We start from the raw sequence: 112,151 nt of genomic DNA, 5'->3' as shown, positions 1-112,151 counted from the left end.
CTGAGTCGGCGACTGCGTGAGGAGGCCGGCGCGGACGACGACCTGGACGCACGCATCCAGGCCGCCGCGATGACCTGTACCGCGATGGGGTGGGGGCTGTTCGGTCCGTTCATCCGGGTGATCGCGGGCCTGGAGGACGAGCCGGAACCCGAACTGACCGAGCGGGTGTACAGCTACGTGCGGAATGCTGTTCTCGGGCAGCAGCACCCGGATCAATAGCTATTCGCTCATGACCAGCGACACCTTGACTTGGCCCGGAACGGGGCGCACCGCCGCGGTGAACGCATCCTGCACCTGATCGATCGGGAAGGTGTTCGTGACGTAGGTGTGCGCAAGATCCGGATGTTCACCGAGGTATCGGATCGCCGCGGCGAGGGCGGTGGATCGATCACGGGTCACCCCGGAGACGAAGGTGAGGTTCTTGCGGAGGAACTCCATCAGCGGGAAGGGATACACGGGGTCGTCGGGCAGTCCGAAGTAGTAGATCCGGCCTTCCGGCGCAGCCGCGGTCACGAGATCGGTCAGAGTCGAAACCTGATGCCCCACGGCCTCGATCAGGATGTCGGGACGTTCGTCCGGCAGGATACGAGCGGCCCACATGTCGCTGCTCCCACGGACGAACTCGTCGACCCCGAAACTTGCGCAGACATCCGCCTTGTCAGCCCGGTCCACCCCGATGACACGGGCGGCACCCCGGGACGCGAGAACGTGCGTGAACAACACGCCGATCGGCCCGAGTCCGATCACCGCACAGACCTTGCCGTCGACCCGGCCGATCTGGTCCACCGCGTACAGGACGCAGGCGAAGGGCTGGAGGAGGACCGCTACCTCTGCCGGGAGATCGGCGGCGTACGGAGCGAGTTCGTCGCCCTCGCAGACCGTCAGCTCGGCGAGCGCGTCGCAGCCACTGGCCCAGCCCACCACCCGATCACCGGGCTGCAACCGGTGATGACGAGACGACACGACGACTCCGGCAATCTCGTGCAGGGGAAACCCCGGCTTCGACTGGGTGGTCGAGCCCTTCCACAGCCAGGACTGCCGGCCGAGGAACAGCGGAAGATCGCTGCCGCAGATGCCTCCCGCCAGAGTCCGGAGCAGGACCTGGCCGTCTTCGAGATCATCGGAAGTCAACGACGGCATCTCCACCCGCTGGAACTCGGACGGGCCCGTCAGTTCGTACGCCCACATCGGTTCGGTCTTCCTTCGGTCGGTCGGCAACGGAATCCTGGTCGGTTCCTGGTCGGTCTTCACCTGAAGGACAAGGTGACCTGGTCGAGTGTCTCGCTGAAGGTGAACGGGACGCGGTAGTCCTCGGAGACCGGAGAGCCGGTGTCCGTCCCGGCGTTGAGGCCCTCGAGGTAGGTCATCCGCCACGGTGCGGTGTTGTCGATCGTGCCGCGACCGACCGGGGCGCCATCGCACAGGAGGGTCACATCGGCGGTGCTACCGCGTTCCTCGGTGCGCAGCTCCACGCGTACCTCGACGACGTGCTTGCCCGGTGGCAGGGTCGATTCCGCAGTGACGCAGTAGCGTTCCCGGCCGAGGAGGTTGTAGTGATACGTCAGCCTGCCGTCGAGGAAGTAGAGGGCGTGCCCGCCGAATCGTCCGCCCTGTGACAGCAGCATCCCGTGCGCTCTGTCGGTGTCCGACACGATGTCCGCGGTGACGGTGAACGACCGGTTGGTGATGTCCGGCGCGGCACCCGGCGGCACCCGGGTGGTGCCGGCGTAGTAGGTGAACGAGGGGCGGCCCAGTGTCGGGTTCGGCTTGGGCGGGCCCGGCCGATCGACCTTGCCAGGTATCACCGGAAGCACCTGATTCTTCTCGGCCTCGATCCAGAACCGGTCTATCAGCACCGGGAGCAGTTCCGGGCGCTCGGCGGCCAGATCCCTTGCCTGACTGTAGTCTTCCGCGACGTGGTACAGCTCCCACTGTCGTTCGTCGATGGCCACCGAGCTGGTCGAGAACTCCCACGGCATCTCGGTCGGGGTGGTCGCCGCCACCCATCCGTCGTGGTAGATCGCGATGTTCCCCATCAGCTCGAAATACTGGGTGACGTGGGTCGACGGTGCGTCCGGGCTGTCGAACGTGTACGTCATGGGCACACCGCTCATCGGCAGCTGCGGGACACCGCCGACGACGGCCGGTGCCGCGATCCCGACGATGTCGAGGATGGTGGGGACGATGTCGACGACGTGATGGAACTGGGAGCGGACACCGCCGGTGTCGGTGATCCGTGCCGGGTAGCTCATCACCATTCCGTTGCGTGTCCCGCCGAAATGCGATGCCACCATCTTGAACCACTTGAACGGTGAGTCCGTGGCGTGCGCCCATCCCGCCGGAAAGTGGTTGTAGTGCATCGGCCCGCCGAGTTCGTCGAGATGTTCGAGCAGGCGCTCGATGCCGTCCTCCATCCGGTTGACGTAGGTCATCTCGTTGAGCAACCCGTTCCGGCCACCCTCCGGGCTCGCGCCGTTGTCGCCCTGGATGTAGATCACCAGGGTGTTGTCCAGTTCGCCGATCCGGTCGAGCTCATCGAGGACGCGGCCGATCTGCGCATCGGCGTACGCGAGCGTCGCCGCGTACACCTCCATCATGCGGGCGGCGACGACCTTGTGCTCCGGGGACAGTTCGTCCCACGCGTCGATCTGATCGGGGCGTGGCGTCAGCTCCGTGCCGGGCGGAACCACGCCGATCTGAATCTGGCGCTCCAGGGTGGCGGTCCGTAGCGCATCCCATCCACCGTCGAACCTGCCGGCGAAACGGGCGATCCAGTCGGCAGGTGCGTGGTGCGGTGCATGACACGCGCCGGTGGCGTACTGGACGAACAGCGGTTTGTCCGGCGACGCCGACTTCTGACTACGCACCCATTGGATCACGTTGTCGGCCAGGTCTTTCTCCAGGTGGTAGGTCGGATCGTCGACCGGAGGTTCCACCGGTGTGGTGCCGTCGTAGAGGGCCGGTGCCCAGTTGTTGGTGCTTCCGCCGAGGAATCCGTAGAAGTGCTCGAAGCCCATTCGGGTGGGCCAATGGTCGAACGGCCCCGACGGGCCCGTCTCGAAGTCCGGGACGTTGTGGTACTTGCCGAAGTGGGCCGTCGCGTATCCGCCGGTTCGCAGGATCTCGGCGACGGTCGCGGCACTGTCGGGGATGGCGCTGGTGTATCCGTCGTACGCGAGCGCCATCTCGGTCACTCGACCGGACGCCACGAGGTGATGGTTGCGTCCCGTCATCAGGGCGGCGCGGGTCGGGGAACACATTGCCGTGGTGTGGAACTGGGAGTATCGCAGCCCGCGTTCCGCCAGCAGGTCGAACGTCGGTGTGGGTATCGGTCCACCGAAGGTGCTGCTGGCGCCGTAGCCCACGTCGTCGGTCATGATGACCAGCACGTTCGGGGCGCCTTCCGGGGCCGCCGGGCCGACGGGCCATTCCGGCTTGTCGCTGTCGGCGGGAACGCGGCCGTAGCGGTGTCCGGTCTGCTGTGTCGGGGCGCCGTCGTCCATACGTTCCTCCAGGATCGCTGAGAGTATCAAACGTTTGCTGCGTAGATGCGATCCAGGTCACACCGTCGCTGCGTGAACTGCAACGGAACTTCCCGCTGAGTGGAACGGTCGGGTGCGGTGGCATGCCGTGCCGGCGGGGGTTCTGCCGCTGGGGGATGGTTCGATTCCGTTTCGCCTCTTGCGATTTCCCGACTCCGCGGAGGATGCTGTGATCGCCGGATCGGCCGATGTTCACCGTGGCGAGTCCACTAGCCGAACGGCTGGACATTGCATCGATGCTTGCTAGAGTCGTCGACGATCGATCCTCCGGTCGCCGGTCACGAAATACTTTGAGTTCGTGCCTGTTTCAGGCGCCGGAGTGAAGCGTCTGTCACCTACATCCGAGTATGCGGATGCCCGCGTCCGTGTATTCGGTGTTGCTGCAGTGTCCCGTCTTATTCGTACCGATCGTCGAAACAAGGGGAGCTGATGAAAAGACTTCGCGGATCTGCAACCGCATCCGTTGCCGTTATCGTGACCGCAGCTGCACTGATGAGTGGTTGCGGCGGTGGCGCAGCCACACAGACCCTGTCGGGAGAGGTCGACCCGTCGGCGATTCTGAGGGTGTCGTCGGCCGCTCCGACGCGCAATCTGGATCCGCATCTGCAGGCCACGTTCGGAGGAGTGGGCTACCTCGTTCCGATCTTCGACCGCCTCACCGTCGTCGACAGCGACGACAATCTGCAGCCGGGACTGGCGGAGTCGTGGGAGTTCGCTCCGGACGGCGCCTATCTGGAGTTGAAGCTGCGTCAGGGGGTGACGTTCCACGACGGCACCCCGTTCGATGCGTCGGCGGTGGCCGCGAGCATCGAGCGCGGTAAGACCATGGAGGGCAGCACGGTGGTCACCGTGCTGAAGAGCATCTCGGGTGTCGAGGTCGTCGACGATCACACGGTGCGCCTCCGTCTGGAACCTGGAGTGGGTGCGGAGCTACCCGGTGTGTTGAGCTCGAACGCCGGAATGATGATCAGCCCCAAGGCGATCGCAGCCGGCACCGACATCCGGAGCGACCCCGGCCTGAGCGGTACCGGCGCCTATGTCGTGAAGAGATACGTGCCCGAGGAGTCGTTGAGCCTGGTCCGAGCCGAGGGAACGAACTGGGATCCGGAGGCCGGCAAGCTCGCGGGCATGGAGCTCACGTGGATAGCCGACGCGAGCACCAGGCTCAACGGACTCCGAACGGGTGCGACGGACCTCAGTTGGGTCAGTTCGGCGAGCGAGGTCGTCGCAGCGAAGTCCCTCGCGGACACCGGCGCACTCGAACTGAACGAAGTTCCCTTCCGCACCCTGCTCGGCGTCTCGATGCGATCGCAGGGCGATCTCGCGAAGCCCGAGGTCCGGCAGGCGGTGGCGTCGGCGATCGATCCCGCGGCGATCGGCGCGCTGTTCTCCGATCTGTGCACCCCGAACCGTCAGTTCTATCCGGCCGGGAGTTGGCCGGCCGATCCGACCTACCGGTACCCGTACGAGTTCGACCTCGAGAAGGCCCGGAGCCTTGTGCAGGCGGCCGGTGGGGCGAAGGTAACGCTGACGTTCGCTGCCGGTACCAACACGGAGAAGCCCGCGAACGTAATCCAGGAGGCGCTGTCACAGGCCGGGATCGACGCGGAGCTGAATCCCGTGCCGAACACGCAGTCCGGTCCGCGCTACGCCGCGGGAGACTTCGAATCCTTCGTCTCCAATGATTTCAGCGCGAAGATCGATCCGGCGGAGACGGTGAACACCTATCTCCTCGGTCAGTGGGGCCTGTCCAACGGCAGCCCTGAGATCGCGGAACTCGCTGCGAAGGCCGCGAACCCGACTCTGACGCAGGACGAGCGGGCCTCGCTCTATCACGAGATCTGGGACGAGACGTTGCAGGAGACGATGTACGTGCCGATCTGCAACCTCACCAACGCCACGATCTCGAACGGCAGAGTCGTCGGAGCGGACGACATGCCCTGGCGCAGTGTCGGCGTCTTCGATCTGCGTCATGTCGGTATGACCGACTAGAGGTGGGATCCCCGGGCCACGGCTGTGGCCCGGGGATCGGGGAGTTACGGCCGCAGGGGCTCGAGCGACAGCATGTCGATGTCGATCAACGTCGGCCCGGGTGTGCTCAGCGCCTCCGCGAATGCTGCGTCGAACGCGGCAGTATCGGCAACCCGAACCGATCGGACGCCGAAAGACGAAGCAAGCTGGGCGAAATCGGGAGTGGCGAGGTCGACGTCGTGCAGTTCGCCGTCTCCGATCCGGGCCTCGATGTTGCGAAGCATCTGATAGCCGCTGTCATTGAAGAGGCAGATCACCACGGGCGCCTGTACCTGGACGGCGGTGGCCAGCTCACCGACGCTGAGCATGAAGCCGCCGTCACCCTGCAACAGGACCACGTGCGATCCGGACGCCACTGCGGCTCCGATCGCCAACGGTAGGCCGGGACCGATTCCCGCGGCCGTGGACCGGATCGACGTGCGCGGTTCCCAGATGTGGAGCAGGCCTTCGCCCCAGACGTAGGCCGGTACGGTCGCGTCGCGGACCACCACGCCGTCACGCGATCGCCGGCGGTTGATCGACTCGCAGATCGCGAGATGGTCGCGGCCGGCTTTCGCGCTCAACGTGTTCCGCATCTCGGTTGCCGCTGCACGACCTCGGCCGATGTGGGTCGACCGGGCGGCGAGGTGTTCGGTGGGAACCTCCGGGAGTTCTTCCGCCAGCATCTCCAGCCCGATCCGAGCGTCACCGATCACCGATACCTCTGCCGGATAGCTGCGCCCGACAACCGACGGGTCGATGTCGAGGTGGACCATCCGACTGGGGAACGGGACCGTCCACTCGCCCGTCGGATACTGCTGGAATCTGGTGCCGACCGCGAGGAGGACGTCGCAGTCGGCGACGAAGTCCCGCATCTCGGCGGTGGTGGCGACCGCGCCGAGGGACAGTTCGTCGTCCTCCGAGATGGATCCTCGGCCTTCGCGACTGGTCAGCACCGGCGCGTGCCACTTCCGGGCCAGATGTTGCAGCGCTTCCGCAGCATCCGAGCGGATCACGCCTCCACCGGCCCAGATCAGTGGCCGACGAGCCGTGGCGAGCGCGGCGCCGGCCCGGACGATCGCGTCGGTGGACGGTCGCGTCCGGCGCATCGGCCTGCCCGCTTCCGCGTCGAGGGCTCCGACGTCGATCTCGATGTTCTCCTGCTCCTGCAGATCTGTGGGTATCTCGACGGCAACCGGTCGTGGGCGCCCATGTACCGCCGCCCGCCCGAGTCGGACGATCGTCTCGGCGATCGCGTCCGCGTGCTCGACCGTCCGGACCTCGCTGCAGACGGTTCGGAGCATCGCGGCCTGATTGTCGGCTTCATGGACGTAGCCGAATCCTCGACCGAGATATCGTGATTCGACCTGGCTGGTGATCAGCATGACCGGTGACGACGCATGGTGGGCCTCGTACAACCCGCCCATGGCGTTCGCCGTGCCGGGGCCCGTGCTCACGATTGCGACGGCCAGTCGACCGGTCGTCCGCGCGTATCCGTCCGCCGCGTGTGCCACACCTTGTTCGTGTCGACAGCCGACGACACGGATGCGACCACGTCGGTGAAGCGCCTTCAGGATGGCGAGATTGTGCGCACTCGGAATCGTGAAGACGCATTCCACACCGAGTGCTTCGAGTGCGAGTGCAACTGCCAGCCCGCCGTTGCCGGCGACTGAACCGGGGGATGTCCTGTCCGTCATGTTCACTGGGTCCTTCCAGGCGTCGATTTCGATCCGGCCTCGGCTCGGGAGACTGCTTTCAGGAAGACGGGATCGCCAGCCTGGCGTGCACCGCACCGTCGACCGGAACGAGTGCGCCGTTGACGTACGCCGCGTGATCGCTGGCGAGGAACGCCGCGACGGCGGCGATGTCTTCGGGAACGCCCAGTCGACCGGACGGGATCTGGGCGGCGTACGCGTCCGCACCGCCGGGTAGCGTGTCGAGCCAGTTCAACAGCCCCGGCGCCTCGATGGAACCCGGGGAGATGACGTTGGCGCGAATGCCGCGAGGACCGTATTCGACGGCGAGGCTGCGGGTGAGACTGATCATCCCGGCCTTGGCCGCGCCGTACGCGGCGAGCCCCGGGACGGCGCCGATCCCGGCGCCGGAGGTGGTCGAAAGGATGACGCCGGACTGCTGCTCGAGCATGACGGGAAGCGCCGCCGCGACCCCGTAGAACATCGAGTGCAGATTGAGTTCGACGATGTCCGCGAACTCCTCCGGGCTGACCTCGCAGGTCGGCTTGGGCGTCTGCCCGCCGGCGTTGTTGTACAGGATGTCGAGGCGCCCGAAACGATCGACGGCCGTTGCGACGAGGTCGGCCATCGCGGTCGGCGACGTCACGTCGCCGGCGACCGCCAGCGCCCGTCCGCCTGCGGCCTCGACGATCTCGGCGGTCTGCCGAGCTGTGCCTTCGCCGATGTCGTACGCGACGACGGTGGCGCCGTCGCGGGCGAAGCGCAGTGCGCTCGCCCTGCCGATGCCGCTGCCGGCTCCGGTGATGATTGCGATCTTGCCGTCCAGTGGGCCGGTCATACCTGTCCTCTTCCTGTTCGTATTCCTACGCGGAGCCCATCAGTTTCTTCGACTTCTCGATCGTGCCCAGAAGAAGGCCGTCTCGTGGAAACGCGCTGTGCGCCTTGGCTGTCTCGAAGTGGTCCGACGTGATCCACAGGGGACCGTCGGCCAGGTGCTCGAGGCCTTCGCGCGCCACGTCGGCCGGGTCTGCCAGCCCCGGCAGAGCGTCCAGGTTCAACCCGAGTCGTCCGAGGGCCGGCGTGCGTGTCGCGCCGGGAACGAGTTCGAGAACGTGAACGCCGTACGGTGCGAGTTCGAGCCACAGCCCCTCGGCGAACACGCGACTGAAGGCCTTGGCGGCCGCGTAGAAGGTGATGTCGGGGGTTCCGAGGTATCCGGAGATGGATCCGAGGAGCAGGATGCCGCCACGGCCGCGGGCCTTCATGTCGGCGCCGAACAATTGGGTCAGCGCCAAGGGCACGGCGATGTTGAGGTCGATGGTCTGACGTACCTTCTCCAGGTCCGCGTCGACGAACTTGCTGGCGTAGGCCCCCGCGCCCGCATTCACGACCAGCAGGCCGACCTCGATGTCGTGCGTGGTCTCGCGGACCCGGTCGAGGGCGTCCGGTGCGAGCAGGTCGAGAGCGAGGGTGCGGACCTCGACGCCGTTGCGTCGAGCCGATTCGGCTGTCGCCTCGAGCGGCTCCGGCTTTCGCGCGATCAGCACCAGATTGAGGCCGGCTCGGGACAGCTGTTCGGCAAAGGCGGCGCCCACGCCCTCGGACCCGCCGGCGATCACGGCCCACGGCCCGTAGTGATGGAGGTCGATCATGAGAATCCCTTCCGTTGATACGCCAGGGGCTGGTCCGATCGGAATCGATTGGAATCCAGTGACTTCCGGAGATCGAGTCGATCTCTGCCACGCCGATCGAATGCTCGACGTTCCGAACGCGGGGAGCGTATCAAGCATTTGCTTCGTACGGAAGGGGTTTGGCGCGGAAGGGGCTCGGGTCGATCTGTGGACCCGGCCCTTCCGTCAGGGGCGGGGCCGGACGCCGTCGAGGTAGACGGAGACGACGGCATCGGCCAACTGCTCGATGCCGAACTCGGCGGTGGGGGCGAACCATCTCAGCGACAGCCACACCGCGTCGCGAATGAGGCCGTAGAGAATCTCGGCGGGAAGGTCCGAGCGGAACTCGCCCGTCTCGATGCCGGAGTGGATCACCGACATCCACGCATCCTTCGTGGTCTTGGCCGCGTCGCGAATCTTGCGGTGAGCACTCAGTGTGCGCAGGTAGGCGCCGTTGTTCTGGTAGATCTCGGATGCGTGCGGATGTGCCTGGCTCACCCGGAACGAGGCCTTGACCAGTTCGTCAAGTCGTTCCCGCGGATGGTGCGGGGTGGCGAGGATCGCGGTGTACTCGCTGGTGAGGTCGTCGAGGTACTGCGTGACGATCAGTTCCGCGATGGCGTCCTTCGACGGGAAGTAGTGGTAGAGGCTGCCCGAGAGGATGCCGACTCCCTCCGCGATGTCGCGGACCTTGGTGCCGGCGATTCCTTTCTTGGCGAACAGGATTGCCGACTGCTCCATGATCAAGGTGTGGCGTTCGGACCACTCCATCGTCTTCCTCCGCTCGAGTCGTGTGACCCGCGTGAAACTCGGGTCTCCAATCAGGCTATATGACGTAGCAAACATTTGTTACATGCCGGCGCGGTGAGTTCGCTGCAGGTCCGGGGCGGCCCGGTGACGTGGGGGGAGGCGTCGTGAGTGACGGTGGGGGCGGAACGGGCAGGCGAGTGCAACAGGTTCCAGTTCGGCCGGAATCCGGTTATCGTGTCGGTGACCCGGGCCACACCGGCCGATCCGGCGCGACGGGCGCGCGCAGCGCTGCCTTCGCGTCCCGCGCATGCAGAAGGAACACACATGACCGACGCGCTCGACGACCTTCTCCACCGCCCGCGTTTCCTGGCGGACCTGCTGATCACCGCGCTTGAGCGCAACGCGAACCGGCCGGCGCTCTACCTCGGTGACGTCGTGCTCACCGGCGGTCAGATGCGCGACCAGATCAGCTGTTTCGGGCAGGCGCTCGAGTCGCTCGGCATCGGCAAGGGCTCCTCGGTCGCGATGCTCTCGAAGAACCGTCCCGAGGTGCTCATCAGCGTCGGTGCACAGATGATCCTCGGCTGCCGCAACACCGCGCTGGCGCCGATGGGCTCGGTCGATGACCACAGCTACATCCTCGGCGACGCCGAGATCGAGACGCTGATCTTCGACCCGACGGCGTTCGAGGGCCGCGCCGCCGAACTGAAGGCATCGGTGCCGTCGCTGAAGAATCTGTTCTCGCTCGGCCCGTCCGAGGTGGGCGTCGACATCCTCGAACTGGCCCAGAAGTTCAGCCCGCAGCGCCTGGTCGCCGCCGACGTCGACGGCGACGACCCGTCGAGCATGGTCTACACCGGTGGCACCACCGGCAAGCCGAAGGGCGTGGTCAACACCTTCCGGTCGGGCGTGACGCTGCCGCAGATCCAGATGGCCGAGTGGCAGTTCCCGGACGAGATGCGGTTCCTCGCCTGCACCCCGCTCTCGCACGCGGGCATGGCGTTCTTCGTGCCGACGCTGATGCGCGGTGGCTCGCTGGTGGTGCTGCCGGCGTTCGAACCCGGCGCCGTCCTCGAGGCGATCGAGAAGTACAAGATCACCTCGACGATGTTGGTGCCCACCATGATCTACATGCTGCTCGACCACCCGGACCTGAAGACCCGCGACGTCTCCAGCTTGCAGACGCTGTTCTACGGTGCCGCCGCGATGTCGCCGTCCCGGCTGCAGGAGGGCATCGCGAAGCTCGGTCCGATCTTCTTCCAGTACTTCGGCCAGAGCGAATGCGGCATGACGATCACCGTCATGCGCAAGGAGGAACACGACCCGGAGAACGTCGAGCGCCTCGCGTCGTGCGGGCGCCCGGTGCCGTGGCTCGACGTCCGCCTGCTCGACGACGACCTGAACGAGGTCGACCAGGGCGAACTCGGCGAGATCTGTGTCCGCGGCCCGCTGGTGATGAAGGAGTACTGGCGCAAGCCTCAGGAGACCGCCGAGGCGCTGCGCGGCGGTTGGCTGCACACCGGCGACATCGCGCGCGCCGACGAGGACGGCTTCCTCTACATCGTCGACCGCAAGAAGGACATGATCGTCACCGGCGGCTTCAACGTGTTCCCGCGCGAGATCGAGGACGTCATCTCCGGGCACCCGGCAGTCGCGTCCGTCGCGGTGGTCGGCGTGCCCGACGACAAGTGGGGCGAGGCCGTCAAGGCCTGCGTCGTGCTGCGGGACGGCCAGAACGTCGAGGCCGCAGACCTCGTCGAACGTGTCCGGGCGGCAAAGGGTTCGGTGCACGCGCCGAAGACCGTCGACTTCGTCGACACCCTGCCGCTGACGCCGATCGGCAAGCTCGACAAGAAGGCCCTGCGGGCGCAGTTCTGGGCGGGGGCCGCGCGCTCGGTGTGACGACGACGCGGATGTGACGGGAACGCCCGGCCGACGAGGATCCGTCGGCCGGGCGTTCCGGTGTCGGTGCTGGTCGGTCAGCTACCGGCCACCGCGCCGATGATCTTGCCGAAGTCGATGCCGTTGATCACGTCGCTGACGGACCCGGTCGGGTTGGTCAGGGACCCGAACATCTCGGTGCTGGCCGTGCTGACCGAGCCGAGGCCGACCGCGTCCAGGCTGCTGTTCGCCGACTCGACCGGGTTCTTGGAGCGCACCTTCACGCAGGCGCCGCTCGTCGGCCATTCCTGGCTGTTCCATCCGACGGGCTTGGCCTGCACGCCGCTCACCAGTCGGGTACCGGCCTGAGCGTCGTCGGCGACGCGGTAGGTCATCTCGAGGATCGCGTGATTGCCGCCGGTCATCTCCCAGTAGCCCTGGGTCTTCTCCCAGTACAGGTTCTTCGCGGGGTCGCGGTTCAGTTGGGTCTCGCCCCACTTCTGCCCGCCGTTCGCCCACCAGACGTTGATGCGGGAGTTCTCCAGCGTCAACGCCGGATCGTGGAACTGCCCGATCTCCTTGAGCATCCAGATTCCGCTGCCGCGGCTCACCTTGGTCTGATACGTGACGGTGTCGCCGGGGGCGACCTCGGCCTTGTCGACGGTCTGCTGCACGACGACGCCGTCACCGTTGAAGTTGACGGTCTGCTCACAGGCGGTGTCCTGGGCAGCGGCGGTTCCGGCGCCGAGCGAGACGGTCATGCCGGTGGCGATCATGGCGGCACTGGCGCCGGCGGCGGCAACGCGTCGTAGCGTCGTACGGTTCACGGAGGAGCTCCATTCGGTCGGAAGTGGTGTCGGCTGCTGAAGCCGTCAGGCGCGTACCGCACCGCATCTCCTGGAGCGGTACCCCCGAACGCGTCCTCGCTGAACTATATGGACGCCTGTCCACCTCGGCGGGAGATTCGAGCATTTCACGCCCCGGGGGCCGGGAAACGGTTACGTGAGCGGGTCGAACCGGATGGCGTCGGCCGGAGTTCCGGTGGCGATCAGACGGTCCCGGGTGGACTGCACCATCGCCGGCGAACCGCACACCAGCACCTGGTGGTCGACGAACGCGCCGTGCTCGGCGACGACGTCGGCCAGGGTGCCCTCGAGGAGGTCGTCCTCGTGGAAGCTGACGGGACCCACCTCGTCGACGATGCGGTCGTACCACTCGTCGGGGGCACCCGGATCCATGACGTGCTCGACGACGGGAACCGTGGTGAGCCACGGCAGATGCTCCGTCAGGATCCACAACATGTCCGACGCGTACAGGTCCTCGGTGGTCCGGCCGCCGACGAACAGATACACCTGCGGCGGGTCCTCGACCTGCGCGAGATCCAAGATGATCGACCGCAGCGGCGCCAGGCCCGTGCCGCCCGCAACCATCACGACGGTCGGCCCGTCCACGTCGACCGCGAGTTCCCCACGCGGCATGGAGATCTGCCACTGATCACCGGGACTGGTGTCCTCGACGATGCTGCGGCTCACCCAACCGCCCGGCACGGTGCGCACGTGGAACTCGAGTTTGCCGTCGAGCGACGGCGGCAATGCGGGGGACAGGCGTCGGGGCAGCCGCGGGTGCTGCGGAAGGGTGACGTCGACGTACTGTCCGGCGCGGAACGGGACCGGTTCGCCGATGAGGCGCACGACCGCCAAATCATTGCGGAGGCGGTGATGTTCGACGACCGTCGCGGTCCAGGTATCCTGCTGCATGCCGACATTGTCCCCGGCGGACCGGTTCGCCGCTGTCACCGAGTGGGATCGAAGGTGCTCGCCGCCCAGTCCGCGAAGGACGTCCAGCCCACGTCCGGGAACTCCGAATGCAACGCGGCCAGGTCGACCTGGTAGCCGGGCCCGTTGAGGAACCACCACATCGCGTGCATGTCGGGGCTTGCGATCGAGCCCAGCGGCACCTGCTCGTAGCGGACCGGTGAGCCGATCGCGTCGGTGAGGGCCGCGGCCATGGACTCGGGAGTGGGTGCGTCGCTCGCCAGTTCGATGCGCCGTCCGGTGAAGGTCGCGGGGGAGAGCAGGACGTGTGCGGCGAAGACGCCCAGGTCCCGGCGATCGAGTTGCTGCAGCGGGCGGTCCGGCGGCAGGGGCAGGTCGAGGATGCGGTCGTTGCGGATCCGGTCGGCGCCACCGAGCGCGTTGTCGAAGAAGTAAGTGGGGCCGAGGATCGTGTGCGCGAGACGGCTGGACGCCAGTTCTGCCTCGATCACGGCCTTGCTCTCGAAGTGCGGGACACCGCTGTCCTGGTTCGCACCCGCGACCGAGCTGAACACGAGATGGGGTACCCGTGCCCGTTCGGCGGCCGTGATGATCGTGTGCCCCTGCGCGATCTCCGCGTCCACGCCAGATTCGAACGGTGTGGTCATCGCGAAGACCGCCGCGACATCCGTCATCGCGGCGGCCAACGAATCCGAGTCGTCGAGTGATCCGGTGACGATGTCGGCGCCCTGATCGGCGAGGGAACGCGCGCCGGAGGAGGCGGGGTTGCGCACCAGCGCGCGTAGCGGCGCAGACTGCTCCAGCAGGGCGGCACTCACCGCTCGCCCCTGCCCTCCGGTGGCGGCGAGAACCAGTATCGGACGGTCGGGCATCGGATCTCCTCCGGTCGGCGACACGGACTGCTTCCGCAGCGAGCGTACCGCCGCCCGGTCTCAGTACGAGTGGAACCAACTGCGGTCGCGTCGGACCGCCACCTCGCTCCGGTGCGCTATCCGCCATCCGTCCGGTGTGCGCCGATACCGCACCGTGTAGTGCCCCGCGACGTGTGCGTGACGCGTCTCGGTGCCCGATGAGGCGCCCGACCGGAACTCGAAATGAACTCGGGCCGTTGCCTCGTCGCCGTTCAGCGCGATCGACGGCGCGTTGAGCAGGTGGATACCGGACGTGTGGGCGGTGAACTCGACGCAGAACTTCCGCAGCGCGTCCCGGCCCCGGATCGTCGTGCCCGGGATGCCGCCCACCTCGGCCAGTTCGAATTCGCCGTCCTCGGTGAACAGGCCCGCCCACGCGGCGGCATCACCGGAATCCCAGGCCGGCGAGTAGGCGCCCTCCAGTTGCAGGATCGCGAGGGTGTCCTCGACCGCCGCGAGCCGGTCCTCGAGCGAGCCGCCGGGCGTCGGCCGCGGCGCGTGCAGTGGCTGGGTCGTCACGGTCGGTGTCGTCTGATTCATGCGGCCGGGTTTCCGTACTGGCCGTTGAGCAGCTTGCTCGGCGGCACGAAGCGGTAGCCGTCGTCGCCGAGGTTGGGCGCGTGCGACTCCGACGTGTAGTGGTAGCGGGGGAGGAACGCCGTCGCGGCGTCGTCGAGCACCTGCTGGTCCTCGAGCGCCTCCGCGAGCTTCTGCGGATCCGACGTCGATCCGACCTTGTTCGCGGCTGCCGCGACGAGGCCGAACGGGTCGTAGTTGTCGGCCAGGATCAGCGTCGACGGAATGGAGCCCATCGCTGCCATGGAGTTCACCATCGTGTTGACGGTTGTGTCGGCCGGGTCGTAGACGGTGCTCGGGAAAACCTGCATGACGAGGTTGGAGGCCGCTTGGGTGCCCAGCGCGCCGTCGGGCGCCGGCTTCGCGACGAGGGCGGTGCCCGAGACGGACGTGTTGCCGATCAGCGGGATGTTCCAGTCCAATCGTTCGAGGCTCGAGAGGAGATAGCCCAGGGGTGCGCCGTAGGCATCGACGACGAGTGCCTGGGTGCCCTTGTTCTTCAGCGCCTGCAACTGGGCGGACATGTCGAGTGCGGCGACGTCGTACTCCTCGGTGCCCGACTGGCTCACACCTGCATCGGAGAACGCGGATTCCATCGACTTGCCGAACGCCTCACCGTAGGCGCTGCTGCCGTGGATGACCCCGACCTTTTGGTAGCCCTTGCTCTTCGCGTATCGGGCGATGGAGACCGCGTACTCGGTCGGCGACGGCGACAGGTCGAAGTTGAGCGGGAACTTCTCCGGGTCGGACGAGTCCTCGGTGGGTCCCACATTGAAGGAGAGGATCTTGTTCTGCTTCAGAATCGGCAGTGTCGCGGCCGAGACCGTCGACGGACCCGAGTTGAGGTAGAGGTCCGGCTTCTTCCCGGAATTGACTGCGTCCCGCAGGTTCGACACGGCTTTGGTGGCGTCGCCGCCGTCGTCGATGACGGTGAGTTCCACTTGGCGGCCGCCTATTCCGCCACTCTTGTTGATCTGCTCCGCGCCGGCCTTCGCCGCGAGGATCGAGGTCTGTGCATTGGCTGCGAGTGAACCCTGACCGCTGATCGCTCCGGTGACGAGGACGCGGTACGGCCCGGTGTCGGACGCGTCGTCGCCGGATGCCGAGGCTGAACAGCCCGCGACGGCGAGGGCGGACACCGCCAGCGCCGCCACGAGCGCAGAGTGTCGGATCTTCATGTCAGTTTCCTCCACTGGAGACACGACGGATGGCAAGCGAATGCTTGGATGCGCCGACAGTAGAGCTGTGACATGGATTACGTCAATGGTTTCGCCCGGCTCGTGGGCGAACGAATGAAACTGTGCGACAGAGTCTTTCGTCGCACTAGTCTTGTCGGGCGGGGGAGGCCACAGGCTCTCCCGCTGAGTGGTCCGTTTCCGTCAGCGCAGCGGATCGTAGGAGATCGCCTCGACCGGCGTGCCCGCCCGCTGCAGCGCGTACGCGGTGGTCTTTACCATCGCCGGGGAACCGCAGATCTGCACCTGCCGGTCGGCCCAGGTTCCGAACTGCCCCACCACCCGGCCCAGCGGACCGACCAGACGCTGGTGCAGTCCCGCGGGCACCTCGGGGCTCGGATACGGATGCCACCAAGGGTTCTCGTCTTCCTCGGTGACGGGCACGACCGTCAGCCAGGGATTGCTGAGCGACAGGTGCCACAGCGTCTCGATGTCGTACAGGTCGCACGGGTACGTGCCGCCGACGAACAGGTGTACGCGCGGATTGATGCCGCGATGGGCCATGTCCATGATCTGTGCGCGCAGCGGTGCGAGTCCCGTGCCGCCGGCAATCATCAGCACGTCCTTCCCCGACTCGCGGTCCACATGGAGACCGCCGAGCGGAGAACTGAGCTGCCAGCGGTCCCCGACCGCGGTCTCGTTGACCATCGCGGGGCTCACCCAGCCGCCGGACACGCGTCGGACATGGAACTCGAGCTGTCCGAACGGGTTGGTGGGCATCGCCGGTGACAGGTACCGCCACATCTGCGGCCGCTGCGGAATCTGGACGCTCAGGTACTGCCCGGCGGAGTAGGGGATCGGCGAATCGGACTCGAGCCGGATGACCGCCAGATCCCGCAGCACCCGCTCGTGGCTGACGACGGTCGCCTCCCACAGTGCGGGGAAGTCGTCGGCGTCGGCGGCGTCGGACATCGTGGTGGTGATCAGCGCGATCAACTCCCGCCACACCGCGTCGCTCCGCGGGTCCCACGGCTCGTCGGAGTCGGCATCGCGCAGCGCGTCGAGCAGCGCGTTCCCGGCCGCCGCGTAGTGCTCCCGCTGCACCCCGTACTTGCGGTGGTCACGGCCCAGCTGCGCGAGGAACGGCAGCAGCTGCTCGGTGTCGTCGAGTCCGCGGACGATGAACTCGATCGCCGCGACGAGCTTGACTCGCTGGCCGTCCATCCCGGCCGGGAACAGCGCGCGGCTCTGCGGGCTGCGGCCGAAGAACTGGGTGTAGAACGTGCGGGCGAACCGGTCGCGGGTGTCGGTAGACGAGGTGGCGGCGGCGAAACGTGCACGAATGAGACTGACCTCTGCCGGTTCCACGTCGTCCTCCCTCAGCGTGCGGATCGGCTCCGACCGCAGTCGAGGATCGGAGCCGGATACCAGTGTGCACCGGATGCCCTGCCGCGCTGTTGACGGGTGGTCACCGTCACGGCCTCGGCGCCCATTCTCGGGTCGTTCGCGCGGGAATCCGCGCGTCCTGCGCAGGAGTGGGCGGTCAGGCCGATCCGGGGGCGCTCCGCGGCGGGCGAGCGAGGGTCGCGAAATTCTTGAAGTTGAGCGGAACAGACTCAAGGTTTTGCTCGTTGAGGAGAATGACAGCCGACCGGAACCCTCCGGCACGGCACAATGATCTTGTTCGTTCGTCGCAAGGAAGGTGACCAGTGGACTCGTTCTCTCCCACCACCAAGACCCAGGCCGCGCTGACGGCGGCGTTGCAGTCCGCGTCCGCGGCGGGCAACCCCGACATCCGGCCCGCACATCTGCTGGTCGCGCTGCTCGACCAGACCGACGGCATCGCCGCGCCGCTGCTCAAGGCCGTCGGGGTCGACCCGACGGCGGTGCGCCGCGAGGCCCAGGTGATGGTCGACCGGTTGCCGCGTGCCACCGGCGCCACCGCACAGCCGCAGCTCGGCCGCGAGGCGCTCGCCGCGATCACCGCGGCGCAGCACCTGGCCACCGAACTCGACGACGAGTACGTCTCCACCGAGCACGTCATGGTGGGTCTCGCGTCGGGGGACGAGGACGTCGCCAAGCTTCTCGTCGGGCACGGCGCCACCGTCGACGCGCTGCGCGACGCGTTCACCGCGGTCCGCGGCAGCGCGCGGGTCACCAGCCCCGACCCGGAGGGCACCTATCAGGCGCTCGAGAAGTACTCGACCGATCTCACCGCGCGGGCCCGCGAGGGCAAGCTCGACCCGGTCATCGGCCGCGACACCGAGATCCGACGCGTAGTGCAGGTGCTCAGCCGCCGCACCAAGAACAACCCGGTGCTCATCGGTGAACCCGGCGTCGGTAAGACCGCGATCGTCGAGGGGCTCGCGCAGCGCATCGTCGCCGGTGACGTGCCGGAGTCGTTGCGCGGCAAGACCGTCATCTCGCTCGACCTCGGGTCGATGGTGGCCGGTGCCAAGTACCGCGGCGAGTTCGAGGAACGCCTCAAGGCCGTGCTCGACGACATCAAGAACTCCGCCGGCCAGGTCATCACCTTCATCGACGAACTGCACACCATCGTCGGCGCCGGTGCGACCGGCGAGTCGGCGATGGACGCCGGCAACATGATCAAGCCGATGCTCGCCCGTGGCGAACTGCGCCTCGTCGGCGCCACCACGCTCGACGAGTATCGCAAGTACATCGAGAAGGACGCGGCGCTCGAACGACGCTTCCAGCAGGTTCTCGTCGGTGAGCCGTCCGTCGAGGACACCGTCGGCATCCTGCGCGGACTCAAGGAGCGGTACGAGGTGCACCACGGCGTGCGCATCACCGACTCCGCGCTCGTCGCCGCCGCGACCCTGTCGGACCGCTACATCACCTCGCGTTTCCTGCCGGACAAGGCGATCGACCTCGTCGACGAGGCCGCGTCGCGCCTGCGCATGGAGATCGACTCGCGGCCCGTCGAGATCGACGAGGTGGAGCGGACCGTGCGTCGCCTCGAGATCGAGGAGATGGCGCTGGCGAAGGAAACCGACGCCGCGTCGAAGGATCGCTTGGTCAAGCTGCGCGAGGAACTGGCCGACGGTCAGGAGAAGCTGCGCCAGCTCACCGCCCGGTGGCAGAACGAGAAGAACGCCATCGACTCGGTGCGCGAGGTCAAGGAGCAGCTCGAGACGCTGCGCGGCGAGGAGGAACGCGCCGAACGCGACGGCGACCTCGGCAAGGTCGCCGAACTGCGGTACGGCCGGATTCCCGAGCTGGAGAAGGAGTTGGCCGCCGCCGCGGACGCGTCGCAAGGTGCGTCCGACGGTGCCGTCATGCTCAAGGAGGAGGTCGGTCCGGACGACGTCGCCGACGTCGTCGCCGCGTGGACCGGCATCCCCGCCGGCCGCATGATGGAGGGCGAGACCGCCAAGCTACTGCGGATGGAGACCGAACTCGGTAAGCGGGTCGTCGGGCAGGCCGAAGCCGTGCAGGCGGTCTCGGATGCGGTGCGCCGCTCCCGGGCCGGCGTCGCCGACCCCAACCGGCCCACCGGCTCGTTCCTGTTCCTCGGCCCCACCGGGGTCGGCAAGACCGAGCTCGCGAAGGCGTTGGCGGAGTTCCTGTTCGACGACGAACGCGCCATGGTGCGGATCGACATGTCCGAGTACAGCGAGAAGCACTCGGTGGCACGACTCGTCGGAGCCCCTCCCGGCTACGTCGGCTACGAGTCGGGCGGCCAGCTCACCGAGGCGGTGCGTCGCCGACCGTACACCGTCGTGCTGTTCGACGAGGTCGAGAAGGCACACCCGGACGTGTTCGACATCCTGCTGCAGGTGCTCGACGACGGCCGGCTCACCGACGGTCAGGGCCGCACGGTCGACTTCCGGAACACGATCCTGATCCTCACCTCCAACCTGGGTGCGGGCGGTGACCGCGAGCAGGTGATGGCGGCGGTGCGGTCGGCGTTCAAGCCGGAGTTCGTGAACCGGCTCGACGACGTCGTCGTCTTCGATCCGCTGTCGGAGGAGCAGCTCGAGTCGATCGTCGACATCCAGCTCGACCAGCTGGCGGCGCGTCTCGCGGCCCGACGGCTCACGCTGGAGGTTTCGGACTCGGCGCGGTTCTGGCTCGCGGTGCGCGGCTACGACCCGCTGTACGGCGCCCGCCCGCTGCGTCGGCTCATCCAGCAGGCGATCGGCGACCAACTGGCCAAGCTGCTGCTCGCTGGCACCGTCCGCGACGGCGACACCGTGCCGGTGACCGTCTCCGAGGACGGCGATCACCTGGTGCTCGGCTAGGCACTGCGCGTCCGTGCGCCTCGTCGGTAGCTGTTACCGGCGAGGCGCCACGGGCCGTCAGGTCTCGAGTTCCTTGATTCGCTCCGCGGCCTCGCGCAACCGCTTCTTGCGTGCCTCGCCCTCGGACTCCTTGAGTTCGTCGTAGAGTTCCTCGTCCGAGTCGCTGAACCCTAGGATCATCCGCGGTAGGCCGAGTGTGACGATCAGGCTCGGCCACACCACCCACGCGTAGTCCCAGTCGAAGACGTTGTTCAGGATCAGGAACGCCACCAGGGTGAGGCCCAGTACGAGCCAGTCGAGCGATTCGATCCACTTGCCGCGCCGCAGCAGTGACGCGAGCTCGGTCTCCGTGCTCGGCTGCGGTGCCGGCACGGCGGCGTCGGCCGTACCGCTGACGGTGAACGGCACCTTGACGATTGCGCCGCCGTCCGCGCGCAGTGGTACACCGCCGGGCAGATCTCGGAACGATTGCTGCACGCCGTCGAGCGTCCGGGCGGCCGCGACGCTGCCGGTGCGCTCGTAGAACTCGTCGACGTCCAATCGTCCTGCCGCGTAGTGCTCGCCGATCGCATTCAGTGCGTGCAGGCGCTCGTGGTCACTCAGTCGCAGAGCACCGTCGCCGGATGTGCCGGTCACCGCCGTCACCTCCCAGTCGGACCCGAATCATGTGGGGTCGATGGTAGCCGCCGGTCACGCACAGCCTCGGATTCGACGACCCGGTCGACGTGCAGGCCTCGTCAGCCCGTGAACGGCGGGACGAAGAAGCAGGGCACCGGCCGAGGATTCGCCGGGTCGAGCGCGTTGAGGACGTGCGTCGCGGCGATCGGGTCGGCCGCGATGCCCGCGTGCTCGGCGTAGTCGAGCGAGCAGCCGTCCTGCACGACGATGTTGGTGGCGTTCGGGGCCTCCACGTAGCCCGCCGTGTAAGGCACGACGGCCTCGTCGTAGCGGGTCATGATGTTGGTGTACGTCACCTGCGGCACGTACGGTCCGCCCTCGTTCATCTTGTTCATGAAGTCGGTGCCGGCCGCCATCTGGAAGCACGCCCCGCACAGTTTCTCGACCGTCTGCGCCTGAACGTCCTGCAGTCCCATGCGTTTGACGGTCGGAGCCAGCTGCGAGACGCCGAGGGCGTCGATGCCCTTCCACAGCGGCGCCAGCGAGACGTACTTGTCGACCTTGTCGGCGCCGCCGAGGAACTTGAGGTAGTAGCTCGGCATCAGTGTGCCCTGCGAGTGCCCGACGAGATTGACCTTGGACGCGCCGGTCGCGGCCAGCACCCGGTCGACGAACGCGCCGAACTGTCGCGCGCTCTGCTCCATCGGGAGCATCCCGCCGATCGCGCTCACCGGCCACGGCATCCCGGGAACCCCGCCGTAGGTCAGGGCGAACACGCAGTAGCCCTCGTTCGCGAGCAGTGGCGCGTACTTGCCCCAATTGGTCTGCTGGCCACCGCCGGTGCCGTGCACCAGGATCACCGGTTCGGGATGCTCGGCCGTCGGCCTGCACGAGAAGTCGTTCGAACCGGGAAGCGAGCCCGCAGGGTTGATCAGCTCCGGTGGGATTCCGGAGAAGAATCCGTCCGGTACCGGCAGCGGGGGAGCGGGCGCCGCGGACGCGACTCCGCCCGTGCCGATCAGGAACGCTCCGGTTACCGCTATTGCCAGTCCCGCGAACAACTTTCGCACTTCGTGCCCCCTCGTTCGATACATTGCCCCGACCGCTCGAGGAACCTAACACGGGCGGTACCGCCGGTAACGTGAAATGCGTCGGCCCCGGCACCTTCGACGAGGTGACGGGGCCGACGCGTCGGGGCAGTGCGACTCACCCCTCCAGGATCGTGAAGCCCTTGTAGCCGGACTCTGCAACCTCGGCGATGATCCGCCGGTAGACGGCGAGGCCACCGAGGAAGGCCATGAACACCCGCGGTCGGCCGGGGATGTTGGCGCCGAGGTACCAGGAGTTCGCGGTGTTCAGCAGGGAGGCGTCGGCGCGGGTACGGCATTCCTCGCCCCAGTCGGCCACCGCCTCCGGAGTGCCTTCGATGGCGGCGGCGCCGCGGGCATCGAGGTAGGCGATGGCGTCGGCGACCCAGTCGACGTGCAGTTCGGAGTGCAGCACCATGTTCGCGAGCACCGACGGGCTGCCCGGCCCGGTGAGATTGAAGAAGTTCGGGAACCCGTCGATGCCGAGCCCGAGGTAGGTCTCGGGGCCCGCGGCCCACTTGTCCTTCAAGGACTGCCCGCCGCGGCCCACGATCTCGAGCTTGTCGAGGGAACCGGTCATGGCGTCGAACCCGGTGGCGAGCACGATCGCGTCGAGGTCGTAGTGGGCGGCGGTGGTGGCGATACCGGTGGCGTCCATGCCGACGATCGGGGTGGCCTTGAGGTTCACGAGTTCGACATTGTCGCGGTTGTAGGTCTCGTAGTAGCCGCTGTCGGTGACGATGCGCTTGGCGCCGATCGCGTGATCGTCGGGGATGAGCAACTCGGCGATCGCCGGGTCGTCGATGACGGCGCGGACCTTGCCCTCCCAGAACGCGCGGGCGGTGTCGTTGGCGGCGAGGTCGGTGAGCTGATCGGGGAAGGTCTTGGAGAACAGGACCCCGCCGAGCTGCCAGCGCTCCTCGTAGGCGGAGCGCCGCTCGTCCTCGGACACCGCGAGGGCACTGTCGGGGTGCGCGCGGTGCGGGGAGCCGCCGCCGGACTCCCAGGACAGCCGTCGTCGTTCCGCGTAGCCGGCCTTCTGCGCGGCCCGGGTGGCGTCGTCGAGCGACGCGTTGCCCGCGGGCACCGAGTAGTTCGCGGACCGCTGGAAGACGAACAACTCGTCGGCCTGCTCGGCGATGAACGGGATCGACTGGATGCCCGACGAGCCGGTGCCGATCACGCCGACGCGCCTGCCAGTGAAGTCGACGCCCTCGTGCGGCCAGTGCGCCGTGTGGAAGATGTCGCCGGTGAAGGTGTCCAGGCCGTCGAAGGCCGGGGTGTTCGCGTTCGACAGAGGGCCCGCGGCGACGACGAAGAAGCGCGCGGACACCACGTCGCCGCGGTCGGTGCTCACCGTCCACCGCAGGGTGTCCTCGTCGAGCACTGCGGAGGTGACCCGGGTGTCGAACTGGATGTGGCGGCGGATGTCGAAGCGGTCGACGACGTGCTCGAGGTAGGCGAGGATCTCGGGCTGGGTCGCGTACTTCTCGCTCCAGTCCCATTCCTGTTCGAGTTCGGGGGAGAAGGAGTACGAGTAGTCGACGGACTCGACGTCGCAGCGCGCACCGGGATAGCGGTTCCAGAACCACACCCCGCCCACGCCGCTGCCGGCCTCGAAGGCGCGCACGGTCAAGCCCTGCTCGCGGAGCCGGTGCACCGCGTAGATGCCGGCGATACCCGCGCCGACCACCACCGCGTCGTACGAGGCGGCGTCGGACGTCGAACCCTGTCCGTTCATTGAAAGTCCTCTCCTGAGCGCGGGGTGCCTGCATCCGACATCTCGGACCGGACCTCGCGGTTCTTTCGTCGAAACCACGCTATGGCGGGGTCCGGGCCGTGGCAGTGGACCTTCCCGCCCAGCGGGTCGTTAGGGCGGAATCGGAACCCGAGCAACCCTGGGAAACCGTCGTCTTGCAGGGGTGATGCCGCCGAAGGGATGGCGGAGAAGGTTCCCACCAGGAGGGAGGAAACGGGGTGGTGCCGCGCCTCGGTAGCCTGGCGTCGTGCCTACCCCTACCCCCGACGCGACGAGCGCCCGCGTGGACAGTTGGACCTGGGCGGTGCGCCTGTTCAAGACCCGGTCCCAGGCAGCCACCGCGTGCCGGTCCGGTCACGTCCGGGTCAACGGCACCCCCGCGAAGGCGTCCGTACAGGTCAAGCCCGGCGACGAGGTGCGTGTGCGGGTATCCGGTGTGGAACGGATCGTCGTCGTGGTGCGGCCCATCACCAAGCGGGTCGGACCACCGGTGGCCGCCGAATGCATGCAGGACAACAGCCCGCCCCCGCCCGCCCCCGAGTTGCTCGCGTCGATTCCACGGCGCGACCGCGGCGCGGGCCGACCCACCAAACGTGAGCGCCGCGACATGGAGAAGTTCCGAGGCATCGCCGGTTCAGACGGGTCTCAGGATCCCGCCCTACCCTGAACTGTCGGCCCGATCCCGGCGGCACGGAAGAGAGCAGGTCCGCATCATGACGAACCCCGAGGATCCGCGCGATCCCCGCACCCCGCAGGAACGCGCGTACGACCCTGCCGAACAGGCTCGGCCGGCGGACGAGACCGTCCAGTGGGCTCGTCCCGGCGACGACAGCACCCAGCAGATCCCGCCGATGGCCCCGGACCAGCCCACCGAGCAGTACTACACGGCCGACCCCTACCAGGCGTACGGTTCGCCGCCGCCGAACGCGACCCAGGCGTATCCCACGTACGACCCCCGACTGGATCCGCAGGCCCCGCCGTCGAATCCGACGCAGTCGTACCCGACGTACTACGGACAGGGTGGGTACCCGCCGCCCGGTCCGCCGCCGACGGGTGAGGTGCCGTCCATCGAGAACACGCCCGAGCACAAACCTGGCCGCAGGGTGGGGCTGTGGGCGGCCGTCGGGGCCGGTGCGGTGCTGTTGGCCCTCGGCCTGGGCATCGGCTTCCTGTTGAACAGCGGTGGCCCCGACAACTCGACGACGGCTGCGGCCCCGTCGACCCGCACGGCCCCGCCGACGATGCCCGGACAGCCACGCAACACCCTGCCGCCCACGTCGGCGCCCGACACGACGTCGCCGCTCGAGAGCATTCCCGGCGGTGTCGGCGAACTGATCGGCAAGGCGGGAACCGCGATGGGAACGATCACCACCAACGACGGCGGCACCCTCACCCTGAACGCGATCGGCGGATCCACGATCACCGTGCTCACCACCGACGACACCACGCTGATCTCCCTCACCGCGCGCACCGTCGCCGATCTGAAGCCCGGCGAATCGGTCCTGGTGCAGGGTGACAAGGTCGAGGGCGGCGCCGTCACCGCGAAGTTGATCATCGGCACGACACTTCCCGACTTCGGTAACTGACGCGCGGCACCGGATGCCCGGATCAGGCGCCGGAGTGGCTAGGCTGACTCCCGATGACGGCTATGTGGTTCGGATTGGCAGTGATAGCGCTCGTGGGCGCTGTCGTACTGCTCTATGTCGATCGCTCGCGACGCGACCAGACGGGTCGGGTCCGGCAGATCTGGGCGAAGGCGCAGGGATACACGTACAACTCCTCCGACGAGCACCTGCCGTCGGAATGGCATCGTGCGGCCCTCGCGAAGCAGGAGTACCTCGGCGCGGTCGACGTCGTGCGGGGTATCCGACGGGGCGAGCAGTTCGTGCTCTTCGATCTCGAGGAAACCGCGACGATCGTCGCGGTTCACCGTGAGGTGGGCTCGGACGTCGACATCGACCTGCGCCTGAAGTCGACACCCCCGCCGCGCGACACCGACCTCAACCTGCTGGGGGCGATCGGTCCGCGCGTGGTGTTCGCGACCGACCTCGAGATCGCCCGCCGGGTGTGCGACCAGCGCATGGTCGCGTTCACCGAGACGGTGCCGCCGCAGCTGCAGATGCTGTGGAGCGAGGGCCAGTGGACGTTGGGTTCGTTGCCGGTCGGCAGCTCCGGCCGGGACTGGGACGCGGCGATCGAGGCCGTGGCCCGGCTGTCGGGAATGCTCCGGGTGCTCCCGCCCGCCGCCGAACCGCCCGCCACGGAGATCGCCGCGCACGACCCGGGTCGCCCCGTGGCGCCCGAGCACGTCGAATAGCGGCTACCGCGCCGTCCCAGTAGATTTCGCTCCTGTGGTTGTCGTGTCGGGTGTCGTACTTGTCCTTTTCTTGGTTGTAGCGAGCGCTGCCGTCTGGGTGATTGTCGCCGTCAAGCAGCTCCGCCGGACCGACGCCAGCGTGCGGGCGGCCCTCGGGTTGGTCCACGTCGAGCTCGATCGCCGGCACGAGTACATCCCCGGCGTGATCCTGGCCGCCGCGGAGACGGTGGGCCGGGAACTCGTGAACACCGTGTCAGGGGCCCGCACCCTCGCCATGCGAATCCGCGAGGAAAACCTGGACCCGCGCCGCCAGGCCGGCGCCGAGAACGCACTGTCCGAGGCGCTGCAATCCCTGCTCACCACCGCCAACAGCTACCCGGCGCTGCGCAACGACTGGGCGTTCACCCGACCCGCCCACGAGATCGACCAGACCGAGGCACGACTCGCCGGCGCGATCCAGGTCTACAACGACATGGTCGGACGCCTCGACAACGCACTCACGACCTTCCCGACCGGCCCCATCGCGCGCCGCATCGGGATCGTGGCGGCACAACCGTTCGAGGCGACGATCCTCGAAGTACCGACAGCCGCGGCGACCGACACCGCTACCGCCGACGACCACGCCGCCGACGTCGCGGCCTGAGGGGCGCAGGCGCTGCGACCCGGCGCCCTCGCTAGGCTCGACCCGACGAAATATGTCTGACTTCGAACGGTGATGGGAGCGACCGATGACGGATCGCGACGAGCTCGCTGCGCTGGTGCGCGAGCTGGCGGTGGTACACGGAAAGGTGACCTTGTCCTCCGGCAAGGAAGCCGACTACTACGTGGACCTGCGCCGCGCAACGCTGCACCACCGCGCCGGCCCACTGATCGGCAAGCTGCTGCGGGAACTGGTCGCCGACTGGGACTTCGCGTCCGTCGGCGGCCTCACGATGGGCGCCGACCCCGTCGCGATGGCCGTCATGCACGCCGAGGGACGCCCGATCGACGCCTTCGTCGTCCGCAAGGCCGCCAAGGCGCACGGCATGCAGCGCCAGATCGAAGGCCCCGACGTCGTCGGCAAGCGCGTCCTCGTCGTCGAGGACACCACCACCACCGGCAACTCGCCGCTCACCGCCGTCAAGGCACTACGTGACGCGGGCGCCATCGTCGTGGGCGTTGCCACCGTCGTCGACCGCGCCACCGGCGCCGACGCGATCATCGCCGCCGAGGGCCTCGAATACCGCTCACTTCTGGGCCTCGACGATCTGGGTCTGAGCTAGGTCCGTCGGTCCGGAGCCGGTCCTGAAGCTGAAGGGACCCTTCGTGCGCTACGAGCGTACGAAGGGTCCCTTCAGCTGTTCACGGGTGTGTCCGGGTGGGTCAGGGGACCAGGACGAAGGCTTGGACCCGTCCGAGACCCGCCTGCGGTCGCAGTTCGTTGAGCCACGGGCTGATCGCGCTCACCTGCATCGACACGGTTGCGAGACCGGAGCCCGGATTGATCTCGGTCCGGACGGTCTGGCCCTCGCGCGCCGACAGTTCGATCTCCTTGATCTGTCCGGCGTAGATTCCGAGGTTCCACGCCACGACGACCTTCACCTTGCAGACCGGGTTCTGGGCCCAGCCCGGTCCGCTGCCGTTCATGCCGCGCGGCGTCAACGCGATGGTCGCGAGGCCCCGGCGTGCCGGATCGGTCTCGACTGCGGTGTCGATGAGGCCGTTGCAGAAGTCGTTCTGTCCGAGCACGGGCAGGGTCGGCCCGTTGAACGTCATGTGCACGAGCGGCGCGGGCGCCGGTGCTGCACTTGCGGTTCCTGCGACGCCGGTGACGGCAGCGGTCGCGACGGCCGCGGCGGCGAATGCGCGCACGGCAAAGCTACGAAGCTTCATGTGAATCCCCCGTTGGTTCGATGTGTTTCGTTCCCCCGGCCGTCGTGGCTCCGGTGACGGAGTAACGGCCTCGAGCATGCTCACACAGGAGGCGCGGCGATACCAAACCGGGTGGTCGGCGAGGGGAGTGGGACGGTCGCATATCGTGTTCCGATGCCGATCCGGAAGACGCGGACACATCTGTCCGACGGGCGCGAGTTGATCTACTTCGACGACACCGAGCCGTACGTCGGTGGGGCCGCGACCCGTGAACTGCACGACGGTCGCGATCTGGCGCCGGTCACTGCGCTGTCGGCGATGCGCTTCGACGTCTTGACGGGGGAGTGGGTGACGTTCGCGGCGCACCGGATGGACCGCACGTTCCTGCCGTCGACCGACGAATGTCCGCTGTGCCCTTCCCGGCCGGGGCGTGCGGCGACCGAGATTCCGGCCGACGGCTACGACGTCGCGGTGTTCGAGAACCGTTTCCCGTCCCTGGCGCGCGGAGCGGTGATCGACTCCGACACCGTTGACGGACAGTCGCTCTGGCCGCAGCGACCGGCCGACGGCCGGTGCGAGGTGGTGTGCTTCACCAGCGACCACGACCGCAGCTTCGCCCAGCTGTCGCCGGCGCGGGTGCGGACGGTTCTCGAGGCGCTCCGGGACCGGACGCGGGAGCTGTCGGCGCTGCCGGGTATCGCGCAGGTGTACTGCTTCGAGAACCGGGGCGAGGAGATCGGGGTGACGTTGGCGCACCCGCACGGCCAGATCTACGCCTATCCGACGCTGCCGCCCCGGGCCGCCGCGCTGCTCCGGCAGGCCGAGCGGCACCGACACCGTACGGGGCGTTCGCTGCTGCGCGACGTCCTCGATGCCGAGCGGCGCGCCGGCGCCCGGGTGGTCGTCGAGGGCGAGCACTGGACGGCGTACGTGCCGGTCGCCGCGCGCTGGCCGGTGGAACTGCATGTCGCGCCGCATCGGGACGTCGCGGACCTCACCGAACTCGACGACGCCGAACTCGACGAACTCTCGCACCTGTATCTCGATCTGCTCGGTCGTCTCGACCGGTTCTTCGACGGTGTCGACCGGTTGCCGTACATCGCGGGGTGGCACCAGGCGCCGGTCGGCGAAGGCCGCGAACTGGGAAGGCTGTACCTGCAGGTCTTCTCGTTGATGCGTTCGCCGCACCGGATGAAGTTTCTCGCCGGCTCCGAGTCGGGGATGGGTGCGTGGATCAGCGACACCACCCCCGAGCGGATCGCGGCACGATTCCGGGAGGTCGCGCCGTGAGTGCCGTGTGGTTCCGCGCGGAGTCCGACGATGCGCTGGCCGCAGCGGCCGCGGAGTTCTTCCGGGCCGAGCTCGGGGCGGAACCGGACGGCGTCTGGGCGGCACCGGGGCGGGTGAATCTGATCGGCGAGCACGTCGACTACGCGGGGGGACTGTGTCTTCCGATTGCGCTGCCGCACAACACGGTCGCCGCCGTGGCGCCAGGAGTGGACGGGCTGATCCGCCTGCGCTCCACCGACGGCCCCGCCTGGGAGGGGCGACTCGGCGACATCGGCCCCGGCCGGCCGGCCGGATGGGCCGCCTACCCGGCCGGAGTGGTCTGGGCGCTGCGTGAGAAAGGTCTGCTCGCAGACGATTTCGACGGCCTGGACGCCGTGTTCGTATCCACGGTGCCGATAGGGGCGGGGCTGTCGAGTTCGGCGGCGCTGGAATGCTCGCTGGCGCTCGCGTTGGCACCCGACGCGGACCGGGTGGACCTGGCCGCGGTGTGCGTGCGCGCCGAGAACGACATCGCGCTCGCGCCGACGGGTGGGATGGATCAGGCGGCGTCGCTACGGGCCACGGAAGGCCATGCGCTGTTGCTGGATTCGGCGTCCGGTGCGGTGTCGCACGTGCCGTTCGCGCCCGAGGGGCTGTCACTGTTGGTGATCGACACCCGCGCTCCGCATCGACTTGTCGACGGGCAGTACGCGAAACGCCGGGACGCGGTCGAACGCGCGGCGCGCCGACTCGGGGCACCGCTGCGCGACCTCGCCGACCGCGGCCGTGACGGCATGGACGCGGTGCAGGGGATCAAGGACGACGTGCTGCGGCGCCGGGCGTGGCATGTGATCGGCGAGATCGCACGTGTTCGAGTCGCGGTGCGGGCGTTGGAGTCCGGGGACTTCGCCGAGTTCGGACGGCTGCTCTACGCGTCGCACATGTCGCTGGCCCGGGACTTCGAGGTGTCGTGTGCCGAACTGGACAACGCCGTCGAATCCGCCATGATCGCCGGGGCGTTGGGTGCGCGGATGACCGGCGGCGGGTTCGGCGGATCGGCGATCGCGCTGATTCCGACGGGCCAGGTCGACGACGCGGTCGAGACCACCCGTCGTCGCGCCGCGGAAAAGGGCCTGCCCGAACCGGCCTTCGCCGTCGTCGCCGCGTCGGCCCCCGCCCGCCGCCTCACCTGACCCCCGCCGGCGACGCTCAGTCGGCGTCGCCTGCGGTGACGGCGATCGCCTCCTCGACACTGTGCGGCTCCGGGTCGTGATCGTCCACGTGTGCCAACACCTTTCGTCCGGTGGCGAGCACCAGGATCGCGGCAACGGTCAATCCTGCGCCGAGCCAGAACGGCGCGTGGACGTTGTGTTCGCCGAGTTTGCCGGCGACGTACGGTGCCGCGGCGCCGCCGACGAAGCGGACGAAGCTGTATGCGGCCGACGCCGTCGAACGTTCGACGGGCGCCGAGATCATGACGGTCTCGGTGATGAGGGTGTTGTTGACGCCCAGGAACAGCCCGGCCAGGACGACACACACGATGAGTGCCGGCTTCGAGTCGGTGAACAGGCCCATCGCGGCGAGGTCGAGTGCGAACAGGGTGAGTGCGGCCATCATCACCGGCAGCGTCCCGAAGCGGCGCTGCAGGCGCGGCGCCAGGAACACCGATGCGATCGCCAGTGCCACGCCCCAGCCGAAGAAGATGAAACCGATCGAGTACGCGCCCATGTCGAGCGGGAACGGGGTGTAGGCGAGCAGCGTGAAGAACCCGTAGTTGTAGAGCAGTGCGGTGATCGCGACCGTCAGTAGTCCACGGTGGCGCAGCGCGAGGAACGGTGCGGCGAGTGACGTCCGGTGCGTCGGCTTCGGCGCCTTGGGCAGCATCACCATGATGAGGATGAAGGCGACCGCCATGAGCGTCGCCACACCGAAGAACGGTGCGCGCCAACTGATGTCGCCCAGCACACCGCCCACGAGCGGGCCGACGGCGATGCCGATGCCGAGCGCTGCCTCGTAGAGGATGATCGCCCGCGCGACTCCGCCGCTGGCGGCGCCGACGATCGCGGCCAGCGCGGTCGCGATGAACAGTGCATTGCCCAGGCCCCAGCCGGCGCGGAAGCCGACGATCTGCCCGATGGTGTCGGACAGGCCCGCGGCGGCGGAGAACACCACGATGATCGCCAGACCCCACATCAGGGTCTTCTTGGCTCCGATGCGGCTCGAGATCGCGCCGGTGAACAGCATCGCGACGCCCGTGACCAGCATGTAGCTGGTGAACAGCAGCGACACCTGCGACGGGGTCGCGTCGAGCTGTTCTCCGATGGGCTTGAGGATGGGGTCGACGAGGCCGATGCCCATGAAGGCGATGACGCTGGCGAAGGCCACGGCCCACACCGCTTTCGGTTGCTTCAGGATGCTCGGCTCGGCGTTCGCAGCCGGTTCGGTCGTGGTGCTCACGTATCCCTCCTCGGTGATGTCAGTTGTCGGTGGCGGCGGTCCGGATGATCGCTCTGAGTTCGCCGAGCCCCTCGGCCAGTCGCTGCAACTGCGCCGCGTCGAGGTGCGCGAAGTGCGGTGCCAGGTCGGCGGCGACGGCCCGGCGGGCCTCGGTGAGCCAACGCCTGCCGTCGTCGGTGATGCCGACGAGCACGGCGCGACTGTCTTCCGGGTCGGATTCCCGGGAGACCAGTCCCTGTTCGCCGAGCCGCTTGAGCAGTGCCGTTGCGGACGGTTGGGAGCAGCGGTCGAGGCGGGCGAAAGTGCTCACCCGCACCGCGCCCTGTTCCTCGAGCAGGGACAGGGCCCGCATCCACGGCCGGGGATGGTCGTCGGTCGCGAGAGCCGACGCGAGGCGGGTGAAGCGGTGTGCGTTGCTGACGAGATCGACGAGCAGGTCACGAAGTTGGGGATCGGGCGAACTCACTCGAGAAGATTACATAAGCTAACTATCTATGTAAACCCTCCGCGTTCTGCGCACTTGCCGCGGCGAACCGGCCGGTCCGGGGCGCGCCAAGTGCGCAATACGCGCACCCGGGCGGTCCGCGGCGGTACGGTCGTGCCGAATCGGACACGAGGGAGTGGGCATGGCATTCGCGAGCGGCAAGAAGTGGGGCATCGAGCATGCGGTGTTCGTGGGCGCCACCGCGGCCACGGTGTACGGCGCGGTGACCGGGAGTGAACGCATCCAGCAGGTCGCCAAGCCGCTGATGGCCCCGGCTCTCGCGACGCGGGTGCTGCGTCGGCGCGACGACCTGGACACCGCCGACACTGCGCTGCTGGTCGCCGGGCTCGCCGCGGCCACCGTCGGTGACGTGTTCATGATCGACCCCGACGTCGATGCCCGCCTGCGCCGCGGTGCGACCTCCTTCGGGGTGATGCAGACCAGCTACTCGTCGCTGCTGCTCCGCCGCGGCGCCCGGCCGCGCCGCGCTGCCGCCCTACCGCGGCTCGGGGCGTGGGCCGGGGCGTCGGGACTGCTGCACGCCAAGGCTCCGGCGGTGGCGAAGACGCTCACCTGCTACGGATTCCTCCTCGGCACCACCGCGACACTCGCCGCGGATCCGGCGCTCGCGCCCGGCGCCTCCGACGTCGCGGGGCTGCCGGTGCCGAATCGCCGCGATCGGCGCAGCTGGCTCGGGCTCGGCGGGCTGCTGTTCACCGGCTCCGACGGCCTGATCGTGGTGCGCAAGCTGTTCCTGCGCGGCGAGAAGCCGCGGTCCGTCGCGGAGGGCGCCATCCTGGCGTCGTATGCCGCGGCGCAACTGCTGCTCGTCGAGGGGATGATCGAGCTCGGCCGTCGCGCGAAGGCGCGAATCGGTTAGGGGCAGATCATGATCCGGTCCCGGTTTCGGGGGTCGACGCGGATCGAGATCGTCTCGCCCTCCACGAACCGGCCCCGGTTCTCCGGAAGCACTTCGTAGACGACCTTGCCGGTGTACGACTCCGACCCGGGCACCGTCAGCGCCAGATCGAGTTCGGTGAGCTCGCCGTTGTCGACGGTGCGCCGGAGGGGCTGGGCGTGCTCGATCCTCGCCCAGCCCTCGATCCCGTGCCGGGCGAGTCGGCGCTCGGAGCGGGTGGGGCGGTCGGCCCACATCATGCCCAACCCGAGTGCCGAGCCGTAGGCCGCGAGGAGCCCGCCGACCTGGTACGGAACGGTCCCGGGAGCGGTGTGGTCGATCAGCCATCCCAGCCAGATCGACAGGACGATGACGTAGCTGACGCTGATGAAGCAGACTGTGCGGACAATGCGTGGGTGGTTCATGGCCTTCCGCGTCCGGGCGCCGACACCGGCCGTCGACCGCGCGAACGCAACTCTCCGATCGCCTCCAGCCTATCCATCCAGCGCCTAGCCTGTCGGGATGACTCCCACATCACCACGCACCGTGTTCATCACCGGTGCGGCCGCGGGAATCGGCCGCGCGACGGCCCTGAAGTTCGCCGACGCCGGTTACGTCGTCGGCGCCTGCGACATCGACGAGGACGGTCTCGAGGTGCTGCGGGCGGAGATCGTGGCCCGTGGCGGACGGGTGCAGGTCGGCGTCCTCGACGTCACCGCCCCCGACGACTGGAACACCCGCCTGGCGGAGTTCACGTCCGCGTGCGGCCGCCTCGACGTCCTGGTCAACAATGCCGGGGTGCTGTCGTCGGGGCACTTCGAGGACATCCCGGCCGGGGCGCATCGCCGGATGCTCGACATCAACGTCGGCGGCACGATCAACGGGCTGCTCGCCGCGTTCCCGTACCTGAAGGAGACGCCGGGCGCGCAGGTCGTCAATCTCGCGTCCGCGTCCGCCATCTACGGCCAGCCCGAACTGGCCACGTACTCGGCCACCAAGTTCGCGGTGCGCGGTCTCACGGAGGCGCTGGAACTCGAGTGGCGGTCCCACGACATCCGCGTCGTCGATGTGTGGCCGCTGTTCGTGCGGACCGGGATGGTGCGGGGGATGTCCACGGGGAGTACCCGTTCGCTCGGGATCCGGCTCACCGCCGACGATGTCGCGGACACGATCGTGGCGGTGACGCAGGGCCGGTCCCGTCGGCTGCCGAAGGTGCACCATCCAGTAGGTCGGCAGGCGCGGGTGCTGGCCGTGGCCGGCCGGTTCACGCCCGCGTGGATGGCACGCTGGTCGAACATGCTGCTCAGTCGCGCCTGAAAATCGTGTCGAGGGTGGGCGACTAGAGTTCGATGTCGGTCGATCGGTCGGGAATTGGTCAGGAGTCGCTGCTGTGCGTCGGGTAACGCTGCTGGGTGTGGGCGCCTGTGCCGCTGCGGCACTGACCCTGACCGGATGCGGCGGATCGCCGGACGCTCCCGCGGACGCCGCGCCGACGAGCACCGTCGCGGCGCCGACCACGACGACACCCCCGTCGGCGCCGACCACCACGACCGTCCCGGTCACCACGACGACCACGACCACCATCGCACCGGTCACCACGACGCTCACCGACGTGCAGTTCCAGCGCAACGAGTCGTACTTCTTCACCTCGCCCGACGGCACCTTCAACTGCGGCATCGTGCGGTTGCCGAGCCGCACCGAGGCGGGCTGTGAGGGGCCGACGAGCCCGATCCCGCCCCGGCCCGACGACTGCGTCGTCAGCTGGGGCAACGGGATCCGCGTGGAGAACGCGGGCCGGGGCGCGTTCATGTGCTCGGGTGGCCGGGTCTACACGTCCGGGACCGGCACCGATCCGGTGTTGGCGCCCGGCGTCGAACTCACCCAGTTGGGTTACACGTGCGCGACCACGGCGACCTCGGTGACCTGCGCCAATGACGAGACCGGCCACGGATTCACCGTCGCCCCCGATTCGAACGAGACGTTTTGAGCACTGACGACACGAACCCGTCCACCGTGACCGACGATGCCGAGGCTCCCGGCCCCACCGAATGGGGGGAGCATCCGTACGGCGTCGGCCCGTGGCTCGAGGAACACGGCGCCCCGCTGCCCGACGATCCGCGATACGACCCGCAGTTGCTGGCCGAAGGGGACCGCCGCAACGTCGTCGACGCCTACCGCTACTGGACGCGGGAGGCCATCGTCGCCGACATCGACGGCCGCCGGCACCCGCTGCACGTCGCGATCGAGAACTTCGGGCACGACGCCAACATCGGCACCGTCGTGCGGACCGCGAACGCGTTCGCCGCGGCCGCCGTGCACATCGTCGGGCGTCGCCGCTGGAACCGGCGCGGCGCCATGGTCACCGACCGCTACCAGCATCTGGTGCACCACGCCGACCTCGACGAACTCGCCGGGTTCGCACGGGAACACGGGCTGGCGGTCGTCGCGGTGGACAACACCCCGGGCTCGGTCCCGATCGAGACGGTGGAGTTGCCGCGAAACTGCCTGCTGCTGTTCGGGCAGGAGGGGCCCGGCGTCACCGAGCAGGGGCACGCGGTGGCGTCGATGACGGTGTCGATCGCGCAGTTCGGCTCCACCCGCAGCATCAACGCCGGCGTCGCCGCGGGGATCGCGATGCACACGTGGATCCGTCAGCACGCGAATCTCGGCCGCGCCTGGTAGCGGAAGTGCCCGTGCCGAGGCAAGATCGGTAAACATGCAGCGCGAATGGTCCGCTCGTGCGGACGCGGCCGAGAACGCGGTGATCACTCGGCACATTCGTCGAGTCTGGGGGATACCGGGTACTGCACTGGCAGTCGTCGCGTGGCCCGCAGACCGGCGGGAACGGGTGTTCGTGCACTGGCACTACTGGTGGCAGGCGCACCTCATCAACTGCACCGTCGACGCCGCCGAACGCAATCCCACCGCGCGCCGTCGACGTCGGCTGACGAGACTCATTCGCGGTCATCGGATCCGGAACATCTCCGGTTGGACCAACAGTTACTACGACGACATGGCGTGGCTCGGGCTCGCCCTCGAGCGTGCCCAGCGGATGCAACTGGTCGACAACCGCAAGGCCCTCGCGACGCTCGAAGCGCAGCTGTTCGACGCCTGGTCGCCCGACGACGGCGGCGGCATCCCGTGGCGCAAGCACTCGGACTTCTTCAACACCCCCGCGAACGGCCCGGCCGGATTGATGCTCGCCCGCAGCGGGCGGTTGTGGCGCGCGCAGGCGATGGCCGACTGGATCGACGACACGCTCCGCGATCCCGAGACGGGCCTGATCTTCGACGGAATCCGCAGCGGCGGCGAAATCGAGCGCAACATCTACTCGTACTGCCAGGGCACGGTGCTCAGCCTCGAGACCGAGCTCGCGGTCCGGATGGGCGCGCCCCGACACCGGCTGCGGGTTCACCGGTTGGTCGATGCGATCGACGAGCGACTCGCCAAGGGCGGTGTCATCCGCGGTGGCGGCGGTGGGGACGGCGGACTGTTCAACGGGCTGCTCGCCCGCTACCTGGCGCTCGTGGCACTGATGCTGCCGGGGAACGCCCCGGAGGATGCGCGGGCGCGGCGGATCGCGGCGCAACTCGTGCTCGGTTCGGCCGAGGCCGCGTGGGAGAACCGGCTGCAGGTGGAGGAACTGCCACTGTTCGGCAAGGACTGGAGCCGGCCCGCGGTGCTGCCCGGGCTGGGGGCGGGACCGCCGACCGTTTCCGGTGGATCGGTGGATTCGTCCGAGATCGCGGAACGGGACCTGTCCGTGCAGCTCAGCGGCTGGCTGCTGATGGAGTCGGCGTACCTGGTGTCGGCGGCGGGATTTCCGAAACGTCGGTGACGGTCGATCAGGTGTCGACTTCGTCGACGGGCGATCAGTTGTCGACTTCGTCGACGACGACGTCCTCGGCGCGCCTGGCCATCTCGCGACGATATCCCCACACGCCCAGGACGGTCCCGATCACCAGCAGGGACACCATGGTGCCGAGCACCGCCGGCAGCAGCCACGGCACCCGTTCGAGCACCGAACCGAAGTAGAAGCCGACGAGCAGCAGCACCGGCGCCCAGATGACCGCACCGATGCTGCTGGCGATGGTGTAGCGGCGGTGGTCCATGCTCGCCGCCCCGGCGACCATCGGGCACAGCGTGCGGACCCAGGGGATCCACCGTGCCACCAGCACCGCCCAGAACCCGTGCCGGTCGAGCAGGACGTTGACCTTGTGCAGGTTCTTCGCGTTGACGTACTTGCCGTTGCGCCGGGCGACGAGATGATGGCCGCTGCGTCTGCCGATCATGTAGCCCACCTGGTTGCCGGCGATCGCGGCACCCATCGCGCCGACCGACAGCGCCCACGTGTGCTGCGCGCCGGACCCGTGTGTGGCCAGCACGATGCCGGCGGTCACCAGCATCGAGTCACCCGGCAGGAACAGTCCTATGAGGAGCGCACATTCGAGGAAGACGAAGGTGAGTACGACGATCCACACCAGTGCGGGACCGGCGGACTCGAGCGGCCCGAACGATCCGGCCGCGTTGATCATCGTCAAACGGTCGGGTCGTGGGGGGTGCTGACCGGCTCGGGCTCGGCGGGCGCAGTGGCGGAGCCGGCCTTACGCGAGGCGAGGAACCGCTTGCCGACCTCGATGACGATCGGGAGGACGGACACGAGGACGATGCCGATGAAGATGTAGTCGATGTTGTCGGCGATGAACTGGATCTGCCCGAGCCAGAAACCGAGCAGCGTCACGCCGGCGCCCCACACGATGCCGCCGATGATGTTGTACGTGATGAAGGTGGAGTACTTCATCTTCGAAGCGCCCGCGACCAGGGGCGCATAGGTACGCACGATCGGTACGAAACGAGCCAGGAAGATGGTGGCGGGGCCGTGCTTCTCGAAGAACGCGTGGGCCTCGTCGATGTAGCTCTTCTTGAAGATCTTCGCGTCGTTGGACTTGAAGAGGGCCGAGCCGCCCTTCGCGCCGATGAGGTAGCCCACCTGGTCACCGAGCACCGCCGCGATCGGGATGGTCACCATCAGCACCCACAGCGGCGCGAACGGTTCCACGTCCGCCGACTTGGAGGCCGCGATCAGACCCGCGGTGAACAGGAGTGAATCGCCCGGCAGCAGCGGGAACAGCAGACCGGACTCGATGAAGACGACCAGCAGCAGGCCGATCAGCATCCAAGTGCCGAACGAGTTCAGCAGGTTGACGGGATCGAGAAATCCCGGCAACAGCGCAAGATTGGTCGTGGTCGTCAAGACGGAATCGGTCACGACGGTCAAGACTACCTACTCGTCGACCGACACGTATCCGCGGATTTCTCTGTCGGGCACTTTCCCGCCGTGCGTGGGTCAGGCGGATGCGGTGACCGACGTGCGTGCCTCGGCGGCATACGCCTTGCGCTGGACCAGCGCGACTACGCCGACCACCGCCGCGCCGAGCACGAACAGGACGAGGGCGAGCGGCCAGCCGTCACCGACACCGAGCAGTTCCCCGGTGTCCGTCTGCCACGGCCACAGGGCGCGCATCGAGCCCAGCAGCAGGCCGGCCGCGGCCACCATGGCAGTGGTGTGGTGGTGTTCGAGCAGCCACTCGAGCACCCGCACGAACGTCACCAGACCGAGCAGGGCACCGAGCGCGAACACCGCCAGGTACGGCAGATCCCGGCCGTCGACGGCGGCCATCGTCGGCGCGTAGAGGCCGACCACCAGAAGGAAGAACGAACCCGAGACGCCCGGCAGCACGAGGGCACACACCGCGACCGCGGCCGCGCAGAAGACGAGGAGAAGCGGCGGATCGGTGAACTCCCTGCGCGGCAGCGAGGTCAGCGCGAAGACGGCCGCAGCCATCAACGTGAACACGACGATCGCCCGGCCCTTGGCACCCGCGGAACGCAGAGCGCCGCGTTCGATCTCGATGAACGGAATGAGCACCGACATCGCGATCATGCCCATGAACAGTGCCTTGGAGTTGACCGGTTGGTCACTGACGAACGACTCCATCAGGCCGGCGATCGAGAAGACGATGAGCGCCATACCGACGGCCACCGGAAGAAGCAGCCACCAATCGACGCGCCGGGCGCTGGCCCGCCAGTCCGATCTCGTGACCACCGCGCGCGGTACGTCGGTGAGGTGTTTGGCGGAGGTGATCAGGCGGCTGTAGATCCCCGTGACCAGTGCGACCGTTCCGCCGGAGACGCCGGGGATGGTCTCGGCCGCCCCGATCAGGCCGCCGCGGACCGCGTTGCCGAGGATCTCGGACGCCGTCGGTCGGGGAGTTCTGGAATCTGTCTCGGTTGTCGCCGCCGGGCGGGCCTCCGTCGTCACGCTCGCCATGCTAACCAAAATCGGACACAGGGCACGGCGCCCGCAGTCTGCGGGGCCGTCGGACCAGGTCCTTCGGGTGTGAAGGCGCAAGGGCGCGAGCGGTGTGTACCTGCAATACTGCATGGACACCACATGGCGCGCCCTTCCCGGCCGCGCCCCCGAATCCGTCACATGGAGGACAGCCGCCGTGCCTATCGCAACTCCCGAGGTCTACGCCGAGATGCTCGGACGGGCCAAGGAGCACTCCTTCGCCTTCCCCGCCATCAACTGCACGTCTTCCGAGACGATCAACGCGGCCATCAAGGGCTTCGCGGACGCCGGCAGTGACGGCATCATCCAGTTCTCGACCGGTGGCGCGGAGTTCGGTTCGGGCCTGGGCGTCAAGGACATGGTGACCGGTGCGGTCGCGCTCGCCGAGTTCGCGCACGTCATCGCCGCCAAGTACGACGTGACGATCGCGCTGCACACCGACCACTGCCCCAAGGACAAGCTGGACACCTTCGTCCGCCCGCTGCTCGCGATCTCGCAGGAGCGTGTGAACAACGGCCAGAACCCGCTGTTCCAGTCGCACATGTGGGACGGCTCCGCGGTGCCGATCGACGAGAACCTCGTCATCGCGCAGGAGCTGCTGGCTCTCTCGCGTGCGGCGAAGATCATCCTCGAGGTGGAGATCGGCGTCGTCGGCGGCGAGGAGGACGGCGTCGAGGCCGAGATCAACGACAAGCTGTACACCAGCGCCGAGGACTTCGAGAAGACGGTCGACGCGCTGGGCGCGGGCAACGACCACGCGTACCTGCTGGCTGCGACGTTCGGCAACGTGCACGGCGTCTACAAGCCGGGCAACGTCAAGCTCCAGCCGTCGGTCCTGGCCGAGGGCCAGCGCATCGCCGAGCGGAAGCTGGGCCTGGCGGAGGGTTCGAACCCGTTCGACTTCGTCTTCCACGGTGGCTCCGGCTCGTCCGTCGAGGACATCGAGGAGTCGCTGCGGTACGGCGTCATCAAGATGAACGTCGACACCGACACCCAGTACGCGTTCTCGCGTCCCATCGCCGGCCACTTCTTCACCAACTACGACGGTGTCCTGAAGGTCGACGGCGAGGTCGGCAACAAGAAGGTCTACGACCCGCGCAGCTACCTCAAGAAGGCCGAGGCCGGCATGACCGCTCGTGTCATCGAGGCCTGCAACGACCTCAAGTCCGCGGGACGGTCCGTCTCCGTCGGCTAGTCGACAGCCTCACCCCTTCGCGTTTTGCGCACTTACCGCTGGTTTCCCGTCTCGGGAACCGCGGTAAGTGCGCAAAACGCGTTTCAGGGGTAGTCGGGTCTAGGCAGGTCTAGTCGGGGTCGCAGACCTTCCAGCTGCCGTCGATGCGCTCGAGGTCGAACGTGCGCGGGGACGCGTCCGACGGGTTGGCCTGCGTGTGCGCGGTGACCTGGGCGATGGCGACGTCGCCGGTGATCTGGACCGTGTCGATGCCGGTGACGACGGGGACGTTGCCCTGCGCGACGGCGTCGCGGTGCACGTCGGCGAACTCGCCGGGCGGGATGTCGCGGTAGAAGTCGGCGAGCGTGCCGCACGTCGCGGACTGCAGGGTCGCCAGGTCGCCGGATCCGAGGGCGTCGACGAACGTGTCGACGGCGTCGCGGACCTGGGACTCGTCGGGTCCGTGCGCGCCGCCCCGGGCGATGACGAAGCCGGTGACTCCCAGCGCCGCGAGCACGCCGACGACGGCGACGGTGGACGCGATGATCCAGCCGCGTCGGCCGCCGCTGCGCCGCCCACCGGACGGCGCGGACGGTGCGGCCGCAGCGATGCGCTGCGGACCGGAACCGGCGGGTGTTGCAGGAGACGGGTTGTCGTTCGGGTCGGGCACGGGACGCCTCTCGGTCCGGGAGCGGGATCGACTGGTGGGCAGCCTATCGGCCCCAGTGCGACGCCGGGCACGGTGCACGTAACCTGGACGTCATGACGTCTTTCGGTGATCTTCTCGGCCCGCAGCCCACTCTGCTTCCCGGTGACGAGGACGCGGAGTCGGATCTGCTCAACCACCAGGACCCGGCGAAGGTCGCGGCGGAGCATCCCACCGCGTCGATCGCGTGGGCGTACCTGGCGGAGGCGGCGCTCGAGCAGGGGCAGACCATCACCGCGTACGCGTATGCGCGCACCGGCTACCACCGCGGCCTCGACCAGTTGCGCCGCAACGGTTGGAAGGGCTTCGGTCCGGTCCCGTTCAGTCACGAACCGAACCGCGGCTTCCTGCGCTGTGTCGCGGTGCTGGCGAAGGCCGCCCGGGAGATCGGTGAGAACGACGAGTACGCGCGGTGCCTCGACCTGCTCGAGGACTGCGATCCGCGGGCTGCAGAAGCCCTTGGCCTCGGCTAGCCGCTTCGTTCCACGCCCGGCGGCGGGTCGGGAGCGCGCGCAGGCGTCGGTCCGTCGTCTGCGCGCGTCCGCGCTCCCGGTGCTGCAGTGCGCACTGGCGGCGGGTCTCGCATGGTGGTTCGCGACCGAGATCGTCGGGCATCCCCGGCCGTTCTTCGCGCCGATCGCGGCGGTGGTCTCGCTGGGTCTGTCTCTCGGTGCACGTCTGCGTCGGTCGGTGGAGCTGGTCTGCGGCGTGACGGTCGGCATCGGTGTCGGCGACCTGCTGATCTCGTTGATCGGCACGGGACCGTGGCAGATCACGCTCGTCGTGGCGCTGGCGATGTCGACCGCGGTGCTGATCGGTAGCGGCCCCATCTTCTCGATGCAGGCCGGCACGTCCGCCGTGCTGGTCGCGACGCTGCTGCCGCCGGGTGATGCCGCCGGCTTCGAGCGGATGGTCGACGCCCTCGTCGGTGGTCTGGTCGGGATCGCCGTTGTCGCGGTCGTGCCGACCCACCCGGTGCGCCGTGCCCGGCGCGACGCCGCCGGGATCCTCGCGACCGCGGCCGAGGTGCTCCAGCTCGTCGCCGACGGTCTCATCGAGAACGACCCGAAGCCGATCGAGAAGGCGTTGCGGAAGGCGCGTGAGACGCAGTCGGCGATCGATTCGCTGCGCAGCAATCTGTCCGGCGGCAAGGAGATCAGCCGCATCTCCCCGTTGTACTGGGGTAGTCGTGCCCGGCTGGCACGGCTCACCGCGACGGCCGACCCGATCGACAACGCGATGCGCAACATCCGTGTGCTGTCGCGTCGTTCGCTCTCGCTCGTGCGTGACGACGAGATTCTCGACCCGCGTCTCGTCGACGAGATCGAGAAGCTGTCCCACGCCCTCGACGTGTTGCGCCGGATGATTCTCGCCGAACCAGGGGAGCAGCCCGATCAGGCGGAGGCGGCACGGGTACTGCGAACCGTCGCGTCGGGGATGAAGCCCGAACTCGTCGAGGGGGCGGGCATCTCGGCGACCGTGGTGTTCGCACAGATCCGCTCGCTCATCGTGGATCTGCTGCGGGTCGCGGGGCTCGAACGGATCTCGGCGATCGCGACCCTGCCGCCGACGGTTCCCAACCCCGCCTACAAGCCCGACATCTGACCTCTTCTCATATATGCGAATGTATGCATATGATGGGCCGAGCCGACGAGGAGGTCGATCATGGGAGCCGGTCACGGGCACAGCCACGGCAACACCGCAGCAGGGAGCAACGTAGGTCCGACGCCGACACGCATCCGGAAGATGGTGATCGCGCTCGCGATCCTGATCGGCTTCCTGGTTCTCGAGACGGTCGTCGCCCTCGCGATCGGATCCCTCGCGCTGCTCGCGGACGCCGGCCACATGCTTACCGACGTCGTCGGCATGTCCATGGGACTCGTGGCGTTGCTGCTCGCGAAGCAGGGTTCCAAGGCCGCGGCCCGCACGTTCGGCTGGCACCGCGCCGAGGTGCTCACAGCGATGGCCAACGCCGTCCTGCTGCTGGGCGTGGCCGCCTTCGTGATGTACGAGGCCATCGGCCGCATCGGCCACGCCCCCGAGATCCCCGGCGTCCCGCTGATGGTCACGGCCGCCGCGGGTCTCGCCGCCAACATCGTCGTCATGCTGATGCTGCGCGGCGACGCCAAGGATTCCCTCGCCGTCCGCGGCGCGTACCTCGAGGTGCTCGCCGACGCCGTCGGCAGTGTCGGCGTCCTGATCGCCGGCGCCGCGGTGGTGCTGTTCGACTGGACCTACGCCGACATCGTCGTCGGCGTCCTGATCTCGCTGTGGGTCGTCCCGCGTGCCCTCAAGTTGGCGGGGTCGGCGCTGCGGATCCTCACGCAGGCCTCGCCCGCCAACATCGACGTCGATGCCGTCCGCGCCGATCTGCGTGCGGTGCCCGGGGTCTCGGACGTCCACGACCTGCACGTGTGGACGCTCACCACCGGCATGGACGTCGCGACCGTGCACCTGACCACCGATTCCGATTCGCAGCGGGTGCTGGCGGCGGCCAAGACCGTGCTGGACGCGCACGGTCTCAGCCACGCCACCGTGCAGGTCGAGTCGGGGGCGGAGGGCTCCCGGTGCCAGGAGGACCTCACGTGGTGAGGTGCGCTCAGCGGTAGCCGTCGGTGTTCGCCGGCAGACCGGGGTCCTGCACCTCGACGAGGTACCGCCAGCAGTCGGGCCGGGAGCCGTCGACGTCGGTGAAGCCGTACCGCTGCGCCAGCTGCCCGCTCGAGACCACCTGGCCGCTGAACTCGCCGACGTCCGGATCCGCGGCCAGTGCGGCCACGGCCCGGCCGACGTACGTCGGGGACTCCGAGATCGCGAAGTGCGGCACCTGCTCGAGGGCGTCGCGCCAGTTGTCCTCGGTGACGCCGAAGATCTCGAGCATCGTTTCCGACCGCAGCCACCCCGGGGTCACCGCGACGGCCGCGCATCCGTGCGGGGCCATCTCGTACGCCTGCGCGGTGGTCATCCGCTGCACGGACGCCTTGACGAGGTCGTAGTAGAAGCCCACCTGGTGCCGGTACGCGACGTTGTACTCGGCGGTGCCGTCGGTCATCTCGACGACGAGCCCGCCGGGCCGGCGGATCAGCAGCGGCAGCGCGAAGTGGCTGGTGATCACGTGGGTGTCGATTCCCATCCGGAGCATGCGCAGGCCGCCGTCGAGGTCGTGCTCCCACAGCGTGGTGCCGAACTGGGCGTAGCGATCGCCGCCGAAGATGTCGTTGACCAGGATGTCGAGGCGGCCGTGTTCGGAGTCGATGCGTTCGACGAGGGCGCGCACCTGGTCGGGGTCGAGGTGGTCGACCCGCAGCGCGGTGCCGTCGCCGCCCGCGGCGACCATGAGTTCGCCGGTCTCCTCGATCGTTTCCGGCCGGTCGATCTCCGATCGTCCGGCCACTCGACTGCTGCGACCGGTCGCGTAGACGGTGGCCCCGGCGCGGGCCAACTCGACGGCGATGGCCCGGCCGGCACCGCGCGTCGCCCCGGCGACCAGGGCGACCTTCCCGGTCAGGTCCGGCGCGCTCATCGGCTGATCCGGGTGACGTCGGCGCCGGGTCGCCACAGGTCCACGTGCAGGCGGTCCTCCGACACCGTCGTCAGCACCACCTCGTCGACACCGAGTTCGAAGATGTGCGCCTCGTCGCCGGGGTTCTCCGGGTAGGAGTCGAGGATCGACTGCTTCTCGGCGCCGGTGAGTTCGCGGGTGCGGCCGGAGATCTTGGCGTCGCCGCCCTCCATCGTGTGGTGACCGGGGTTCGAGTGCAGCGAATACCGCGGATCCCGTTGCAGGTCCCGGGCCTTCCGGGCGCCGGGCATCGATCCGAGGACGAGCAGTCCGCGAAAGATCTCGACCTCGGTGCCGCTCACGCGCGGTGAGCCGTCGGCGCGCAGCGTCGCCAGGACATGGTGCTTGTGCGCGGTCAGTCGCGCGCGGACGGCGTCGGCCAGCGCCGGGGCCTGCTCGGAGAACTCCTGCCAGGTTGTCATGCAGTAAGTGTGCGCGCCGATCACTGACATCTTGTGTCAGCGATTATTCGTAGACTTTCGGTGTGCGCTCCTCCCGACTGCTCGACCTGATGCTGCGCCTGCAGGGCGGTCCCGGTGCCACGGCCGCGCGGTTGGCCGGGCAACTCGACGTGTCGGTCCGGACCGTGTACCGCGACATCGCGGCGCTGCAGGCCGCCGGGGTTCCGGTGTGGACCGAGAGCGGGCCCGGCGGTGGGGTCCGCCTGCTCGACGGCTGGCAGTCCAAGCTCACCGGTATGACGGGCGCGGAGACGTCGGCGCTCATGCTCCTCGGTGTCCCGGACGTCGCGCAGGATCTCGGGCTCGCCGATGTCGCGGCCCGTGCCGAGTCGAAACTGCTGGGGGCGCTGCCGCTTCCGCTGCGGGCCGGCGCCCTGTTGTGGCGTGAGCGGCTGCACGTGGACGCGCCGGGCTGGTTCGAGTCGACGCCGTCGGGGGAGTACCTGCCGGCGGTGGCGTCCGCGGTCTTCGAGGGCAGACGGCTGCGCATCCGGTACCGGCGTCGGGACGGTGCGGCCACTCGCACCCTCGACCCGCTCGGCCTGGTCGCGAAGGCGGGTGTCTGGTATCTCGTGGCGCGGCATCGGGATCGGACGTTGTCGTACCGGGTGTCGCGGATCGACGGCGCGCAGGTGCTGGACGCGGCGGCGGCGCGCCCGGACGACTTCGACCTGGCCGCGTGGTGGGCGGCGTCGATGGCGGAGTTCGACCGGGCGTTGCTGCGGTACTCGTGCCGGGTGCGGCTGTCGCCGTACGCGTGGCGGCGGCTGCCGGACGTCGTGGGGGCCGAGGCGGCGCGGGTCGAGCCGTCCGAGGCGGACGAGCAGGGCTGGGTGACGGTCGATCTGATGCTCGAGGCCGAGGAGGTGGCGCTCGATCAGCTCACCGGGCTCGGTGCCGGTGTCGAGGTGCTCGGACCGGTATCGCTGCGCGCCGGGCTGCGGGCGGTCGCCGAGGAGGTGGCCCGCCGCCATCGGTGATTCGCCGGCCGGCGGTTCACAGCATGCGGCGGCGTCGGTCGAGGGCGCGGGCGCGGCGCACCGACACCCGCGACCACACGGCCTGCTGGATCGCCAGGGTGGCCCACCCGGCCAGCGCCATCCCGGACAGGTTCAGCAGCAGCTGCTGGGTGCTGCCCCAGATCTCGTTCCCGGCACCGAAGGCCAGCGCGAGGCCGATGTTGCCGGCCGCGGGAACCGTTGTCACGGAGATGAACACGCCCGACAGGCCGCCGAGCTTCGCCGAGGTGAGCGACAGGACCCCCGCGGCCGCCGCGATCACGGCGACGATGAACGACCACTTGTCGGGCGAGTAGATGAACGCGGTGTCGGGGCGGGGCCCGGTGACGTCGTCGATCGTCACCCAGCCGAGCAGTCGCCCGCCGAGGGACGCCAGTGCGGTCACCACGATCGCGACCGCGAAGCCGATCAGGAGGGTCCGTACGGCGGTCGCGAACAGGACGGCGCGGCGTTTGACCAGGGCGACACCGAGCGCGGCGATCGCGCCGAACTCGGGGCCGAGGACCATCGCGCCGATGACGAGGATCTGCGAGTCGGTGATGATCGCGATTCCCGCCAGCAGTGTCGCCATCGTCATGAAGCTCAGGTAGGTCCAGTTCAGTTCGACGTCCTCGTAGGACCGCTGCGCGACCTCCGCCCACACCACGCTGTCGGCGCTGCTGCCCGGGCTGGCGAGTTCGGCGTCGAGTCCGCTCCGGGACAGCCAGGTGGTGACCGGTTCGATCTCGATGCTGCCGCGGTGGTGCAGGCCGGTGGCGCGGAGCTTCGCGATCACGTCGTTCGCGACCTCGCGGGCGATGTCGGCGTACACGAGGTCGCCGACCGGGCGGACCGCCGCGTCGCGGAGGACCGCGAGCCCACTGACGGCCGGTTCGTCCTCGAGGATGCGGACGGTCTCGTCCGTGAGATCGCTGGGCGTGAGGATCCGCAGATGGAGCATGCGCACAGTGTGCCGGGCGGGGTGCGGGCTCGGTGGGATGCCGCGGCGGCCGGGCGGGCATGAATTCGCTTTCCGTCCGGGTGCGGCGTCGATAGCATTCCCGGCCATGGCGCTCCCGCATCCGCACGTGTACTACGGCGACCGACTCGTTCCCGCCTCCGAGGCCACTCTGGGTGTGGCCACGTCCGCTGTCCTGTACGGCCTGAGCGTCTACACGGTGTTCCCCGTGCACGTCGACGGTGGCGCCCGCTCGGCGTTCCGGCTGGCCGACCACTACCGGCGGCTCGTCGAATCCTGCAAGATCATCGGCATCGACCGGTTCGCCGACGAGTGGAGTTTCGACCGTTTCGTCTCGGCCGCAACCGCACTCGTCGACGCCAACGCGCCCGCCTCGGACGTCTTCGTGCGCGCCACGGTGCACGTCGACGAGTCGATCCCCGGCACCCGGGTGCGCGGGTGCCGGACCGTCGTGTCGATGTTCGTGTACGACGCGGTGCCGATCGTCCCGCAGGACGGCATGCGGTTGAAGACCAGCACGTGGCGGCGGATCCCGGACTTCGCGATCCCCTCGCGGGCCAAGGTCAACGGTGCGTACGTGAACTCGGTGCTCGCCAAGCAGGACGCGATCGACGCCGGCTACGACGACGCGATCTTCCTCGACGGCGCGGGACACGTGTGCGAGCTCAGCGCCGCGAACATCTTCCTGGTGCGTGGCGGGACCCTGATCACTCCCGACGTCTCGTGCGACATCCTCGACGGCATCAACCGGCGCACCCTGCTCACGCTCGCCGCGGAGGACGGCATTCCTGTTGTGGAACGCACCGTCGACCTCACCGAGCTGTACATCGCGGACGAGGTGTTCGCGACCGGCACGTCGGCGGGGGTGGCGCCGGTGACCGAGGTGGACGGCCGCACCGTCGGCGACGGCGCGACGGGCCCGATCTGCGAGGCGCTGCGGAAGCGGCACACCGCGGCGCTGCGCTCGGACGGGCTGCACGGCTGGGTCACCGACCTCGGCTGACGACCGACGTCGGGCAGATCGGGTAGTGAACTACCTACGTGCCCGAGCCCCCGCGTACCTAGCGTTGTCGGCATGACCAGCGCACAGGTGACGAACATGTCGGTGGATCGGGCGGCAGACCGCCGACCGGACGTCGACATCGAGCAACTCCGGGGCGAGATCGACCGTCTGGATGCACAGATCCTCGCGGCGATCCAGCGGCGCACCGAGATCTCCCGTCTGATCGGTGAGGTGCGAATGCTCGGCGGCGGTACTCGTTTGGTGCACACCCGAGAAATGAGTGTGCTGTCGCGGTTCGACGATCTGGGGCCGGAGGGGCACACGCTCGCGTTGTTGCTGCTGCGGCTCGGACGGGGGCGTCTGGGTCATGCCATGTGACCGGCCGACCTCGGTCAGGAACCGACCGGGGTCGGCGCGGTCACGTGCGACGACGTGCGCGGGTCAGCCGCGCCAGAACTGCATGAGGTAGCTGCCGAAGGCGGCGTAGAGGTCGGGGATGCCGGACAGTTCGAACAGCCAGTAGATCGTGTCGAAGAACGCGGAGTTGATCTGCGGCACGAACAGCAACGCGATCAGCAGCAGCAGTCCGTAGGGTTTGATCTTGTCGAGCGATGCGCGCGTGCTCGGGCGCAGGTGCGGTTCGAGGGCGCCGTAGCCGTCGAGTCCGGGCACCGGCAGCAGGTTCAGCACGGTGGCCATGACCTGCAGGAAGGCCAGGAAGCTCAGCCCGCTCCAGAACGTCAGGTTGTTGCCGTCCGTCCCGAACAGGCGGATCACCGTCAGCAGCACGACCGCCGCCACCGCGTTCACCGCGGGCCCGGCGAGCGAGATCCGTGACTGCACCCGCGGTGGCATCGTCCCGGTTCTCAGGTAGACGGCGCCGCCGGGCAGTCCGATGCCGCCGATCGCGAGGAACAGCACCGGCAGGCCGATCGACAGCAGCGGTTGGGTGTACTTGCGCGGATCGAGGGTCAGGTATCCGCGCATGACGACGTCGTGGTCGCCGTGCCGCCACGCGACGAACGCGTGCGCGAACTCGTGCAGGCACAGCGTGACGACCCAGCCCGCGACGACCAGCAGGAACACGCCGATCCGGCCCGAGGTCGCGGAGTCGGTGGATCGCCAGGCGAGGACGCCGCCCAGCACGGCCACCGCCACGATGCCGAGGAACACGGGGCTCGGCCGGACTGCGGCGGACCGGGTACGGGCGTCGGGATGCATGCCCCCAGTATCCAGGCGTGGGGGCGTCAGGCGCCGTAGACGAGCAGCCAGTCCTCGTGATGTCGGTAGAAGGTCGAACGTTTGACCGCGCGCGGGGTGCGGACGCCGTCGCGGGTCAGGACCGCCGCCGGCGACCCGAGTTGGACGGCGCGCCCGGTCAGCCACCGGTACCCGCCGAACCAGCGGCGCTTGTCGACCGCGGCACGCAGACCGGGATGCTCGGGGGTCGGAACGATGAGCATCCCGGGAACGGTGCCGGAGAACAGGCGGGTGTCGTCGACGTACGCCTCGCCGACCAGCTCGCCGGCATGCACGGAGCCGTAGATGCGGGCCTCGCCGACCAGGGCGATGCCGGCATCGTCGCGGATCAGCGGCAGCGGCCGCGCCACGCCCGAGACGGCGATCGTCGCGGCCTTGGATCCGGTCCGCAGTCCGTACGCGTGGGTGGCGTCGGTCCTCTCCTCCGGAACGTAGGCGAGTTCGACGTCCAGACGTTCGGTGCGCATCAGCCGGGTGAGCGCGGCCGCGAACGCGCCGTCGTCGCCGACGACGACCAGTCGCGGCTTCTCGACCGTGTCGAGTGTGGCGAACACCTCGTCGAAATCGTCCTTCGCGGGGAGCGCGGGCGCGTTGAACAGGTCGAGCGACCGCAGCGCCAGTGGTAGCGGTCCGTCGCCGCACTTGAGCACTACCGGGGTCATGACACTCCTTGCTTGTCCCCGACGCAGCGGTTCGGACCCGGCGATTCGGAGGATGGGGCGTGTGGTGAGCAGTTCGAGCCTGGAGCCACGAACCGCTCGACTTCTCACGTTCGTCGCCGCGCCACGGCGGCGGCGATGGAGCATCCGTCGCGCCCGAAGGCATTTCGATGTCTACCCGAACGCGGGCGGACGCCGCAAACGGTCGGGCCGCCCCGCAGTCCGTTCCGGGCGGCTTCGGAGGGCTGGTGGGCTGGCTGACGGCCGGTCTCGGCTAGACTGTGCGTCCGGCCACTGCCTACACCACGGCAGGACCATGCAGTCGGATACGTCTGCACGTCGACCGTAGGAGACAGCGAAATGCCGGCAATCGTCCTCATCGGTGCCCAGTGGGGCGACGAGGGTAAGGGCAAAGCTACAGATCTACTGGGCGGGAGCCTGCAGTGGGTCGTTCGGTACCAGGGTGGCAACAACGCCGGACACACGGTGGTCCTGCCGAACGGCGACAAGTTCGCGTTGCACCTGATCCCGTCGGGCATCCTCACCCCGGGCGTCAAGAACGTGATCGGTAACGGTGTCGTGGTGGATCCGGGCGTGCTGCTCGACGAGCTGGCCGGCCTGGAGGATCGCGGCGTCGACACGACGGGCCTGCTGATCTCGGCCGATGCGCACCTGATCATGCCGTACCACGTGGCCATCGACAAGGTCACCGAACGCTTCCTCGGCGCCAAGAAGATCGGCACCACGGGCCGCGGCATCGGCCCCTGCTACCAGGACAAGATCGCGCGTGTCGGCGTCCGCGTCGCCGACGTCCTGGACGAGAAGATCCTCACCCAGAAGGTCGAGGCCGCCCTGGAGTTCAAGAACCAGGTGCTCGTCAAGATCTACAACCGCAAGGCCCTCGACCCGCAGCAGGTGGTCGAGGAGGTCCTGACGCAGGCCGAGGGCTTCAAGCACCGCATCGCCGACACGCGTCTGCAGCTCAACCAGGCCCTCGACGCCGGCGAGACGGTGCTCCTCGAGGGCTCGCAGGGCACGCTGCTGGACGTGGACCACGGCACGTACCCGTACGTGACGTCGTCGAACCCGACGTCCGGCGGTGCCGCGGTGGGCTCGGGCATCGGCCCCACCAAGATCACCACGGTGCTCGGCATCCTCAAGGCGTACACCACGCGCGTCGGCTCCGGCCCGTTCCCGACCGAACTGTTCGACGAGTTCGGCGAGTACCTGGCGGTCAAGGGCGGTGAGGTCGGTGTCACCACCGGTCGCGGCCGCCGCACCGGCTGGTTCGACGCCGTGATCGCCCGGTACGCGACCCGCGTCAACGGCATCACCGACTACTTCCTCACCAAGCTCGACGTGCTGTCCAGCCTGGAGACCATCCCGATCTGCGTCGCATACGACGTCGACGGTGTGCGTGTCGACGAGATGCCGATGACACAGACCGACATCCACCACGCGAAGCCGATCTACGAAGAGATGCCGGGCTGGTCCGAGGACATCTCCGGGGCCCGCACCTTCGAGGAACTGCCGGTAAACGCGCAGAACTACGTCCTGCGCCTCGAGGAACTGTCGGGCGCATTCATGTCGTGCATCGGCGTCGGCCCGGGCCGCGACGAGACCATCGTCCGCCGCGACATCCTGGCCTGACCTCCCCTGTGTGACCGAATGTCACATGCGTTCAGTTGAACTGAACGCATGTGACATTCGGCGTTTCGGGCGGCTTCGGGTTTTCAGCTGAAGGGACCCTTCGTGCGCTGCGGGCGCATGAACGGACCCTTCAGCTCGGCAGCGGCGGCTACCATCGGCCGCATGGCCATTCTGTATGCCGCACAGCTGTCGCCGACCAAGCCCGAGTTGATCGCCGGGTGGATACCGAACGCGCCCTACTATCCGGGCGGGACGCCGGCACTGGTGTCGGTGGGTGCGTACCGGTTCGACGATCCGGCCGGCGAGGTCGGTATCGAGACGCACCTGGTGCGCGACGCCGACGGCACGATCTACCAGGTCCCCCTGACGTACCGTTCGGCGCCGCTCGCGGGGGCCCGTTCGGTGGGCGAGATGGAGCACTCGGTGCTCGGGCACCGCCACGTCTACGACGCGACAACCGATCCGGTGTTCGTGCAGCAGTTGCTGGACACCGTCTTCGGCGGCGGGCGTGAGGTCGACCAGTTCGTGCACGTCGACGGCGCCGAGCCGCAGAAGATCGAGAACACCGCGCACGCGTGGGGGACCGGTGCGGGCGGTGCGTCGGCTCCGACCGTCGCCGAGGTGCGGGTTTCCGCGGACGGCACCGACACCGTGATCGAGGCGGGCGGGACCACCGTCGTCGTGCATCACCGGCCGGTCGACGGCGAGCCGGCCGGGCCGGCGCTGCTCGGTGAATGGGACGGTGGCCGAGGAGTTTTCGCGACGGTGCCCTGACCGCGGTCAGCGCATCTCGCCGGCCCCGGCGTACGGGTGCCGGCTCGCGAGGGGCTTGCCCTCGTCGAAGCGGCTGTAGCGGAAGTCGTTTCCGTCGACAGCGGGGTCGCTGCTGATCCCGTCGAGGAGCAGGTCGGCCGCCAGTCGTCCGACAGCCGGCGAGATCTTGAACCCGTGTCCGCTGAAACCGACGGCCAGGAACAGTCCGGCGGCGGGGGAGGGTCCGATGATCGGGTTGTAGTCGGGGGTGATGTCGTAGCACCCCGCGTACGACGACGCGAGCCGCGGGTCGGGCATGCCGGGCAGGATGCGGTCGAGCTTGCCGATCGCGGTCTCGACGAAGTCCCCCGTCGCGCGGTTGAGATAGGCGTCCGGGTCGGCGATCTCGGGGTCGGAGTGGTCGCTGTTGCCGACGAGGAGATGACCGTTGGGTTCGCGCCGGATGTACTGCAGGTTCACCAGGTCCGAGAACGTCGGGACGTCGGGGGTGGGCTCGCCCTGATCCACCAGCACCAGCTGCTCGCGCTGGGCCCGGATCAGCAGCGGGATACCCGCGGTCGCGGCGAGGGCGGGGCTCCACACGCCGGTCGCGAGTACGACGGTCTCGCAGAGGATCTCGGTGCCGTCGTCGCACAGGACGCCGCGGACGGCGCCGAATTCGTCGGAGATCAATCGAACGACGTTGGTGGACTGACGGATCCGTGCCCCGAGCGCGCGGGCGCGGGCGCCGTACGCCATGCCGGTCATGTAGGCGTCGCCGTGGCCGCCGAGCGGTTCGTACGCGAACCCGGCGAAGTCGTCGAGGTGGATCCCGGGCCACAGTGACCGGACGGCGTCGGTGTCGATCAGGTCGACGGGCACGCCGAGCGAGCGGTGCATCTCGACGTTGGCGCGGAGCGGTTCGACGTTGTTCTCGCCCACCCCGACGACGTAGCCGGTCTGCCGGAATCCGATGTCGGTGCCGAAGATCTCGTCGGCCCGGCCGAATACCTCGACGCCGTACCACGCCATCGCGGCCAGCGACGGGACGCCGTAGTGGCAGCGCACGATTCCACTGGACTTGCCGGTCATGCCCGCGCACAGGGTGTCTCGCTCGAGCACGAGCACGTCGGTCTCGCCGCGTTCGGCGAGTTGCCACGCGATGGCCAGGCCCTCGAGTCCGCCGCCGACGATCACGATCCGTGCGCGCTCCGTCGTGTTTCCTGTCATCTCCGACCTCCAGTCGTGGTGTTTCTTGATGGGAGACAGTGTTGCATGAAATGAAACGATGGCAACCTTCGGACGCTGTGCGGACCCCGTTACGCACTGTTCACCGCCACTACTCACAGGCCTTACAGCCGCCCTTCACTCTCGGGTGACCTCGATTCCCCGTGTAAGACGGGCCGACGCAAGGTGGACAGATATGGAGCAGGCTCTCGCGGCCGCCGACACCGCATGGTTACTGGCGGCATTCACGTTCGTGGCATTGATGATTCCCGGCCTCGCGCTGTTCTACGGCGGCATGGTCAGCATCCGCAACTCGCTCAACATGATGATGATGACGTTCGGGTCGTTCGCCGTCGTCGGCGTGCTGTGGGTGCTCTTCGGCTACTCGACGGTTCTCGGTAACTCGTTGGGCGGCTTGGGCATTCTCGGCGACCCGCTCGAGTTCGTCGGGTTGGGGCAGTTGCTCGAACCCGCCGCGGAGCCCGGACTGCCGCCGGCGCTGGTGGCGGGATTCCAGATGCTGTTCGCGGCCATCACGGTCGCGCTCATCTCGGGTGCGCTGGCCGACCGCATCAAGTTCGGTGCGTGGATGCTCTTCGCCGGACTGTGGGTCACGCTCGTGTACTTCCCGGTGGCGCACTGGGTGTTCGCCTTCGACTCCGACGACGGCAGCGTGATCGGCGGCTGGATCGCGAACAAGCTGGGGGCCATCGACTTCGCGGGCGGCACCGCGGTCCACATCAACGCCGGTATCGCGGCGCTGGCCATGGTCCTGGTGCTCGGTAAGCGGCACGCGTTCCCGAACATACCTCGGCCGCACAATCTTCCGCTGACCCTGCTGGGTGCCGGCATCCTGCTGTTCGGTTGGTTCGGGTTCAACGGCGGCTCCGCGCTGGCCGCCGACAACGCCGCGTCCGTCGTCGTGCTCAACACCGTCGCCGCCGCCTGTGCCGGTATCTGCGGGTGGTTGCTGGTGGAGCGCCTGCGGGAGGGTCGCCCGACGTCGCTCGGCGCCGCGTCCGGTCTCATCGCCGCGCTGGTCGCGATCACGCCGGCGTGTGGTGCGGTGTCGCCGATCGGCGCGCTGATCATCGGCGCGGCCGCCGGCGCGCTGTGCTGCTTGGCGGTGTCGCTCAAGTTCCGGCTCGGCTACGACGACGCCCTCGACGTCGTGGGCATCCACCTGGTCGGCGGCATCCTGGGCACGCTGCTGATCGGCCTGCTCGCGACCGAGGGCGCCCCCAACGGCGTCGCGGGACTGTTCTACGGCGGCGGACTGGGCCTGCTGGGCAAGCAGGCACTCGCGGTCGTGGTGGTGCTGGCCTACTCGTTCACCGTCACGTGGCTCATCGCGAAGGCCATCCAGGTCACGATCGGTCTGCGGGTGCGGCCCGAGGACGAGCACGAGGGCCTCGACGTCACCGAGCACGGCGAGACCGCGTACGTCACCGAGACGATGGCCGTCACGGTCTCGGGTTCGGGTCCGGTCGATCCGGCCGCCGTCGCGGACGCCGCCGAGGCGCTCGCCGGTCGGATGTCGTCGGCCGAACCGCGCACGTAGTTCCGACGGTCCACGCGGCCGCTGTCCGTCATCCGACGGGCAGCGGCCGCGCTGCCGGTCCGGCTACTCCTGGTGGTTGTCCGGGTACGCGGTGACAGCCAGGAAGCGAATCGGCAACTGCACCAGATCGTTCGGGCCGTGCAGGCCCTCGCCGTCGAGCAGCAGCGAGTCGCCCGGGTTCAGTCGATACTCGCTCTCCCCGTGCCCGTAGACCATCTCGCCCTCGAGCATGTAGATCAGTTCGGTGCCCGGATGCTGGAAGAGCGGGAACACCTCGCTCGCGTTGGTGAGCGTGACGAGCACCGGTTCGAGGCGCTTGTGCTGGCCGCGCAGGGCGCCGAGCAGTTCGTAGTGGTGACCGACGCGGGTGCCGCGGCCCACGATCACCGCTCCGCTGCCGGACTCGACGAACACCGCGTCGCGCGCGCTGTCGGCGCCGCGGAACAGCGACGTGACCGGGACGTCCAGTCCGGCCGCCAGGCGCGCGAGCGTCGACAGGCTGCACGACGTCTGCGCATTCTCGATCTTGGACAGCATCGCCTTCGAGATGCCCACCTTCGCGGCCATGTCGCCTACCGACAGCCCGCTCGCCAGGCGCAGCTTGCGGACCTGCACAGCGATGACGCGCTCGAGGTCGACGCCGGTGGGGGTGTCGGCCGGCACCTCCCGCTCGGTGGTGTCGCGGTGCACGGGGCGCTCGGTCGGGCTCATTGCCTCACAGTAGCGCCCCGTCCACTGGCAGTGGACGGGGCGTCGCTGTCGGGAACTCGGGTGTCGCAGGGGTTCTGTCGGTGTCGCACACCCTTTCAGCACTGACTTCCTGTGCGACGGCCGCACAAGGTGTGCGACGTCAGAGGCGCCCCGGGATCCAGTCGGTACCGGCGAGGGGCACCCGGGCCATGGCCGACGCCTCGATGGTCAGGGCGACGAGGTCCTGCGGTTCGAGGTTGCGCAGGTGCGACTTGCCGCACGCGCGGGCGAGGGTCTGCGCCTCCATCGTGAGCACCCGCAGGTAGTTCGCGAGCCGGCGTCCGCCCTCGACCGGGTCGAAGTTCTTCTGCAGCTCCGGGTCCTGCGTCGTGATGCCCGCGGGGTCGAGCCCGGCCTGGAAGTCGTCGTAGAAGCCGGCCGCCGAGCCCAGCGCCTCGTACTGCTGCTGGAACCGGGGGTGGTTGTCGCCCAACGCGATCAGTGCCGCGGTGCCGATCGCGACGGCGTCCGCGCCCAGGGCCATGGCCTTCGCGACGTCGGCGCCCGAGCGGATGCCGCCCGACACGATGAGCTGGACTCCGCCGGGTGTCCGGTGCACGCCCAACTCCTGCAGCGCCTGCACCGCCTGGGGGATCGCGGCGAGCGTGGGGATTCCGACGTGCTCGATGAACACGTCCTGTGTCGCCGCGGTGCCGCCCTGCATGCCGTCCACCACGACGACGTCCGCTCCGGCCTTCACCGCGAGCTTGACGTCGTAGTACGTGCGGGTGGCGCCGACCTTGACGTAGATCGGCTTCTCCCAGCCGGTGATCTCGCGCAGTTCGATGATCTTGATGGCGAGGTCGTCGGGGCCGGTCCAGTCGGGGTGCCGGCAGGCGCTGCGCTGGTCGACGCCCACCGGGAGTGTGCGCATCCCGGCGACACGGTCGGTGATCTTCTGGCCCAACAGCATTCCGCCGCCGCCGGGCTTGGCGCCCTGGCCCAGCACGATCTCGATGGCGTCGGCCTTGCGTAGGTCGTCGGGGTTCATGCCGTACCGCGAGGGCAGGTACTGGTAGACGAGGTGCTTGGACTGCCCGCGTTCCTCCGGTGTCATGCCGCCGTCGCCGGTGGTGGTGGAGGTGCCGACCTCGCCGGCGCCGCGGCCGAGGGCTTCCTTCGCCCGGCCGGACAGCGCGCCGAAGCTCATGCCCGCGATGGTGATCGGGATGTCCAGGTGCAGGGGGTACTTGGCGTGCCGGTCGCCGAGCACGACGTCGGTGTCGCACCGTTCGCGGTACCCCTCGAGCGGATAGCGGGACATCGACGCGCCCAGGAACAGCAGGTCGTCGAAGTGTGGGAGTTTGCGCTTGGCGCCCCACCCGCGGATGTCGTAGATGCCGGTCTCGGCGGCACGCTGGATCTCGTGGATGACGTCGCGGTCGAACGTCGCGGATTCGCGCAGACCGGGGGTGTGCGTGGTCATGGGGGCCTCCTGGAAGTGGCGCGTCAGTACGACGAGGCGTTGTCGACGTGGAAGTTGTAGAGGGCGCGGGCCGAGCCGTAGCGGGTGAAATGGGTGGGGTCGGCGTCGAATTCTGCGGCGTCCAACAGTTCCCGGAGTTCGGCGAGGTGCTCGGGGCGCATCTCCTTCTTGATGCAGTCGGCGCCGAGCGAGGCGACGGTGCCCCGCACGTAGATCCGGGCCTCGTACAGCGAATCGCCCAGTGCCTCACCGGCGTCACCGAGTACGACGAGCCGTCCGGCCTGCCCCATGAAGGCGCTCATGTGGCCGATGCTGCCGCCGACGACGATGTCGACGCCCTTCATCGAGATGCCGCAGCGGGCGGCGGCGTTGCCCTCGATCACGAGCAGACCGCCGTGCGCGGTGGCGCCTGCCGACTGCGACGCGTCGCCGGTGACGCGGACACTGCCGGACATCATGTTCTCGGCCACGCCGACGCCGGCGTTGCCGTCGATCGTCACGCTCGCGTGCTGGTTCATGCCGGCCGCGTAGTAGCCGACGTGGCCCGCGACGGTCACGTCGATCGGGGCGTCCAGGCCGCACGCCAGAGCATGCGCGCCGGCGGGTTCGACGACGGTGACCGAGGCCGGGGCCGCGGTGGCCTGGAGGGTGGCGTTGAGCGCGCGGGTGCCGATGTCGGAGACGTCGTAGGTGGTGGTCGGGGTGGCGGTCAGCGGTGCCATACGTAAACCTCTTCCGGTTCGGGTTCGAAGATGCGGGCGCCCTCGATGCCGGGAAGGCCGGCGAGCGCGCGGTATTCGGATGCCATCGCGACGTAGTCGGCGTGCTCGGCGATGATTGCCGGCTTGCATGCGATCGGGTCGCGCACCACCGCGAACGAGTCCTGCGTGGACACGAGCAGCGTGTAGAAGCCGTCGAACCGCTCGCCGAGCAGGCGCAGGGCTTTCTCGAGGTCGACGCCGTCGGCGAGTTGCTTCGCGACGAAGCGGGCACCCACCTCGGTGTCGTTTTCGCTGTCGAACGCGACGCCCCCGGCCTCGAGTTCACCCTTGACACTCAGGTGGTTGGAGAACGATCCGTTGTGCACCAGGCACTGGTCCGGGCCGACCGCGAAGGGGTGCGAACCCGCTGCGGTGACCGCGGATTCGGTGGCCATCCGGGTGTGCGCGACGCCCTGCCACCCCGACGCGGCGGGCAGCCCGAACCGGTGCGCGAGATCGACCGGATCGCCCATGCCCTTGAGGACCGTGACGTCGTCACCGAACCCGATGAGGATCGCGTCCGGCGCCGCGCCGAGGGCGGCGTCCGCGAGCGTCGCCGCCGGGACGGGTGCGTGCAGCAGCGTGGTGGTGCCGACGTCGATGCCGGTGACGGCGACTCCCAGCGCATCGCCGACGCCGGCGGCCAGCGCCTCCGCCGCGACGCCGGTGTCCAGCAGCGACACCGTCGCGTGCCCGGCGGGCGACCACGTCGGATCCCCGTAGATGGCCATGCCGGCCGAGTCGGGTCCGCGGTCGACCATCTGGCCGAGCATCCCGGTGAGCAGCTCACCGAGCCGCGGATACAGCGAGGGCTCCCGCAGATGGAGCCCGACGATTCCGCACATGTGTTGTCTCCCTGGTTGTTCGGTGTCGGTCAGAAGGCGGTGAGGTAGCTGTCCACCTCCCACGGCGTGACCGTGCTGTGCCATTCGAAGAATTCGTCGCGCTTGAGCGCGGCGAAGTAGTCGGCGACGCCCGCCCCGGCGGCATCGAGGGCACCGGTGACGACGCGGTCGCCGGCCATCGCATCCATCGCGTGCAGCAGCGTCATCGGCAGGTCGTCGGGGCAGATGCCGCCGCCGGGCTCGCCCGGATCGGTGCCGCGGCGGATGCCGTCGAGTCCGGCCGCAATGGTGACGGCGGACGCGAGGTACGGGTTGGCGGAGCCGTCGCCGCCGCGCAGTTCGACGCGGTTGGCGTCCGGCACCCGCAGGTAGTGGGTGCGGTCGTTGCCGCCGTACGTGGGCCGGCGCGGCGACCACGTGGCGCCGCTGCTCGTCGAGATCGCCCCGGTTCGCTTGTAGGAGTTGACCGTCGGCGCGAGGACGCCCTGCAGGCCGCCGGCGTGTTCGAGGATGCCGCCGATGAACGCGTACGCGGTGGGGGACAGGCCCAGCCCGCGCGGGTCGGCGCGGTCGGGGAAGGCGGGGGCGCCGCCGCGCCACAGCGACAGGTGCATGTGCATCCCGTTGCCGGTCCGATCGGCGAACGGCTTGGGCATGAACGTGGCGGTCATGCCGCGCTGCTCGGCGAGCACCGAGATGAGGTAGCGCAGGGTGACGACGCGATCGGCGGTGGTGAGGGCGTCGGCGTACTGGAAGTTCTGCTCGAACTGGCCGTTGCCGTCCTCGTGGTCGTTGGCGTAGTTGCCCCAGCCCAACTGGTTCATCGCGGCCGAGATCGCGGTGAGGTGCTCGTACATGCGGGTGACGTCGCGGGCGTCGTAGCAGGGGCGGCGGGAGGTGTCGAGGGTGTCGGCGGTGCGGAGGCCGCCGTGCTCGTCGCGGTCGACGAGGAAGTACTCGATCTCGGTGCCGACGTTGACGTCCAGGCCGAGGTCGGCGGCCTGCTCGAGTACCTTCTTCAGGATCACGCGCGGCGCGAACGGCCACGGCCGGCCCTGCACGTGCGGATCGCAGTGCACCAGGGCGAGCCCGGGCCGCACGAACGGGATCGGGGTGAACGACGCCGCATCGGGGACCGCGACGAGGTCGGGATCCTTCGGGACCTGGCCCATCGCCCCGGCCGCGTATCCGGCGAAGCCGACGCCGTCCTCCTGCAGTTCGTTCACCGCCTCGACGGGAACGAGTTTGGCGCACGGTTTCCCGGCGAGGTTGGTGAACACGGCCAGGATGAAGCGGGTGTCGGTGGACCGAGCGAGCGTCGCGAGATCGGGGAGGTCGGCCGTGTCCGCGCCGGGCAGGCACATCACGGTGAGATCTGCGGGGTCGAGCGCCATGTGAACTCCTCGGGTGGTCCGACGATGTTTCCTTAAGTGAATCGCTGTTGCATGTCAGGAAACATAGCATCCATGACGGGTGCGTTACGGGCGGGTGAGGTTGTGGTGACGTCTCCTCCGGCGCCCGCTCCACTTGTCGACGTTTCGGGAAGGGCTGGGCGCGAGGAGGATTCGGTTACAAGGATTTACCGGCGCGTAATCGCCGATAGGTTTCATCTCACTACCGTGCGTTTCACGCCAGCGATCGGCGTTCTCTCCCGACTTCCATCCGAGGAGCAGTCATGTCCGAAACGACCACCGCGCCCGCCTTCCGGGTCACCGCCGACTTCTGGAAGTCGCTCCCACCGATGCCGCAGGACGATTTTCCGGGCGCCGAGGGCTTCATTGCCGACGTCTACCCCAACCCCGACGGCTCGGAGATGGCCGCCGGCTACTTCGAACTGCTCCACACCGACGCCCCGCTGGACTACCTGTACGCGTACGACGAGATGAAGGTCGTGCTCGACGGGCAGTTCCGGCTGGAGAATCTCGATACCGGCCAGGTCGAGGTGGCCGGTCCGCGGGATGCGATCTACTTCCCGGCCGGGTCGCGCATCCGCTTCACGACCCCCGATCGGGCGCTGGCGTTCTACGTCGGCCTGCGGTCGTTCGCGCCGTAGGAGCCGGCGATGAGCGTGTGCATGGAGACGACCAGCGTGCCGCGCTGGGACGTCGAGGCGGGCGGGTCCGCCGACGGTGGGCGGTACGTCACCGTGCTGTCGTTCGGCGGCGCCGCCGAATCGCGGGCGAGGGCGCTGGTCACCGGGCTCACTGGGCGCAGGGTCAGCTGGCTGCGGATGCCGCCGGGCTGGACGGTGGGTGCGGAGGCGGTGCTCTCCCGTGAACTCACCGCCGCCCGCGTCGGCTGGCGACTCGCCCTCGTCGGCGACGAGGTGACGGTGCTGCAGGCGCGGGCGTTCGCCGTGGAGTCGGGAGCGCTGGTGCAGGAGATCCTCGCCGACGTCGTCGACACGGAACTGCGCCGCGTGTACTGCGCGCACTGTCAACGGATCCACTCGACCGGCGCGGTTCTCGGCGACACCAGTGCGTGCCCGTCCTGTGCCGCGAACCTGGTGATCTACCACCACGTCTCGCGCATGCACGGGGCCTACCTCGGATATCTGTGCGATGCGGAGGAGCGCCCGTGACGATGCTCGTCGTCGACGCCGTCACCGACCTACCCGGACGCGTGCGTCTGATCCGCTTGACCGATCCGGACGGCGGTCCGCTGTCTTCGTTCACCCCCGGAAGTCACATCGTGGTGTCCTGCGGCATCGACCCGCAGGGGCGGACGCGACGCAATGCCTACTCGCTCACCGGCTCCGGTGTCGAACCCGATTCCTACTCGATCTCGGTTCGCCGCAACGACTCCGGACGCGGCGGATCGCTGTGGATGCACGGACTCAGTCGCGGCGAGAGCGTCGACGTCGGCGGCCCGCGCAGCGCGTTCGCCCCTGTCCTCACGGCGCGGCACCATGTCTTGGTCGCCGGTGGCATCGGGGTCACGCCGATCTTCTCCCATGCGCGGGCGGCGGCACGGTGGGGCCGCTCGTTCGAGGTGCACTACGTGTTCCGGGACAGGGACGGGCCGCATGTGGACGACCTGGCCACGGTGTGCGGGAGTCGCCTGTCGACCTACCGCTCCGCCGACGAGTTGTGGTCGGTCCTCGGGCGGGCCCTGTTCGACCGTCCGCTCGGATCCCACCTCTACGCGTGCGGACCCACGTCTCTGATGGAGGAGACGGCGCGGCGGGCTCGGGGTGCCGGCTGGCCGGACGCGCGAATCCATCTCGAACACTTCGGGATCGGTGACCTGGATCCCGGGCGTCCGTTCGTCGTCCGGCTGTTGCGCGCGGGTATCGACGTCGAGGTGCCGGCCGGTGTCAGTGCGCTCGAGGCACTCGAACAGCGCGGGGTGAGTGTCCCGAATCTGTGCAGACAGGGTGTGTGCGGCGAGTGCCGCACCTCCGTCACCGGCGGCACCGTGGAGCACCGCGACCTGTATCTGTCCGACGACGAGAAGGCGGCGGGGGACTGCATGATGCCGTGCGTTTCCCGCGCCGCCGGAGCACGATTGGAGCTGGAACTGTGAGCGCAGCAACGGACTACCGGGTGACCGCTCGGATCGCATCATTTCCCTTTCCCTTCCCCCGCGACACCTATCGGTACAGCGCCAACGTCGAGCCCGCGGGCGCGGCCGTCCTGGACGTCGGCGAGGGCTATCACGCGGAGATCGCCGAACGGGAGCGGATCCTCGCCGCCGACCCCACCCGGTTCCAGGCGTTGCCGCACATGGAGATCGCGCAGTGGGACGCGCTGCTCGAGATCATGCGCGGGCTCGCCGCGGCGTACCCGCGCACCATGATGCTCGAGCGGGACGGACGGATGTGGCGGTGGACCAACCGGGCATTGGACGTCGAGCAGGCGTTCGTCTACGGCGAGCGGTCGACGCTGCCGGAACCGCCGCTGCGCTACATCGGCCGGCAGATCCAGGAGGACGTCGTGCTGCTCGATCAGCGAGAGGGACAGCTCTGGGGCGACGCGGGGCTGGTGACGTTCGCGGCCGACTGGTCGCTGCGGTTCGACGTCGGGATGAGCTTCCTGCAGATCCACGGCCCGGTTCCGCGCGTTCACACCGAGGGTGTCGTGACCCGGGCGCAGAACTTCCTGATGCGGCTGCAGACCGGCGAGCGGTATCGGCGCACCAACTGGACCCTCACCGTCGACGGCCGCCTCGACACCTCCACCGAGACCTACCCGGAGTGGGGGCGCGACCGGCGCACGCTAGCGGAGGGGCCGCTCGCCGATGTGGGCGAGCGACTGCACCTGCGCGTCGAAGTCCAGCACCTGATCCGGCTAGGCCAGTCCGGGGCGATCATGTTCCTGGTCCGCACGCATCTGCTGTCGTTCGCCGACATCGCCCGGGTGCCGGAATGGGCCCGGCGGCTGCGGTCGGTGCTGGCGGAACTGCCCGACGACATGGCCGAGTACAAGGGCCTCACCCGCACCCGGCAGCCGGGCGTCGACTGGCTCGACCGGTATGCCCTCGTCTGATCCCGTGAGAGCTGAAGGGTCCCTTCATGCGCTGCGAGCGCATGAAGGGACCCTTCAGCTGAAACGGGCGGGGTCAGTGACCGCGCGCGATCCACTCCTCGAGGTGCGGTGCCTCGGTGCCCAGGGCGGTGTCGTCGCCGTGGCCGGTGTGGACGCGGGTTTCCGCGGGTAGCGCGAACAGCTTGTCGCGGATGGACCCGATGATGGTCGGGAAGTCCGAGAACGATCGTCCGGTGGCGCCCGGGCCACCTGAGAACAGGGTGTCGCCGGAGAACAGTTCACCCGCCTCGGGAAGGTACAGGCACGTCGAGCCGGGGGAGTGGCCCGGGGTGTGGATGGCCTGGACGTCGGTGCCCGCCACCGCGATCCGCTGCCCGTCCTCGAGTGCCAGGTGGCGGACGCCCGGGTGGGTCATCTGCCACAGCACGTCGTCGGCGGGGTTCAGGTAGATCGGCGCGTCCAGCTTCTCGGACAGTTCCGGCGCGACGGTGACGTGGTCGTTGTGGCCGTGCGTGCACACGATCCCGACCACCTTGCGGCCGCCGACGGCGTCGATGATCGGCTGCGCGGTGTGCGCGGCGTCGATCACCAGCACCTCGTCGTCGTCACCGACGAGCCAGATGTTGTTGTCGACGTCCCAGGTGCCGCCGTCGAGTTCGAAGGTGCCCGACGTGACGACCCGGTCGACCTTCAGGGTGCCGCTCACAGGACCACCACCGAGCGCAGCACCTCGCCGCGGTGCATCGTCTCGAATGCCTGCTCGACATCGCCGAGTCCGATGCGTTCGGTGACGAACTTCTCGAGCGGCAGCCGGCCCTGCTGGTACAGGTCGACGAGCATCGGGAAGTCGCGCTCGGGCAGGCAGTCGCCGTACCAGGACGACTTGAGCGAGCCGCCGCGCGAGAAGAAGTCGACGAGCGGCATCTCGAGCGTCATGTCCGGGGTGGGGACGCCGACGAGGACGACGGTGCCGGCGAGGTCGCGGGCGTAGAACGCCTGCTTCCAGGTTTCCGGGCGGCCGACGGCGTCGACGACGACGTCGGTGCCGAAGCCGTCGGTGAGTTCCTGGATCGCCTCGACCACGTCCTCGACCTTCGACGCGTCGATGGTGTGGGTGGCGCCCAGTTCGACGGCCCACTCGAGCTTCTTGGGGTCCCGGTCGATCGCGATGATCTTGTTGGCGCCGGCCAGGCGCGAGCCCATGATGGCGGCGTCGCCGACACCACCGCAGCCGATGACGGCGACCGAGTCGCCGCGGGTGACGTTGCCGGTGTTCATCGCGGCACCCATGCCGGCCATGACGCCGCAGCCGAGCAGGCCGACGACGGCGGGATCGGCGGTGGGGTCGACCTTGGTGCACTGGCCGGCCGCGACGAGGGTCTTGTCGGCGAACGCGCCGATGCCCAGTGCCGGGGTCAGTTCGGTGCCGTCCTCGAGCGTCATCTTCTGCTTCGCGTTGTGGGTGTCGAAGCAGTACTGCGGGCGACCGCGCTTGCAGGCGCGGCACTTTCCGCACACCGCGCGCCAGTTGAGGACGACGAAGTCGCCGACCTCGACGGTGTCCACACCCTCGCCGACGGCCTCGACGATGCCCGCGGCCTCGTGGCCGAGGAGGAAGGGGAACTCGTCGTTGATGCCGCCGTCGCGGTAGGTCAGGTCGGTGTGGCAGACGCCGCATGCCGCGATCGCGACGACGGCCTCGCCCGGTCCGGGATCGGGGATGTTGATGGTGACCAGTTCGACGGGGGCGTCCTTCGAGCGGGCGATGACGCCCCGTACCTGCTGCGGCATGGTTTCTCCACTCCAATTCGGTCGACGTGAACGCGCCGGCACCCACATGGTGAGGTGCGCATCCGACTACGAGGCTAGTCACCGGCGGGCGGCACCGGGACTGGTCGTCGGGAGAGGTGGGCCTAGCCGAACGGTCAGGGGGTGGGGCGAACTCCTGCCTCGCCGCCCAGTACGGCGGCCTCGGCACGCGTCGCGACGTCGAGTTTGCGCAACACGCCGGCGACGTGGAACTTCACGGTGCTCTCGCTGACACCGAGTCGTTCGGCGATCGCCCGGTTGCGACGCCCCGCGACCAGGTGACCGAGCACCTCGAGTTCGCGCGGGCCGAGGTCGGTGAGCGCGTGGTGCGCGGTGGGCGCCGTCGGCGCGTGCAGCAGTGGCAGCGCCGCGACCACTCGCGAACCCCAGCCCGGCGTCGACTCGATTTCCACCGTCCCGCCGAGGGTTTCGATGCGGGGACGCAGCTGTCGGTCGAGGTCGGCGGTATCGGTCAGGCCGTGGCCGTCGTCGCGGATGTCGACCACCAGTTCGGTGTCCGGGCAGGTCCACGCGACGCGGATCCGGGCGACGTCTCCCTGTCCGGACAGTGCGAGGACCGCGCCGCGGACGACGGCGCGGGCCGCGTGGGCCACCTCGCCGGGCACGGCGCGCCCGGCCACCGCCGGTTCCACCAGATCGAGTTCGAGATTCCGGTGGCGCAGCAGGCCGCGGAGTTCACCCCGCAGTCGGGCGAATGCGGTGACGACGGACTCCTCCGCGAACTCGCGGTGCGTGTCCACCGCGGTGCGCAGCCCGATCAGTGCCGCCGACGCGGTCTCGCGTGCCGCCGACCGGGCGCGGGTGTCGTCGAGGTCGTCGGACCGCAGCGTCGAGAGCAGTGTCTCGAGTGTGGTGGCGTGGACCTCGGTGAGTTCGGCGATGGTCCGGGCCCGCTCGGCCGATGCGGCGCGGGACTCGGCGAGATAGGCGGGACTGGCACCCTGGACCTGCAACTGGATACCGGTGGCGACCAGGCCGAACATGGACCGGACGGGCTCGAGCGGTGTGGTGCGGGTCAGCGGACCGCGGGGGACGATCACCAACAGAGTGTCGGTGCGGTCGAGGATCGCATAGACGTCGCGGGACGTCCCGGCGATGACGGCCCGGCCGCGGAGGATCTGCCCGTGCTCGAGATCGGCTCGGAGAGAATCCAATTCGGCGACGGTTACGCGGTCCACGATCTCGAGATCGCCGGCCACCTTGCGTGGCCGTCCGGTGCACTCGCGGGTGAAGATCACCAGTGCGGTGTGCGGAACCGAGTCGGCGAGCAGCGCCGAGAAGCGCCGTCCGATGTCGGACAGGCGGCCCACCAGGACCTCGCGCAGCCCTTCCAACAGGTTCTCGGTTCCGTGCTCGCTCACCGGTTCACGATATCGATACGGCGGGTGGGCCGGGGGGGCCCCCCCGCCGCGATGCTCATCTCGGGTGGATCAGGAACCGAAGGGCAACTGCAGCGAGCCGACGGACGGCAGCTCGAGCGATCCGGCGGCGCTTCCGGATCCGCCGCCGACGACGATGGTGGCATCGCCGGACAGCGATGGGGAGAACGTCCCGTCGCCGATGTAGCGGGCAGTGACCGTGTACGAGCTCGCCCGGTCGAAGGTGTGCGTCATCGTCGCCTTGCCGTCGATCACCGGTGCCTCGCCGATCACGGTGCTGTTGACGAGGAAGGCGACGTTGCCGCCGCTGGGTGCGGGCGCTACGGTTGCCGAAAGCTCCACCGGGTCATTGGTGTTCGCTGTCGGAGCGACATTCACTTCGGTGCTGGTGGAATTGCCCGACTGGTCGCCGACGGCGATGGTTGCGAGCGGTCCGCCACCACGGTTGAGGGGTGCGGTGTCCGCTGTGGCGTCCTTGGGGACGCACCGGGTCGGCGCCCACTGATTGCCGCCGAAGACCGCGAGAGCGAGGAACGTGTTGTAGTTGGCCTCGTCGCCCAGATTCGAGGCGTTGCCCGAGGTACGCAGTTTCGGCGTGATGTCGCCGGCGTCGCCCGCAGTGAGCGTGACGTCGATCGCGGGAAGCTGGAACCAGGTCGAGCCGTCGGTGCTGGGCTGGCCGTCGAGGTACTTCTTCGTCTTCTCGGCCAGGATGCCACCGACGCTCTTCTTGTCGGTCGTCGGGCCGTTGCCGATGGTCTCGTTGTTGCCCGAGACACGCAGGATCGTGCCCGCCGGGTCGACGTTGCCGTCCTCGTTGACCTGCAGCACGTTTGCGGGAGTCCCGGACAGGCCGATCCCGGTGCCCGGCACCACCGCCGCCTCGACGAAGGTGGCGTTGTCGGGTAGTTGGTAGTCGAGTTTGATCCGCGAGATGTTGGTGGTGGTGGCGCCGGAGTCCTTGTCCGGGAACGCCGAAGCCGACGGCTGGATGCGGTACGTGAACGTATCGCCCGGATCGACTCGCGCCGGTGCGTCGACGGTGAAGTGGTGCTGGGTCGGCTTGTTGACCGTGATGATTGCTGCGGCCCGGCACTGCGCAGTGAACGAGGTGGCCGTGGTGGCGGCCGAGGCGGGCGCGCCGGACAGGACGATTCCCGCGGCGACAGCGGTAGCGCACACCGGCGTCAGGTAGCGCCTGGCAGATCTGTCAGTCATGTTGGCTTCCTTTGTGATGGAGGTTCGAGGGAGTCGGCCCGTCATGACCCGAAGGGCAGCGACAGCGAGCCGAGGCTTCCGGTGTCGCCGTCACCGCCGCCGATGCCCGCGACGGTCACCGCCGTCGCGATCGAGGACGAGGGGTTGGCGGCGATGTGGCCGCTGTAGCGTGCGCTGACCTGGTACGTGCCGGTCGCGGCGAACGTGTGCGTGGTCGTGGCGAATCCGTTCACGACGGGTACCGCGTCGCCGACCGGGGTGTCCCCGACGTAGAACTGGACGGTGCCGCCGTACGGTGCCGGCGTCACGTTCGCGGTGAAAGTCACCGGGATCGCGGGGAGGGTGGCGGCCGGAGCGGTGACGGCTGTTGTCGTGTCGCCCGGTGCGGGTGCCGAAATGCTCAGTGGTGCAGGAGTAGACGTGGATGTGGCGAATCCGGTTCCGGAGAAGACGGCGGTGATGCTGTGTGTGCCTTCTTCCGGGAAGATGTGCTGCAGCGCGGCTGCACCGTCGACGACGGGAACAGGATTGCCAACCGGGGTCTCGCCGGACATGAACTGGACAGTTCCCGTCGCGATGCTCGGTGACACGACGGCATTCAGGGACACCGGCTGTCCGGCCTTCCCGTTGTTCGGGACCACCAGGGTCGTGCTGGTGTCGAGGTCCCTGTGTGCGACGTCGAGGACCGCGATGGTGGAGGTCGACGCGGCGAAGCCGTTGTTGCCGAGGAACTTGGCGGTGATCTCGCGGGGTCCGGACGTCAGGAAGGTATGGGACAGGCGGGCCTTGCCGTCGGAGCTGACGGTTGCCTCCGCACCGATCGGGACGCCGTTGTCGAAGAGCTGGACCTTGGCGCCGGTGCGGACGGGCAGTAGTCCGCCGGCCTCGAGATCGACCTGGGCGGTGAACGAGGCCTTGACCCCAGTCTCGGCGATGGCGGGCAGGGTGAGCGTGGTGGCGGTGGCGACATCCTGATCGGTCACGTCGACCGTCACCGACGCGGTGCTCGGCGCTGCCAGTTCGGTGGACGGGTGGATGCGGCCGCCGCCCAGGTACTGCACGGTGACCGTGTTCGGCCCGGTCTTGGTGAACGTGTGCTTGTAGTTGGCCAGTCCGTTTCCGGTGACGTTGAACGGTGCACCGACCGGCACGCCGTCGACGAGGAACTGCGCGGTTCCGCCGTTCACGATCTTGTTCGCGGCGACACCGAAGATCTGCGACCGCAGTTCGACCTCGACGCCGGTCTTCATCTGGGCCGGCATGAACGGCGTTTCGATTCGGGTCTCGAAGCCTGAGGGTGCGGGCTCGTCAGCGGCGCTGACACCGGCGCCGGCCGTCGGGGTACCCACAGGTTCCGCGGTCGCGGTACCTGTGAAGAACAGCATGGTGCCTGCCGTGGTGGCTGCGGTGGTGAGGGCGACGCGGCGCCATCGGTTGGTCATGGAGAGACTCCTGGATCCTTGTGAACGGGGGTCGATCTCTGACGGGAGGTGGAACTTGTTACACCTAACACGCGTATGAAAGCGGGCATAAGGGAAATTGACGCTTGATCGATCCAGCGATAATTTGAACGACCGTCCAGTTGTTTTTGTACCGTAAAAGCTTGTGGCACTGTGGAACTCGAGATGGATGTCTCGAAAAGATAACGCTTTGATTGATTTCGATACGGTCTAGTATCGACATGTGGAACATGTCGTCAAATTTGTGGAACCCGTTCCAGTGTGCGGGCGGGGGTGCGCCCGCCCTGGGAGACCGCGGCCGATTCGTCGGCGATTCGATCAGTCCAGTTATTCCACTCTGGCCTGCCCCGGCTCGCCTTCCTTGGGCTCCGTGTCGAGGATTCCCGCCAAAGGTGCTGCGGGCCGGAACTGTTCGAGACGGAACAGGCCTCTTCCGTTCGCCTTGGGGGTGTAGTGATAGACGAAGCCGGCCAGTCCGGCGATGCAGGCGAAGGTGATCAGGGTGCTCATGGGCACGATTCTGGGAAGAAGTGGCATTGAAATGAACGGCCAGTATGCGAATACTGGACCGCATGATGATGCACGCACTCGGTGCCCGCGCGGTGGCCCGCGACCTCGGCGCCTGGCAGGACGACTCCGGGCGGCGCACGGCGCGCCCCGCGTACCGGGCCCTGGCTGACGGCATCCGACTGCTCGTGCACGACGGCCGTGTACCGCTGGGGACGGCGCTGCCGAGTGAGCGGGAATTCGCGTCGGTGCTGGACGTGAGTCGCACGACGATCACCACGGCGTATGCGGTCCTGCGCGACGAGGGGTACCTGGTGAGCCGACAGGGGTCGCGTAGCACCGTGACCCTGCCGGCCGCCGTCGACTCGGACCGGAGGAAGGTCCATGCCCACCTCCCGGTGCCCGAGGGCGTCGGGGTGGACCTCAGCTATGCCGCGATGGTGGCTCCGGCCGAGGAGGTCAGTGCGGCATACAGTGCTGCACTGCAGTCACTTCCGCCGTTTCTGGACACGCACGGCATGGAGCCGGTGGGGATCACGGTCCTGCGGGAGGCCGTCGCGGCGCGTTACCGCGCCCGTGGCCTCGAGACCGATGTCTCGCAGATCATGATCACGTCGGGCGCCCAGCATGCGCTGCGGCTGCTGCTGGGCGTCCTCACCGCACCGGGGGAGCGGGTGCTGGTCGACCACCCGACGTATCCGAATGCGCTCGAGGCGATTCGGCGCGTGGGCGCGCGCCCGGTTCCCGTTCCGGTGCGACCGGAGGGGGGTGCGACCCACGCCTGGGATCTGGGTGGGATCCGAAGTGCGGCAAGGCAGACCGCCGCCCGGATGGCGTATCTGCTGCCGGATTTCCACAACCCGACGGGCCTGTGTCTCGGCGAGGCGGGCCGGGCCGAACTGGCCCGGATCGCGCACGACACCCGGATGACGCTCGTCGTCGACGAGACGATGGTCGACGTCTGGCTGGATGCGCCGCCCCCACCCCCGGTCGCGTCGTTCGCGCGCGGCGCCGGGGACTCGGACGTCGTGACGGTCGGCTCCGTCTCCAAATCGCACTGGGGCGGATTGCGTGTCGGCTGGATTCGGGCCGACCCGGAACTCATCATGCGCCTCGTGGGTTCGCGCTCCGCGCTGGACCTCGGCACCCCCGTCATGGACCAGTTGGCCGCACTGCATCTGCTCGAACGCGGTGACGCCCCGATCGAGTCCCGCCGCGAACAGTTGCGTACGCAGCGGGCGGCATTGCTCGACGAACTGGCCGTCCGGTTGCCGGACTGGGTGCCGACGGTCGGCACGGGCGGGATGTCGCTGTGGTTGCGGTTGCCTGCACCGGTCTCGACGGCACTCGCCGCGACCGCGCCGAGTCACGGTGTGATCCTCGCGGCCGGAACACGTTTCGGTATCGAGGGTGCGTTCGAACGTTTCGTCCGGCTGCCCTACGCGCGACCGGTCGGCGAACTGCGGCGTGCGGTGGCCGGAGTCGCGGCAGCCTACGACGCTCTCGGTCTGGTGCGCGAGCCCGCCGAGCCCGCATTGGTGGTGTGAACGGGTCACCGACCCCGCAACGGCGGATCCCCCTCCGGGGGAGTCCGTTTCCGTCAGGATGAGCGGTATGCGGGAGATCACCATCGAGCTCGATGCGGTTCGGTTGCGGGCCCTGTCCTGGGGGCCGGAGACCGGTCGGCTGGCGGTGCTGCTGCACGGATTCCCGGACACCGCGCGCACCTGGCGGCATCTGGGGCCCGCGCTCGCGGACGACGGCTGGCGGGTGGTCGCCCCGTTCACCCGCGGCTACGCGCCGTCGACGGTGCCGGACGACCGTAGCGGCCACGTCGCCGCACTGATGGACGATGCCGTCGCGATCCACGCGGCGTTGGGCGGCGGCGCCGATGCTGTTCTGGTGGGCCATGACTGGGGCGCCGTCACCGCGAACGCCCTGGCCGCGCACCCCGAGAACCCGTTCGTCGCGGTGGCGGCACTGTCGGTCCCGCCGTTCGCGGCCCTGCGGACACCGGCGGTGGTGCGGGTCCTTCCCCGGCAGCTGCGCAACAGTTGGTACATCCTGTTCAACCAGTTCCCGGTGCTGCCCGAGCGCAACGCGGAACGGTTGATCCGACGGCTCTGGGCCGATTGGTCGCCCGGGTTCGACGCGAGCGAGGATCTGCCGGCGGTGCTGGAGGCGATCGCCGACACCGCCCACCGCCGGGCCGTGTTCGGCTACTACCGGAGCGTGGGCCGGCCCTTCTCCCGTCCGCCTGAGCGCTACCGGCGTTGGGTCGGAGCCGAGATGCGGCTCCCGATGGTTCCGACGCTCTACCTCCACGGCGATCGCGACGGTTGCCTGGATCCGCGCCTCGCCGCCCTGGTGGGGCCTTGTCTCCCACCGGGCAGCGAGGCGCATCTGATCGCGGACGCGGGTCACTTCCTCCAGCTCGAACGGCCCGAAGAGGTCAACGCCCGCATCCGGAAGTTCCTCGCCGGGCAGTGACCTCGATCAACGCCAGAGCGTGTCGATGTCGGTCGCGTTGCGGGCGGGCGGCTCGGGCGTGCTGTTGGGGGTGCGGGAGAAGCGCGGCGCCGGAGCGTGCTGCGGCACCCCCTCGATCTCGATGATGCCGCCGCGCGCCGCGACGTGCGGATCCTGCGGGGCCTCGGCGAACGTCAGCACCGGGGTGGTGCAGGCGTCGGTGCCGTCGAAGATCTTGGCCCATTCGTCCCGGGACTTGCTCAGGAACCGGTCGGTGAGGATCTGGCGCAGCTCGGGCCAGCGGGCCGCGTCGTGCTGACCCGGCAGCTCCGCGGGGTCGAGTTCGAGGCCCTGCAGCAGGACGGCGTAGAACTGGGGCTCGATCGCGCCGACGGCCATGTACTTGCCGTCCGCGGTCTCGTAGGTGTCGTAGTACGGGGCGCCGCCGTCGAGCATGTTCACGCCGCGCTCGTCGGACCACATGCCGCTGCGGCGGAAGTTCCAGATGATGTGCGACAACGCGAGTGTGCCGTCGACCATCGCGGCGTCGACGACCTGCCCCTTGCCCGACGTCTGCCGCTCGATCATTGCGGCGAGGATGCCGAACAGCAGGAACATCGAGCCGCCGCCGAAGTCACCCACCATGTTCAGCGGCGGTACCGGCCGTTCGCCCTTGCGCCCGATGGCGTGCAGCACACCGGTCAGTGAGATGTAGTTGATGTCGTGGCCGGCCGATTGGGCGAGCGGTCCGTCCTGTCCCCAGCCGGTCATGCGGCCGTAGACGACCCGGGGGCAGCGCGCGAGCACGACGTCGGGGCCGAGGCCCATGCGTTCCATCACGCCGGGGCGGAAACCCTCGATCAGGATGTCGGAACGGCCGAGCAGATCGAGGACCTTCTCGACGTCGGCGGGGTTCTTGAGGTCGGCCTCGACGACGCGGCGGTTTCGGGCGGTCTGGTCCCCGACCGCCCCGTCGCGCGGGAGTTGTCCGGCGCGCTGCACCCGCACCACGTCCGCACCGAGATCGGCCAGCAGCGTCGCGGCGTGCGGGCCCGGTCCGATTCCGGCGAATTCGACGACGCGGATCCCGGCCAGCGGGCCCTTGCGCTCGGTCTCTGCAGCAGTCACGTCACAACCTCTTTCTCGATGGTCGACCTCATTTCCTGTGACGGTAACCCGAACGGGCGGCGACTTGTGTCGCGGGTCACGGGTGGACGGACTCTTGTCTCCGGTACCGGTCGGGGCGCAGAGTGGAGGGCATGGCCTTCCCCGGAGAACTCGTCGCCTTCCTGGCCAGTACGGATCTGGATGTGTCGTCGATGTTCTACGTCGACACGCTGGGTCTGGCGGTCACCGAGCGCACGCCGTTCGCGCTCGTCGTCGACGGTGGTGGCACGGAACTGCGCATCACCCTCGTCCAGTCGAAGGCCGACACCGGGTACACGGTGCTGGGCTGGCGCACGAAGGACCTGTCGGCGACCGTCGACGACCTCCGGGCCAAGGGCGTCGACTTTCTGCGCTATCAGGGGATGGATCAGGACGAGCACGACGCGTGGACGGCGCCGGACGGGACCCGGGTCGCGTGGTTCCACGATCCGCACGCCAACGTGCTCTCCATCCACCAGCCGCCGGCCTGATCCGGTGGGATTCGTCGAGGTGGCCGGTGCGCGGCTGCACTACGAGGTGCACGGGGACGGTGAGCCGTTGGTGCTGCTGCACGGCAACAGCGAGAACCTCGGCTACTTCGCCGCGCAGGTGCCGGTCTTCGCCGAACGCTATCGGGTGCTGGCGCTCGACACCCGAGCGCACGGCGAATCGACCCGCGGCGACGGGCCACTCGACTTCGCGCGTCTCGCCGACGACGTGTGCGCGGTCCTCGACGCCGTCGGTATCGAGAGCGCACACGTCCTGGGCTACAGCGACGGTGGCAACACCGCGCTCACGCTGGCCCTGCGCCATCCCCGACGGGTGCGATCGCTGATCGTGAACGCCGCCAACCTCGATCCGGACGGCCTCGGCGCGAGGTTCCGCATTCCGGCGACCTTCGCGTGGCTCGTCGGTGGTCTCGTCACGCCGCTGTCGGCGCGGGTGCGACGGCACCACGAACTGCTCGAGCTGATGGTCCGGCATCCGCACATCCCGGCCGCGGATCTCGCGTCGATCACCGTGCCGACGCTCGTGATCGTCGGGGAGCGCGACGCGATCCCGCGCCGGCACACCGAGCTGATCGCGCGGTCGATTCCCGACGCCGAGCTGATGTTCGTGCCGGACGCCGGCCACGCGTGTGCCGCGCAACGGCCCGACGTGTTCAACCGCGCGGTGCTGGACTTCCTTGCGCACGTCGAGGCCCGCGACTGAGCGTCTACAGCAACTGGGCCGCGGCGAAACCGGCCAGCAGCACCGCGAACGCGCCCACCTCGCCGACGATCAGTGCGATCATCGCCACACGCAACCCGGCGTCGGCGTGCTCGAACTGGTTGGTGGTGTCGCGGCGCGCGCCGTGCACGATGTAGCTGGCGATGGCCGCGACGAAGAAGAACACCAGGATCCCCGCGCACGTTGCGTTGACGGACGTCGGCCAGTCACTCAGCTCGACGAACACCGAAACGAGCAGCGTCGCAAACGAGTACAGCAGGGCGGAGCGGTGCGCGATGTCGACGTACGGGTGCGCCAGACGGTCGGGCGACGTCGCCATCTGCCGGTACTTCCACGCCCCGAGGAGCAGGGCCAGCAGGAAGATCAGTCCCGCCGCGAGCAGCGTCAGCCGGGTGTCGAATCCCAGGGTCATCGCGACAGTATGACCTGCGGCAACCGCCTATAGTCCGACACATGCGCCCCGACACTTCCCCTGATGTTCCCGCCCGGATCGGTACCCCGCTGAGCCCGAGCGCCACCCGCGTGATGCTGCTGGGCTCCGGCGAACTGGGCAAGGAGGTGATCATCGCCCTGCAGCGTCTCGGCGTCGAGGTGATCGCCGTCGACCGCTACGCCGACGCCCCCGGTCACCAGGTCGCGCATCGCGCGCACACGATCGACATGGGCGACCCCGCCGAACTGCTCCGGGTCATCGAGGCCGAGCGGCCGCACTTCGTGGTGCCCGAGATCGAGGCCATCGCCACCGAGGCGCTCGCCGACGTCGAGGAGCGCGGCCTGGCCGTCGTCATCCCCACCGCGCGCGCCACCCAGCTGACGATGAACCGCGAGGGCATCCGCCGCCTCGCCGCCGAGGAGTTGGGCCTGCCGACGTCGCCGTACGCGTTCGCGGACTCCCTCGACGAGATGCGTGCCGCCACCGAGCGGATCGGCTTCCCGTGCGTGATCAAGCCGGTGATGTCGTCGTCCGGCAAGGGTCAGTCCGTCGCGCGCAGCGTCGACGACCTCGAAAACTCCTGGGAATACGCGCTTTCCGGTGGCCGCGTGAACATGGGCCGGGTGATCGTCGAGGGTTTCGTCGACTTCGACTACGAGATCACCCAGCTCACGGTCCGTGCGGTCGACGGCACCCACTTCTGCGAGCCCATCGGACACCTGCAGGACGCCGGTGACTACATCGAGTCGTGGCAGCCGCAGGCCATGAGCCCGGCCGCGCTCGCCGCCTCGCGTGACGTCGCCGAGAAGGTCACCACCGCGCTCGGTGGCCGTGGCATCTTCGGTGTCGAACTGTTCGTCAAGGGCGACGACGTCTACTTCTCGGAGGTGAGCCCGCGCCCGCACGACACCGGCCTGGTGACGCTGCGCTCGCAACGGTTCTCGGAATTCGAACTGCACGCCCGCGCGATCCTCGGCCTGCCCGTCGACACGACGCTGGCCGCGCCCGGCGCGTCCGCGGTGATCTACGGCGGCGTCGACGCAGTGGCGGTCGCGTTCGAGGGCGTCGCCGACGCCCTCGCGGTGCCCGAGACCGACCTGCGCCTGTTCGGCAAGCCCGAGGCGTTCGCCCGTCGTCGCATGGGCGTCGCAGTGTCCACCGGACCGGACACCTCGACCGCCCGCGAACGCGCCCGCGAAGCCGCGTCCCGCGTGCGCGTCGTCGTACCGGAGTGAGCGCCGGCGTCCTCGTCCTGCTCGGCCTGGTGATGCTGGTCGGGCTGGTCGGCATCGTCGTGCCGATCCTGCCCGGCACGCTCCTGATCGCCGGCGCCCTGCTGGTGTGGGCGATCCTCGACGCCACCACGACCGGATGGGTCGTCTTCGCGGTCGCCGTGTTGCTGCTGCTGGCGTCGGGCATCGTGAAGTACACGTGGCCGGGCCGCCGGATGCGGGACGCCGGGGTCCCCAACCGGTCCGTGATGTTCGGCGGCCTGGTGGGGATCGTCGGATTCTTCGTGGTCCCCGTCGTCGGACTGCTGTTGGGGTTCCTGCTCGGTACCTACGCGGCCGAGGCCGCCCGGCACCGCACCCACCGCGACGCGTGGACCTCGACCGTCCACGCCACCAAGGCCGTCGGGCTGTCGATCCTCGTCGAACTTCTCGGCGCGCTCCTCGCCGTCGGACTGTGGCTGGGAGCGGTGCTCGCGCTCTGACTCAGGCGTCGCAGCGGTACCACTCGCGCGCGTTGCCGCCGAGAACGGCCTCGAGATCGTCGCCCACGGCGTCGGCGACGATGTCGACGTCGGCGGCCTCGAACGCGCGGCGGGCGCGGGTGCCGGGCAGATCGGTGCCGAACATCAGGGCCTTCGGGTTCACGGCGTGGATCTGCCGAAGGACACTGCTGACGTCGTCGATCGACGTGCGCCCGAAACCGGTGGCCTTCACCTTCGCGCCCCGGTCGACGAGGTTGAGCAGATAGCGCAGCCCGCGCGTCGACATACCCAGATGGTCGATGCTCACCGCCGGCAGCTTCGCGAACACCGGCTCGAGCGACAGCAGCAACGTCGCATCCACATAGAACTCGGCATGCCAGCCCACCAGTTCGTACGCCCGCAGCGCCTGCCGCGTGAGGAGTTGGACATCGGTGGCGCTGCGCCGCAGATTGAATCGCACCCCGCGGACCCCCGCCCCGTCCAGCGCGAGGATGTCCTCGTCGGTGGTGTCCGGATCGAGATGAGTGACCCCCACCCAGCCGTCACCGAGTTCCTCGAGCGCCGCTAACAACTGCGGTCGGCCGAGCGTGCCCTGATACGACGCCGTCACCACCGCCCCACCGTCGACCCCGAACCCGGACATGCGGGCGCGGTAGTCGTCGATCGTGAACGGATCGGGCAGGTACCCGTTGTTCTCCACGAGAGGAAACCGCGGGTCGATGATGTGCACGTGCGCGTCAAACACGTGTTCATCATGCCTCCCCGAAACAGCTGAAGGGTCCCTTCATGCGCTGTCAGCGCATGAAGGGACCCTTCAGCTGTTAGCCCCGGAGCAACCCCGGGGAACCAAACGACCCTGTGAGTCAGGCCTTGTGGGGCTCGCTGGCGCGGAGCATGTCCTCGCGCTCGACGACCTTGACGCGTTCGCGGCCCTCGGGCTCACCGAGGGAACGCTCGTGGGCGTCGAGGCGGTACCAGCCCTGCCAGGTGGTGTAGGGGACGCCCTTGCCTTCGAGGAATTCGATGACGGCGTCCTCGTTCGGCTCGGCGGCGCCCGCGAAGTTCGGGGCATCTTCGAGCAGGCAGGCGATGGTCTCGTTGGCGTCGCCCTTGGTGTGGCCGATGAGGCCGACGGGGCCACGCTTGATCCAGCCGGTGACGTAGGTGGCGTCGATGTGCTTGCCGTCTTCGTCCAGTACGCGGCCGGCCTCGTTGGGGACGGTCCCGGCCTGGTCGTCGAACGGCAGCTTGGCGATGTTCTGCGACAGGTAGCCGACGGCGCGGTACACGGCCTGGACGTCCCAGTCCTTGAACTTGCCGGTGCCGCGGACGTTGCCGGTGCCGTCGAGTTCGGTGCGTTCGGTCCGCAGTCCGACGACCTTGCCGTCCTCGCCGAGCACCTCGTGGGGCGACTCGAAGAAGTGCAGGAACAGCTTGTGGGGGCGGTTGCCCTGGTCGCGGATGGCCCAGTCCTGCAGCGTGTTCGCGACCATGTCGACCTGCTTGGAGCCGCGGCGTGCGGCCTCGGAGCCCTCGTCGTAGTCGATGTCCTCGGGGTCGACGATGACCTCGATGGTGGGGGAGTGGTCCAGTTCGCGCAGTTCGAGCGGCGTGAACTTGGCCTGTGCGGGGCCGCGGCGGCCGAACACGTGGACCTCGACGGCCTTGTTGTTCTTGAGGCCCTCGTACACGTTGGCGGGGATCTCGGTGGGCAGCAGTTCGTCGCCGGTCTTGGCGAGGACGCGCGCGATGTCGAGCGCGACGTTGCCGACACCCAGGACCGCGACCTTCTCGGCGTCGAGCGGCCACGAGCGCGGGACGTCCGGGTGGCCGTCGTACCAGGACACGAAGTCGGCGGCGCCGTAGCTGCCGTCGAGGTCGATGCCCGGGATGTTCAGCGCGCGGTCCGCGTTGGCGCCGGTGGAGAAGATCACGGCGTCGTAGTAGCGGCGCAGGTCGTCGAGGGTGATGTCGTTGCCGTAGTCGATGTTGCCGAGCAGGCGGACCTGGTCCTTGTCGAGCACCTTGTGCAGGGCGGTGATGATGCCCTTGATCCGGGGGTGGTCGGGCGCGACGCCGTAGCGGATCAGCCCGAACGGGGCCGGCATCCGTTCGAACAGGTCGATGCTCACCTCGGTGTCGGACTTCATGAGCGCATCGGCAGCATAGATTCCGGCGGGGCCGGCACCGACGATGGCCACGCGCAGTGGACGAGTCTGGTCAGTCATCTGAGGCGAACTACCTTTTCGATTGGACGGACGTGCTGGTGGTTGTACGACAGCCCGTGTGCGAGCCTCCAGCTTAAACTGAGCCCTACCTAACACGCGGCGCTGTCGTACGGTCGCGGGGTGGTGGATTCCCCCGAACCCACCGTCCCCAGCCTTCATGCTAGAACCCGTACGGCGACGGCACCTCATACTCCCGATCTGTCCTACCCCCGGGTAGTACGCCGCCGGTTGGGGAGCCACAAACGGTGTTTGTGCCTTGCTCTGTTTCCGACCCGGGTGGAGTGGACCCGGGCCGTCGGGGGAAAATCGCAGGTATGACCGATCCGCACGATCCCCTCGAGGACCCTTCGCGCACGACGGCCAAGCCGTTCATTCTCGCCGTGTCAATAGTCGCGATCTTGTTGATCGGAATTATCGCCGCCGCGGTGCTGCGGCCGGCCGAGGAGAGTCGAACCGACGCCGACCGGATCAACGCGTCCGTCGGCGACTTCGTCCGCGCCACCAACAACGACGACGCCACCGCGATCGACCACATGGTGTGCCAGGGCTTCGCCGAGGACCGTTCCCCGATCGCCGGACGCGACGGCGAGGTCAAGGTCGAGGAGGTCACCAACGTCGCGGTGAACGGTGAGAACGCCACCGCCGACGTCCGGTTCGACTCGGGTGACGGCAAGGGTGCAACGACCTCGACGTGGCAGTTCGTCCAGGGCGACGGCCTCTGGCTCGTCTGCAACTGACCCGCCGAACCTCGACCCCTCGCGCGTTCCGGACCCTCCGCGTGCTAGGCCCGGCCGGGCACTGTGGAAAGCTGGAACGGTGAGCTACGCAGGTGACATAACGCCGCAGCAAGCCTGGGAGCTGCTGCGCGAGCATCCGGACGCCGTGCTCGTGGATGTGCGGACCGACGCTGAATGGCGATACGTCGGGCTGCCCGACACCTCGACCATCGACCGCCGGACCGTGCTCATCGAATGGGTGAGCTATCCCACGGGTGCGCGCAACGAGTCCTTCGTCGACCAGCTCGTCGAGGCCGGGATCGTCGGCGGTGCCGGCGAGGAGACCTCGCGGCCGGTGATCTTCCTGTGTCGCTCGGGCCAGCGCTCGATCGGTGCGGCCGAGGCAGCGACCGCCGCCGGCATCGGGCCGTCGTACAACGTGCTCGACGGCTTCGAGGGTGGACTCGGCGGCGACGGTCGTCGCGGCACCGCCGGCTGGCGGGCCGTGGGCCTGCCGTGGACGCAGTCGTGAGCGCGATCCCGCAGGGCGGGTCGTTCCGCAAGCAGTTGCCCGAGTCCGTCCGTCCGGCCACCCTCGGTGTCCGCGGCGGCACGCTGCGTTCCGGTTTCGAGGAGACGTCCGAGGCGATCTACCTCAACTCGGGCTTCGTCTACGAGTCCGCCGAGGCCGCCGAGCAGGCGTTCACCGGCGAGGTCGACCACTTCGTCTACTCCCGCTACGGCAACCCGACCGTGAAGATGTTCGAGGAGCGGCTGCGCCTCCTCGACGGCGCCGAGGGCTGCTACGCCACCGCGTCGGGCATGTCCGCGGTGTTCACCGCGCTGGCCGCGCTGCTCGGTCAGGGTGATCGCCTGGTCGCGGCCCGCAGCCTGTTCGGGTCGTGCTTCGTGGTGTGCAACGAGATCCTGCCCCGCTGGGGCGTGGAGACGGTGTTCGTCGACGGCGAGGACCTGGACCAGTGGGAGCAGGCGCTGTCGGTGCCGACCACGGCCGTGTTCTTCGAGACGCCGTCCAACCCGATGCAGACCCTCGTCGACGTCCGCCGGGTGTCGGAGATGGCGCACGCCGCCGGCGCGAAGGTGGTCCTCGACAACGTCTTCGCGACGCCGATGCTGCAGCGCAGCCTCGACCTGGGCGCCGACGTCGTCGTCTACTCGGGCACCAAGCACATCGACGGTCAGGGCCGTGTCCTCGGCGGCGCGATCCTGGGGCCCAAGGACTACATCGACGGCCCGGTGCAGCAGCTGATCCGGCACACCGGCCCGGCGCTGAGCCCGTTCAACGCGCACACCCTGCTCAAAGGCCTCGAGACGATGCCGTTGCGCGTGAACCACTCCGTCGACAGCGCGCTGCGCATCGCCCGGTTCCTCGAGTCGGAGGACGCGATCCGCTGGGTCAAGTACCCGTACCTCGAATCGCATCCGCAGCACGAACTGGCGAAGTCGCAGATGAGCGGCGGCGGCACTGTCGTCACGTTCGAGGTGGACTCGGCCGACGGTGAGGGCAAGAAGCGGGCCTTCGAACTGCTCAACAAGCTGCGCGTCATCGACATCTCGAACAACCTCGGCGACTCCAAGTCGCTCATCACCCACCCGGCCACCACCACGCACCGCGCGATGGGGCCGGAGGGGCGTGCCGCGATCGGCCTGTCCGACGGCGTCGTGCGCCTGTCGGTGGGCCTCGAGGATCCCGAGGATCTGCTGGAGGATCTGGCACAGGCGCTGCGCTGACACGCACGGGAGGGGTTGGACCATCGACGTCGTACTGCTGGGCACCGGCAGCGCCGACGGGTGGCCCAACCCCTTCTGCGTGTGCGCGTCGTGCCGCATCGCCGCCGAACGCGGGGAGATCCGCGGGCAGACCGCGGCCCTGATCGACGACACGATCCTGCTCGACTGCGGTCCGGACGTGCCGCGCGCCGCGGTGCGGGCCGGACGTTCGCTGGCCGGTGTCCGCCACCTCCTGCTCACCCACGCCCACCCCGACCATCTGGCTCCGGCGCTGCTGCTGTTCCGGTCGTGGGTCCAGCGCGACCGCCCACTCGACATCGTCGGTCCGGTCGACGCGCTGGACCTGTGCCGGGACTGGGTGGGACCCGACGACCCGGTGCGGTTCGTCCCGGTCGTCCCCGGTGATCGAATTGCGCTGAACGGGTACACGGTTCGGGTGCTCGAGGCGGCGCACCGGGTGTTCCGCGACGGCGACAGCGTGCTCTACGACGTCACCTCCTCGGAGGACGCGCGGATGCTGTGGGCCACCGACACCGGACCGCTGCCGTCGCCGACGCTCGATGCCGTCCGGGACGCCCGCTACGACGCGCTGTTCCTCGAGGAGACTTTCGGGACCCGCACCGACCTCGGTGCTGGACACCACGACCTGGCGACATTCCCCCGCACCCTGGCGGCGCTGCGTGAGGCGGGGGCTGTCACCGAGACCACCGACGTCGTCGCGATACACCTGAGCCACTACAACCCGCCGACGTCGGAACTGGCGGAACTCCTCGCGCCGTGGGGCGCCCGGGTGGTCGACGACGGAACCTCCGTGCGCGTCGGTCGTCCTGAGCGCCCATTCTCCCGGTATCGGAGCGGGAATCGGCGTGACGGCTCCAGGATTGGGCGCTGAGGCCGAATCGGATGCGCGCGCGGACCCCGCGCAATAGCCTGGGATCGGGGTCGCTCCCGGGGGAAGCCCGATACGAGGTGTTCATGACATCTGTACAGGGTCAGTGTGATTCGGCGTTCTCAGGTGTCCGCGAGGTGTTCGAGGAGAGCTTCGCCGACGGTATGAATCTGGGCGCCGCGGTGGCCGTCTTCGCCGACGGTCGTCCCGTCGTGGACCTGTGGGGCGGGATCGCGGACCGGCGTACCGCGCGGGAGTGGGCGTGGGACACCCCGTGTGTGGTCTTCTCGTGCACGAAGGCGGTGACCGCGGCGGCGGCGTTGCTGGTCGCCGAACGCGGCTTCGTCACGGTCGACGCTCCCGTCGCGCAGTGGTGGCCGGAGTTCGCACAGAGGGGCAAGGACGGTGTCACCGTCGAACACCTGCTCACGCACCGGGCCGGGCTGCCGGCATTCGACGACCCGGTGTCGGTGACGCAGGCGGCCGACCCGGCGGCGATGGCGGAGCGTCTGGCGCGGCAGGCCCCGGAGTGGGAGCCCGGCACCGACCACGGCTACCACGCACTGACGTTCGGGTGGCTGGTCGGCGAGGTGGTGCGGCGGCACACCGGGAAGACGGTGGGACAGTTCGTCCACGAGGAATTCGGCAGTGACCTGTGGATCGGGGCGCCGCGGGGGACGATCGCCCGCGCGGCCCGGATCAGTGTTCCGCGCCGCGGGGAGCCGTCGTCGCCGCTGACGGACATCGCGACGCAGACCCGGATCGATGCCGCCTATGCCGAGCCCGGCTCGCCGATCTTCCGTGCCACCGCGAATCCGCTTGCTTCGTACAACGATCCGGCGATGCTCGGCGGTGGATGGCCGGCGGCGGGCATGGTGACGACGGCTCGCGCGCTGGCCCGGTTCTACAGCGACCTCGGCCGCGGGGTGACGTTGAGTCGCGCCACGGTCGCCGACGCGATCGGTGAACGGGTACGGGGCCCGGACCGCGTGCTGCTCACCGACAGCGCGTACGGTCTCGGCTTCATGCGGCCCGCGCAGAGTTTCGAACTACCCGAGGCGGCCCGGGCCACCGCGTTCGGGCACCCGGGCGCCGGTGGTGCGGTCGGTCTCGGCGACCTCGACCACGGCCTGGCGATCGCGTTCGTCCCGAACCTCAAGCGTGACTACTTCGCGGGCGACCGGCGCGCGTACCGGTTGATCGAGGCGGCCTATGCCTCGATCGCGTGAAAAATCCTGACTCAGAACGGGTTCGCGGTCCGACCCACCAGGTCGGCCACCGACTCGAGGACGAGCGTCGGACGGTACGGGAAGGTCTCGACCGTCGCGCGGGTGGAGATTCCGGTGAGCACCAGGATGGTCTGCAGGCCGGCCTCGAGCCCGGACACGACATCGGTGTCCATCCGGTCGCCGATCATCAGCGTGTTCTCCGAGTGCGCCCCGATCGCGCGCAGCGCCGACCGCATCATCAGTGGATTCGGCTTGCCCACGTAGTACGGCTCCCGGCCGGTGGCGCGGGTGATGAGGGCTGCGACCGAACCCGTTGCCGGCAGCGATCCGTCGCGGGAGGGGCCGGTGGCGTCCGGGTTGGTGGCGATGAACCGCGCACCGCGTTCGACGAGCCGGATCGCGGTCGTGATCGCCTCGAACGAGTAGGTGCGGGTCTCGCCGAGCACCACGTAGTCCGGATCGTTGTCGGTGAGGACGTAGCCGATCTCGTGCAGCGCCGTGGTGAGTCCGGATTCGCCCACCACGTAGGCGCTTCCGCCGGGCCGCTGATTCTTCAGGAACGTCGCGGTGGCCAGTGCGGAGGTCCAGATCGACTTCTCGGGAATGTCGAGGCCGCTGCGAAGCAGTCGTGCCCGCAGGTCCCGCGGCGTCCGGATCGAGTTGTTGGTCAGGACCACGAACGGTGTTCCGGCGTCCTGCAGTTCGGCGAGGAACTCGTCGGCGCCGGGAATCATGTGTTCCTCGTGGACGAGCACGCCGTCCATGTCCATGAGGTAGGTCCAACCGGGGCTGCGCTCGTCGGTACTCACCCGTCCAGTATCCGTCATGCCCCGATCGCCGGTCCGAGCACCGCCCACGAGTCCCGCATCTCGGCTTCGAACACGCCCCAGGTGTGGCTGCCCACGTCGCGGTAGACGACGGTCGCGGGGATCCCGAGCGACCGCAGCCGCGCGTCCATCACGGCGGTGCACCGCATCGTGATCGACTCCAGCAGGCCGCCCACGATGCCCTGGGGGATCGCGATCAGCGGGTCGAGTCGGTCGACGGCGCCGGGCATACCGGACGCGGCGGACAGGTACAACACCTTGCCGCGCAACCGTTCTGCCTGCACCACCGGGTCGTGCTCGATCCATCGCGGGCCGCCACCGGGTCCCCACATGTTGTTGACGTTGCCGCCACCGCGCAGTTCGACCATCGAGCGGACCATCGCCTGTCCGGTGAAGTCGCTGGTTCCCGCGCATCCGCTGTACGAGCCGACGGCTCGGTAGACGTCGGGCGCCTGGATCGCGAGGTCGAGCACCGGGCCGGCGGCCATGGACACGCCGCCGAGGGCATTGACTCCGGTGGTGCCGAACTGGCGATCGATCACCGGCGGCAGTTCCCGGGTGAGGAACGTCTGCCACTTGTTGCGGCCCAGCACCGGGTCGTCGTTCGTCCAGTCGGTGTACATCGAGAACTTGCCGCCCACCGGCAGCACCACGTTGACGTGCTTGTCCGCGAAGAACCGTGTCACGTCGGTGTTGTTGTACCAGGACACTCCGTCCTCGCCGCCGGTGATGCCGGTGAGCAGATAGAACGTGGGGGCGGGTCCGCCGCCGGCGGGATGGATGACGTCGCTCTCGACCACCCGGTCCATCGACGGCGAGTACACCGAGATGCGGGTCACCCGGTCGCTCACCTCGACGGTGCCGGCCACGTACGCGACGGCCGACGGAGCGGCCCGCGCGCTGAGTGCCCCGCCGAGCAGCGAGACCACCAACACCCCGACGAGCGTGAGGGAGTGGAGTATCCAGTGCCCGGAACCGGCGGTTGCCCCAGAGCTTCTCATCGCGCACCTCCGGCCGGATCGGCCTGAATTGCTTTCTGGCTGAGTGAAGCTCACTCGAGCATATCCGCGTCAGTGGTGCCGGGGTGTCGCTTCCGGGCGGCGGTGGACCCACGAACGTGCATTTTGCGCCCGATCGGTCTTGGATGTTCTGTATGGACGGCAACCGAACCCCCGATCCGGTCCGCGTCGCGGCCGGATCCGTCGCATTCCTCGGCGACGCACTGCGCTTCGCGGCGGGCACCACGCTCGATCTCGCGCGCCGCGTGCCCGGGGTGGAAGCCGGTTTGGACGCCCTCGAGTCGCGTGGCGCCGAGACGCTGCGGGCGGCGGACGCGCTCACCGAACTGGTGCTGAGGTCCGTGCTGCGCCGGGTGGTCGCCGCCGCACTCGCGGAGGTCGACATCACCGCGGTGGTGCGTGATCACGTCGACCTCGACACCGTCGCGGAAGGTATCGACATCGAGCGGATCATCGACCGGGTGGACGTCGACGACATCGCCGCGCGCGTCGACATCGAGCGGATCATCGACCGCGTGGACGTCGACGACATCGCCGCGCGCGTCGACATCGACCGCATCATCGACCGGGTGGACGTGAACGCGATCGCCGCGAAGGTCGATGTGGATGCGATCGCCGCGAAGGTGGACGTGGACGCGGTGATCGACCGGGTCGATCTGGTGGACCTGTCCAACAGCGTCATCGACGGAGTCGACCTGCCTCGCATCATCCGCGAGTCGACGGGATCGATGTCGACGGAGGCGGTCCGCGGTGCGCGCAGCCAGGGCATGCACGCGGACGACGCGGTCGCGGGCTTCGTCGGTCGACTGTTCGGTCGGGGCGAGGCGGACACTCAGGGTCTCGACGCCGGTGGTGATCGGTGAGCGGCGCTGTCCGTGAGGATCCGCCGCACCGCCCGGCCGGGATCGTCACCCGTGGTCTGGCAGCGGCGATCGACATCGGCATCGTGCTGTCCATGCTGGCCGGCGTCTACCTTGCCCTGATTTTCGGCCGGTTGTTGTTCGCGCCGCAGGACTTTCGCTTTCCGGAGGTTCGGGCGATCCTGTCGGTGACGACCTTCCTGGCGTTGTCGGTCCTGTATCTGACGGTGTTCTGGGCCACGAGCGGTCGGACGGTCGGTGCCGTCGTGATGGGGTTGCGGGTGGTCAGCCGCAACGGCCGTCTCGTGCGGTGGCCACGCTGCGCGGCCCGCGCGGTGCTGTGCGTGCTCTTCGGGTTCGGGTTGCTGTGGGCGGCGATCGATCCGCGGCGCCGCTCGCTGCAGGACATCGTGCTGCGGACCTCCGTCGTCTACGACTGGCGCGCCGATCCTGCGGTCGTCGAGCACGGCGCCCTGCTCGACTGAGACGGGGGTTACTCGGTACCGGACGGTCGGGGCATACTCGAACCCACATCGAATCGGGTAGACGATCGGAGAACCGGTGGTACAGGGACTGAAGTTGGGTTTGAAGGCGTCCGCGGAGCAGTTCGGGCCGCGTGACCTGGTCGAACTGGGCGTGATGGCCGAGGAACACGGCCTCGACAGCGTGACTGTCAGTGACCACTTCCAGCCCTGGCGGCACAACGGTGGTCATGCCCCGTTCTCGATTGCGTGGATGACGGCGGTCGGTGAGCGTACGCAGCGGCTGCAGTTGGGTACGTCGGTGATGACGCCGACGTTCCGCTACAACCCGGCGGTGGTGGCGCAGGCGTTCGCGACGATGGGTTGCCTGTACCCGGGACGCGTCATGCTCGGTGTCGGCACCGGTGAGGCGCTCAACGAGATCGCGACCGGTTTCAAGGGGGAGTGGCCGGAGTTCAAGGAGCGGTTCGCGCGGCTGCGCGAGTCGGTGCAGCTGATGCGCGATCTGTGGACCGGCGACCGCGTCGACTTCGAGGGCGAGTACTACAGCACGAAGGGCGCGTCGATCTACGACGTGCCGGAGGGCGGTATCCCGGTCTACGTCGCGGCGGGCGGCCCGGTGGTGGCTCGGTATGCGGGCCGGGCGGGTGACGGGTTCATCTGCACGTCCGGCAAGGGCATGGATCTGTACACGGAGAAGCTGATTCCCGCGGTGAAGGAGGGTGCCGAGAAGGCGGCCCGCAATTTCGCGGACATCGATCGGATGATCGAGATCAAGATCTCGTACGACACCGATGCCGATGCCGCGTTGGAGAACACCCGGTTCTGGGCGCCGTTGTCGTTGACGGCGGAGCAGAAGCACAGCATCGAGGATCCGATCGAGATGGAGGCGGCGGCGGATGCGTTGCCGATCGAGCAGGTCGCCAAGCGGTGGATCGTCTCGTCGGATCCGGACGAGGCGGTGGAGATGATCAAGCCGTATCTGGATGCGGGTCTGAACCATCTGGTGTTCCATGCGCCGGGTCATGATCAGAAGCGGTTCCTCGACCTGTTCGAGCGGGACCTCGCACCCCGACTGCGCGCACTGGCCTGACGCGGGTTCCACGGGAGCCGGCCTCTAGGCTCGTTCCCATGGAAGCGAGTGAAGAAGTCCGGGCGGCGGCACACCGAATCGGTGAGGTTTTCGGTGTGTCGCCGCAGGTGTTGCGGTTCCGGGCACCCGTCGACCCGGACACCGACGGCGAGGACCCGGACGAGGTGTCGATCGCGGTCGGCAACGGGTGCCCCGGACCGGGCTACGCGTCGTACGCGACCCTCGACATGTCCCGGTTCCCGACCAATGTCACCACCGACGACGGGCGCCCGATCCGCACCGAGCTGATCACCGTCGGCCGCGCCGACTACCGGCTGCTGTCCGACGTCCTCGCGCAGTGCGCGTTCCAGGTCGCGGCGGGATCCCTGCACGTCACCCCGAACACCATCGTTCCCAACGCCGTTCACGCGGCGGACCCGGGCCGGTCGACCCGGCACGTGCTGCTCGTCGTCCCGTTCATCTGGGCCACGCTCGAGATCCTCGTCGACCGGGACGAGGACGTGACGACGTGGCTGCAGGCGGTGCCGATCACCGACTCGGAACTGCAGTTCGCGTCGAAGTACGGCAGTGACGAACTGTTCACGCGACTCGAATCGGCGGGTGCCGACGTGTCCGACATCGACCGCGCATCGGTGGTCTGACCACTCGCTCCGGCCGGAGCTGCGCCGTGATCGGTCAGCGGCGAGTGAGCACGAACATCCGGATGTCGCGGTCGGTGCGGCCCTGGTAGACGGCGTAGGCGCCGGCCAGTTCGATGAAGTTCCGGTACAGCCGGTCCTTCTCGTCGCCGGTGGCCTGCGTGGCCAGGACGGGGATGTCGCGTCCGGCCATCGTCACGCTGGCCTCGGGCTGCGCGAGCAGGTTCGATGTCCACGCCGGGTGGTGCGCCTGCCCGAAGTTGCTGCCCACGACCACCAGGCGGTCGGCGTCGCGGATGTACAGCAGCGGGCTGGTGCGTTGCTGCCCGGACTTCCGCCCGGTCGTGTTGAGGAGGACCGTCGGGGCGCCGATGGGGCCGAGGATGGTGTACCGGCCCTTGCTCCGCAGCAGCAGCCGACGATCCACCCCGGCGAGCCGTCGGATGGTCCACGACCCGAGTGCGGTCGCGGCGAAGGCGGTGCCGGGGCCGCGCAGGATGCTGTTCTCCGACCCCCACCGCACGTCCGGGAATGATGAATCGTTCATGGACGCCGATTATGCGTGATCGTCACTAGGCTGTCGCTCATGGCTGATTCGGGCATCGTGTCGAGCGTCTACATCGCCTCACCGGAGGGGGACACCGGTAAGTCGACGGTGGCGCTCGGCGTGCTGCAGATGCTGTGCGCGTCCACCGCGCGGGTGGGGGTGTTCCGGCCGATCGCCCGCGCCACCGACGAGACCGATCACATTCTCGAACTCCTCATCGAGCACACGACGGCCGACCTGAGTTACGAGCAGTGCCTGGGCGTGACGTACGAGCAGGTCCACGCCGACCCCGACGGCGCGCTGAGCGACATCGTCTCCCGCTACCACGAGGTGGCCGCCGAGTGCGACGCCGTGGTGATCGTCGGCAGCGACTACACCGACGTCGCGAGCCCCAGCGAACTCGGCTACAACGCGCGGATCGCGGCCAACCTCGAGGCGCCGGTGCTGCTGACACTGCGTGGCCAGTACCGCAGCCCCGACGAGGTACGCCAGCTGGCCCAGATGTGCGCGGTGGAACTGTCGGCGCAGCACGCGCACCTGGTGGCGATCGTCGCGAACCGGTGTGCGCCGGAGATGCTCGACGAGTACGCATCGGCGCTCGAGCCGCTGGGGGTGCCGGCGTGGAGCCTGCCGGAGATCCCCCTCCTGATGGCGCCGACGATGGCGGAACTGCTGGGTGCCGTCGACGGCGAGCTGTACAGCGGCGACACGGCACTGCTGCAGCGGGAGGCGCTGAAGGTGATGGTGGGCGGTATGACCGCCGAGCATATCCTCGAGCGGCTCGTCGAGGGCACCGTCGTGATCGTACCGGGCGATCGTTCCGACGTGCTGCTGGCGATGATGAACGCGCATGAGGCGCAGGGGTTCCCGTCGCTGGCGGGCATCATCATGAACGGTGGAATCGCTCCGCATCCCGCGATCGCCAAGCTCATGGCGGGGCTGAATCCGCGGCTGCCGATCCTCACCACCGAGATGGGTACCTTCGACACCGCACACACCGCCGCGCAGACCCGCGGCCGTGTCGCGGTGGGCTCACTGCGGAAGGTCGACACCGCGCTGGGTCTCGTGGAGCGACGGGTGGACGCCCCGACACTGATCGACCGACTGCGCCTGCGGATCCCGTCGGTCACCACCCCGCAGATGTTCGAGTACCAGTTGATCGACCGGGCCCGCTCGGACCGCCGGCACATCGTGTTGCCGGAGGGGGAGGACGATCGCATCCTGCGGGCCGCCGGACGTCTGCTGCGCCGCCGGGTGGTGGACCTGACGATCCTCGGTGACGAGGCGAAGGTGCGTGGCCGCGCCGCCGAACTGGGCGTGGACCTCTCGTCCGCGACCGTGCTCGATCCGCGGAGGTCCGAGCACATGACGGAGTTCGCCGTCGAGTACGCGAAGCTGCGGGCGCACAAGGGAATGACGGTCGACCGGGCCCGCGAGATCATGACCGACATCTCGTACTTCGGAACGATGATGGTGCACAAGGGAATCGCGGACGGCATGGTGTCCGGTGCCGCGCACACCACGGCGCACACCATCCGGCCGTCGCTCGAGATCATCAAGACCCGGCCCGGGGTGTCGACGGTGTCGAGCATCTTCCTGATGTGCCTGTCGGACCGGGTGCTCGCGTACGGCGACTGCGCGGTGGTGCCGGATCCGACGGCGGAGCAGCTCGCGGACATCGCGGTGTCGTCGGCCGAGACGGCGGCCCGGTTCGGGATCGAGCCGCGGGTGGCGATGCTGTCGTACTCGACGGGCGACTCCGGTTCGGGCGCCGATGTCGACAAGGTCCGCACCGCGACCGCCCTCGTGCGCGAGCGGCGACCGGATCTGTTGGTGGAGGGGCCGATCCAGTACGACGCGGCCGTCGAGCCCACGGTCGCGAATGCGAAGCTGCCCGGGTCGGCGGTGGCGGGCCGGGCCACGGTGTTCGTGTTTCCGGACCTCAACACCGGCAACAACACCTACAAGGCGGTGCAGCGCAGCGCCGGTGCCGTCGCGGTCGGGCCGGTGCTGCAGGGACTGAACAAGCCGGTCAACGACCTCTCCCGCGGCGCGCTGATCCAGGACATCGTCAACACCGTCGCGATCACGGCGATCCAGGCGCAAGGGGACTGACATGGCCGAAAACATTGTGCTGGTGATCAACTCGGGTTCGTCGTCGATCAAGTTCCAGCTGGTGCACCCGGTGGCCGGTGACGCCGTGGGCTCGGGTCTGGTGGAACGGATCGGGGAGCCGGTGGGACGGATCGTCTACCGCCACCCCGGTGGCGTGATCGATCGTGAACTGCACATCGCCGATCACGCCGCCGGTCTGCGCATCGCCGAGCAGATGATTGCCGAGACCGGGCCGGCGTTGCGGGACCGCGGGATCGTCGCCGTCGGCCATCGGGTGGTCCACGGCGGTGCGGTGTTCCACGAACCGGTCCTGATCGACGACGCGGTGCTGAAGGAGCTGCGACGGCTCTCCCCGCTCGCACCGCTGCACAATCCGCCGAACGTGATCGGGATCGAGGTGGCGCGCGAACAGTTGCCGGACGTCCCGCACGTCGCGGTGTTCGACACCGCGTTCTTCCACACACTGCCCGACGCCGCCGCGACGTACGCGATCGACGCCGAGGTGGCGCGGGCGAACCGGGTGCGGCGCTACGGTTTCCACGGGACGTCCCACGAGTACGTGAGCGGGCGGGCGGCCGAGTTCGTCGGCCGCGACGACGCGGGGCTGAACCAGATCGTCCTGCACCTCGGCAACGGGGCGTCGGCGTCGGCGATCCGCGGCGGCCGTGCCGTCGACACGTCGATGGGCATGACGCCGCTCGAGGGTCTGGTGATGGGCACCCGCAGCGGAGACCTCGATCCGGGGGTCATCCTGCACCTGGCGCGCAACGCCGGGATGACGGTGGACGAGATCGACGACCTGCTCAACCGGCACTCCGGTCTCAAAGGCCTGTGCGGGGTGAACGACTTCCGTTCGCTGCTCGAGCTCGTCGCGGCGGGGGACGTCGACGCGAAGCTCGCCTACGACGTGTACGTGCACCGGCTGCGCCGCTACATCGGCGCGTACCTCGTCGAACTCGGCGGCGTGGACGTCATCACGTTCACCGGCGGGGTGGGGGAGAACAACGCGGACGTCCGACGCGATTCCCTCGCCGGTCTGGAACGCCTCGGTATCGTGGTGGACCAGGCCCGCAACGAGGCCCCGGAGCGGGGCGAGCGTCTGGTCAGTTCGGACGATTCGGCGGTGCAGGTGCTGGTGGTGCCCACCAACGAGGAACTCGCGATTGCACGGAAGGCGATCGCGGCGGCCTGAATCGGGAGTATTGGTGTCCGTCGGCGGGAACTCTCGGGACCTTCGACCCTCGCCGCGGAACCCTCGGACGTCCGACTATGTCCGGTATGGTTGCCAACCCCGAGATCGACACCGCTCCACCACGCATACCGATGCCGTCGCGGCCGACCGCGGCGCCTCGGGCGACGGCAGGATCCAAGGGGTCGTTCATCTACAAGATGATCACGACCACCGATCCCAAGGTGCTCGGGATCATGTACCTCGTCACCGCGTTCGCGTTCTTCCTCATCGGTGGCCTGATGGCCCTGCTGATGCGATCCGAACTTGCCGTTCCCGGCCTGCAGTTCCTGTCGAACGAGCAGTTCAACCAGCTGTTCACCATGCACGGCACGATCATGCTGCTGCTGTACGCGACCCCGGTCGTGTTCGGTTTCGCGAACTACATCGTCCCGCTGCAGATCGGCGCGCCGGACGTGAGCTTCCCGCGTCTGAACGCCCTCAGCTACTGGTTCTACCTGTTCGGTGGGCTCATCGCGACGGCCGGCTTCCTGACCCCGGGTGGCGCGGCGGACTTCGGTTGGACTGCGTACGTGCCGCTCAGCAACGAACTGCACTCTCCCGGTCTGGGCGCGGACCTGTGGATCCTGGGCCTGACGCTCGGCGGTGTCGGCACCATTCTCGGTGGCGTCAACTTCATCACCACCATCGTGTGCCTGCGTGCACCGGGCATGACCATGTTCCGGATGCCGATCTTCACGTGGAACATCCTCATCACGTCGCTGCTGATCCTGCTGGTGTTCCCGCTGCTCGCGGCCGCGCTGATCGGCCTGTGGGTAGACCGACATCTCGGTGCGCACCTGTTCGACCCCGCCACCGGCGGAGTCATGTTGTGGCAGCACCTGTTCTGGTTCTTCGGTCACCCCGAGGTGTACGTGATCGCGCTGCCGTTCTTCGGCATCGTCTCGGAGATCTTCCCGGTCTTCTCGCGTAAGCCGATCTTCGGGTACAGCGGCCTGGTGTACGCCACGATGGGTATCGCTGCCCTGTCGATCGCGGTGTGGGCGCACCACATGTACGCCACGGGCGCCGTGCTGCTGCCGTTCTTCTCCTTCATGACGTTCCTCATCGCGGTCCCGACCGGTGTGAAGTTCTTCAACTGGATCGGAACGATGTGGAAGGGACAGTTGACGTTCGAGTCGCCGATGCTGTTCTCGGTCGGCTTCCTCGTGACCTTCCTCTTCGGTGGCCTGTCGGGCGTCCTGCTCGCGAGCCCCCCGCTCGACTTCCACGTCACGGACACCTATTTCGTCGTCGCGCACTTCCACTACGTGCTGTTCGGCACCATCGTGTTCGCCACCTACGCCGGCATCTACTTCTGGTTCCCGAAGATGACCGGGCGCATGATGGACGAGCGTCTGGCCAAGTGGCACTTCTGGACCACACTGGTCGGCTTCCACATGACCTTCCTGGTCCAGCACTGGCTGGGGACGTCGGGCATGCCGCGTCGCTACGCCGACTACCTGCCCACCGACGGTTTCACGACGCTGAACACGATCTCCACGGTCGGCTCGTTCATCCTCGGCGCGTCGACGCTGCCGTTCCTGTGGAACGTCTTCAAGAGCTACCGCTACGGGCAGGTCGTGACCGTCGACGACCCGTGGGGTTACGGCAACTCGCTCGAGTGGGCCACCAGCTGCCCGCCGCCGCGGCACAACTTCACCGAACTGCCCCGGATCCGTTCGGAGCGTCCGGCGTTCGAGCTGCACTACCCGCACATGGTCGATCGCCTGCGCGAAGAGGCGCACGTCGGGCTGACCGGCGGCGCCAAGCACCCCACCGCGGTCACGGTCACCGAACTGCAGGACGGGACCAGGGTCTGACGGCGGCCGGAACTCTCAGAACACGCTGCGGGGGCGGACCGCGTTCGCGAGATCGACGAGCGTGTAGCGGTGGGTGGGTGTAGGCGCACTGCGCGCCATCGCCCGCAGGGAGGACTCCGTCCCCGCGCGCAGGCCACGTTCGGTGAACGGGACACCGAGCAGCGGCTCGCGCGCGGTGGTCGGGGTGTTCCCCTCGAGGAGCCACTGGAGTGCGGTGCCGAGCACCACGGTCCGCATCTGTGGGCCGCGGATCTCGGTGCGGGGCAACGCCTGCACCCGCCGGGCCGACTCCCGCAGCGTGGCCTCGGTGATCCTGCGGATCGGCCGCACCGCGAGGGCCGTCAGCACCGCGGTCATCCGCGCGGCGCCGTAGCTGCGGGAGCCGGCCGGCACCTGGTCGAGGGTGGCGACCGCGCCGTCGACGTCACCGTCGGCGGCGCGGCGCCGCGCCGATCCGAAGGCGGCACTGACGACGTTTCGGTCCATCCGCCAGACCGTTGCGTAGTAGGAGGCGGCCGGAATCCGCCAGCGGTCGGCTCCCGCCCCGCTGCCGGGATCGAGCAGCAACTCGGCGGTCGCGCCGAGGGCGAGTTTGGGTGCCACCTCGCCGGGCAGAGTCGAATAGACGGCATCGAAAGATTCGTAGGCGGAAGGCAGTTCGTTCGCGATCAGCGACGCCAGTCCGCGGAACCACTCGACGCGCCAGTCGTACGGGTGTGTCAGACCCAGTGGCTGCAGCAGTTGCCGTGCCCGGCCCGCATCGCCGAGATCGAGGTACGCCCGCACCTCGGCCAGAGGCAGTTCCAGCGATGTCAGGACCTCGGCGGAGCGGTCCTCCCGCGCCCGGTCGAGGACGTCGAGCATCAACTGAGGATCGCTGTGCGCCGCGGCATTGACCAGCGCGGCACCGGGATCGTCGGGGTCCACCAGCGGCACTGCCAGCGCCTGGGCGACCCGGGGGGCGTCGAGCTTGCGGGCACGTTCGACGCCGTCGACGAACACGTCGGTCTGTTCCACGAACCCCTCCGCGCCGAACGTCGCCCGTTGGCGGCTGAAGACGGTGGACAGGGCGGGATGCTCCTGATCGTCCTGCCGGGAGACGATCTCCCGCAGGACTCCGGTGAGCTGAGCGGACAGCTCTTGGGCCGAGGCGAATCGGCGGTTCGGGTCCGGATCGATCGCACGCAACAGCAGCCGTCGGTACGAGTCGTACCGGGCGAGCAGCGGCGCCTGCTCGGGGGACGGCAGACCGTCCACGTAGCGCCCGTTCTCGGCCGGCAGATCGAGTGTGAGGGCAGCGAGCGTGCGCCCGACGGTGTAGATGTCGGAGGCGACGGTGGGCCCGGTCTCGGTGATCTCGGGCGCCTGGAAGCCGGGCGTGCCGTACAGGTACCCGTAGCTCTCGAGCGGTGCGACGGCGCCCAGATCGATCAGCTTGACCTGCTCGTCGGTCACCATGACGTTGTCGGGCTTGAGGTCGTTGTACGCCAGGCCGACCGAGTGCAGGTACTCGAGCGCCGGCAGGATCTCGAGGATGTAGGCGATGGCCTGATCGACGGGCATTCGGTCGGGGCGCCGGTGGACGGCCAGGATGTCGCGCAACGAGTTACCGCCCACGTACTCCATCACCAGATAGCCGGCCGGAGGAAATCCCTCCTTCTGGTACTCGACGAAGTTGTAGATCTTGACGATGCTCGGGTGTTCCACCTCGGCGAGGAACTGTCGCTCGGCCGCAGCGACGGCGCGGGACTCGGCATCGCCGAGCTGGAGCAGGCCCTTGAGGACCACCCAGCGGTCGTCCACGTTGCGGTCGATCGCGAGATAGATCCACCCCAGCCCGCCGTGGGCGATGCAGCCCTGTACCTCGTACTGGCCGGCGATCACCATGCCGGGGGAGAGCAACGGCGCGAACTCGAAGCGCGACCCGCAGTTGGCGCAGAAACCGGATGTGGGGCCCGGCTCCTCGCCGGTGGACCGGCCCACCGGCTTGCCGCACTTCCAGCAGAACCGTTTGCGTTCCGGGACGTGCGGGTCGGTGAGGACCGCGGACTCCGGGTCGCGCCGCGGGACCGGCGGCACCTCCACCAGTCCGTCCCCGAGACGGCGCCGGGAGATCGTCCGGGTGCGCTGGGTGCGGGCCTTGCGCCCGGTGGTGGGCATGCTCTCCTGGGTCGTCATCGGCTCGTCCACGGTCTGCGCGGCGCGGGTCCGCGCCATCTCGCCGGTGTCGACCGAATGCTCCTCTGCCGCATCCTTTCCGGCCATCGATCCTCCGTTCTCGTTGCCTGATCAGTCCCGATACGTGGGAGGTGGGGGCGCCGGTGCGGGGCCCAGCTCGGAAAGCCACCGCTGATAGATCCTCGTCCACGTGCCGTCGTCGCGGATCCTCTCCAGCGTTCCGTTCACGAACCGCACCAGATCGTCGTTGCCCTTGGCGATGCCGATGCCGTACGGCTCCGACCCCAGGCCCGGCCCGACGATCCGCAGGTACGGGTCCTGCGTCGCCATCCCGGCCAGCAGTGTGTCGTCGGTGCTGATCGCGTCGACCTGACGTTGCTGCAGCATCACCAGGCAGTCCGACCACGACGGGACCGTGACGACGGTGGCGTCGGGCTGGGCGCGGACGATGCGTTCGAGGGACCGGGTGCCCGCGACCGCACACACCCGTTTGCCGGCGAGATCCGACACATCGGCGACCGGGGAACCGGCCATCACCAGGATCCGTTGCTGCGCCTCGTAGTACACCGTGGAGAAGTCCACCCGCTGTCGCCGCTCGCACGTGATGCTCATCGTGTGGGCGACGACGTCGACCCGCGAATCCTTCAGGCCCTGCTCACGTTCGGACGCCGTGAGGATCCGGAACTCCACCTTGTCGGGGCTGCCCAGCAGATCGCGGGCGATCTCCCGCGCGATGTCGACGTCGAAGCCCTCGATCTCGCCCGTCGCGGGATTGCGGAAGCTCATCAGGTTGCTGCCGGTGTCGAGTCCGACGACGAGCCGACCGCGTTGGCGGATCGCGTCGAGCGACGCGCTGGGCGGTATCTCGCCGGCCGGGAACGGGCGCAGGCTCGCCGTCGGGTCCCCGCAGTCCTCCGGCGTCGGCACGGGCGTCGACGTCACGATCGACGCCCCCTCCGGGACCGGTGCGACACTGTACGTCTCGGTCGGCGGGAGCGTGTACGGGTCGGGAGGCGCCGAGCATCCCGTGACGATCGCGGACGCCGCCGCGACAACGGCAACGGCCCTCGCGAGGAGCCGAACCGGCATCACTGGTACTCCCGCAGACGGGGCCACAGACCCAGCGGGATGCCGACGGCCGAGACGACCGTGAGAACCAGGGCGCCGGGACCGAGAGCCGACAGCACCGTGGACGACCGCGAGATGTCGCCGCGCAGCTCGGCGCGGGCACTCTCCGCACCGTCCGACAGTGCGGTGTCCACGACGTCGAACTGCGCGGTCGACGACGCGGGATCGGAGCCGACCGTCGTCATCGCGGCGGACGTCCAGTCGCCCACCGCGAGCGCGTCGATCATGTGTCCGTGCGAGGTGGTCCAGGAGTCCAGCGCCTGCTGCGCGCGTTCGGCGTCGCCGCGGCCGACCTCCTGCGAGTAGTTGTCCAGCAGGGCCCGCAACTGGTCGGTGTCGTCGACGAACACCTGCGCGTGTTCGGCGGTCTCGTCGCGGCGGACCAGTTGCAGGATCTCCTGCGTGCGGGCCTGCTGCGCCAGGATCCGGGCGGCCGCGAACGTCGAGAGCGGCTCGGAGCCCTGCCGCACCGCACGGTTCGCCGACACCGCGGAGATGATTCCCGCCACCAGCATCCACACCAGCAGGGCAGCCATCGCTCCGGTCGTGAACAGCAGACCGAGATTGAAGGTGCGGCGGGTCCGCCTCGACAGCACCACCTGCGTCGCCACCAGCGCGGCCAGCAGCGCGATCAGCAGTCCGATCGCGAACCACGGCGGGTGGGAGAAGCCGGACTGCGGGCTGAGCGACGCGGCCGCACGCTCGGTGTGCAAGGACTGGGCCAGCGGCAGCAGGTCCGTCTGCATCAACGACGACGCCTCCGCCAGGTAGGCGGTGCCGACGGGGTTGCCGGCCCGGTTGTTGGTGCGCGCGGTCTCCACCAGTCCCGTGTACACCGGCAGCTTGGTGGCGATCGCGGTGAGCAGTCGTCTGCCCTCGTCGTCGCCCGGCAGACCGTCCGACGTCGCGACCAACTCGGCGGCCGCCGTCCCGATGGCCTGCGAATAGCGGTCGCGGGCCTCACTCGGTTCGACGCCACCGGACAGGAAAGCGGTGGCCGCGGCGGCGTCGGCGATCGACAGCGACGCGTACAGGTTCTGCGACGACCGGGCCAGGGGCTCGGTGGTGGACAGCAGCGTGTCGATGTCCTGTTTGCGCTCGCCGGCCGCCATGGACGCGATCAGACCGGCGGCCACGGTACCGAGCAGTAGCGCGACCCCGACGGCCAGCAGGCGGGCGGGTGTCGATCGCAGCAGTTCACGGACGGCGAGCGGGCGCACACGAGCGCGGGCGGCGCGGTTGGGTGGCGTGTCCTCCCACCTCGCGTCCGCCGCGCGGGTCGACTCCGTCGTCGTCTCCGGCACTGCCACGGCTCATACCTCGGTTCGCCGTTCCGTTTGGTTCGCCGTTCCGTAGTGCCGAGCATATAAGCAGCACCGGCAGGTTGTTCCGCCGATTCGCGATGCGGCGGGGAATACTGTGGGGACAGGCGAGCGCCTCGGCGGACAGGGCAGGTGAGAGACACTCCATGCGCGGTGACGGAGACGGTTGGGCGACGACCCCCGACGGGGTACGGCATTGGGGCAGGCACGGCGCAGCGGGACTGCTGCTGCGGGCTCCGCTGGCCGACGGTTCGGCCGGGGTGCTGCTGCAACACCGGGCCGCGTGGAGCCACCAGGGTGGAACGTGGGCGTTGCCCGGCGGGGCCCGCGACAGCCACGAGACCACGATCCACGCCGCGGTGCGCGAGGCGCAGGAGGAGACCGGGATCGACGTCGGCGCCGTCCGCGTGCGCACCGAGCGGGTCACGGCCAGCGTCGACGGCGGTTGGACGTACACGACGGTGATCGCCGACGCCGACAAGACCCTGGCCCTGGTCCCGAACGGGGAGAGCACCGAACTGCGCTGGGTGCCGGAGGCCCAGGTGGAGCACATGCCGCTGCACCCCGGGTTCGCGACCGCCTGGCCGGACCTGCGGACCACCGAGATCCGGGTGCTGCTCGACACCGCGAACGTGCTCGGTTCCCGGCCCACCGGTTGGTGGCGTGACCGGCCCGGCGCCACGGCGGAACTGCTGAACCGGATCGCCCAGGTCCTGCCCCGCACGATCGAACTACCCGGCGGCGGATTCGGGTGGCTGCCGCGCATCGAGGCGGTTCTCGAAGGACAGGCCCGCGCCGCCGGCTACGTCGACACGCGGATCCCGGTGCATGCCGCGCCCGGCAGCGGCGACGACGAACTGGCCCGGCTCGCGTCCGTCGACGGGACACTCACCGCCGTCGTGACCGCCGACCGCGGACTGCGGGACCGACTGCCCGGAACGGTGCTGACACTGTCGCCGTCGACCGTGCTGGACTGGCTGGACTGAGGGGACCGACCGTCAGCCGCGGTCGAGGACGAAGCGGCGGCCGTGGATCTCCGTCGGGCGGATCTCGACGAAGTTGTACTTCGACGTCGGCACCCAGGACTGCAGCGCGAACTCCTCGGCGGCGTTGATCTCGTCGAACCGCACGAGGGTGCGGGCGATGCCGTGCACGACGATGCTCCATGCCGACGTCGCGTCGGCGTGATCGACCTGGAACGTCGTCAGCGGCTTGAGGGTGAGTTCGGTGAGCTTGTCGCCCTCGGCGGTCCGGAAGTAGATCTTGCCGTCGTGCACCACGTAGTTGACCGGGTAGACGTCCGGCCGGTCGTCGGTGACGAGGACAAGTCGGCCGAGGCGCTCGGTGGCCAGCAGGTCCAACGCGTCCTGCTCGGTGACGGCGGTGACGGGGGCGGTCCGGTCCTGCATGTCTGCTCCGATCCTCGAGGTGCCTTCACCCTCGACTCTGCCCCTTGTGGCACCGGAGTGCCACAAGGTTCGGGTGTGAGCTGCGTGTCACCGCGGGCTGCCGAGGATGCGGCGCAGCTGGCGTGCCTGGGCCGCGAGTTCGCCGTCGGCGGTGAACAGTTCGGTCTCGTCGACGCATTCGTCCGACGTCCACCACACCGTGCGGTGGCGCAGTCGATGCCACGGCCCGCCGGACGCCCCGGCGGCCGGAGCGAAGTGCGCGGTCAACTCGACGGTCGGGATCGGTATCGGCGCGGTGCGTGTCGCGAACAGTCCCGGCGGCAGGGCGTCGAGCAGGATCGCGGCACGCTCGACACCGGTGAACTCCAACCCCGGGCCCAGCCGGATCCAGACGTCGAACTCCGGGTCCGAGCCGCCCGCGAAGGGGCGGGCAGCGTTGATCGGACGGATGTCGAGATGCTGTGCGAACGGTACGAAGTCGATCGGAATCTCCAGTTTCGCAAGCTCTTCCGGGTAGGCGACGGCCTCGACCGTGGGCGCGCACTGGGCGGCAGCGGAACCCCGCGACATGCGGACCAGCGCAGACGCGACGGTCCCGATGCCGACCTGGACGCCCGCCGAGCGGCCGGGCGGCCCCACCCGCACCGTCGTCTCGATCGGGCCCGGCCGAACCGGGGCGTAGAAGTGGGCGGTCGCCGCGGCCGGGACGGCGCCGGTCTCGACGGCCGCCGCCCGCAGCATCGCCGCGAGCACCATGCCGCCGTGGATGCCGTCGAAGGCGCGCCAGCTGTCGTCGAATCGGGAGGGGAACGAGCCGAGTGTCGTGGTCATGACGAGAACTCCTGTGCTGCAACGGTGTGCGGGGAATCGAGTGTGGTTGGCCGGGGCGACATCGCGAGCGCGGTGACGGCTCCGACGGCTCCGAGGGCGGCGATGGTCCACCAGGCGGCGGTGAAGTCGGACGCCGCGAGGACGGCGACGAGGATCGCGATACCCAGGACGCTGCCGATCTGGCGGCTGGTGTTGACGACCGCGCTGCCGGTGGCGCCCTGGGCGGGTGGGAGCGTGGCGGTGGCGGTCGACAGGATGGTCGGCAGGGCGAGCCCGACGCCGGCGCCGGCGATCAACCATCCGGGGAGTAGGCCCGTCGCATAGTTCGGGTCGCTGTGGACACTCGCGAGGATCAGCACCGTACCGGCGGCCCACAGCGCGCTTCCGAGTCCGGCCACGACGCCGGACGGCAGGCGTCGACCGAGGACCTGTCCGATGATCGCGAAGACCGGGACCAGCAGCGGACCGGGGGCCACCGCGAGCCCGGTGCGCAGCGCCGAATAGCCCCACTCGGTCTGCATCCACAGGATGTTCGCCAGCAGTCCGGCCGCGAACGACGCGCTGAACGCGACCGCGGTGACGTTGGACCAGGCGAACGGGCGCACACGCAGCAGGTTCGGGTCGACCAGCGGATTGCGGTGACGCATCGTGCGCCGGGCGAACCAGGCCAGCGCGAGGATGCCGGCGACTGCCGCGACCAGGGTGCCGGGGTGCGTCCATCCCCAGTCGGGGCCCTGCACCAGCGTCAGCGACACTGCGCCGACGCCGAGTGCGAGTAGGACCGCGCCGAGCAGGTCGACGTCGGCGGGGTGCGGATCGCGGGACTCGGGCACGATGCGCGCCGCCGCCCAGAGCAGCACCACGCCGATCGGCACGTTGATCAGGAAGATCCAGCGCCACGACGCGGACACCAGTAGCCCGCCGACCACGGGACCGAACGCCGACGCCGCGGCACCGGTCGCGGCCCACAGGCGCACCCCGAGCGCGCGTCGGGCGTCGGGTAGGGCCGCGATGAGCAGGCCGAGGCTGGCCGGGGTGAGTGCGGCGGCGCCCGCTGCCTGCGCCAGGCGGAACGCGACGAGCGACCACAGCGACGGTGCGAGGGCGCACGCGGCGCTCGCGATCGTGAACAGCGCCAGGCCGGCGAGGAACGCGCGCCGACGCCCGACGCGGTCGGCCCAGCGGCCCGCCGGAATCAGCAGTGCCGCGTAGACGATCGCGTAGCCGCTGAGGATCCAGCTGAGCTGGGTGAGGGGTGTTCCGGCGAAGTCGGTGGCGATGTCGTCGAGGGCGACGTTGACGACGAACAGGTCCAGGGCGGCGACGAACGGCGCCCCGGACAGGACGGCGATGAGCGCGCCCGAACGCTGACTTGTGTTTGGCATAGTCAGGGAGTCTGAACCCTGGCTATGGATTTGGCAAGCCAGGGCGTAGCCTTGGCGCATGGAGACGGCACGACTCGACGGGTTTCTCGCGGACCGCGATGCGTGGCGGGCCGCACAGTGCTCGATCGCGAAGGCCATGGACGTGATCGGTACACGCTCGGCGATGCTGATCCTGCGCGAGGCGTACTACGGCACAACCCGTTTCGACCACTTCGCCGAACGCGTCGGAATCACCGAGGCGGTCGCGGCCGCGCGGTTGCGGGAACTCACGGCCGAGGGATTGTTCGAGCGGCGGCCGTACAAGGAACCGGGACAGCGCACCCGGCACGAGTACGTCCTGACCGAGAAGGGGCGGGATCTGCTGCCCGCGGTGCTGGCGCTGATGCAGTGGGGCGACAAGTACCTGCAGGGTGCGCGCGGTGGCCCGCTGGACCTCGCCGACGACACGTCCGGTGAACCCGTTCACGTCGAGGTGCGCAGCGAATCGGGGAGGCGGGTTCCCCTGAACGAGCTGAGGGTGGTCCCGAATGTCACCGCCGAGCAGGCGCGCCGGGCGATGGGCTGAGTTCCCGGAGTCTCACTCACCTCGCGTTTTGCGCACTTGTCGCAGTTTTTCGGGTCTCCGAACAGCGATAAGTGCGCAAAACGCGGTGGATCAGGACTTGGCCTTCTTCTCTTCCTGGCGGTTGCGGAGGAACACCAACGGCAGGACGAGGGTGGCGAGCGCCGTCACGAGCCACACGACGAGGGTCGCGAGCACCCACGTGCGCCAACCGGCGATCGACAGGCCGCCGAAGGCGGACGCGATCACCAGGGCTGCGAACGTCGACACCAGGCCGATCCCGCCGAGGAAGGCCGGTGCGTTCTTTGCCGCGATCTTCATGATGAACGGCGACAGCACGCTCTGCGCGACCGCGAACAGCACGACGGCGGTCACGAATCCGGTGGCGGAGACCGACACCTCGGGAAGCAACCACACGGCGGCCAGGATTCCGACTGCGGCCGAGCCCAGGAAGAAGGCACACCTGATGAGGAGGCGAATCATGTTCCCGCCCTTTCGTGTAGTTCGGGCGAGTGTATCGACCGGTGGCGTCGCCGGCCGGGTAACGTGGCCGAACGTCGCGGCGCGACCTCTCGGGGAGGGAGGAGGCGGACGCCGGCGGATGCGAAATCGACGTGCTCATTGCTTAGGCTTGGTACGTAGATTCATCCGGGCAGATCGGTGAGGGGGCTGGACGGTTGTTGCGCAAAACGGAGCCCGCGGTAGGTGAACTACGGCGGCGGCCGGGCCATCTCGCAGTGCTCGTTCTGTGGGCCATCACCTCGGTGGTGCTGCTGTTCACGACCGTGCGTCCGTGGATGCCCACGATCGGCATCTTCGCCGGCGGCGCCGACCTGGACGTCTACCGGGACGGCGCCCGGCACGTCATGGAGGACCTGCCGCTCTACACCGAACCGGTGATCCACGGCCTGCTCTACACGTACACGCCGTTCTCGACGCTGATGTTCCTCCCGTTCGGACTGCTGCCCGGCGGGATCGACAAGTACCTGTGGATGGGATTCAACCTGGTCCTGCTGGTGGCGATCGTCGCGCTGTGCTGGCGGATGCTCGGGTACCTCGTCTCCCGCCGCGTCGTGGTGGTCTCGGTGCTGCTGGCGTTGGCGTGCACGTTCCTCGAACCGGTCCGCACCACCCTGTTCTACGGGCAGATCAACCTGGTCCTGATGGCACTGGTGCTGTGGGACGTCTCCCGCGCCGACGGCAGCAGGATCAAGGGCGTCGGTGTCGGCATCGCCGCCGGGATCAAACTGACACCGGCCTACTTCGTCCTCTACTACGTGGTGCTGAGGAAGTGGCGGGCCGCCACCGTCGCGGTGGGGACCATCGTGGCCACCATCGGGGTGAGTTGGCTGATACTGCCGAACGATTCCCGGCAGTACTGGACCGAGACGTTCTTCGAATCCACCCGCATCGCGCAGGACGAGCACCCGTCGAACCAGTCGATCCGCGGCGTGATCGCGCACCTGACCGGGAAACCCGCACCGACGATTCTGTGGGTGGCACTCGCGGCGCTCGTCGTTGCGGTGAGCATGTGGATCGTGCTGCGACTGCACCGTGGCGACGAGAACCTGCTCGCGGTGACCGTCGTGGGACTGAGCGCCGCGGCCGTCTCGCCGTTCTCGTGGAGCCACCACTGGGTGTGGTTCGTGCCACTGCTCGTCTACATCGTGCACCGCGCGCTCACGACCTGGTGGTGGTGGCTCGCGGCGCTGGTGATCGCCGTCGCGGCCGGAGCGTGGCCCTACCGGTGGGACGAGTACGTCGTCGTGGTGGGGCTGTTCCTGTTCCCGCCGTGGTGGACCGTCGCCGACGTCCTGATGAACATCTACATCCTCCTGTACCTCGGAGTGCTGATCGGTGCGGGCATCGTCGCGGCCCGATGCACACCGGCAGCCGCCGCGGACGACGTACCGGCCACTGACGCGAACCGGACCTAGTGTCACCATGTGCGGCATGCGTATTCGACATGTGATCGCCTTGGTCCCCGCCGCACTCCTGCTCCTGACTGGTTGCAGCGACAGCGAGGACACCGCAGCATCCGCGCCGAACTCCAGTTCGGTACAGGCGGCGACCACCCAGGACGACGCCGCACTCGACGCCGCGGTCAAGGAGATGTGCGGCCAGGTGGCCGCCTTCCTCGACAACACCGCGACCCAGGCCGAACAGGCCGGCGAGTCGTTCGACCGAGCGGCCCAGGGACAGGTGTTCCTCGACCAGATGAAGGCGAACTCCGCGGTCTGGGTGGCGTCCTACAACATGCAGGCCGAGGCGGCAGGCGAGCCGCCGCTCGACCCGAGCACCGCCACGTGGGAGGACATGCCCGAACAGAGCCGCGCACTGATCGAGAACTCGGTCGACGGCGCGGTCGCCGGAACCTGCTGACCGGAAGCGGCGGTGGTCAGCCGCGCAGGGCGTCGGACAGCGCCCGCGCGGCGGCCTCCGGGTCGTCGGCCGCGGTGATCGCGCGCACGACGACGATCCGGGTGGCGCCGGCCCCGAGGATCTCCGGGAGGTTCTCGTGGTCGACGCCGCCGATCGCGAACCACGGCCGTGTCGGCTGGGCGTCGGCGGTGCTGCGGACCAGTTCGATGCCCGACGCGGCCCGGCCGGGCTTGGTCGGGGTGGCCCACACCGGTCCGGTGCAGAAGTAGTCGACGTCCTCTTCGATCGCGGCGAGGCTCGCCTGCGCACGGTTGTTCGTCGACCGCCCGATCACGACGTCGGGTCCGACGATCTGCCGCGCGTAGTGCACCGGCAGGTCGTTCTGGCCCAGGTGCAGGACGTCGGCGCCTGCGGCGAGCGCGAGGTCGGCGCGGTCGTTGACCGCGAGCAGCGCGCCGTGGCGGCGGGCTGCGGCCCCGATGACGGCGAGGGCGGCAAGTTCTTCCTTCACCTCCATCGGCCCGAGTTCCCGTTCGCCGGCCGAGCCCTTGTCGCGGAGCTGGACGATGTCGACACCACCGGACAGGGCGGCCTCGACGAAGTGAGCGAGATCGCCCTTGTCGCGGCGGGCGTCGGTGCAGAGATAGAGGCGCGCGTCGGCGAGTCGCTCGCGGGGCGTCAGGCGCTTGACGGACTGGGAGGCATGCACACCTGGAACGGTAGTCTCTACTGCGGACGAATCAACACGGGAGTCCTGAGGAACACGGGGCTGAGAGGGGGCCTGCCGGCCCCGACCGTCATACCTGACCCGGATCATGCCGGCGCAGGGAGTGAGGTGGAGTGAATGACTCGATCGGTTTCCGTCGTCGGAGGCGGTGTGATCGGACTGTCGATCGCGTGGCGGGCGGCGCAGCGCGGCTGGGCGGTGACGCTGTACGACCCGGCACCCGGGAGTGGTGCGTCGTGGGTGGCCGGCGGCATGCTGGCCCCGCTGTCGGAGGGCTGGCCCGGTGAGGAGAAGGCGCTGGCGCTCGGTGCGGCGTCGCTGCAGCGGTGGCCGGACTTCGGTGGTGAACTCGAGCGCATCGCGGAGCTGACGCTGTTCACGTCCGACGATTCGCTGACCGTCGCGCTGGACGCCGCCGACGCCGCGGACCTGCACACCATCGCGGACTGGGTGGCGAGCCAGGGACACGAGCTGCGGATCCTGAACCGCGCGCAGATCCGGGAACTCGAGCCGTCGCTGGGGCGCGGCATCCGCCTGGCGCTGCAGGCGCCCACCGAACTGGCCGTCGACAACCGCCTGCTGGTGCAGGCGCTGCGGACTGCCGCGGTCGCGGCCGGCGTCGAGGTGATCGAGCGGGCCGTCACCGATCTCGGCGAGCTCACCACCGATCAGGTGGTGCTGGCGGCGGGATCGAACTCGGCGCAGCTGTGGCCCGACCTGCCGGTGCGTCCGGTGAAGGGTGAGATCCTGCGCCTGCGTGCCCGGCCGGGTGTGACGCCGGCACCTCGGCGCACCATCCGTGGCAGCGTGCACGGTCGCCCGTCGTACCTGGTGCCGCGGGCCGACGGCATCGTCGTCGGTGCGACGCAGTACGAGTCCGGCCACGACACCCAGGTGACGGTCGCCGGGGTGCGGGACCTCATCGCGGACGCCGAGGCGCTGATGCCCGCGATCGGTGAGTACGAGTTGTACGAGGCGAAAGCCGGTCTGCGCCCGATGAGTCCGGACAACATGCCGATCATCGGACGGGTCTCGGACCGCGTCGTGCTCGCGACCGGGCACGGCCGCAACGGCATCCTGATGACTCCGGTCACCGCGGACGCGACCGTCGCGATTCTGGACGGCAACCCCCTGGCAGAAGCGGAAAGCGCTACTGCCGAACGATTTTCACCCGCAAAGGCATGAGTGAGGTTTGGATGAGTGAGTTGATCGGGATCACCGTCAACGGTGAGGACCACGAATTCGACGGGCCGCTGACGGTGGCCGAGTTGCTGGAGCGACTGGACCTGCCGCAGCGCGGCATCGCCGTCGCGGTCGACGGCGCGGTGTTCCCGCGCGGCCGGTGGGCCGAATCCGTCGGCCGCGGTTGGGAGATCGAGATCCTCACGGCGGTGCAGGGTGGCTGAGATGGGCAAGCTGACGATCGCCGGCCGCACCTTCGGCTCCCGCCTGATCATGGGCACCGGCGGTGCCGCGAACCTCGCGGTGCTCGAGGAGGCGCTGGTGGCGTCGGGCACGGAACTGACCACCGTCGCGATGCGCCGCGTCGACGCCGTCGGCGGCACCGGCGTGCTGGACCTGCTGCGCCGACTCGACATCGCGCCGCTGCCGAACACCGCCGGCTGCCGCGGGGCAGCCGAGGCCGTGCTCACCGCGCAGTTGGCGCGGGAGGCGCTCGAGACCGACTGGGTCAAGCTCGAGGTGATCGCCGACGAGCGCACCCTGCTGCCCGACGCGATCGAATTGGTTTCCGCCGCAGAACAGTTGGTGGACGACGGTTTCACGGTGCTGCCGTACACCACCGACGATCCGGTGCTCGCGAAGCGCCTCGAGGACGTCGGCTGCGCCGCGGTGATGCCGCTCGGCTCGCCGATCGGCACCGGCCTGGGCATCTCGAACCCGCACAACATCGAGATGATCGTCGACGCCGCGAACGTCCCGGTGATCCTCGACGCCGGCATCGGCACCGCCAGCGATGCGACGCTCGCTATGGAACTGGGCTGCGACGCGGTGTTGCTCGCGACGGCCGTCACCCGCGCGAAGGATCCGGCGCTGATGGCGTCGGCGATGCGCGGCGCGGTGACCGCCGGCTACGAGGCCCGGCATGCCGGACGCATCCCCAAGAGGTTCTGGGCGCAGGCGTCGTCGCCGATGTAGGTGCGGCGCGGATCACGGATTGGTCGAAATCCCAGGCCCGGCGCCGATTCAGGCTAGGCTCGAGAACGACTTGCTCCGTTGGTTCGAGTGCCTGGAGGGCAGCCATGACGACGTTGAGTACCGATCTCCTCGAACTGCTCCGCTCGGATGTCGTGGCGTGGAACGCCCGGCGTGACGAAATGACCGACGCTCCGGACCTGCACGGAATGGACCTGTCGGGAGCCGATCTCGCCGGTGCCAATCTGACGGGCGCCAACATGGCGGGCATCGACCTGTCGGGGGCGGACCTCACGTCCGCGGAACTCGGCGGCGCCGACCTCACGGGAGCCAATCTCGTGGGAGCCGTCGCAGCGGACGCCGACTTCAGCAAGGCGTATCTGACGAACGCCAACCTGTCGGGTGCGGTGCTCACGCTCTCGTTCCTCACGTCCACGTACCTGGCGCACGCGATCCTCGCCGGGGCGGACCTCTCCGGTGCGTACATGACCGGGGCGCATCTCGAGGACGCCGACCTGACGGGAGCGAGACTGGCGGGCGCGTACCTCGCGCACGCCGACCTCACCGGCGCACTGCTCGCCACCGCCGACGTGAGCGGCGCCGACCTCACCGACGTGACGATGCCGGACGGCGCCGTCCGGGCCTGATCAGGGGTGTCCCCGACTTCGACTCAGGGTTCGTGTCATCCCTGGGTATGACACGGATGTAGACCTGCGACCGATGCGCGGACGCCCCCACATCAGGCATTCTTGTCCCCATGATTGAAGTGAGGGGACTGACGAAGACCTACGGGTCGATGAAAGCGGTGGACGATCTCACGTTCTCCGTGAAGCCGGGGATCGTGACCGGCTTCCTCGGCCCGAACGGTGCCGGCAAGTCGACGACCATGCGGATGATCCTCGGCCTCGACAAGCCGACGTCGGGCACCGCGCTGATCGAGGGAGTGCCGTACCAGCAGCTCGCGCAGCCGCTGCGTACCGTCGGCGCGCTGCTCGACGCCAAGTGGGTGCATCCCAACCGTTCGGCCAAGGCGCACCTGCAGTGGATGGCGGCCGCCAACTCGCTGCCCGCGTCGCGCGTCGACGAGGTGCTGCGTCTGGTGGGGCTGAGCGAGGTTGCGAACAAGAAGGCCGGCGGATTCTCGCTCGGCATGTCGCAGCGCCTCGGCCTCGCCGGTGCGCTGCTCGGTGACCCGAAGGTGCTGCTGTTCGACGAGCCGGTCAACGGTCTCGACCCCGAGGGCATCGTGTGGATCCGCAAGTTCATGCAGAGCCTCGCGGCGGAGGGCCGCACCGTTCTGGTGTCGAGCCACCTGCTGTCCGAGATGTCGCTCACCGCCGAGCATCTGGTCGTGATCGGCCGTGGACGCCTCATCGCGGACACCAGCGTCAAGGACTTCGTCGACCGCTCGTCGGATTCTTCGGTTCGGGTGCGCAGCCCACAGCTCGACGCGTTGCGCAGCCTGCTCACCGCGCAGGGGCTCGCGGTCCGCGAGGACGCGGGCCACGACCATAGTCCGGCGCTGCTGGTGTCGGGCGTCAAGACCGACGACATCGGTGCGCTCGCCGGTTCCAACGGAATCGTCCTGCACGAGCTGTCGTCTCAGCAGGGCTCGCTCGAAGATGCGTTCATGAAGCTCACCGGTGACGACGTGCAGTACCACGCTCAGATCGCCGGACAGCCCGCCGGCGCTGCGCAGAACATGGGAGGTGCGCTCTGATGAGCGTGTTGAATGCAGAACGCATCAAGCTGACGACCACGAAGTCTCCGATGTGGTGCAGCCTCATCGCGGTCGTGGTCAGTGTCGGGTTCGCGGCGATCATGGGTGTGGCCTACAAGTCGACGATCGAGTCGGGTGACACGTCGTTCGGCGAGTTCTCGGTGTCGCTGACCCAGGCGGGTGCGGCCCAGTTCGGCGCCATGCTGGTGATGATCATGTCGGCGCTCGCGGTCACCACCGAGTACCGGTTCGGTGTGATCCGCACGACGTTCCAGGCCATTCCGAATCGCACCCAGGTGATCGGTGGCAAGGCACTGCTGCTGGCGATCGTCGCGGCGGTCCTCGGACTGGTCATCGCACTGCTGTCGTTCGTGGTGGGGCAGGCGACGTCCGGAGTGAGCCTGTCGATGGGTTCGGGTGACAACGCCCGCGAACTGTTCGGCATCCCGATCTACTTCGCGTTGCTGGCGGTGCTCGCGGTCGGTGTGGGCACGCTGATCCGTCAGTCGGCCGGTGCCATCTCGCTGCTGCTGCTGTGGCCGCTCGTGATCGAGAGCCTCGCGACGATCATCCCCAAGGTGGGCAAGTACGTCGGCGAGTTCGGACCGTTCAACAACGTGTCGTACTTCCTCGGAAGCGGCGCCAACTTCGACTTCCACTGGGGCCCGTGGGGTGGTCTGCTCTACTTCGCGGCGTTCGTCGCGATCGTGTTCGGTGCGGCCTTGTTCGCGGTGAACAAGCGCGACGCCTGACCGTTCCCGACCTGCGACGAGGGTCCCGCACCGGCATCGGTGCGGGACCCTCGTCGCGTTCGACGCCGTGTGGGTGGCGCGGCGGTTAGGCTCGCGGAATGCGGATGACGGCGGCGTTCGTGACGGTCCTGGCCGGTGCGCTGCTGCTCGCGGGATGCAGCGATCCGGACGACGTGGGCCCACCGATCGACGGCCCCGGGCTGGCCGCGGCGATCGACACCGACGCGGTGATCGGCGATCTCGAACAACTCCAGCTGATCGCGACCGCGAACGGCGGAAACCGCGCGGTGGGCACCCCGGGCTACGACGCGAGCGTCGACTACGTCGTCGGTCAGCTCGAGCAGGCCGGATTCGACGTGGAGACACCGGAATTCGATGTCGACATCTTCCAGGTGACCACGCAGGCCCTGCAGGTGTCGGGCCGCGACGTGCCGATGCTGGCGCTGACGTACTCGCCGGCCACCCCGGCCGGGGGACTGCACGCCAGGCTGGTGCCGGTGCCGTCGGACGACACCCCGGGCTGCGAGGTCGGCGACTACGACGGCCTGGACGTGACCGGCGCGGTGGTGCTGGTGGATCGCGGGTCGTGCCCCTTCGCACAGAAGCAGCAGGTGGCGGCTGATCGGGGTGCGGCGGCGATCCTGGTGGCCAACAACGAGGACGGCCCGCTGACGGGTGGCACGTTGGGGGCCGAGGATGCCGCGCGGATCCCCGCCGGTGGTGTGGACAAGGCCGACGGGGCGGCACTGCGTCGGGGTGGCGACGTGACGCTCACGATCGATTCGACCGTCGAATCTACCAAGTCCCGCAACGTGATTGCGCAGACCGGGACCGGCGCCGACGACAACGTCGTCATGGCGGGGGCACACCTGGACAGTGTCCGGGAAGGCCCGGGTGTCAACGACAACGGCTCGGGTGTCGCGGTGCTGCTCGAGACAGCCCGGCAACTCGGCGCGACGCCGAACACGGCGAACGCGGTGCGATTCGCGTTCTGGGGCGCCGAGGAGGTGGGACTCACCGGTTCCACGGCGTACGTGGACGGTCTCGACGACGCCGCGCGCGCCGACATCGCGCTGTACCTCAACTTCGACATGGTGGGTTCGCACAACGCCGGCTATTTCGCGTACGACGGCGACGACTCCGACAGGGCGGGGGAGGGGCCCGGGCT

At 68.8% G+C, this 112,151-nt stretch carries 114 protein-coding genes and 1 riboswitch (1 of these 115 running past the window's edge); of the genes, 59 read left to right on the top strand and 55 right to left on the bottom strand.

Annotated elements, in window-relative coordinates; genetic code table 11:
• Positions 1-219, top strand: the end of a protein-coding gene (locus tag IJ15_RS0110060; protein ID WP_231569486.1) for a TetR/AcrR family transcriptional regulator. 327 nt of this gene lie to the left of the window's left edge; only the last 219 of its 546 coding nucleotides appear in the window; its start codon lies off the left edge, out of view; it ends in the stop codon at positions 217-219.
• On the opposite strand, the gene IJ15_RS0110055 is transcribed toward IJ15_RS0110060, so the two are convergent.
• Both IJ15_RS0110055 and IJ15_RS0110050 read right to left on the bottom strand, forming a co-directional pair.
• Entirely contained in the window at positions 220-1,251 is a 1,032-nt protein-coding gene (locus IJ15_RS0110055; protein WP_331281022.1) for a zinc-binding dehydrogenase, read from the bottom strand. It lies immediately after the preceding gene.
• Entirely contained in the window at positions 1,248-3,503 is a 2,256-nt protein-coding gene (locus IJ15_RS0110050; protein ID WP_051918716.1) for an arylsulfatase, read from the bottom strand. Before IJ15_RS0110050 ends, IJ15_RS0110055 begins: the two co-directional genes overlap by 4 nt.
• A 513-nt stretch (positions 3,504-4,016) precedes the next feature.
• Between IJ15_RS0110050 and IJ15_RS0110045 the strand changes: the two genes are divergently transcribed.
• Positions 4,017-5,534: an ABC transporter substrate-binding protein gene (locus tag IJ15_RS0110045; RefSeq protein ID WP_231569485.1), complete on the top strand. Its 1,518-nt coding sequence runs from the start codon at positions 4,017-4,019 to the stop codon at positions 5,532-5,534.
• A gap of 44 nt (positions 5,535-5,578) precedes the next feature.
• Here IJ15_RS0110045 and IJ15_RS0110040 read toward each other — a convergent pair whose 3' ends face one another.
• From IJ15_RS0110040 to IJ15_RS0110025, 4 genes are all read right to left on the bottom strand, one after another.
• Complete coding sequence (locus tag IJ15_RS0110040) at positions 5,579-7,249, bottom strand: thiamine pyrophosphate-binding protein (protein WP_156112073.1); 1,671 nt, start codon at positions 7,247-7,249, stop codon at positions 5,579-5,581.
• A 58-nt stretch (positions 7,250-7,307) separates the two neighbouring features.
• Entirely contained in the window at positions 7,308-8,084 is a 777-nt protein-coding gene (locus tag IJ15_RS0110035; protein WP_031938207.1) for an SDR family NAD(P)-dependent oxidoreductase, read from the bottom strand.
• 25 nt (positions 8,085-8,109) lie between these two features.
• A complete protein-coding gene (locus IJ15_RS0110030) occupies positions 8,110-8,898 on the bottom strand; it encodes an SDR family NAD(P)-dependent oxidoreductase (protein ID WP_031938206.1) in 789 nt (262 codons plus the stop codon).
• A gap of 204 nt (positions 8,899-9,102) precedes the next feature.
• Positions 9,103-9,687, bottom strand: coding sequence for a TetR/AcrR family transcriptional regulator (locus tag IJ15_RS0110025; protein WP_031938205.1), 585 nt, complete (start codon positions 9,685-9,687; stop codon positions 9,103-9,105).
• 303 nt (positions 9,688-9,990) lie between these two features.
• Between IJ15_RS0110025 and IJ15_RS0110020 the strand changes: the two genes are divergently transcribed.
• Positions 9,991-11,568, top strand: coding sequence for an AMP-binding protein (locus IJ15_RS0110020; protein ID WP_031938204.1), 1,578 nt, complete (start codon positions 9,991-9,993; stop codon positions 11,566-11,568).
• Between the two features lie 77 nt (positions 11,569-11,645).
• On the opposite strand, the gene IJ15_RS0110015 is transcribed toward IJ15_RS0110020, so the two are convergent.
• The 6 genes from IJ15_RS0110015 to IJ15_RS0109990 form a co-directional block, all read right to left on the bottom strand.
• Positions 11,646-12,374, bottom strand: a complete 729-nt coding sequence (locus IJ15_RS0110015) for a hypothetical protein (protein ID WP_156112072.1) — start codon at positions 12,372-12,374, stop codon at positions 11,646-11,648.
• A 171-nt stretch (positions 12,375-12,545) separates the two neighbouring features.
• On the bottom strand, positions 12,546-13,304 hold the full coding sequence (locus tag IJ15_RS0110010; RefSeq protein WP_031938202.1) for an FAD-binding oxidoreductase: 759 nt from the start codon (positions 13,302-13,304) through the stop codon (positions 12,546-12,548).
• 35 nt (positions 13,305-13,339) lie between these two features.
• Positions 13,340-14,194, bottom strand: a complete 855-nt coding sequence (locus IJ15_RS0110005) for an NmrA/HSCARG family protein (RefSeq protein WP_031938201.1) — start codon at positions 14,192-14,194, stop codon at positions 13,340-13,342.
• Positions 14,195-14,254: 60 nt separating this feature from the next.
• Positions 14,255-14,773 (bottom strand): nuclear transport factor 2 family protein, encoded by a 519-nt coding sequence (locus IJ15_RS0110000; RefSeq protein ID WP_231569484.1) that lies wholly within the window; start codon positions 14,771-14,773, stop codon positions 14,255-14,257.
• Positions 14,770-15,987 carry an ABC transporter substrate-binding protein gene (locus IJ15_RS0109995; protein WP_031938199.1) on the bottom strand — a complete coding sequence of 406 codons (1,218 nt, stop codon included), beginning with the start codon at positions 15,985-15,987 and terminating at the stop codon, positions 14,770-14,772. Before IJ15_RS0109995 ends, IJ15_RS0110000 begins: the two co-directional genes overlap by 4 nt.
• Before the next feature lie 201 nt (positions 15,988-16,188).
• The gene (locus tag IJ15_RS0109990; RefSeq protein ID WP_031938198.1) at positions 16,189-17,352 is read right to left on the bottom strand and encodes an FAD-binding oxidoreductase; all 1,164 of its coding nucleotides are present in this window, start codon (positions 17,350-17,352) and stop codon (positions 16,189-16,191) included.
• A 341-nt stretch (positions 17,353-17,693) separates the two neighbouring features.
• Between IJ15_RS0109990 and clpB the strand changes: the two genes are divergently transcribed.
• A complete protein-coding gene (clpB, locus tag IJ15_RS0109985) occupies positions 17,694-20,246 on the top strand; it encodes an ATP-dependent chaperone ClpB (protein WP_031938197.1) in 2,553 nt (850 codons plus the stop codon).
• A 57-nt stretch (positions 20,247-20,303) separates the two neighbouring features.
• On the opposite strand, the gene IJ15_RS0109975 is transcribed toward clpB, so the two are convergent.
• The 3 genes from IJ15_RS0109975 to IJ15_RS0109965 form a co-directional block, all read right to left on the bottom strand.
• Positions 20,304-20,882, bottom strand: a complete 579-nt coding sequence (locus IJ15_RS0109975; protein WP_031938196.1) for a DUF1707 SHOCT-like domain-containing protein — start codon at positions 20,880-20,882, stop codon at positions 20,304-20,306.
• Positions 20,883-20,983: 101 nt separating this feature from the next.
• A complete protein-coding gene (locus IJ15_RS0109970) occupies positions 20,984-21,934 on the bottom strand; it encodes an esterase/lipase family protein (protein WP_031938195.1) in 951 nt (316 codons plus the stop codon).
• Between the two features lie 136 nt (positions 21,935-22,070).
• Complete coding sequence (locus tag IJ15_RS0109965) at positions 22,071-23,693, bottom strand: flavin-containing monooxygenase (RefSeq protein WP_031938194.1); 1,623 nt, start codon at positions 23,691-23,693, stop codon at positions 22,071-22,073.
• Between the two features lie 265 nt (positions 23,694-23,958).
• Here IJ15_RS0109965 and IJ15_RS0109960 point away from each other — a divergent pair, with 265 nt between their 5' ends.
• From IJ15_RS0109960 to pyrE, 5 genes are all read left to right on the top strand, one after another.
• Positions 23,959-24,378 (top strand): RNA-binding S4 domain-containing protein, encoded by a 420-nt coding sequence (locus tag IJ15_RS0109960; RefSeq protein WP_031938193.1) that lies wholly within the window; start codon positions 23,959-23,961, stop codon positions 24,376-24,378.
• A gap of 46 nt (positions 24,379-24,424) precedes the next feature.
• Entirely contained in the window at positions 24,425-25,297 is an 873-nt protein-coding gene (locus IJ15_RS0109955; RefSeq protein WP_031938192.1) for a hypothetical protein, read from the top strand.
• A 53-nt stretch (positions 25,298-25,350) separates the two neighbouring features.
• Positions 25,351-26,028 carry a type III secretion system chaperone family protein gene (locus IJ15_RS0109950; protein ID WP_197059793.1) on the top strand — a complete coding sequence of 226 codons (678 nt, stop codon included), beginning with the start codon at positions 25,351-25,353 and terminating at the stop codon, positions 26,026-26,028.
• Between the two features lie 70 nt (positions 26,029-26,098).
• Positions 26,099-26,671 carry a LemA family protein gene (locus IJ15_RS0109945; RefSeq protein WP_231569483.1) on the top strand — a complete coding sequence of 191 codons (573 nt, stop codon included), beginning with the start codon at positions 26,099-26,101 and terminating at the stop codon, positions 26,669-26,671.
• An 85-nt stretch (positions 26,672-26,756) separates the two neighbouring features.
• Positions 26,757-27,290, top strand: coding sequence for an orotate phosphoribosyltransferase (pyrE, locus tag IJ15_RS0109940; RefSeq protein WP_031938189.1), 534 nt, complete (start codon positions 26,757-26,759; stop codon positions 27,288-27,290).
• A gap of 100 nt (positions 27,291-27,390) precedes the next feature.
• Here the strand turns inward: pyrE and IJ15_RS0109935 are convergent, their stop codons facing one another.
• On the bottom strand, positions 27,391-27,900 hold the full coding sequence (locus IJ15_RS0109935; protein ID WP_031938188.1) for a hypothetical protein: 510 nt from the start codon (positions 27,898-27,900) through the stop codon (positions 27,391-27,393).
• Positions 27,901-28,053: 153 nt separating this feature from the next.
• Here IJ15_RS0109935 and galT point away from each other — a divergent pair, with 153 nt between their 5' ends.
• Positions 28,054-29,169: a galactose-1-phosphate uridylyltransferase gene (gene galT, locus IJ15_RS0109930; RefSeq protein ID WP_081880673.1), complete on the top strand. Its 1,116-nt coding sequence runs from the start codon at positions 28,054-28,056 to the stop codon at positions 29,167-29,169.
• On the top strand, positions 29,166-30,341 hold the full coding sequence (gene galK / locus IJ15_RS0109925; protein WP_231569482.1) for a galactokinase: 1,176 nt from the start codon (positions 29,166-29,168) through the stop codon (positions 30,339-30,341). Before galT ends, galK begins: the two co-directional genes overlap by 4 nt.
• A 16-nt stretch (positions 30,342-30,357) precedes the next feature.
• On the opposite strand, the gene IJ15_RS0109920 is transcribed toward galK, so the two are convergent.
• A complete protein-coding gene (locus tag IJ15_RS0109920; RefSeq protein WP_031938185.1) occupies positions 30,358-31,605 on the bottom strand; it encodes an MFS transporter in 1,248 nt (415 codons plus the stop codon).
• A 19-nt stretch (positions 31,606-31,624) separates the two neighbouring features.
• Entirely contained in the window at positions 31,625-32,071 is a 447-nt protein-coding gene (locus IJ15_RS0109915; protein ID WP_031938184.1) for a MarR family winged helix-turn-helix transcriptional regulator, read from the bottom strand.
• 160 nt (positions 32,072-32,231) lie between these two features.
• Between IJ15_RS0109915 and IJ15_RS0109910 the strand changes: the two genes are divergently transcribed.
• Positions 32,232-32,969, top strand: a complete 738-nt coding sequence (locus tag IJ15_RS0109910) for a lysoplasmalogenase family protein (RefSeq protein WP_031938183.1) — start codon at positions 32,232-32,234, stop codon at positions 32,967-32,969.
• Here IJ15_RS0109910 and IJ15_RS0109905 read toward each other — a convergent pair.
• On the bottom strand, positions 32,966-33,412 hold the full coding sequence (locus IJ15_RS0109905; protein WP_031938182.1) for a hypothetical protein: 447 nt from the start codon (positions 33,410-33,412) through the stop codon (positions 32,966-32,968). The genes IJ15_RS0109910 and IJ15_RS0109905 overlap by 4 nt on opposite strands.
• A gap of 97 nt (positions 33,413-33,509) precedes the next feature.
• On the opposite strand from IJ15_RS0109905, the gene IJ15_RS0109900 reads away from it, so the two are divergent.
• The 4 genes from IJ15_RS0109900 to IJ15_RS0109885 all read left to right on the top strand — a co-directional run bounded on the left by IJ15_RS0109900 (position 33,510) and on the right by IJ15_RS0109885 (position 36,825).
• A complete protein-coding gene (locus IJ15_RS0109900; RefSeq protein ID WP_031938181.1) occupies positions 33,510-34,304 on the top strand; it encodes an SDR family oxidoreductase in 795 nt (264 codons plus the stop codon).
• A 73-nt stretch (positions 34,305-34,377) separates the two neighbouring features.
• A complete protein-coding gene (locus tag IJ15_RS0109895; protein WP_081880672.1) occupies positions 34,378-34,974 on the top strand; it encodes a DUF6636 domain-containing protein in 597 nt (198 codons plus the stop codon).
• Positions 34,971-35,669 (top strand): TrmH family RNA methyltransferase, encoded by a 699-nt coding sequence (locus IJ15_RS0109890; RefSeq protein WP_051918712.1) that lies wholly within the window; start codon positions 34,971-34,973, stop codon positions 35,667-35,669. Before IJ15_RS0109895 ends, IJ15_RS0109890 begins: the two co-directional genes overlap by 4 nt.
• 34 nt (positions 35,670-35,703) lie before the next feature.
• A complete protein-coding gene (locus IJ15_RS0109885) occupies positions 35,704-36,825 on the top strand; it encodes a glycoside hydrolase family 76 protein (protein ID WP_031938178.1) in 1,122 nt (373 codons plus the stop codon).
• A 34-nt stretch (positions 36,826-36,859) separates the two neighbouring features.
• On the opposite strand, the gene IJ15_RS0109880 is transcribed toward IJ15_RS0109885, so the two are convergent.
• The 3 genes from IJ15_RS0109880 to IJ15_RS0109870 form a co-directional block, all read right to left on the bottom strand.
• On the bottom strand, positions 36,860-37,522 hold the full coding sequence (locus IJ15_RS0109880; protein WP_031938177.1) for a DedA family protein: 663 nt from the start codon (positions 37,520-37,522) through the stop codon (positions 36,860-36,862).
• 2 nt (positions 37,523-37,524) lie between these two features.
• Positions 37,525-38,265 carry a VTT domain-containing protein gene (locus IJ15_RS0109875; RefSeq protein WP_051918711.1) on the bottom strand — a complete coding sequence of 247 codons (741 nt, stop codon included), beginning with the start codon at positions 38,263-38,265 and terminating at the stop codon, positions 37,525-37,527.
• A gap of 69 nt (positions 38,266-38,334) precedes the next feature.
• Positions 38,335-39,318, bottom strand: a complete 984-nt coding sequence (locus IJ15_RS0109870) for a DUF368 domain-containing protein (RefSeq protein WP_031938175.1) — start codon at positions 39,316-39,318, stop codon at positions 38,335-38,337.
• Positions 39,319-39,496: 178 nt separating this feature from the next.
• Between IJ15_RS0109870 and fbaA the strand changes: the two genes are divergently transcribed.
• Positions 39,497-40,534 (top strand): class II fructose-bisphosphate aldolase, encoded by a 1,038-nt coding sequence (gene fbaA / locus IJ15_RS0109865; protein WP_031938174.1) that lies wholly within the window; start codon positions 39,497-39,499, stop codon positions 40,532-40,534.
• 109 nt (positions 40,535-40,643) lie between these two features.
• Here the strand turns inward: fbaA and IJ15_RS0109860 are convergent, their stop codons facing one another.
• Positions 40,644-41,183 carry an Rv0361 family membrane protein gene (locus tag IJ15_RS0109860; protein ID WP_031938173.1) on the bottom strand — a complete coding sequence of 180 codons (540 nt, stop codon included), beginning with the start codon at positions 41,181-41,183 and terminating at the stop codon, positions 40,644-40,646.
• Between the two features lie 92 nt (positions 41,184-41,275).
• Between IJ15_RS0109860 and IJ15_RS0109855 the strand changes: the two genes are divergently transcribed.
• From IJ15_RS0109855 to IJ15_RS0109845, 3 genes are read left to right on the top strand one after another with little or no spacing between them, the layout of a single operon-like run.
• On the top strand, positions 41,276-41,692 hold the full coding sequence (locus IJ15_RS0109855; protein ID WP_031938172.1) for a DUF3151 domain-containing protein: 417 nt from the start codon (positions 41,276-41,278) through the stop codon (positions 41,690-41,692).
• Positions 41,679-42,824: an FUSC family protein gene (locus IJ15_RS0109850; protein ID WP_031938171.1), complete on the top strand. Its 1,146-nt coding sequence runs from the start codon at positions 41,679-41,681 to the stop codon at positions 42,822-42,824. The genes IJ15_RS0109855 and IJ15_RS0109850 overlap by 14 nt, the downstream gene beginning before the upstream one ends.
• Before the next feature lie 60 nt (positions 42,825-42,884).
• Complete coding sequence (locus IJ15_RS0109845) at positions 42,885-43,811, top strand: cation diffusion facilitator family transporter (RefSeq protein ID WP_031938170.1); 927 nt, start codon at positions 42,885-42,887, stop codon at positions 43,809-43,811.
• 7 nt (positions 43,812-43,818) lie between these two features.
• Here IJ15_RS0109845 and IJ15_RS0109840 read toward each other — a convergent pair whose 3' ends face one another.
• Positions 43,819-44,742 (bottom strand): SDR family oxidoreductase, encoded by a 924-nt coding sequence (locus tag IJ15_RS0109840; RefSeq protein ID WP_031938169.1) that lies wholly within the window; start codon positions 44,740-44,742, stop codon positions 43,819-43,821.
• Positions 44,739-45,203 (bottom strand): pyridoxamine 5'-phosphate oxidase family protein, encoded by a 465-nt coding sequence (locus tag IJ15_RS0109835; protein WP_031938168.1) that lies wholly within the window; start codon positions 45,201-45,203, stop codon positions 44,739-44,741. The genes IJ15_RS0109840 and IJ15_RS0109835 overlap by 4 nt, the downstream gene beginning before the upstream one ends.
• 62 nt (positions 45,204-45,265) lie before the next feature.
• Here IJ15_RS0109835 and IJ15_RS0109830 point away from each other — a divergent pair, with 62 nt between their 5' ends.
• Positions 45,266-46,222 carry a helix-turn-helix transcriptional regulator gene (locus tag IJ15_RS0109830; protein ID WP_031938167.1) on the top strand — a complete coding sequence of 319 codons (957 nt, stop codon included), beginning with the start codon at positions 45,266-45,268 and terminating at the stop codon, positions 46,220-46,222.
• Between the two features lie 16 nt (positions 46,223-46,238).
• On the opposite strand, the gene IJ15_RS0109825 is transcribed toward IJ15_RS0109830, so the two are convergent.
• A complete protein-coding gene (locus tag IJ15_RS0109825; RefSeq protein ID WP_031938166.1) occupies positions 46,239-47,201 on the bottom strand; it encodes a DUF389 domain-containing protein in 963 nt (320 codons plus the stop codon).
• Positions 47,202-47,307: 106 nt separating this feature from the next.
• On the opposite strand from IJ15_RS0109825, the gene IJ15_RS0109820 reads away from it, so the two are divergent.
• Both IJ15_RS0109820 and IJ15_RS0109815 read left to right on the top strand, forming a co-directional pair.
• Positions 47,308-48,222 carry an aminotransferase class IV gene (locus IJ15_RS0109820; RefSeq protein WP_031938165.1) on the top strand — a complete coding sequence of 305 codons (915 nt, stop codon included), beginning with the start codon at positions 47,308-47,310 and terminating at the stop codon, positions 48,220-48,222.
• A 72-nt stretch (positions 48,223-48,294) separates the two neighbouring features.
• Positions 48,295-48,600 carry a chorismate mutase gene (locus tag IJ15_RS0109815; protein WP_051918709.1) on the top strand — a complete coding sequence of 102 codons (306 nt, stop codon included), beginning with the start codon at positions 48,295-48,297 and terminating at the stop codon, positions 48,598-48,600.
• Positions 48,601-48,663: 63 nt separating this feature from the next.
• Here IJ15_RS0109815 and IJ15_RS0109810 read toward each other — a convergent pair whose 3' ends face one another.
• A complete protein-coding gene (locus tag IJ15_RS0109810; protein ID WP_031938163.1) occupies positions 48,664-49,443 on the bottom strand; it encodes a site-2 protease family protein in 780 nt (259 codons plus the stop codon).
• 26 nt (positions 49,444-49,469) lie between these two features.
• Positions 49,470-50,144 (bottom strand): hypothetical protein, encoded by a 675-nt coding sequence (locus IJ15_RS0109805; protein ID WP_031938162.1) that lies wholly within the window; start codon positions 50,142-50,144, stop codon positions 49,470-49,472.
• Between the two features lie 357 nt (positions 50,145-50,501).
• On the opposite strand from IJ15_RS0109805, the gene IJ15_RS0109800 reads away from it, so the two are divergent.
• Both IJ15_RS0109800 and IJ15_RS0109795 read left to right on the top strand, forming a co-directional pair.
• Entirely contained in the window at positions 50,502-51,791 is a 1,290-nt protein-coding gene (locus IJ15_RS0109800) for an adenylosuccinate synthase (RefSeq protein ID WP_031938161.1), read from the top strand.
• A gap of 162 nt (positions 51,792-51,953) precedes the next feature.
• Complete coding sequence (locus IJ15_RS0109795) at positions 51,954-52,565, top strand: maltokinase N-terminal cap-like domain-containing protein (RefSeq protein WP_031938160.1); 612 nt, start codon at positions 51,954-51,956, stop codon at positions 52,563-52,565.
• A gap of 6 nt (positions 52,566-52,571) precedes the next feature.
• Here IJ15_RS0109795 and IJ15_RS0109790 read toward each other — a convergent pair whose 3' ends face one another.
• Positions 52,572-53,774, bottom strand: coding sequence for an NAD(P)/FAD-dependent oxidoreductase (locus IJ15_RS0109790; protein WP_031938159.1), 1,203 nt, complete (start codon positions 53,772-53,774; stop codon positions 52,572-52,574).
• 193 nt (positions 53,775-53,967) lie between these two features.
• Between IJ15_RS0109790 and IJ15_RS0109785 the strand changes: the two genes are divergently transcribed.
• Complete coding sequence (locus IJ15_RS0109785) at positions 53,968-55,332, top strand: ammonium transporter (protein WP_031938158.1); 1,365 nt, start codon at positions 53,968-53,970, stop codon at positions 55,330-55,332.
• 63 nt (positions 55,333-55,395) lie between these two features.
• On the opposite strand, the gene IJ15_RS0109780 is transcribed toward IJ15_RS0109785, so the two are convergent.
• From IJ15_RS0109780 to glnT, 5 genes are all read right to left on the bottom strand, one after another.
• On the bottom strand, positions 55,396-56,043 hold the full coding sequence (locus tag IJ15_RS0109780; protein ID WP_031938157.1) for a helix-turn-helix domain-containing protein: 648 nt from the start codon (positions 56,041-56,043) through the stop codon (positions 55,396-55,398).
• Between the two features lie 139 nt (positions 56,044-56,182).
• Positions 56,183-57,508: an FMN-binding glutamate synthase family protein gene (locus tag IJ15_RS0109775; RefSeq protein WP_031938156.1), complete on the bottom strand. Its 1,326-nt coding sequence runs from the start codon at positions 57,506-57,508 to the stop codon at positions 56,183-56,185.
• 23 nt (positions 57,509-57,531) lie between these two features.
• Entirely contained in the window at positions 57,532-58,230 is a 699-nt protein-coding gene (locus tag IJ15_RS0109770) for a GltB/FmdC/FwdC-like GXGXG domain-containing protein (protein WP_031938155.1), read from the bottom strand.
• Complete coding sequence (locus IJ15_RS0109765; RefSeq protein ID WP_031938154.1) at positions 58,218-59,114, bottom strand: class II glutamine amidotransferase domain-containing protein; 897 nt, start codon at positions 59,112-59,114, stop codon at positions 58,218-58,220. Before IJ15_RS0109765 ends, IJ15_RS0109770 begins: the two co-directional genes overlap by 13 nt.
• A 29-nt stretch (positions 59,115-59,143) precedes the next feature.
• Positions 59,144-60,508, bottom strand: a complete 1,365-nt coding sequence (gene glnT, locus IJ15_RS0109760) for a type III glutamate--ammonia ligase (protein WP_031938153.1) — start codon at positions 60,506-60,508, stop codon at positions 59,144-59,146.
• A 281-nt stretch (positions 60,509-60,789) separates the two neighbouring features.
• On the opposite strand from glnT, the gene IJ15_RS0109755 reads away from it, so the two are divergent.
• Genes IJ15_RS0109755 through IJ15_RS0109740 form a run of 4 tightly spaced genes read left to right on the top strand, consistent with a single transcriptional unit; the run spans position 60,790 to position 63,601 of the window.
• Positions 60,790-61,167 carry a cupin domain-containing protein gene (locus IJ15_RS0109755; RefSeq protein WP_031938152.1) on the top strand — a complete coding sequence of 126 codons (378 nt, stop codon included), beginning with the start codon at positions 60,790-60,792 and terminating at the stop codon, positions 61,165-61,167.
• A 9-nt stretch (positions 61,168-61,176) separates the two neighbouring features.
• Complete coding sequence (locus tag IJ15_RS0109750) at positions 61,177-61,695, top strand: dimethylamine monooxygenase subunit DmmA family protein (RefSeq protein ID WP_231569481.1); 519 nt, start codon at positions 61,177-61,179, stop codon at positions 61,693-61,695.
• Positions 61,696-61,697: 2 nt separating this feature from the next.
• The gene (locus IJ15_RS0109745; RefSeq protein WP_051918730.1) at positions 61,698-62,639 is read left to right on the top strand and encodes a PDR/VanB family oxidoreductase; all 942 of its coding nucleotides are present in this window, start codon (positions 61,698-61,700) and stop codon (positions 62,637-62,639) included.
• Positions 62,636-63,601, top strand: coding sequence for a heme-dependent oxidative N-demethylase family protein (locus tag IJ15_RS0109740; RefSeq protein ID WP_031938149.1), 966 nt, complete (start codon positions 62,636-62,638; stop codon positions 63,599-63,601). The genes IJ15_RS0109745 and IJ15_RS0109740 overlap by 4 nt, the downstream gene beginning before the upstream one ends.
• Positions 63,602-63,674: 73 nt before the next feature.
• Here IJ15_RS0109740 and IJ15_RS0109735 read toward each other — a convergent pair whose 3' ends face one another.
• The 6 genes from IJ15_RS0109735 to IJ15_RS0109710 form a co-directional block, all read right to left on the bottom strand.
• Positions 63,675-64,307: an MBL fold metallo-hydrolase gene (locus IJ15_RS0109735; protein ID WP_031938148.1), complete on the bottom strand. Its 633-nt coding sequence runs from the start codon at positions 64,305-64,307 to the stop codon at positions 63,675-63,677.
• Positions 64,304-65,392 (bottom strand): S-(hydroxymethyl)mycothiol dehydrogenase, encoded by a 1,089-nt coding sequence (locus IJ15_RS0109730; protein WP_031938147.1) that lies wholly within the window; start codon positions 65,390-65,392, stop codon positions 64,304-64,306. The genes IJ15_RS0109735 and IJ15_RS0109730 overlap by 4 nt, the downstream gene beginning before the upstream one ends.
• A 134-nt stretch (positions 65,393-65,526) precedes the next feature.
• Entirely contained in the window at positions 65,527-66,792 is a 1,266-nt protein-coding gene (locus tag IJ15_RS0109725) for a helix-turn-helix transcriptional regulator (protein ID WP_031938146.1), read from the bottom strand.
• 69 nt (positions 66,793-66,861) lie between these two features.
• A complete protein-coding gene (locus IJ15_RS0109720; protein ID WP_031938145.1) occupies positions 66,862-68,028 on the bottom strand; it encodes an Ig-like domain-containing protein in 1,167 nt (388 codons plus the stop codon).
• Positions 68,029-68,069: 41 nt separating this feature from the next.
• Positions 68,070-69,470, bottom strand: coding sequence for an Ig-like domain-containing protein (locus tag IJ15_RS0109715; RefSeq protein ID WP_031938144.1), 1,401 nt, complete (start codon positions 69,468-69,470; stop codon positions 68,070-68,072).
• A 345-nt stretch (positions 69,471-69,815) separates the two neighbouring features.
• On the bottom strand, positions 69,816-69,998 hold the full coding sequence (locus tag IJ15_RS0109710; RefSeq protein WP_051918707.1) for a hypothetical protein: 183 nt from the start codon (positions 69,996-69,998) through the stop codon (positions 69,816-69,818).
• 62 nt (positions 69,999-70,060) lie between these two features.
• Here IJ15_RS0109710 and yczR point away from each other — a divergent pair, with 62 nt between their 5' ends.
• Entirely contained in the window at positions 70,061-71,542 is a 1,482-nt protein-coding gene (gene yczR, locus IJ15_RS0109705) for a MocR-like transcription factor YczR (RefSeq protein ID WP_031938142.1), read from the top strand.
• Positions 71,543-71,609: 67 nt separating this feature from the next.
• On the top strand, positions 71,610-72,485 hold the full coding sequence (locus IJ15_RS0109700) for an alpha/beta fold hydrolase (RefSeq protein ID WP_031938141.1): 876 nt from the start codon (positions 71,610-71,612) through the stop codon (positions 72,483-72,485).
• A gap of 6 nt (positions 72,486-72,491) precedes the next feature.
• On the opposite strand, the gene IJ15_RS0109695 is transcribed toward IJ15_RS0109700, so the two are convergent.
• The gene (locus IJ15_RS0109695) at positions 72,492-73,592 is read right to left on the bottom strand and encodes a CaiB/BaiF CoA transferase family protein (RefSeq protein WP_031938140.1); all 1,101 of its coding nucleotides are present in this window, start codon (positions 73,590-73,592) and stop codon (positions 72,492-72,494) included.
• A 131-nt stretch (positions 73,593-73,723) separates the two neighbouring features.
• Here IJ15_RS0109695 and IJ15_RS0109690 point away from each other — a divergent pair, with 131 nt between their 5' ends.
• Both IJ15_RS0109690 and IJ15_RS0109685 read left to right on the top strand, forming a co-directional pair.
• On the top strand, positions 73,724-74,101 hold the full coding sequence (locus IJ15_RS0109690; protein ID WP_031938139.1) for a VOC family protein: 378 nt from the start codon (positions 73,724-73,726) through the stop codon (positions 74,099-74,101).
• 4 nt (positions 74,102-74,105) lie between these two features.
• Positions 74,106-74,822, top strand: a complete 717-nt coding sequence (locus tag IJ15_RS0109685; protein WP_031938138.1) for an alpha/beta fold hydrolase — start codon at positions 74,106-74,108, stop codon at positions 74,820-74,822.
• Positions 74,823-74,826: 4 nt separating this feature from the next.
• Here IJ15_RS0109685 and IJ15_RS0109680 read toward each other — a convergent pair whose 3' ends face one another.
• Positions 74,827-75,252, bottom strand: coding sequence for a hypothetical protein (locus IJ15_RS0109680; protein ID WP_031938137.1), 426 nt, complete (start codon positions 75,250-75,252; stop codon positions 74,827-74,829).
• A 41-nt stretch (positions 75,253-75,293) separates the two neighbouring features.
• Between IJ15_RS0109680 and purT the strand changes: the two genes are divergently transcribed.
• Both purT and IJ15_RS0109670 read left to right on the top strand, forming a co-directional pair.
• On the top strand, positions 75,294-76,508 hold the full coding sequence (purT, locus tag IJ15_RS0109675; protein ID WP_031938136.1) for a formate-dependent phosphoribosylglycinamide formyltransferase: 1,215 nt from the start codon (positions 75,294-75,296) through the stop codon (positions 76,506-76,508).
• A complete protein-coding gene (locus IJ15_RS0109670) occupies positions 76,505-76,987 on the top strand; it encodes a DUF456 domain-containing protein (RefSeq protein WP_031938135.1) in 483 nt (160 codons plus the stop codon). The genes purT and IJ15_RS0109670 overlap by 4 nt, the downstream gene beginning before the upstream one ends.
• 1 nt (position 76,988) lies before the next feature.
• Here IJ15_RS0109670 and IJ15_RS0109665 read toward each other — a convergent pair whose 3' ends face one another.
• Positions 76,989-77,732: an amidohydrolase family protein gene (locus tag IJ15_RS0109665; protein WP_031938134.1), complete on the bottom strand. Its 744-nt coding sequence runs from the start codon at positions 77,730-77,732 to the stop codon at positions 76,989-76,991.
• Between the two features lie 118 nt (positions 77,733-77,850).
• The gene (locus tag IJ15_RS0109660) at positions 77,851-79,215 is read right to left on the bottom strand and encodes an FAD-dependent oxidoreductase (protein WP_031938133.1); all 1,365 of its coding nucleotides are present in this window, start codon (positions 79,213-79,215) and stop codon (positions 77,851-77,853) included.
• Positions 79,216-79,529: 314 nt separating this feature from the next.
• On the opposite strand from IJ15_RS0109660, the gene IJ15_RS0109655 reads away from it, so the two are divergent.
• The 5 genes from IJ15_RS0109655 to IJ15_RS0109635 all read left to right on the top strand — a co-directional run bounded on the left by IJ15_RS0109655 (position 79,530) and on the right by IJ15_RS0109635 (position 83,801).
• Complete coding sequence (locus IJ15_RS0109655) at positions 79,530-79,952, top strand: Rv0361 family membrane protein (protein WP_031938132.1); 423 nt, start codon at positions 79,530-79,532, stop codon at positions 79,950-79,952.
• A 79-nt stretch (positions 79,953-80,031) separates the two neighbouring features.
• Positions 80,032-80,463 carry a rhodanese-like domain-containing protein gene (locus IJ15_RS0109650; protein WP_031938131.1) on the top strand — a complete coding sequence of 144 codons (432 nt, stop codon included), beginning with the start codon at positions 80,032-80,034 and terminating at the stop codon, positions 80,461-80,463.
• Positions 80,460-81,683, top strand: a complete 1,224-nt coding sequence (locus tag IJ15_RS0109645; protein ID WP_031938130.1) for an O-succinylhomoserine sulfhydrylase — start codon at positions 80,460-80,462, stop codon at positions 81,681-81,683. The genes IJ15_RS0109650 and IJ15_RS0109645 overlap by 4 nt, the downstream gene beginning before the upstream one ends.
• Positions 81,684-81,762: 79 nt before the next feature.
• The gene (locus tag IJ15_RS0109640; RefSeq protein WP_081880671.1) at positions 81,763-82,575 is read left to right on the top strand and encodes an MBL fold metallo-hydrolase; all 813 of its coding nucleotides are present in this window, start codon (positions 81,763-81,765) and stop codon (positions 82,573-82,575) included.
• An 83-nt stretch (positions 82,576-82,658) separates the two neighbouring features.
• On the top strand, positions 82,659-83,801 hold the full coding sequence (locus IJ15_RS0109635) for a serine hydrolase domain-containing protein (RefSeq protein WP_031938128.1): 1,143 nt from the start codon (positions 82,659-82,661) through the stop codon (positions 83,799-83,801).
• A gap of 11 nt (positions 83,802-83,812) precedes the next feature.
• On the opposite strand, the gene IJ15_RS0109630 is transcribed toward IJ15_RS0109635, so the two are convergent.
• A complete protein-coding gene (locus tag IJ15_RS0109630; RefSeq protein ID WP_031938127.1) occupies positions 83,813-84,628 on the bottom strand; it encodes an HAD-IIA family hydrolase in 816 nt (271 codons plus the stop codon).
• Positions 84,625-85,629 (bottom strand): alpha/beta hydrolase, encoded by a 1,005-nt coding sequence (locus IJ15_RS0109625; RefSeq protein WP_031938126.1) that lies wholly within the window; start codon positions 85,627-85,629, stop codon positions 84,625-84,627. The genes IJ15_RS0109630 and IJ15_RS0109625 overlap by 4 nt, the downstream gene beginning before the upstream one ends.
• A gap of 152 nt (positions 85,630-85,781) precedes the next feature.
• Here IJ15_RS0109625 and IJ15_RS0109620 point away from each other — a divergent pair, with 152 nt between their 5' ends.
• The 4 genes from IJ15_RS0109620 to IJ15_RS0109605 all read left to right on the top strand — a co-directional run bounded on the left by IJ15_RS0109620 (position 85,782) and on the right by IJ15_RS0109605 (position 88,723).
• Positions 85,782-86,510, top strand: a complete 729-nt coding sequence (locus tag IJ15_RS0109620; RefSeq protein ID WP_031938125.1) for a hypothetical protein — start codon at positions 85,782-85,784, stop codon at positions 86,508-86,510.
• Positions 86,507-86,992 (top strand): RDD family protein, encoded by a 486-nt coding sequence (locus IJ15_RS0109615; protein ID WP_031938124.1) that lies wholly within the window; start codon positions 86,507-86,509, stop codon positions 86,990-86,992. The genes IJ15_RS0109620 and IJ15_RS0109615 overlap by 4 nt, the downstream gene beginning before the upstream one ends.
• Positions 86,993-87,068: 76 nt before the next feature.
• The gene (gene fgd / locus IJ15_RS0109610; protein WP_031938123.1) at positions 87,069-88,082 is read left to right on the top strand and encodes a glucose-6-phosphate dehydrogenase (coenzyme-F420); all 1,014 of its coding nucleotides are present in this window, start codon (positions 87,069-87,071) and stop codon (positions 88,080-88,082) included.
• Between the two features lie 38 nt (positions 88,083-88,120).
• Entirely contained in the window at positions 88,121-88,723 is a 603-nt protein-coding gene (locus IJ15_RS0109605) for a suppressor of fused domain protein (protein WP_031938122.1), read from the top strand.
• Positions 88,724-88,757: 34 nt separating this feature from the next.
• On the opposite strand, the gene IJ15_RS0109600 is transcribed toward IJ15_RS0109605, so the two are convergent.
• A complete protein-coding gene (locus IJ15_RS0109600) occupies positions 88,758-89,267 on the bottom strand; it encodes a nitroreductase/quinone reductase family protein (RefSeq protein WP_031938121.1) in 510 nt (169 codons plus the stop codon).
• Positions 89,268-89,306: 39 nt separating this feature from the next.
• On the opposite strand from IJ15_RS0109600, the gene pta reads away from it, so the two are divergent.
• The 3 genes from pta to ctaD all read left to right on the top strand — a co-directional run bounded on the left by pta (position 89,307) and on the right by ctaD (position 94,433).
• Positions 89,307-91,382, top strand: a complete 2,076-nt coding sequence (gene pta, locus IJ15_RS0109595; RefSeq protein WP_031938120.1) for a phosphate acetyltransferase — start codon at positions 89,307-89,309, stop codon at positions 91,380-91,382.
• Between the two features lies 1 nt (position 91,383).
• Positions 91,384-92,574: an acetate kinase gene (locus tag IJ15_RS0109590; protein WP_031938119.1), complete on the top strand. Its 1,191-nt coding sequence runs from the start codon at positions 91,384-91,386 to the stop codon at positions 92,572-92,574.
• Positions 92,575-92,705: 131 nt separating this feature from the next.
• Positions 92,706-94,433, top strand: coding sequence for an aa3-type cytochrome oxidase subunit I (gene ctaD / locus IJ15_RS0109585; protein ID WP_031938118.1), 1,728 nt, complete (start codon positions 92,706-92,708; stop codon positions 94,431-94,433).
• 15 nt (positions 94,434-94,448) lie between these two features.
• On the opposite strand, the gene IJ15_RS0109580 is transcribed toward ctaD, so the two are convergent.
• From IJ15_RS0109580 to IJ15_RS0109570, 3 genes are read right to left on the bottom strand one after another with little or no spacing between them, the layout of a single operon-like run.
• A complete protein-coding gene (locus IJ15_RS0109580) occupies positions 94,449-96,698 on the bottom strand; it encodes a serine/threonine-protein kinase (RefSeq protein ID WP_031938117.1) in 2,250 nt (749 codons plus the stop codon).
• A gap of 24 nt (positions 96,699-96,722) precedes the next feature.
• Positions 96,723-97,700 carry a glutamate ABC transporter substrate-binding protein gene (locus IJ15_RS0109575; RefSeq protein ID WP_031938116.1) on the bottom strand — a complete coding sequence of 326 codons (978 nt, stop codon included), beginning with the start codon at positions 97,698-97,700 and terminating at the stop codon, positions 96,723-96,725.
• Complete coding sequence (locus tag IJ15_RS0109570) at positions 97,700-99,049, bottom strand: hypothetical protein (protein WP_156112071.1); 1,350 nt, start codon at positions 99,047-99,049, stop codon at positions 97,700-97,702. Before IJ15_RS0109570 ends, IJ15_RS0109575 begins: the two co-directional genes overlap by 1 nt.
• 158 nt (positions 99,050-99,207) lie before the next feature.
• Between IJ15_RS0109570 and IJ15_RS0109565 the strand changes: the two genes are divergently transcribed.
• Entirely contained in the window at positions 99,208-100,047 is an 840-nt protein-coding gene (locus IJ15_RS0109565; RefSeq protein ID WP_031938114.1) for an NUDIX hydrolase, read from the top strand.
• Between the two features lie 12 nt (positions 100,048-100,059).
• Here IJ15_RS0109565 and IJ15_RS0109560 read toward each other — a convergent pair whose 3' ends face one another.
• The 3 genes from IJ15_RS0109560 to IJ15_RS0109550 form a co-directional block, all read right to left on the bottom strand.
• Entirely contained in the window at positions 100,060-100,470 is a 411-nt protein-coding gene (locus IJ15_RS0109560) for a pyridoxamine 5'-phosphate oxidase family protein (protein ID WP_031938113.1), read from the bottom strand.
• A gap of 87 nt (positions 100,471-100,557) precedes the next feature.
• The gene (locus IJ15_RS0109555) at positions 100,558-101,301 is read right to left on the bottom strand and encodes an acyl-CoA thioesterase (RefSeq protein WP_031938112.1); all 744 of its coding nucleotides are present in this window, start codon (positions 101,299-101,301) and stop codon (positions 100,558-100,560) included.
• Complete coding sequence (locus IJ15_RS0109550) at positions 101,298-102,686, bottom strand: DHA2 family efflux MFS transporter permease subunit (protein WP_031938111.1); 1,389 nt, start codon at positions 102,684-102,686, stop codon at positions 101,298-101,300. The genes IJ15_RS0109555 and IJ15_RS0109550 overlap by 4 nt, the downstream gene beginning before the upstream one ends.
• A 58-nt stretch (positions 102,687-102,744) precedes the next feature.
• Here IJ15_RS0109550 and IJ15_RS0109545 point away from each other — a divergent pair, with 58 nt between their 5' ends.
• The gene (locus IJ15_RS0109545) at positions 102,745-103,251 is read left to right on the top strand and encodes a winged helix-turn-helix transcriptional regulator (RefSeq protein WP_031938110.1); all 507 of its coding nucleotides are present in this window, start codon (positions 102,745-102,747) and stop codon (positions 103,249-103,251) included.
• A gap of 90 nt (positions 103,252-103,341) precedes the next feature.
• Here IJ15_RS0109545 and IJ15_RS0109540 read toward each other — a convergent pair whose 3' ends face one another.
• Positions 103,342-103,731, bottom strand: a complete 390-nt coding sequence (locus IJ15_RS0109540) for a phage holin family protein (RefSeq protein ID WP_031938109.1) — start codon at positions 103,729-103,731, stop codon at positions 103,342-103,344.
• Positions 103,732-103,985: 254 nt separating this feature from the next.
• On the opposite strand from IJ15_RS0109540, the gene IJ15_RS0109535 reads away from it, so the two are divergent.
• Both IJ15_RS0109535 and IJ15_RS0109530 read left to right on the top strand, forming a co-directional pair.
• The gene (locus tag IJ15_RS0109535; protein ID WP_231569480.1) at positions 103,986-105,185 is read left to right on the top strand and encodes a glycosyltransferase 87 family protein; all 1,200 of its coding nucleotides are present in this window, start codon (positions 103,986-103,988) and stop codon (positions 105,183-105,185) included.
• Between the two features lie 16 nt (positions 105,186-105,201).
• Positions 105,202-105,630, top strand: coding sequence for a hypothetical protein (locus IJ15_RS0109530; RefSeq protein ID WP_031938107.1), 429 nt, complete (start codon positions 105,202-105,204; stop codon positions 105,628-105,630).
• Positions 105,631-105,646: 16 nt separating this feature from the next.
• Here IJ15_RS0109530 and thiE read toward each other — a convergent pair whose 3' ends face one another.
• Positions 105,647-106,339: a thiamine phosphate synthase gene (thiE, locus tag IJ15_RS0109525; RefSeq protein WP_031938106.1), complete on the bottom strand. Its 693-nt coding sequence runs from the start codon at positions 106,337-106,339 to the stop codon at positions 105,647-105,649.
• Positions 106,340-106,365: 26 nt separating this feature from the next.
• Positions 106,366-106,477: riboswitch (TPP riboswitch) on the top strand.
• On the opposite strand from thiE, the gene thiO reads away from it, so the two are divergent.
• The 7 genes from thiO to IJ15_RS0109490 form a co-directional block, all read left to right on the top strand.
• Entirely contained in the window at positions 106,475-107,542 is a 1,068-nt protein-coding gene (thiO, locus tag IJ15_RS0109520) for a glycine oxidase ThiO (protein WP_031938105.1), read from the top strand. It overlaps the preceding riboswitch by 3 nt.
• 11 nt (positions 107,543-107,553) lie before the next feature.
• Positions 107,554-107,763, top strand: a complete 210-nt coding sequence (gene thiS, locus IJ15_RS0109515) for a sulfur carrier protein ThiS (protein ID WP_031938104.1) — start codon at positions 107,554-107,556, stop codon at positions 107,761-107,763.
• Between the two features lies 1 nt (position 107,764).
• Positions 107,765-108,514: a thiazole synthase gene (gene thiG, locus IJ15_RS0109510; RefSeq protein ID WP_269321479.1), complete on the top strand. Its 750-nt coding sequence runs from the start codon at positions 107,765-107,767 to the stop codon at positions 108,512-108,514.
• A gap of 104 nt (positions 108,515-108,618) precedes the next feature.
• Positions 108,619-109,158, top strand: a complete 540-nt coding sequence (locus tag IJ15_RS0109505) for a pentapeptide repeat-containing protein (RefSeq protein ID WP_031938102.1) — start codon at positions 108,619-108,621, stop codon at positions 109,156-109,158.
• Between the two features lie 110 nt (positions 109,159-109,268).
• Complete coding sequence (locus IJ15_RS0109500; protein WP_031938101.1) at positions 109,269-110,231, top strand: ABC transporter ATP-binding protein; 963 nt, start codon at positions 109,269-109,271, stop codon at positions 110,229-110,231.
• Positions 110,231-110,983 (top strand): ABC transporter permease, encoded by a 753-nt coding sequence (locus IJ15_RS0109495; protein ID WP_031938100.1) that lies wholly within the window; start codon positions 110,231-110,233, stop codon positions 110,981-110,983. The genes IJ15_RS0109500 and IJ15_RS0109495 overlap by 1 nt, the downstream gene beginning before the upstream one ends.
• 98 nt (positions 110,984-111,081) lie before the next feature.
• On the top strand, positions 111,082-112,151 hold a 1,070-nt coding region (locus IJ15_RS0109490), incomplete at its 3' end, for a M20/M25/M40 family metallo-hydrolase (protein ID WP_037135351.1).

The organism is Prescottella defluvii, from assembly GCF_000738775.1.
Lineage (GTDB): Bacteria > Actinomycetota > Actinomycetes > Mycobacteriales > Mycobacteriaceae > Prescottella > Prescottella defluvii.
This window is presented reverse-complemented; position numbering and strand designations above follow the sequence as displayed.

Excerpts from the sequence above, each read along its gene's own strand:
- IJ15_RS0110050 (WP_051918716.1), bottom strand. The coding sequence starts at position 3,503 with ATGGACGACGGCGCCCCGACACAGCAGACCGGACACCGCTACGGCCGC.
- IJ15_RS0110040 (WP_156112073.1), bottom strand. The coding sequence starts at position 7,249 with ATGACGGACAGGACATCCCCCGGTTCAGTCGCCGGCAACGGCGGGCTG.
- IJ15_RS0110035 (WP_031938207.1), bottom strand. The coding sequence starts at position 8,084 with ATGACCGGCCCACTGGACGGCAAGATCGCAATCATCACCGGAGCCGGC.
- IJ15_RS0110030 (WP_031938206.1), bottom strand. The coding sequence starts at position 8,898 with ATGATCGACCTCCATCACTACGGGCCGTGGGCCGTGATCGCCGGCGGG.
- IJ15_RS0110025 (WP_031938205.1), bottom strand. The coding sequence starts at position 9,687 with ATGGAGTGGTCCGAACGCCACACCTTGATCATGGAGCAGTCGGCAATC.
- IJ15_RS0110020 (WP_031938204.1), top strand. The coding sequence starts at position 9,991 with ATGACCGACGCGCTCGACGACCTTCTCCACCGCCCGCGTTTCCTGGCG.
- IJ15_RS0110010 (WP_031938202.1), bottom strand. The coding sequence starts at position 13,304 with ATGCAGCAGGATACCTGGACCGCGACGGTCGTCGAACATCACCGCCTC.
- IJ15_RS0110005 (WP_031938201.1), bottom strand. The coding sequence starts at position 14,194 with ATGCCCGACCGTCCGATACTGGTTCTCGCCGCCACCGGAGGGCAGGGG.
- IJ15_RS0110000 (WP_231569484.1), bottom strand. The coding sequence starts at position 14,773 with ATGAATCAGACGACACCGACCGTGACGACCCAGCCACTGCACGCGCCG.
- IJ15_RS0109995 (WP_031938199.1), bottom strand. The coding sequence starts at position 15,987 with ATGAAGATCCGACACTCTGCGCTCGTGGCGGCGCTGGCGGTGTCCGCC.
- IJ15_RS0109965 (WP_031938194.1), bottom strand. The coding sequence starts at position 23,693 with ATGAACGGACAGGGTTCGACGTCCGACGCCGCCTCGTACGACGCGGTG.
- IJ15_RS0109955 (WP_031938192.1), top strand. The coding sequence starts at position 24,425 with ATGACGAACCCCGAGGATCCGCGCGATCCCCGCACCCCGCAGGAACGC.
- IJ15_RS0109950 (WP_197059793.1), top strand. The coding sequence starts at position 25,351 with ATGACGGCTATGTGGTTCGGATTGGCAGTGATAGCGCTCGTGGGCGCT.
- pyrE (WP_031938189.1), top strand. The coding sequence starts at position 26,757 with ATGACGGATCGCGACGAGCTCGCTGCGCTGGTGCGCGAGCTGGCGGTG.
- IJ15_RS0109935 (WP_031938188.1), bottom strand. The coding sequence starts at position 27,900 with ATGAAGCTTCGTAGCTTTGCCGTGCGCGCATTCGCCGCCGCGGCCGTC.
- galT (WP_081880673.1), top strand. The coding sequence starts at position 28,054 with ATGCCGATCCGGAAGACGCGGACACATCTGTCCGACGGGCGCGAGTTG.
- IJ15_RS0109910 (WP_031938183.1), top strand. The coding sequence starts at position 32,232 with ATGGCATTCGCGAGCGGCAAGAAGTGGGGCATCGAGCATGCGGTGTTC.
- IJ15_RS0109905 (WP_031938182.1), bottom strand. The coding sequence starts at position 33,412 with ATGAACCACCCACGCATTGTCCGCACAGTCTGCTTCATCAGCGTCAGC.
- IJ15_RS0109900 (WP_031938181.1), top strand. The coding sequence starts at position 33,510 with ATGACTCCCACATCACCACGCACCGTGTTCATCACCGGTGCGGCCGCG.
- IJ15_RS0109885 (WP_031938178.1), top strand. The coding sequence starts at position 35,704 with ATGCAGCGCGAATGGTCCGCTCGTGCGGACGCGGCCGAGAACGCGGTG.
- IJ15_RS0109880 (WP_031938177.1), bottom strand. The coding sequence starts at position 37,522 with ATGATCAACGCGGCCGGATCGTTCGGGCCGCTCGAGTCCGCCGGTCCC.
- IJ15_RS0109870 (WP_031938175.1), bottom strand. The coding sequence starts at position 39,318 with ATGGCGAGCGTGACGACGGAGGCCCGCCCGGCGGCGACAACCGAGACA.
- IJ15_RS0109855 (WP_031938172.1), top strand. The coding sequence starts at position 41,276 with ATGACGTCTTTCGGTGATCTTCTCGGCCCGCAGCCCACTCTGCTTCCC.
- IJ15_RS0109845 (WP_031938170.1), top strand. The coding sequence starts at position 42,885 with ATGGGAGCCGGTCACGGGCACAGCCACGGCAACACCGCAGCAGGGAGC.
- IJ15_RS0109840 (WP_031938169.1), bottom strand. The coding sequence starts at position 44,742 with ATGAGCGCGCCGGACCTGACCGGGAAGGTCGCCCTGGTCGCCGGGGCG.
- IJ15_RS0109835 (WP_031938168.1), bottom strand. The coding sequence starts at position 45,203 with ATGACAACCTGGCAGGAGTTCTCCGAGCAGGCCCCGGCGCTGGCCGAC.
- IJ15_RS0109825 (WP_031938166.1), bottom strand. The coding sequence starts at position 47,201 with ATGCTCCATCTGCGGATCCTCACGCCCAGCGATCTCACGGACGAGACC.
- IJ15_RS0109820 (WP_031938165.1), top strand. The coding sequence starts at position 47,308 with ATGGCGCTCCCGCATCCGCACGTGTACTACGGCGACCGACTCGTTCCC.
- IJ15_RS0109815 (WP_051918709.1), top strand. The coding sequence starts at position 48,295 with ATGACCAGCGCACAGGTGACGAACATGTCGGTGGATCGGGCGGCAGAC.
- IJ15_RS0109810 (WP_031938163.1), bottom strand. The coding sequence starts at position 49,443 with ATGCATCCCGACGCCCGTACCCGGTCCGCCGCAGTCCGGCCGAGCCCC.
- IJ15_RS0109805 (WP_031938162.1), bottom strand. The coding sequence starts at position 50,144 with ATGACCCCGGTAGTGCTCAAGTGCGGCGACGGACCGCTACCACTGGCG.
- IJ15_RS0109800 (WP_031938161.1), top strand. The coding sequence starts at position 50,502 with ATGCCGGCAATCGTCCTCATCGGTGCCCAGTGGGGCGACGAGGGTAAG.
- IJ15_RS0109795 (WP_031938160.1), top strand. The coding sequence starts at position 51,954 with ATGGCCATTCTGTATGCCGCACAGCTGTCGCCGACCAAGCCCGAGTTG.
- IJ15_RS0109790 (WP_031938159.1), bottom strand. The coding sequence starts at position 53,774 with ATGACAGGAAACACGACGGAGCGCGCACGGATCGTGATCGTCGGCGGC.
- IJ15_RS0109785 (WP_031938158.1), top strand. The coding sequence starts at position 53,968 with ATGGAGCAGGCTCTCGCGGCCGCCGACACCGCATGGTTACTGGCGGCA.
- IJ15_RS0109780 (WP_031938157.1), bottom strand. The coding sequence starts at position 56,043 with ATGAGCCCGACCGAGCGCCCCGTGCACCGCGACACCACCGAGCGGGAG.
- IJ15_RS0109775 (WP_031938156.1), bottom strand. The coding sequence starts at position 57,508 with ATGACCACGCACACCCCCGGTCTGCGCGAATCCGCGACGTTCGACCGC.
- IJ15_RS0109770 (WP_031938155.1), bottom strand. The coding sequence starts at position 58,230 with ATGGCACCGCTGACCGCCACCCCGACCACCACCTACGACGTCTCCGAC.
- IJ15_RS0109765 (WP_031938154.1), bottom strand. The coding sequence starts at position 59,114 with ATGTGCGGAATCGTCGGGCTCCATCTGCGGGAGCCCTCGCTGTATCCG.
- glnT (WP_031938153.1), bottom strand. The coding sequence starts at position 60,508 with ATGGCGCTCGACCCCGCAGATCTCACCGTGATGTGCCTGCCCGGCGCG.
- IJ15_RS0109755 (WP_031938152.1), top strand. The coding sequence starts at position 60,790 with ATGTCCGAAACGACCACCGCGCCCGCCTTCCGGGTCACCGCCGACTTC.
- IJ15_RS0109750 (WP_231569481.1), top strand. The coding sequence starts at position 61,177 with ATGAGCGTGTGCATGGAGACGACCAGCGTGCCGCGCTGGGACGTCGAG.
- IJ15_RS0109745 (WP_051918730.1), top strand. The coding sequence starts at position 61,698 with ATGCTCGTCGTCGACGCCGTCACCGACCTACCCGGACGCGTGCGTCTG.
- IJ15_RS0109730 (WP_031938147.1), bottom strand. The coding sequence starts at position 65,392 with ATGCCGCAGCAGGTACGGGGCGTCATCGCCCGCTCGAAGGACGCCCCC.
- IJ15_RS0109720 (WP_031938145.1), bottom strand. The coding sequence starts at position 68,028 with ATGACTGACAGATCTGCCAGGCGCTACCTGACGCCGGTGTGCGCTACC.
- IJ15_RS0109715 (WP_031938144.1), bottom strand. The coding sequence starts at position 69,470 with ATGACCAACCGATGGCGCCGCGTCGCCCTCACCACCGCAGCCACCACG.
- IJ15_RS0109710 (WP_051918707.1), bottom strand. The coding sequence starts at position 69,998 with ATGAGCACCCTGATCACCTTCGCCTGCATCGCCGGACTGGCCGGCTTC.
- yczR (WP_031938142.1), top strand. The coding sequence starts at position 70,061 with ATGATGATGCACGCACTCGGTGCCCGCGCGGTGGCCCGCGACCTCGGC.
- IJ15_RS0109700 (WP_031938141.1), top strand. The coding sequence starts at position 71,610 with ATGCGGGAGATCACCATCGAGCTCGATGCGGTTCGGTTGCGGGCCCTG.
- IJ15_RS0109690 (WP_031938139.1), top strand. The coding sequence starts at position 73,724 with ATGGCCTTCCCCGGAGAACTCGTCGCCTTCCTGGCCAGTACGGATCTG.
- IJ15_RS0109680 (WP_031938137.1), bottom strand. The coding sequence starts at position 75,252 with ATGACCCTGGGATTCGACACCCGGCTGACGCTGCTCGCGGCGGGACTG.
- purT (WP_031938136.1), top strand. The coding sequence starts at position 75,294 with ATGCGCCCCGACACTTCCCCTGATGTTCCCGCCCGGATCGGTACCCCG.
- IJ15_RS0109660 (WP_031938133.1), bottom strand. The coding sequence starts at position 79,215 with ATGACTGACCAGACTCGTCCACTGCGCGTGGCCATCGTCGGTGCCGGC.
- IJ15_RS0109655 (WP_031938132.1), top strand. The coding sequence starts at position 79,530 with ATGACCGATCCGCACGATCCCCTCGAGGACCCTTCGCGCACGACGGCC.
- IJ15_RS0109635 (WP_031938128.1), top strand. The coding sequence starts at position 82,659 with ATGACATCTGTACAGGGTCAGTGTGATTCGGCGTTCTCAGGTGTCCGC.
- IJ15_RS0109630 (WP_031938127.1), bottom strand. The coding sequence starts at position 84,628 with ATGACGGATACTGGACGGGTGAGTACCGACGAGCGCAGCCCCGGTTGG.
- IJ15_RS0109625 (WP_031938126.1), bottom strand. The coding sequence starts at position 85,629 with ATGAGAAGCTCTGGGGCAACCGCCGGTTCCGGGCACTGGATACTCCAC.
- IJ15_RS0109620 (WP_031938125.1), top strand. The coding sequence starts at position 85,782 with ATGGACGGCAACCGAACCCCCGATCCGGTCCGCGTCGCGGCCGGATCC.
- IJ15_RS0109605 (WP_031938122.1), top strand. The coding sequence starts at position 88,121 with ATGGAAGCGAGTGAAGAAGTCCGGGCGGCGGCACACCGAATCGGTGAG.
- IJ15_RS0109600 (WP_031938121.1), bottom strand. The coding sequence starts at position 89,267 with ATGAACGATTCATCATTCCCGGACGTGCGGTGGGGGTCGGAGAACAGC.
- pta (WP_031938120.1), top strand. The coding sequence starts at position 89,307 with ATGGCTGATTCGGGCATCGTGTCGAGCGTCTACATCGCCTCACCGGAG.
- IJ15_RS0109590 (WP_031938119.1), top strand. The coding sequence starts at position 91,384 with ATGGCCGAAAACATTGTGCTGGTGATCAACTCGGGTTCGTCGTCGATC.
- ctaD (WP_031938118.1), top strand. The coding sequence starts at position 92,706 with ATGCCGTCGCGGCCGACCGCGGCGCCTCGGGCGACGGCAGGATCCAAG.
- IJ15_RS0109580 (WP_031938117.1), bottom strand. The coding sequence starts at position 96,698 with ATGGCCGGAAAGGATGCGGCAGAGGAGCATTCGGTCGACACCGGCGAG.
- IJ15_RS0109575 (WP_031938116.1), bottom strand. The coding sequence starts at position 97,700 with ATGCCGGTTCGGCTCCTCGCGAGGGCCGTTGCCGTTGTCGCGGCGGCG.
- IJ15_RS0109565 (WP_031938114.1), top strand. The coding sequence starts at position 99,208 with ATGCGCGGTGACGGAGACGGTTGGGCGACGACCCCCGACGGGGTACGG.
- IJ15_RS0109560 (WP_031938113.1), bottom strand. The coding sequence starts at position 100,470 with ATGCAGGACCGGACCGCCCCCGTCACCGCCGTCACCGAGCAGGACGCG.
- IJ15_RS0109555 (WP_031938112.1), bottom strand. The coding sequence starts at position 101,301 with ATGACCACGACACTCGGCTCGTTCCCCTCCCGATTCGACGACAGCTGG.
- IJ15_RS0109550 (WP_031938111.1), bottom strand. The coding sequence starts at position 102,686 with ATGCCAAACACAAGTCAGCGTTCGGGCGCGCTCATCGCCGTCCTGTCC.
- IJ15_RS0109545 (WP_031938110.1), top strand. The coding sequence starts at position 102,745 with ATGGAGACGGCACGACTCGACGGGTTTCTCGCGGACCGCGATGCGTGG.
- IJ15_RS0109540 (WP_031938109.1), bottom strand. The coding sequence starts at position 103,731 with ATGATTCGCCTCCTCATCAGGTGTGCCTTCTTCCTGGGCTCGGCCGCA.
- IJ15_RS0109530 (WP_031938107.1), top strand. The coding sequence starts at position 105,202 with ATGCGTATTCGACATGTGATCGCCTTGGTCCCCGCCGCACTCCTGCTC.
- thiO (WP_031938105.1), top strand. The coding sequence starts at position 106,475 with ATGACTCGATCGGTTTCCGTCGTCGGAGGCGGTGTGATCGGACTGTCG.
- thiS (WP_031938104.1), top strand. The coding sequence starts at position 107,554 with ATGAGTGAGTTGATCGGGATCACCGTCAACGGTGAGGACCACGAATTC.
- thiG (WP_269321479.1), top strand. The coding sequence starts at position 107,765 with ATGGGCAAGCTGACGATCGCCGGCCGCACCTTCGGCTCCCGCCTGATC.
- IJ15_RS0109505 (WP_031938102.1), top strand. The coding sequence starts at position 108,619 with ATGACGACGTTGAGTACCGATCTCCTCGAACTGCTCCGCTCGGATGTC.
- IJ15_RS0109500 (WP_031938101.1), top strand. The coding sequence starts at position 109,269 with ATGATTGAAGTGAGGGGACTGACGAAGACCTACGGGTCGATGAAAGCG.
- IJ15_RS0109495 (WP_031938100.1), top strand. The coding sequence starts at position 110,231 with ATGAGCGTGTTGAATGCAGAACGCATCAAGCTGACGACCACGAAGTCT.